The sequence below is a fragment of the Allosphingosinicella sp. genome (genome assembly GCF_036387615.1).
GTDB lineage: Bacteria > Pseudomonadota > Alphaproteobacteria > Sphingomonadales > Sphingomonadaceae > Allosphingosinicella.
This window is the reverse complement of the sequence record NZ_DASVTH010000029.1, coordinates 1-115,343: the sequence shown is the minus strand read 5'-3', so window position 1 is coordinate 115,343 and position 115,343 is coordinate 1. Positions and strand designations below refer to the sequence as shown.

The 115,343-nt window shown below is 66.2% G+C and carries 78 protein-coding genes and 2 tRNA genes (1 of these 80 running past the window's edge); 46 read left to right on the top strand and 34 right to left on the bottom strand.

Going from position 1 to position 115,343, the window contains the following annotated elements; genetic code table 11:
* On the top strand, nt 1-4,587 hold the 3' portion of the coding sequence (locus tag VF631_RS05210) for a hypothetical protein (protein ID WP_431849217.1). 405 nt of this gene lie to the left of the window's left edge; only the last 4,587 of its 4,992 coding nucleotides appear in the window; the start codon falls outside the window, past its left edge; it ends in the stop codon at nt 4,585-4,587.
* On the opposite strand, the gene VF631_RS05205 is transcribed toward VF631_RS05210, so the two are convergent.
* Entirely contained in the window at nt 4,584-5,192 is a 609-nt protein-coding gene (locus VF631_RS05205) for a Rap1a/Tai family immunity protein (RefSeq protein ID WP_431849216.1), read from the bottom strand. The genes VF631_RS05210 and VF631_RS05205 overlap by 4 nt on opposite strands.
* Nucleotides 5,193-5,365: 173 nt before the next feature.
* Between VF631_RS05205 and VF631_RS05200 the strand changes: the two genes are divergently transcribed.
* Both VF631_RS05200 and VF631_RS05195 read left to right on the top strand, forming a co-directional pair.
* Nucleotides 5,366-5,438, top strand: a tRNA-Cys gene (locus tag VF631_RS05200).
* A 162-nt stretch (nt 5,439-5,600) separates the two neighbouring features.
* A complete protein-coding gene (locus VF631_RS05195; protein ID WP_431849215.1) occupies nt 5,601-7,205 on the top strand; it encodes a M16 family metallopeptidase in 1,605 nt (534 codons plus the stop codon).
* Between the two features lie 187 nt (nt 7,206-7,392).
* Here the strand turns inward: VF631_RS05195 and VF631_RS05190 are convergent, their stop codons facing one another.
* On the bottom strand, nt 7,393-7,776 hold the full coding sequence (locus tag VF631_RS05190; protein WP_431849214.1) for a hypothetical protein: 384 nt from the start codon (nt 7,774-7,776) through the stop codon (nt 7,393-7,395).
* Nucleotides 7,777-7,978: 202 nt separating this feature from the next.
* On the opposite strand from VF631_RS05190, the gene VF631_RS05185 reads away from it, so the two are divergent.
* The 6 genes from VF631_RS05185 (at nt 7,979) to VF631_RS05160 (ending at nt 15,133) form a co-directional block, all read left to right on the top strand.
* Nucleotides 7,979-8,491, top strand: coding sequence for a MucR family transcriptional regulator (locus tag VF631_RS05185; protein ID WP_431849213.1), 513 nt, complete (start codon nt 7,979-7,981; stop codon nt 8,489-8,491).
* A 21-nt stretch (nt 8,492-8,512) separates the two neighbouring features.
* Complete coding sequence (locus tag VF631_RS05180; protein WP_431849212.1) at nt 8,513-8,887, top strand: response regulator; 375 nt, start codon at nt 8,513-8,515, stop codon at nt 8,885-8,887.
* A 327-nt stretch (nt 8,888-9,214) separates the two neighbouring features.
* Nucleotides 9,215-9,784: an AAA family ATPase gene (locus VF631_RS05175; protein ID WP_431849211.1), complete on the top strand. Its 570-nt coding sequence runs from the start codon at nt 9,215-9,217 to the stop codon at nt 9,782-9,784.
* An 807-nt stretch (nt 9,785-10,591) separates the two neighbouring features.
* Complete coding sequence (locus tag VF631_RS05170) at nt 10,592-10,921, top strand: hypothetical protein (RefSeq protein WP_431849210.1); 330 nt, start codon at nt 10,592-10,594, stop codon at nt 10,919-10,921.
* Nucleotides 10,922-11,132: 211 nt separating this feature from the next.
* The gene (locus VF631_RS05165; protein WP_431849209.1) at nt 11,133-12,953 is read left to right on the top strand and encodes a DUF885 domain-containing protein; all 1,821 of its coding nucleotides are present in this window, start codon (nt 11,133-11,135) and stop codon (nt 12,951-12,953) included.
* A 2-nt stretch (nt 12,954-12,955) separates the two neighbouring features.
* Nucleotides 12,956-15,133 carry a penicillin acylase family protein gene (locus tag VF631_RS05160; protein ID WP_431849208.1) on the top strand — a complete coding sequence of 726 codons (2,178 nt, stop codon included), beginning with the start codon at nt 12,956-12,958 and terminating at the stop codon, nt 15,131-15,133.
* 16 nt (nt 15,134-15,149) lie between these two features.
* On the opposite strand, the gene VF631_RS05155 is transcribed toward VF631_RS05160, so the two are convergent.
* The 3 genes from VF631_RS05155 to VF631_RS05145 form a co-directional block, all read right to left on the bottom strand.
* The gene (locus VF631_RS05155) at nt 15,150-16,337 is read right to left on the bottom strand and encodes an NAD(P)/FAD-dependent oxidoreductase (RefSeq protein ID WP_431849207.1); all 1,188 of its coding nucleotides are present in this window, start codon (nt 16,335-16,337) and stop codon (nt 15,150-15,152) included.
* A 160-nt stretch (nt 16,338-16,497) separates the two neighbouring features.
* Entirely contained in the window at nt 16,498-18,087 is a 1,590-nt protein-coding gene (locus VF631_RS05150; RefSeq protein WP_431849206.1) for a peptide chain release factor 3, read from the bottom strand.
* 60 nt (nt 18,088-18,147) lie between these two features.
* Entirely contained in the window at nt 18,148-18,861 is a 714-nt protein-coding gene (locus tag VF631_RS05145; protein WP_431849248.1) for an EAL domain-containing protein, read from the bottom strand.
* Between the two features lie 242 nt (nt 18,862-19,103).
* Here VF631_RS05145 and VF631_RS05140 point away from each other — a divergent pair, with 242 nt between their 5' ends.
* The 7 genes from VF631_RS05140 (at nt 19,104) to VF631_RS05110 (ending at nt 26,338) form a co-directional block, all read left to right on the top strand.
* On the top strand, nt 19,104-21,218 hold the full coding sequence (locus tag VF631_RS05140) for a malate synthase G (protein ID WP_431849205.1): 2,115 nt from the start codon (nt 19,104-19,106) through the stop codon (nt 21,216-21,218).
* Nucleotides 21,215-22,285 carry a phosphotransferase family protein gene (locus tag VF631_RS05135; RefSeq protein WP_431849204.1) on the top strand — a complete coding sequence of 357 codons (1,071 nt, stop codon included), beginning with the start codon at nt 21,215-21,217 and terminating at the stop codon, nt 22,283-22,285. The genes VF631_RS05140 and VF631_RS05135 overlap by 4 nt, the downstream gene beginning before the upstream one ends.
* A 105-nt stretch (nt 22,286-22,390) precedes the next feature.
* A complete protein-coding gene (locus VF631_RS05130; RefSeq protein WP_431849203.1) occupies nt 22,391-24,400 on the top strand; it encodes a CHASE2 domain-containing protein in 2,010 nt (669 codons plus the stop codon).
* Nucleotide 24,401: 1 nt separating this feature from the next.
* Complete coding sequence (locus tag VF631_RS05125; protein WP_431849202.1) at nt 24,402-25,130, top strand: hypothetical protein; 729 nt, start codon at nt 24,402-24,404, stop codon at nt 25,128-25,130.
* Nucleotides 25,131-25,146: 16 nt separating this feature from the next.
* A complete protein-coding gene (locus VF631_RS05120) occupies nt 25,147-25,866 on the top strand; it encodes a cyclic nucleotide-binding domain-containing protein (protein WP_431849201.1) in 720 nt (239 codons plus the stop codon).
* Nucleotides 25,867-25,966: 100 nt separating this feature from the next.
* Nucleotides 25,967-26,188, top strand: coding sequence for a hypothetical protein (locus tag VF631_RS05115; RefSeq protein ID WP_431849200.1), 222 nt, complete (start codon nt 25,967-25,969; stop codon nt 26,186-26,188).
* Nucleotides 26,189-26,215: 27 nt separating this feature from the next.
* Complete coding sequence (locus VF631_RS05110; RefSeq protein WP_431849199.1) at nt 26,216-26,338, top strand: hypothetical protein; 123 nt, start codon at nt 26,216-26,218, stop codon at nt 26,336-26,338.
* Between the two features lie 3 nt (nt 26,339-26,341).
* Here the strand turns inward: VF631_RS05110 and VF631_RS05105 are convergent, their stop codons facing one another.
* Together VF631_RS05105 and VF631_RS05100 are read right to left on the bottom strand one after the other, a co-directional pair.
* Entirely contained in the window at nt 26,342-27,805 is a 1,464-nt protein-coding gene (locus VF631_RS05105) for an aldehyde dehydrogenase family protein (RefSeq protein WP_431849198.1), read from the bottom strand.
* 16 nt (nt 27,806-27,821) lie between these two features.
* Complete coding sequence (locus VF631_RS05100) at nt 27,822-29,480, bottom strand: acetolactate synthase large subunit (RefSeq protein WP_431849197.1); 1,659 nt, start codon at nt 29,478-29,480, stop codon at nt 27,822-27,824.
* 244 nt (nt 29,481-29,724) lie between these two features.
* On the opposite strand from VF631_RS05100, the gene VF631_RS05095 reads away from it, so the two are divergent.
* Genes VF631_RS05095 through VF631_RS05080 form a run of 4 tightly spaced genes read left to right on the top strand, consistent with a single transcriptional unit; the run spans nt 29,725 to nt 39,376 of the window.
* Nucleotides 29,725-31,110, top strand: a complete 1,386-nt coding sequence (locus tag VF631_RS05095) for a multiheme c-type cytochrome (RefSeq protein ID WP_431849196.1) — start codon at nt 29,725-29,727, stop codon at nt 31,108-31,110.
* Nucleotides 31,110-33,083, top strand: a complete 1,974-nt coding sequence (locus VF631_RS05090; RefSeq protein WP_431849195.1) for a heme-binding protein — start codon at nt 31,110-31,112, stop codon at nt 33,081-33,083. The genes VF631_RS05095 and VF631_RS05090 overlap by 1 nt, the downstream gene beginning before the upstream one ends.
* A complete protein-coding gene (locus VF631_RS05085) occupies nt 33,084-35,123 on the top strand; it encodes a hypothetical protein (protein ID WP_431849194.1) in 2,040 nt (679 codons plus the stop codon).
* Between the two features lie 11 nt (nt 35,124-35,134).
* Nucleotides 35,135-39,376, top strand: a complete 4,242-nt coding sequence (locus VF631_RS05080; RefSeq protein WP_431849193.1) for a hypothetical protein — start codon at nt 35,135-35,137, stop codon at nt 39,374-39,376.
* A 171-nt stretch (nt 39,377-39,547) separates the two neighbouring features.
* Here the strand turns inward: VF631_RS05080 and VF631_RS05075 are convergent, their stop codons facing one another.
* From VF631_RS05075 to VF631_RS05060, 4 genes are read right to left on the bottom strand one after another with little or no spacing between them, the layout of a single operon-like run.
* Complete coding sequence (locus tag VF631_RS05075) at nt 39,548-40,402, bottom strand: phosphodiesterase (protein ID WP_431849192.1); 855 nt, start codon at nt 40,400-40,402, stop codon at nt 39,548-39,550.
* 7 nt (nt 40,403-40,409) lie between these two features.
* Nucleotides 40,410-42,365, bottom strand: a complete 1,956-nt coding sequence (locus tag VF631_RS05070) for a cytochrome c3 family protein (protein ID WP_431849191.1) — start codon at nt 42,363-42,365, stop codon at nt 40,410-40,412.
* A 14-nt stretch (nt 42,366-42,379) separates the two neighbouring features.
* Nucleotides 42,380-43,252, bottom strand: coding sequence for a hypothetical protein (locus VF631_RS05065; protein ID WP_431849190.1), 873 nt, complete (start codon nt 43,250-43,252; stop codon nt 42,380-42,382).
* A gap of 13 nt (nt 43,253-43,265) precedes the next feature.
* The gene (locus VF631_RS05060) at nt 43,266-45,707 is read right to left on the bottom strand and encodes a cyclic nucleotide-binding domain-containing protein (RefSeq protein ID WP_431849189.1); all 2,442 of its coding nucleotides are present in this window, start codon (nt 45,705-45,707) and stop codon (nt 43,266-43,268) included.
* A 149-nt stretch (nt 45,708-45,856) separates the two neighbouring features.
* Here VF631_RS05060 and VF631_RS05055 point away from each other — a divergent pair, with 149 nt between their 5' ends.
* The 10 genes from VF631_RS05055 to VF631_RS05010 all read left to right on the top strand — a co-directional run bounded on the left by VF631_RS05055 (nt 45,857) and on the right by VF631_RS05010 (nt 77,885).
* Nucleotides 45,857-46,813: a TPR domain-containing protein gene (locus tag VF631_RS05055; protein ID WP_431849188.1), complete on the top strand. Its 957-nt coding sequence runs from the start codon at nt 45,857-45,859 to the stop codon at nt 46,811-46,813.
* Nucleotides 46,803-47,972 (top strand): non-hydrolyzing UDP-N-acetylglucosamine 2-epimerase, encoded by a 1,170-nt coding sequence (wecB, locus tag VF631_RS05050; protein ID WP_431849187.1) that lies wholly within the window; start codon nt 46,803-46,805, stop codon nt 47,970-47,972. Before VF631_RS05055 ends, wecB begins: the two co-directional genes overlap by 11 nt.
* Before the next feature lie 73 nt (nt 47,973-48,045).
* Nucleotides 48,046-48,121, top strand: a tRNA-Glu gene (locus tag VF631_RS05045).
* A 148-nt stretch (nt 48,122-48,269) separates the two neighbouring features.
* Nucleotides 48,270-51,353, top strand: coding sequence for a CHAT domain-containing protein (locus VF631_RS05040; RefSeq protein ID WP_431849186.1), 3,084 nt, complete (start codon nt 48,270-48,272; stop codon nt 51,351-51,353).
* 541 nt (nt 51,354-51,894) lie between these two features.
* A complete protein-coding gene (locus VF631_RS05035) occupies nt 51,895-53,652 on the top strand; it encodes a ShlB/FhaC/HecB family hemolysin secretion/activation protein (RefSeq protein ID WP_431849185.1) in 1,758 nt (585 codons plus the stop codon).
* A 19-nt stretch (nt 53,653-53,671) separates the two neighbouring features.
* Nucleotides 53,672-73,066, top strand: a complete 19,395-nt coding sequence (locus tag VF631_RS05030) for a beta strand repeat-containing protein (protein ID WP_431849184.1) — start codon at nt 53,672-53,674, stop codon at nt 73,064-73,066.
* 108 nt (nt 73,067-73,174) lie between these two features.
* A complete protein-coding gene (locus tag VF631_RS05025; RefSeq protein WP_431849183.1) occupies nt 73,175-74,347 on the top strand; it encodes a glycosyltransferase in 1,173 nt (390 codons plus the stop codon).
* A gap of 183 nt (nt 74,348-74,530) precedes the next feature.
* Complete coding sequence (locus VF631_RS05020) at nt 74,531-74,866, top strand: STAS domain-containing protein (protein WP_431849182.1); 336 nt, start codon at nt 74,531-74,533, stop codon at nt 74,864-74,866.
* Nucleotides 74,867-74,893: 27 nt separating this feature from the next.
* Nucleotides 74,894-75,856, top strand: a complete 963-nt coding sequence (locus VF631_RS05015; protein ID WP_431849181.1) for an MBL fold metallo-hydrolase — start codon at nt 74,894-74,896, stop codon at nt 75,854-75,856.
* Entirely contained in the window at nt 75,831-77,885 is a 2,055-nt protein-coding gene (locus VF631_RS05010; RefSeq protein WP_431849180.1) for a CHASE2 domain-containing protein, read from the top strand. Before VF631_RS05015 ends, VF631_RS05010 begins: the two co-directional genes overlap by 26 nt.
* Here VF631_RS05010 and VF631_RS05005 read toward each other — a convergent pair.
* Entirely contained in the window at nt 77,882-78,409 is a 528-nt protein-coding gene (locus tag VF631_RS05005) for an OmpA family protein (RefSeq protein WP_431849179.1), read from the bottom strand. The genes VF631_RS05010 and VF631_RS05005 overlap by 4 nt on opposite strands.
* Nucleotides 78,410-78,471: 62 nt before the next feature.
* Complete coding sequence (locus VF631_RS05000) at nt 78,472-78,903, bottom strand: FecR family protein (protein WP_431849178.1); 432 nt, start codon at nt 78,901-78,903, stop codon at nt 78,472-78,474.
* Between the two features lie 44 nt (nt 78,904-78,947).
* On the opposite strand from VF631_RS05000, the gene VF631_RS04995 reads away from it, so the two are divergent.
* The 4 genes from VF631_RS04995 to VF631_RS04980 all read left to right on the top strand — a co-directional run bounded on the left by VF631_RS04995 (nt 78,948) and on the right by VF631_RS04980 (nt 81,178).
* A complete protein-coding gene (locus tag VF631_RS04995) occupies nt 78,948-79,358 on the top strand; it encodes an ATP-binding protein (RefSeq protein WP_431849177.1) in 411 nt (136 codons plus the stop codon).
* Nucleotides 79,359-79,458: 100 nt separating this feature from the next.
* Nucleotides 79,459-80,064, top strand: coding sequence for a TIGR04282 family arsenosugar biosynthesis glycosyltransferase (locus VF631_RS04990; RefSeq protein ID WP_431849176.1), 606 nt, complete (start codon nt 79,459-79,461; stop codon nt 80,062-80,064).
* Complete coding sequence (locus tag VF631_RS04985; protein WP_431849175.1) at nt 80,061-80,765, top strand: DUF3047 domain-containing protein; 705 nt, start codon at nt 80,061-80,063, stop codon at nt 80,763-80,765. The genes VF631_RS04990 and VF631_RS04985 overlap by 4 nt, the downstream gene beginning before the upstream one ends.
* A 5-nt stretch (nt 80,766-80,770) precedes the next feature.
* Nucleotides 80,771-81,178, top strand: coding sequence for a PaaI family thioesterase (locus VF631_RS04980; protein ID WP_431849174.1), 408 nt, complete (start codon nt 80,771-80,773; stop codon nt 81,176-81,178).
* Between the two features lie 76 nt (nt 81,179-81,254).
* Here the strand turns inward: VF631_RS04980 and VF631_RS04975 are convergent, their stop codons facing one another.
* The 4 genes from VF631_RS04975 to VF631_RS04960 are packed head-to-tail and all read right to left on the bottom strand — an operon-like array spanning nt 81,255 to nt 85,104.
* Nucleotides 81,255-82,397 carry an acyl-CoA dehydrogenase family protein gene (locus VF631_RS04975; RefSeq protein WP_431849247.1) on the bottom strand — a complete coding sequence of 381 codons (1,143 nt, stop codon included), beginning with the start codon at nt 82,395-82,397 and terminating at the stop codon, nt 81,255-81,257.
* 1 nt (nt 82,398) lies between these two features.
* Complete coding sequence (locus VF631_RS04970; RefSeq protein WP_431849173.1) at nt 82,399-83,502, bottom strand: acyl-CoA dehydrogenase family protein; 1,104 nt, start codon at nt 83,500-83,502, stop codon at nt 82,399-82,401.
* A complete protein-coding gene (locus VF631_RS04965; protein WP_431849172.1) occupies nt 83,487-83,894 on the bottom strand; it encodes an endonuclease domain-containing protein in 408 nt (135 codons plus the stop codon). Before VF631_RS04965 ends, VF631_RS04970 begins: the two co-directional genes overlap by 16 nt.
* Before the next feature lie 46 nt (nt 83,895-83,940).
* Nucleotides 83,941-85,104: an acyl-CoA dehydrogenase family protein gene (locus tag VF631_RS04960; RefSeq protein WP_431849171.1), complete on the bottom strand. Its 1,164-nt coding sequence runs from the start codon at nt 85,102-85,104 to the stop codon at nt 83,941-83,943.
* 78 nt (nt 85,105-85,182) lie between these two features.
* On the opposite strand from VF631_RS04960, the gene VF631_RS04955 reads away from it, so the two are divergent.
* The 4 genes from VF631_RS04955 (at nt 85,183) to VF631_RS04940 (ending at nt 90,188) form a co-directional block, all read left to right on the top strand.
* Nucleotides 85,183-86,481 carry an acyl-CoA dehydrogenase family protein gene (locus VF631_RS04955; RefSeq protein ID WP_431849170.1) on the top strand — a complete coding sequence of 433 codons (1,299 nt, stop codon included), beginning with the start codon at nt 85,183-85,185 and terminating at the stop codon, nt 86,479-86,481.
* Complete coding sequence (locus tag VF631_RS04950) at nt 86,478-87,254, top strand: SDR family NAD(P)-dependent oxidoreductase (RefSeq protein WP_431849169.1); 777 nt, start codon at nt 86,478-86,480, stop codon at nt 87,252-87,254. Before VF631_RS04955 ends, VF631_RS04950 begins: the two co-directional genes overlap by 4 nt.
* Nucleotides 87,255-87,342: 88 nt before the next feature.
* Entirely contained in the window at nt 87,343-88,113 is a 771-nt protein-coding gene (locus VF631_RS04945) for an SDR family NAD(P)-dependent oxidoreductase (protein WP_431849168.1), read from the top strand.
* Nucleotides 88,114-88,127: 14 nt separating this feature from the next.
* Nucleotides 88,128-90,188, top strand: coding sequence for a 3-hydroxyacyl-CoA dehydrogenase NAD-binding domain-containing protein (locus tag VF631_RS04940; protein WP_431849167.1), 2,061 nt, complete (start codon nt 88,128-88,130; stop codon nt 90,186-90,188).
* Between the two features lie 21 nt (nt 90,189-90,209).
* Here the strand turns inward: VF631_RS04940 and VF631_RS04935 are convergent, their stop codons facing one another.
* Entirely contained in the window at nt 90,210-91,292 is a 1,083-nt protein-coding gene (locus VF631_RS04935; protein ID WP_431849166.1) for an alpha/beta fold hydrolase, read from the bottom strand.
* Between the two features lie 181 nt (nt 91,293-91,473).
* Here VF631_RS04935 and VF631_RS04930 point away from each other — a divergent pair, with 181 nt between their 5' ends.
* Nucleotides 91,474-91,935 carry a hypothetical protein gene (locus VF631_RS04930; protein ID WP_431849165.1) on the top strand — a complete coding sequence of 154 codons (462 nt, stop codon included), beginning with the start codon at nt 91,474-91,476 and terminating at the stop codon, nt 91,933-91,935.
* A 31-nt stretch (nt 91,936-91,966) separates the two neighbouring features.
* On the opposite strand, the gene VF631_RS04925 is transcribed toward VF631_RS04930, so the two are convergent.
* Nucleotides 91,967-92,125, bottom strand: coding sequence for a hypothetical protein (locus tag VF631_RS04925; RefSeq protein ID WP_431849164.1), 159 nt, complete (start codon nt 92,123-92,125; stop codon nt 91,967-91,969).
* Between the two features lie 127 nt (nt 92,126-92,252).
* Nucleotides 92,253-93,071 (bottom strand): PilZ domain-containing protein, encoded by an 819-nt coding sequence (locus VF631_RS04920; RefSeq protein WP_431849163.1) that lies wholly within the window; start codon nt 93,069-93,071, stop codon nt 92,253-92,255.
* A 132-nt stretch (nt 93,072-93,203) separates the two neighbouring features.
* On the opposite strand from VF631_RS04920, the gene VF631_RS04915 reads away from it, so the two are divergent.
* Nucleotides 93,204-93,776, top strand: coding sequence for an alpha-ketoglutarate-dependent dioxygenase AlkB (locus VF631_RS04915; RefSeq protein ID WP_431849162.1), 573 nt, complete (start codon nt 93,204-93,206; stop codon nt 93,774-93,776).
* Here the strand turns inward: VF631_RS04915 and VF631_RS04910 are convergent, their stop codons facing one another.
* From VF631_RS04910 to typA, 4 genes are all read right to left on the bottom strand, one after another.
* Nucleotides 93,777-94,472 (bottom strand): cell wall hydrolase, encoded by a 696-nt coding sequence (locus tag VF631_RS04910; RefSeq protein ID WP_431849161.1) that lies wholly within the window; start codon nt 94,470-94,472, stop codon nt 93,777-93,779.
* A gap of 245 nt (nt 94,473-94,717) precedes the next feature.
* Nucleotides 94,718-95,071 (bottom strand): YbaN family protein, encoded by a 354-nt coding sequence (locus tag VF631_RS04905; protein ID WP_431849160.1) that lies wholly within the window; start codon nt 95,069-95,071, stop codon nt 94,718-94,720.
* A gap of 11 nt (nt 95,072-95,082) precedes the next feature.
* Nucleotides 95,083-95,523: a hypothetical protein gene (locus VF631_RS04900; RefSeq protein WP_431849159.1), complete on the bottom strand. Its 441-nt coding sequence runs from the start codon at nt 95,521-95,523 to the stop codon at nt 95,083-95,085.
* Between the two features lie 57 nt (nt 95,524-95,580).
* A complete protein-coding gene (gene typA, locus VF631_RS04895; RefSeq protein ID WP_431849158.1) occupies nt 95,581-97,413 on the bottom strand; it encodes a translational GTPase TypA in 1,833 nt (610 codons plus the stop codon).
* Between the two features lie 459 nt (nt 97,414-97,872).
* On the opposite strand from typA, the gene VF631_RS04890 reads away from it, so the two are divergent.
* Nucleotides 97,873-99,054 (top strand): hypothetical protein, encoded by a 1,182-nt coding sequence (locus VF631_RS04890; protein ID WP_431849157.1) that lies wholly within the window; start codon nt 97,873-97,875, stop codon nt 99,052-99,054.
* 47 nt (nt 99,055-99,101) lie between these two features.
* Nucleotides 99,102-99,701 (top strand): fasciclin domain-containing protein, encoded by a 600-nt coding sequence (locus VF631_RS04885; RefSeq protein WP_431849156.1) that lies wholly within the window; start codon nt 99,102-99,104, stop codon nt 99,699-99,701.
* 27 nt (nt 99,702-99,728) lie between these two features.
* Here the strand turns inward: VF631_RS04885 and rmuC are convergent, their stop codons facing one another.
* A complete protein-coding gene (rmuC, locus tag VF631_RS04880) occupies nt 99,729-101,267 on the bottom strand; it encodes a DNA recombination protein RmuC (RefSeq protein WP_431849155.1) in 1,539 nt (512 codons plus the stop codon).
* Between the two features lie 215 nt (nt 101,268-101,482).
* Between rmuC and VF631_RS04875 the strand changes: the two genes are divergently transcribed.
* A complete protein-coding gene (locus VF631_RS04875; protein ID WP_431849154.1) occupies nt 101,483-102,709 on the top strand; it encodes a type III PLP-dependent enzyme in 1,227 nt (408 codons plus the stop codon).
* A 134-nt stretch (nt 102,710-102,843) separates the two neighbouring features.
* Complete coding sequence (locus VF631_RS04870) at nt 102,844-103,902, top strand: 1,9-bis(guanidino)-5-aza-nonane synthase (protein ID WP_431849153.1); 1,059 nt, start codon at nt 102,844-102,846, stop codon at nt 103,900-103,902.
* 45 nt (nt 103,903-103,947) lie between these two features.
* On the opposite strand, the gene VF631_RS04865 is transcribed toward VF631_RS04870, so the two are convergent.
* The 9 genes from VF631_RS04865 to VF631_RS04825 form a co-directional block, all read right to left on the bottom strand.
* Nucleotides 103,948-104,256, bottom strand: coding sequence for a hypothetical protein (locus VF631_RS04865; protein WP_431849152.1), 309 nt, complete (start codon nt 104,254-104,256; stop codon nt 103,948-103,950).
* Nucleotides 104,257-104,329: 73 nt separating this feature from the next.
* Nucleotides 104,330-105,526, bottom strand: coding sequence for a class I SAM-dependent RNA methyltransferase (locus tag VF631_RS04860; protein ID WP_431849151.1), 1,197 nt, complete (start codon nt 105,524-105,526; stop codon nt 104,330-104,332).
* Nucleotides 105,523-106,911 carry an NAD(P)H-hydrate dehydratase gene (locus tag VF631_RS04855; RefSeq protein ID WP_431849150.1) on the bottom strand — a complete coding sequence of 463 codons (1,389 nt, stop codon included), beginning with the start codon at nt 106,909-106,911 and terminating at the stop codon, nt 105,523-105,525. The genes VF631_RS04860 and VF631_RS04855 overlap by 4 nt, the downstream gene beginning before the upstream one ends.
* Nucleotides 106,908-107,267, bottom strand: a complete 360-nt coding sequence (locus tag VF631_RS04850) for a hypothetical protein (RefSeq protein WP_431849149.1) — start codon at nt 107,265-107,267, stop codon at nt 106,908-106,910. Before VF631_RS04850 ends, VF631_RS04855 begins: the two co-directional genes overlap by 4 nt.
* Before the next feature lie 38 nt (nt 107,268-107,305).
* Entirely contained in the window at nt 107,306-108,055 is a 750-nt protein-coding gene (locus VF631_RS04845) for an enoyl-CoA hydratase/isomerase family protein (protein ID WP_431849148.1), read from the bottom strand.
* Nucleotides 108,056-108,058: 3 nt separating this feature from the next.
* Entirely contained in the window at nt 108,059-108,364 is a 306-nt protein-coding gene (locus tag VF631_RS04840) for a YdeI/OmpD-associated family protein (RefSeq protein ID WP_431849147.1), read from the bottom strand.
* Nucleotides 108,365-108,415: 51 nt separating this feature from the next.
* Nucleotides 108,416-109,246 carry a 4-(cytidine 5'-diphospho)-2-C-methyl-D-erythritol kinase gene (locus tag VF631_RS04835; protein ID WP_431849146.1) on the bottom strand — a complete coding sequence of 277 codons (831 nt, stop codon included), beginning with the start codon at nt 109,244-109,246 and terminating at the stop codon, nt 108,416-108,418.
* On the bottom strand, nt 109,246-110,925 hold the full coding sequence (locus VF631_RS04830; protein ID WP_431849145.1) for a tetratricopeptide repeat protein: 1,680 nt from the start codon (nt 110,923-110,925) through the stop codon (nt 109,246-109,248). The genes VF631_RS04835 and VF631_RS04830 overlap by 1 nt, the downstream gene beginning before the upstream one ends.
* A complete protein-coding gene (locus VF631_RS04825) occupies nt 110,894-112,549 on the bottom strand; it encodes an electron transfer flavoprotein-ubiquinone oxidoreductase (protein WP_431849144.1) in 1,656 nt (551 codons plus the stop codon). Before VF631_RS04825 ends, VF631_RS04830 begins: the two co-directional genes overlap by 32 nt.
* 81 nt (nt 112,550-112,630) lie before the next feature.
* Here VF631_RS04825 and VF631_RS04820 point away from each other — a divergent pair, with 81 nt between their 5' ends.
* Both VF631_RS04820 and VF631_RS04815 read left to right on the top strand, forming a co-directional pair.
* On the top strand, nt 112,631-113,491 hold the full coding sequence (locus VF631_RS04820; RefSeq protein WP_431849143.1) for a uracil-DNA glycosylase family protein: 861 nt from the start codon (nt 112,631-112,633) through the stop codon (nt 113,489-113,491).
* The gene (locus VF631_RS04815; protein WP_431849142.1) at nt 113,488-115,269 is read left to right on the top strand and encodes a lytic transglycosylase domain-containing protein; all 1,782 of its coding nucleotides are present in this window, start codon (nt 113,488-113,490) and stop codon (nt 115,267-115,269) included. Before VF631_RS04820 ends, VF631_RS04815 begins: the two co-directional genes overlap by 4 nt.
* Nucleotides 115,270-115,343 lie beyond the last annotated feature (74 nt).

Genomic DNA, 115,343 nt, shown 5'->3' with positions numbered 1-115,343 from the left:
TCGCTTCAGGGCGGCAACTATGTGGACGAGAAAGCGGCTCGCATCGCTACGCTCGATCAAGGTCTTGCAGACGGAAGCCTAACGCCTGCCGAGCATCAACAGTGGACCAAAGACGTTCGTGATGAGCGCGCCCCCATTGTGGACGAACGAGGCGTCAGTTCCACCGTCGTGTTCAACGATCAGATGCCGGAGCAGTCCACCTACAACTGGACGGACGAACAGCGCCGAGCGATCCAAGCCCAAGTCGGCAAGGTGAAAACACCGGAAGAATTGCAGGCGTTCGCACGCTCCTTGTCGGGCGGTGTCGCCTCAATCGGCAACGCCAAGGAAGTGCTGGAGCAGTACCGGAAGACGGGCAAGGTCGGGATCGTTACTGACGTGCCGCTGCCGATCCCCGCAAAGAACCGCGATGGCGCTACAGGCGCTGCCATTCGCGGCCTGGGCGATCCCTTCAACTTCCTGGATGAGATGGGCGCGGTCGCCGACACGCTGGGCACCACATCGGGGCGGGAGAACATCTGGAACTCGGAGCGCGGGTTCGGTGACATCCTCTACGGCAATATCGACCAGAATCGTGGCATCCTGAAAGCAGACGAGCGGGATCACTTTGCCGCGCGTTTCGGCGGTCAGCTCGCCACCAACATGCTACTGCCGATCGGCAACAAGGCCAGAGGCGCGGCGCAACTAGCGAAGTGGGGCGCTGCTGAGGGTGCTCTGGCGGGCTTCGGTGCCGGTGAAGGTAATCCGCTGGAAAGGTCGCCCAACGCGCTCCTGGGGGCCGGAATGGGTGCCACAGGCGGGTTCGTGCTGGGCAAGGCTATCGAGGCCGGGGCTCCGCTTGTTCGGCGGGCGTTCGGACGCAGTACGTCTGAGCCCGTGCAATCCGCTCTGGAGCCGGTCGCGCGGGAGTCGGGCTATCGTGCCGCTCCTGTCGTGAATGACGCTGGGCAAGCTGCTGGGCCAACGCCTGCTGCCAAGTCGCAGCCACAGGGCGGCGTCGTGGGCCGAGCGGACGCGGCTGAACCGAACGCGCCACCTGAATACGGCTCGCTGTATCAGTTGTCTCGCCCAGAACTGGAGCGGCTGGCGGTGATGGCCCCGCGTGAGGCCGACGTCGATGACGGGCCAATCTCACGGGAGATGGCGGCCGAGATGCTGCGGGAGCATCAGCCCTACACTGACTTCGATGACGCCAACTTGGTCGATGTGATCCGGCGAACCTTGATCGAGCAGCGTGACCCGCGTTGGTTGGACCGGGTAGGCTCTGGGCAGGGTTTGCCGAGCGAACAGGCTGCTTTCGTGCGCATGATGGGCTCGCTCGATGCCCTCAAGCAACGCGGCAAATCGCTCGCCGATCTTCCGGCCGATCTGGCGTCGAATCTACGCGAGCGGGGCTGGAGTGCCGCTGATGTCGATGAGGTGCTGTCATCGCGGCTGGAGGGGCTGCGCCGGCCTTCCACGGCGGCAATGGCCAACGAAGCCGAAGTGCCGATGTTCACCGGCCCTATCGAGCGCCAGCGCGACTACATCAACCTAGACGATCTGCCGCCACTCCCGCCTGGCTTTCAGCTTGTCGACGAGCCTGCGCTTGCCCGTGTCCGTCCGATGGGCGAGCAGGTCAGCCCTGACGACATCGCCGCTGCGGCCCGGTCGGTGTATCCCGAAGATGTCGTACCGATCCCGCGCAACGTCGTCGACGAGACGGACGAACTGCCTAGCTCGCTCGCACAGATGGAAGCGCCTACGTCTGGCCGGCGGGCTAAGAAGCCGAGCAATCTTCTAGACGGGCTGAAAGGTTGGACCGCATCAGAGAGCAACGCCAAGGGGATGGCCGTTCGGATCGACGCGGAAGACGCGATCAACCGCGGCGTGCCTGCGGAGTATATCTACACCAACCCGAATGTGGCTGACCGCTCTAAGCTGCGACTGCGCAATCCGTCCATCTTCGGTACCCGCTTCGGTACGATGTCGGGGACGCAACAGCATCTTCGCTCGCTCGATCAGCTTGACATCGACCCGGTTGATTGGGGCTTTGACGATCTAGCCGGGGGGAGGCTTGAGCCCGACGATGTTGGGGATCTGCTCCGCCGTTCGTTCGAAGGCGACGAGACGGCTCTGCAGCGGGGCTCCGCCTATGACGAGTGGGCCGGATATAACGAGCGGGTCGGGCAACGGCAGGAGTTCGAAGCACGGTTCCCGGAAGGCGCGGTCGAGCGTCGGGGGGAGCCAATCGGGCCGGATGATCTGAAGGCGAACGAGCCTCCGGTCACCGCTTATGAGGATTTGCCCCAGGTCGGCGGCATGGTCGGCAACATCAACCTCGCCAACGTCGAGACGCGGCACGACATCCGCCGCTTGCTCCAGAACGTGGAAACAAAGTTCGGCGGCTTCGACGCGGCGCGCAGGGGCAAGGTCACTCAGGGGGAGACTGCGGCGCTGGCCCGTGAGTTGGGTATGACGCCCGACGATCTGCTGCGTCGGCGCAAGGGGCAGGCGCTCAATGCGGAACAGGCGCTTGCTGCTCGACAGCTACTCGCCAAGTCGGCCGATGAGGTAACGGCGCTCGCTCAGCGCATGCTCGACGGCCCCTCTGATGAGCAACGAGCCGTGTTTGCCAAAGCGATCGTGCGGCACGCGGCTATTCAGGAGCAGTTGACGGCGGCGACGGCTGAAGCCGGACGAACGCTGGCGCAGTTCAAGATGGCGGCGCGGTCAAAGGCCGTGGGCGGGCGCATTCATGACAACATCATCAACGGGCTGGGCGGGCCTGATCGTCTGGAGAAGGTCGCGCAAGGCATTCTGGACCTCCAGCGGGAGGGCGTCGACCAAGGCGCGGTCAACAAGTTTGCTCTCGCCTCGCTCAAGCCGCGCAAGTCGGACTACCTGATCGAATACTACTACAACGCCCTACTCTCCGGCGTCTCAACCCATGTCGTGAACAGCGCGTCGAACCTTGCCACACAGCTTATGCAGATCCCGGAATATGCGCTGGCTGCCGGCGTGGGCGCGGTGCGCTCGGGAGTGGCGAAAGTGGCCGGACGGGAAGCGGCTGAGCGCGTCTTCCTATCCGAAGCTGGAGCACGGGCCTTCGGGCTGGTCCAGGGCACGAAAGACGGTCTGAAAGCCTTCGCCAAGGTGATGCGCACGGGCGATCCCACCGACCCCATGACGGCACTGGAGGTCCGGAAGCACAAGGCCATTCCGGGTGTCGCGGGGTCCATCATCCGCACGCCTAGTCGCCTCCTCATGGCAGAAGACGAGCTGTTCAAAGCAACTGCCCGGCGCTCGTCTATGGCGGGCCTGGCTGTTCGGGCGGCGCGGAACGAAGGACTGAAAGGAGAAGCCGCCAAGGCGCGCGTTGCTGAGCTTGTCGCCAATCCGACCGATGACATGGTGGAACAGTCTTTCCAGTTCGCCCGGTATCTCACATTCCAGACACCACTCCTGAAGCTTGGCCAGTACGGGACCGCAGCGCTCGAAGTCGCGCCGATCTTCAAGCTCATATTCCCGTTCGTCCGCACGCCGGCCAACCTGTTCAAGTTCGCCCTGGAGCGAGTGCCCGGTGCGCAGCTGGCGGTGAAGCGGGTTCGCGACGACTACAAGGCCGGCGGCGTCCGGCGAGACCTTGCCGTTGCTCGTGCCACCTTCGGAGCAGGCATCGCGGCGACGGTGATGACCTACGCTGCGGAAGGGAAGGTAAGCGGCAAGGGTCCCTCTGACCCCGCCACCCGGCGCACGTTGATGGCTGGCGGTTGGCAGCCCTTCTCGATCAAGGTTGGGGACAAGTGGTTCAGCTACTCGCGCACCGATCCGTTCGCCACGCTGTTCGGGGTGTCGGCCGATCTGGTGACGTACGACCAAAATTTGACCGACAAGCAGAAGGAGGCTCGGCACGTAGCCTTGCTCGGCTCGATCATGGCGCAAATCGAGTCAAAGACCTGGCTCTCCGGTCTGAGTGACTTCGTGCAGGCGATGGACGATCCGGGCCGCTTCGGGGAAAGCTACTCGTCGCGCCTGGTGGGCTCGCTGGTTCCGACGATCTCTGCGCATGCGGCCAACTCGATTGATCCGGTGGCACGCGAGACGGTGGTCAACGGGGACTTTCCCGCCTCCATCGCCAATCGTGTGCGCTCCCGCATTCCGGGCCTGTCGCAAAGCCTGCCGGCTCAGCGCGATGCATGGGGGCAGGAAGTCAGGCGCGAGGGTGGACCTGCTGCCAATCTGCTCTCGCCCTTCTACATGCGTACGGACAAGAATGATCCAGTCGGTAAGGCGCTGCTCAGCGCAGGCATCGGGATGGGTCGTCCTACTCGCACGATCTCTGACGGGATGGGCGGTGATCGTCAGTTAAGCCCGAAAGAGTTTGATCGGTATCAGGAACTCGCCGGCCAATATGTGCGGGAGGACATCAACGCGCTCCTGCAGGAGGAAGGCTGGGGCTCACTTGCGCGAGGCGAGCAGAAGAAGGAAATTCGGAAAGCTGTCGCAGCGGCGCGCAAGGCTGCTCGGGAGGAGTTGTTCGAGGCCGACGATGATGCCCGCCAAGCGGCTCCACCACTCCCGCCCGGCTTTGTAGCCCTGCCCTAAGCGGGACAGGGGAGGCTTTTCGCGAGCCCGACCACAATCAAAGACGCGGCGCTCATGTGCCGGGATTCCGGATTAGCGGTTAGGTACTTCGTCACGATGTCGATCGACTGCCCAAGCGTCACGCCATCCGGCATGCAGAAGTATTGTTTCGCGCCCCGAGCTTGTAGGCTTTCCTGAGCGCCTTGCACCACGCCCGAGACGAAGGACGCACACTCTAGGCCCGCTTCCCCGCCCTGCGTGCAACGTTCAAGTATGTCGTTGCCGTTGCGGATCATCCCTCCTTCAGCGGCGCGCGGCTGGCTCGATCGTGTCGTCTGCTGCTGAAGTGCCGCGCGCTGTTCCGCGACAAGCTCGCGCTGTTCACGCGCCAACTGCTGCTGCTCGATCAACGCTCGTTGGCGCTGTCCCGCTTCGAAGCCTTCCCGGACCCGAGCGCCGCCGTCCGCCGGTTTGAACAGGCTCCAGTCCACATTCATGCCTCCGCTGCCCGGCTGGCCGGTGGTCTGGCAACGAGTGACTCCTAGGGCGTCCGTTGAGCACTCGGTTTGCTGCTGCGCTAGAGCCGGCGTCGCAAACGCGATCGCTCCGAGCAGGAACCAACGCATGCGATTCGACAAAGCAAGTCCCCCTTCGAGCCGAGAAGATAGCATAGAGAATGCGGCGGAGGTGGTGTAAATCGTGTGTAATCGCGCCCGGAATTACACGGGCGTTTCCAGAACGTTCCAAGCCCCCTCCCCACCCCCTAACCTCCTGAACGGGAACTCGAATTGGCCAGCACGGCACGATCCAGAATGTTAGCTAGAGGGACTGCAAATCCTTGCACGCCGGTTCGATTCCGGCTCGGGCCTCCACTCAGTTCCAGGATGACTGATATCGCGCGCGCGTCGGTGCCGACTGGGCCCGAGCGACACAGGCGCGCCGGCGATCCTGTCGCCGCAATCGGCAACGATGGCTGGGGGCGATCCCTCCTGGAACGGGTCGGATCATATGGTGCCACAGCAGGAGGTCCTACATTGTATACCGCGCGTCCCTTGGGGCTGCTGACCCGCCTGTCCTGCCTGACGGTGCTTGTTGTATCCTCGCCCCTTCAGGCTCAGAACCCGTCTCCGAGCGCCCCAGCCTCGACCAAGCAGGATCAGGCCGCTGCCACGCTGACGCGCGGCGATGGTGGGCAGACGGTGGTTCAGGGGCGCCTGCAGAACGGTCTGCGCTACGCCATCTTGCCTCGACGGACGCGCGAACCCGGCGTGGGACTGCTCATGCGAAATGAGGGCGGATTCATCGCCGAGCGGCGACCTGGCGAACGTGGCCTCGCCCACCTCATCGAGCATATCGTTTTCCACAGCCCGACCCGTACCGCACCGGGCGAGTTGGACCGGTTTCTGCGCGTGGGCCTGCCGCTGACCTTTCCGGCGCCGAATGTCGCGACAACGACTTGGCGGGAGAGCAACTTCTTCATTTCCTCCCGCACCACAAAGCCTGCCGACATCGACACCTTGCTAGGGCTGTTCCGTGAAGTCGCGGGCGAACTGACCTTCCGTGCCGACGCCGTCGATGGCGAACGGGCCAGCGTCATGAGAGAGATGGCCGAGAAGAAGCGCGGCAACGATATCTCCGCCCGGTATGTCGCGGCTGTCGCGCCGGGCTCCCCCAATGACGTAATCGACGCCCAAAACTCGGACGATGTGCCGACTGCGAGCGTCGACACCATCCGCGCGCTCTACCACCGCCTGTACCGGCCCGAGAACATGATGGTCGTGGTCGTGGGCGACGTGGACGCACCGCAGATCGAGGCGCTGATCAAAAAACGGTTCGGCGGCTGGCGGGGTGCCGGCCCCAGGCCGAACCGCGCTCCCATACCGACCTTTCGGCCCGGACGTATCCTGCCGATCAGCCATTCGGCCCTCGCGGAGGCACGTACGAGCGCGACGATCACTGTCACAGCGCCTCTGCCGCCGCCAGCGCGTACGCGCAGGCAACAGGCCGACGCCACGCTGATGGACATGCTGGCGTTGCGCGCGATCAACTACCGGCTGAGCCTCACGCAGGCCGCTGGTCCGCCCGGCAAGTTCGGCGCCTTCATCGAGAATGGCGAGCAGGGTCCCCATCGCCTGATCATGCTCTGGGACAATTTCGTGCCTGGCCAGTGGCGACCGGCCGTGACCGGCCTGAAAAGAACGGCCTGCGAGCTGAGCACGATCGGCGTGTCCGAACAGGACTGGACCACGGCGAAGCAGTATCTGCTCCAGGATCTGGAGCGGCGCGCGGCGGATATTCCGAATGTGGAGCTGGCGAAGGACTTGTCGCACGCGCTTGCAGACGAGCGGCACTTGATCCCGCCCGACGAGATGGTGCGCCACGCGCGTGCCGTTCTGCCGACGATCAGCGCGCGCGCGATGAACGCTTGGTGGCGTCGCCAATGGAGCGCAGGCGTCGAGCATCTTCGGGTCGAATCCCCAGAGCTTGCGCAGGTCGACAATCCTGAGACGGCCATCCGTGCGACCGTCGACGAAGCTACTCGGAACGTCGGCTGCAAGGTGCGCCCGAATGGGGCCGGACAGCGTAGAGGCGCTCGGAGAGGCATCGTTCGGCCGGACCAGCACTTCGGCCGTTCCTAGCCAGGAGGGTCAGCTTGAGCTTGTCCGCGCACACCACGCCGACACCGAAGCTTTTTGGGTGAAGCTGTTGGCTCACTACAGGGCAGAGAAGCGGTCGTGCACTGCCGCCGAACTGGCTACCCTTGAGCCCCTGCCGGCCAGCTTGCAGGACGAACTGGCGACCCGCGAGAAGGTACGCAGGCTGAGGTCACGCAGCGCGGTCGAACCGCGGATTGTAGGGCACGAAGCCCTTCTCGGCTGCCAACGCGAGAACCTCTGCCTCGGAGAGCACGAGGTTCCCAACCACATACTGGCCCCGATGCTGCTTCCCTTCGATCAGCCGGTGATAGACCGGGCGGTGGGTCTTCCGGAGATACTGAGCGGCCTCACTCGCCAGGCCCGAACTGATTGCCGGTACGTGCTGCTTCGGAAGGGCAGAGCTCGCGAACGGCCGGATAGCTGCCGTGCACCCAGTCTCCTTGCGCCATCGCGTGATCGTTTTCTCACCGACCCCGTATTTCTCAGCGAGCTGCCGGTTAGTTTTTGAGGAGGCAAAATCTTTGAAGTCGGTAGGACAGGTCAGAGGACGCATATGGAGCCAACATTTGTGGGAAAGAAGCGGCCGGGGAGTGACTTACCGGCGCTGCCGTTACGTGGTGATCGGCGCCGCACGATCAAGTCTTGAGACGACTTGGTTCGGCATGATCGCTTGTTGGCCATCCAGTCTGATGCAAAATGCCGTTGACGTGAGCAGGACGCCAACTAACGCTGAGCTCGTATAGATGGAGATTACTTTGACTGACGAAACTCTCCCGCTGAACACCGTCGAACTAGCGACCGAACTGACTGTGGCCTGGCTTAGCAACCCCAATAACCGCGTTGCAGCCGACGAGGTGCCTGCGTTTCTCCAGAAGATGCATTCAACCCTGAATGGTCTGTCGGAGCCCGCGCCGGCACCGGAGCCCGAAGAGCAACCTGCCCCGGAGTACCAGCCGGCCGTCACTGTACGGAAATCCCTCGCCTCGCCTGATCGCATCATATCGATGATCGACGGCAAGCCCTACCGGACGCTGCGACGCCATCTGAGCGGGCACGGGCTCACGCCAGAGCAGTACCGCGAGCGCTACAAGCTGAAGGCCGACTATCCCATGGTTGCGCCCGCTTACTCAGAACAACGTCGCGCTATGGCCCACAAGATCGGTCTCGGAGCCAAGGGACGGCAGGCCCGGTCGAAGCAAGCACCAGCCGCGGACGCCCCGCCCAAGCCAGCTCGTGGACGTCGCAAGAAGGTTCAGCAGCCAGAGTAGCTGAGCAGGAGCGGGGGCGACATGGGCAGACGCAAGCTCAAGGTGCTCGTCGTCGACGACGAAGAGGCCATTCTGGATTTGCTGGTGCTGGCGTTCGAAGAGGCCGGTTTCGATGTCGCCACTGCGAGCAATGCTCTGGGCGCACACACAATCCTTGAGGAAAGCGGGAGCATAAGCCTGGTCGTAACGGACGTAAGCATGCCCGGAAGCATTGATGGAGTGGCTTTCGGCCAGTTTGTCTCGACGGTGCATCCGGAAATACCGCTAATCGTGATCTCCGGAGTGACCCGGCCCGACGATCGTGACCTGCCGGTTGGGGCGGCGTTCGTACCTAAGCCGTTCAAGCCTTCGCTTCTGGTGGATGAGGCCAAGCTGATGCTGTCACAGGCCAGATGAAAAGAAGGTGTTGCAGAAACGGGTCTCTCGGGATGCGTCTGCTTCGGGCCTTGCGCCGCGCGCTCGGCGGAGAGACGGTCGTGAGTGGCACTGGCAGAACATCGGCCGCCGTAAGATTCCCTGTGTCCGGCTGAGCACGGGCGAAGGCGGCGGCTGGTTCGGAATGTCCCTACGAGTTCCTTCTCAGCCTGAATCTGAACGGACGCTACCCCGCGTCGCTACACCGCCATGATGCACCTTGAGCAGCAGCGACGGAAATATTGGGCATCCATCCGCTTGGCGCCCTAGCTAAGCGGGGTAGCCGAAAGCACCCGGAGCAATTGCAACATGGATCGGATTATGATCGTCGGCCAGCCTGGGTCAGGCAAGAGCACACTCGCCCGGAAATTAGCCGAACGTACCGGGCTGCCTGTCATCCACATCGATCGAATCCACTGGCAAGCCGGCTGGGTAGAGCGAACTCCAGAGGAGAAGACGCGGCTTTGCCTCGAAGCTGAGGCAGGAGCGCGATGGATTTTTGAAGGGGGGCACTCGGCGACCTGGCCAAGCCGGATCGAGCGAGCGGACATGCTTATTTGGCTCGACCGGCCCTTGTTTGTTCGATTGCGGCGGGTCATCGCTCGGACCGTCACGGGTTTGGGTAAGTCACGGCCCGACCTTGCAGATGACTGCCCGGAACGACTCCACCTGCTGCCAGGGTTCATCCACTATATATGGACAACCCGATGTCGTTCTCGGGTGCAGATCGAAGCTCTCGCTGCCTCAGCACCGCAAGGATGCAAAGTCGTTTTGCTTCGCTCCGATGAGGAAGCCCAGAAGTTCGTGCTAGAGTTCGCTGAGGCACAGGATAACGGGACGGCGACGGAGCCGGCGAACGTCTCGTGTCTTCCTGAATGAGCAATCACGACTCACGTCTGCTCGCAGCTCATTCCGATAATCCGCTCCTGCCAGCACCCCGTCTGCTTTTCCGAACCTGCCGTCGAGAAGCAGACGGTCTGCCAGCCATCTCCAGCAGGCAGCAATTCCGTAAACCTAGCCAGCTTGGCGGCGAGTTCGGCCTGCCCCAACGGCTGGTGAGCCGAGCTAGGCCAGGTGTTATGGCTTCATATTCCGAGATGATCAGCACCGCTCTTAAATCAGTATGCTTGGCTTTTTGAAAGCCTTTTCAAAGCGACTGGAGATGCACGGTGGTCCACGCCGCTGCCACGCAGTGCGGACAGTAGCGAGCGCGCAACGGAGCGCCGGACATAGCGATGAATAAACCGCCAGATGTTGGTCGCATTTACCAAGTTTGAACAAGGTTGAGGCAGGCGCTCCGACCGCTGGCGGGCGGAAACGGCAGTTTTCTCGGCCACAGGAAAGTTGGCACACTTACTGCAAAGCACTGGGCAAGCCTCCTGATCAACAGGCGGCAAGATCAGGGAGACCACCAATGACCTTCAATTCCGCTTCCGCCCAGCAGATGCTGGCTTGCGTTTTCGCCGCGCTGCTGACCAGCACCGTCTTCATCTCGGCCGCGATCGGCCCGGTGACCCAGCTGATCTGATCTTCGCAGTAGCCGTCCTCCTCAGCTTCGGCACGCCACACGGAAGCGGCGCTGTCGATCGAGGTCGGTCGATAATGCCGAGCCCTGGCCGGAACTGAAGTTCGACCGCTGAAGCGACAGATCGATGTCCGGCTCGCAGCTTGATTGTAGGAGTAAACATGGAGCCCAAGTACGAGCTCATCCGACAGGCAGCCGTCACACTGGGCGTTTCCCTTGTGATAGCGGCAGGGATCATCGGTTGGTCCTTGCCTGAAGCGGCGACACCCTCGCATTATCAGGGCTTCGTCGTTAACGATAAGATCGTGCGGCTGAATACAGGCAACGGGAACATCGTTGCCTGCGACTTCAGCCGTTGCGTGAGGGTCCTGGGCAACGGCAAAGATCTCCAGCCGAACTCCGCGCCTGGACTTACTCTGGGAAGCGTTTCTGCTTCCAATGGACGCGCGATTACAGAGGCACCGCCACAAGCCAAGCCCCCGCAGCCCTGAGGGCGACTCCACCTGTTGCGAACGTCCGCGTAATCGCAACCTGACCCGGTGGGCTAAATGAAAGCTATTTCCGCGGTAACTCCGCGCAGAACAGGGTCTTAGCCGCAGAGGTATGGGATCCTCGGGCTGGCCCCACCTCCACAACCTTCAAATCTTCCCGCTTGCACCGGCGCTTGCCGCCGCGCATCCCGCTGGGCGAAGGGAGCGGATGATGGACCGGCGGCGATTCCTGGGGACAGCGGGGGCATTCGGGGTGGCGGCGGCGTTGCCCGGCTGTGCAACGACCGGGCGAAGCGGCAGTGAGGACCAGCGCCTTCGCGCCGTCCTCGACCGCATCTTCTACCAGCGGCTCGAAACCTCGCCGGAGACGGCGACCAGCCTGGGCCTCGACAAGGGCGGGCGCGCGCACCTTCGCTTCCTGCTGAACGACGAGTCGGCGGCAAGCCGGACGGGCGAGCAGGCGCGGGCGCAAACGGAGCTCAACCAGCTTCGCACCATCAATCGAACGCGGCTGGGCGACAATGCGGCCATCGATTATGACGTGGTCGAATATGGCCTCAGCACCGTGATCCGCGGCGCCCGCTTCCCTTACGGCGCGGGCGGCGACCGCTACACCCCTTATGTGCTGAGCCATCTTTCCGGCCGCTACCGCACCGTCCCCGACTTCCTCGATACGCAGCACCCGATCGAGACCAAGACCGACGTCGACGCCTATCTCGCCCGGCTCTCCGCCTTCGCCAGGGCGATCGATGCCAATAGCGAGCTGCAGCGGCGCGACGCGGAGCGGGGCGTATTCGCGCCGGATTACCTGCTGGATCGAACGCTGGAAGTGATGAAGGGCCTGCGCGACCAGCCCGCCGCCGGCTCGCAGCTGGTGACCTCCCTTGCCCGGCGGGCGAAGGCGGCCCGGATACCGGGGGACCATGGCGCGACCGCGGAGAAGATCGTCGCCACAGCGGTCTACCCGGCGCTCGACCGCCAGCGCGCACTGGTGACGCAGCTGCGTGGCCGCGCCGTCCACGACGCCGGCGTATGGCGGCTTCCGGACGGCGAGGCCTATTATGCCGGGGCGCTCGAGGCATCGACGACGACAAAGCTTGGGGCAGAGGAAATCCATCGGCTCGGGCTCGAGCAAGTCGCTCAGCTAGAGGCCGAGCTCGATCCGATCCTGCGCGCCGCGGGCCTCACCCGCGGCACGGCCGGCGAGCGCCTGGCGGAGCTCAACCAGCGCCCGGACCAGGTCTATCCCAACACGGACGCGGGCAAGGCCGCGCTGGTGGCCGAGCTCGACCGCCAGATCGCCGAGATGTACGCCCGGCTGCCGCAAGCTTTCGCGACGCTTCCCAAGGCGCGCGTCGAGGCGCGACGCGTTCCCGTGTCCATCCAGGCCGGCTCGCCCGGCGCTTATTACGAGATCGCGCCGCTCGACGGCTCGCGCCCTGGCCAATATTTCATCAACCTGCGCGACACGTTCGACCGGCCGAAGTTCGGGCTGCGCACGCTCACCCATCACGAAGCGGTTCCGGGCCATCACATGCAGGGTACGCTGGCGCTGGAATCGCCGCACATCCCGCTGATCCGTCGCCACGCTTATTATTCCGCTTACGGCGAAGGCTGGGCGCTCTACGCCGAGCAGCTCGCCGACGAACTCGGCATGTATGAAGGGCGGCCGTTCGAGCGGGCGGGGATGCTTCAGTCATTCCTGTTCCGCGCGACCCGCCTGGTGGTGGATACCGGCATCCACGCCAAGCGCTGGTCGCGCGAGCAGGCGACGGATTACTTCATCCGCACCACCGGGATTGCTCGCGGCCGCAGCCAGAACGAGATCGACCGCTACACCGCATGGCCGGGCCAGGCGACCAGCTACAAGGTCGGGCACCTGACCTGGGTCCGGCTGCGGGAGCAAGCGCGGACCAAGCTCGGCGACCGCTTCGACCTGAAGCAATTCCACGAGATCCTGCGGCTCGGTACGATGCCGCTGGCGGTGCTGGAACGCGTCGTGGCCGCCCGCGCCGCCGCACAGGTCGCCTGACGGTGCGCGCCCTCTCCTTCCTGCTGATCCCGCTGGCCCTCGCCGGCTGCGCAACCCCCCGGGCCGGAGGGGTCGAGCCCGCCGGATTGGCCGCCCAGGCCCAGCGTGTGACGATCACCCGCGACGATTGGGGCATCGCTCATATCCGGGGCCGGACCGACGCGGACGCCGTGTTCGGGATGATCTACGCCCAGGCCGAAGACGACTTCAATCGCATCGAGACCAACTACCTGGTCCAGCTCGGCCGGCTCGCCGAAGCGGAGGGAGAAAAGGCGATCTGGCAGGACCTCCGGATGCGCCTGTTCAATGACGGCGCCGACCTGCGGACGCGCTATGCTGCAAGCCCGCAGTGGCTCCAGCGGCTGATGACCGCCTGGGCGGACGGCCTCAACTACTATCTCGCGACGCACCCGGAGACCCGTCCGCGGGTGCTGACCCGGTTCGAGCCGTGGATGGCGCTGAGCTTCACCGAGGGCAGCATCGGCGCGGATTTCGAGCGGGTGTCGCTGGCCGACCTGGAAGCTTTCTACGGCAAGCCCCGCGGGCCGGTTCTGGCGCGCCAGGACCCGGTCAGACAAAAGGATCCGACCGGCTCGAACGGCATCGCCATCGCGCCTGCGATCACCACCGGCGGCAACGCCCTGCTCCTGATCAATCCGCACACCAGCTTCTTCTTCCGCTCCGAACAGCAGGTGACCAGCGAGGAAGGGCTGAACGCATACGGCGCCTCCACCTGGGGCCAGTTCTTCATCTATCAGGGGTTCAACGACCGGCTGGGCTGGATGCACACCACCAGCGGGCTCGACGCCGTGGACGAGTTTGCCGAGACCATTTTCCGCCAGGACGATCGCATCCTGTACCGCCACGGAGCCGAGTTGCGCCCGGTCGAAACGCGGACGATCGCGATCCCATATCGTTCGTCCGACGGGAGCCTCTCCACCCGCAGCTTCAAGACGTATCGCACACATCACGGGCCGGTCATCCGCTCCGAGAACGGCAAGTGGATTTCGATCGCGCTGATGCACAAGCCGGTCGAGGCGCTCAGCCAGTCCTATCTGCGGACCAAGGCGCGCTCGTTCGACCAGTTCCTGCGCGCCGCCGAGTACAAGGCCAACAGCTCCAACAACACCATCTATGCCGATGCGGATGGCAACATCGCCTACCTGCACCCGCAATTCGCTCCGGTCCGCGACGACCGCTATGATTACACGAAGCCCGTCGATGGCAGCGACCCGCGCACCGACTGGCGCGGCGTGCACGAGGTGCGCGACCTGCCCTCCTTACGCAGTCCGCCGACTGGCTGGATCCAGAATACCAACAACTGGCCCTATTCCGCCGCCGGCCCGCACAGCCCGAGGGAAAAGGCGTTCCCGCGCTACATGGACACGTTCGGCGAGAATGTCCGCGGCCTGCACGCGCTTCAACTGCTGGGGAGCAGGCGCGGCTGGACGCTGGATGGCCTCGTCACCGCCGCCTACGACAGCTTCCAGCCCGCTTTCGCGCAGCTCGTGCCAGGCCTGATCGCGGCCCATGACGCCGCGCCCCGGACCGATCCGCTCAAGCGCCGTCTCGCCGAGCCGATCGCGGCCCTGCGCGGCTGGGATCATCGCTGGGGCGTCGACTCCGTCCCGACCAGCCTCGCCGTCTTCTGGGCGGACCATCTGTTCGAGACGCTGCCCCGGGACGTGCGGAGCCGCGGCAACCAGGTGCCCGCCTACATGGCGAACGAGACATCGCCCGAGCAGAAGCTGCGCGCCTTTGCCGCCGCCGTGGAGCGGCTCGAACGTGATTTCGGCAGCTGGCGCACGCCCTGGGGCGAGATTAACCGCTTCCAGCGCTTGACGGGCGACATCGACCAGCCATTCAGCGACGCCGCGCCCAGCATCCCGGTCGGCTTCACGTCCGGCGCCTGGGGCTCCCTCGCCTCATTCGGCGCAAGCCGGCAGGACGGCAGCAGGCGCTATTATGGTCTGCGCGGCAACAGTTTCGTCGCCGCAGTCGAGTTCGGCCGGCGCATCCGCGCGCGAGCCGTGAGCGCCGGCGGCCAGAGCGGCGATCCGCGTTCGCCTCACTTCAACGACCAGGCCTTGCGCTACGCGACCGGCGATCTGCGAGAGGTTTATTTCTACCCGGACCAGCTGAGGGGACATACCAAGCGCGTGTACAAGCCCGGCCTCTGACGCTCCGTGGTACGGGTCAGATCGCCTGCCCCGCCGCCCAGCCACTCGCCCAGGCCCATTGGAAATTGTAGCCGCCGAGCCAGCCTGTCACGTCCACGCCTTCGCCGATCGCGTAGAGCCCAGGCACGCTCCTCGCCTCCATCGTCTGCGAGGACAGCTCCGCGGTAGAGATGCCGCCGGCCGTCACCTCCGCCTTGGCGAAGCCTTCGGTGCCGTTGGGGTGGAAGCGCCAGTCGGCGAGACGGCGGTTGGCAGCGTCCAGTTTGGCGTTGGGCATGTTGCCGAGTTCGCCCCACAGCCCGATCCGCTTGGCGAGCGTCTCGGCAAGGCGGCCGGGGAGCAGTTCGCCGAGCAGAGTGTGGAAGTGAACTCGCGGACGGGCGCGCTTCGCCGCCAGCGCCCAATCGGGCGCCTGGGCCGGGAGGAAGTCGATCCCGACCGGCTCGCCATGTTTCCAGTAGGAAGAGACCTTCAGGATAACCGGTCCCGAAAGGCCGCGATGCGTGAACAAGGCGGCCTCCCGGAAGCTCGCCTTGCCGGCCGTGGCGGTGACCTCGGTCGCGACCCCGGAGAGCTCGCGGAACAGCACCTCCTCGCCCCCAAGCGTCAGCGGCACCAAGGCGGGGCGTGGCTCGACCACCTTCAGCCCGAATTTGCGCGCGAGATCGTAGGCGAAGCCGGTCGCGCCCATTTTCGGAATGGAGGGCCCGCCGGTCGCGATCACCAGGGCGGGCGCTTCGGCCACCTCGTCTCCGTAGCTGACCCGATAGCGGCCGTCGGCGTGAGCGACGTCTCGGATCGGCCGTCCGAGCGAAATCCGCACCGCTCCCTTCGCGCATTCCCCCATCAGCATCGCCACGATCTGGCGCGCCGATCCGTCGCAGAAGAGCTGGCCGAGCGTCTTTTCGTGCCACGCAATGCGGTGCTTCTCGACCAGCGCCAGGAAGTCCTGCGCGGTGTAGCGTCGCAGCGCCGACTTGGGGAAGTGCGGATTGGATGAGAGGTATCGGTCCGGCGCAGCGCCCAGATTGGTGAAATTGCACCGCCCGCCGCCCGAGATCAGGATCTTCTTGCCGGGCTGATCGGCATGATCGATCACCAGCACATGCCGGCCGCGCTGCGCGGCGGTGGCGGCGCACATCAGGCCGGCGCCGCCCGCGCCGAGGATGATGGCGTCGAAACATGCGGCTCGAGCAGTCGTCATGATCTCCTACCTACACCCTCTCCCGCTTGCGGGAGAGGAGGGGCCCAAGCGAAGCTTGGGAGGTGAGGGTCTTTTTCCGCGGCTGAGGTGGTCTGATGGCCTTCGAAAGAGAAGAAGACCCTCACCCTACCCTCTCCCGCAAGCGGGAGAGGGGGAAGTCTCACGCCCGCTCCTTCGTCGCCGTGAACCGGAGCTTCGGATTGCGGCCCTCGTGGAAGTTCAGCTCCCACAGGTCCTTCGCCATGAACACGGGCGCACCGTCGCGGTCGGTCGCGGTCGCGCTGCGATGTGTCTCGACAAAGGCCTTGAGGTCAGCGGGATCGTCCGCCGCCACCCAGCGGGCCGTGTCCCAAGGCGATGGCTCGAACTTCGCGTCGACCTTGTATTCCACTTCCAACCTGGAGATCAGCACGTCGAGCTGCAGCTGGCCGACGACGCCCACGATCCAGTTCGCGCCGAGCGAAGGGTAGAAGACCTGAGTCACACCCTCCTCCGCCATGTCGTCCAGCGCCTTGCGCAGCTGCTTGGTCTTGGTCGGATCGACCAGCACGACGCGGCGCAGGATCTCCGGCGCGAAATTCGGCAAGCCGGTGAAACGGATAGCCTCGTCTTCGGTCAATGTGTCGCCGACCCTCAGGGTCCCGTGATTGGGAATGCCGATGATGTCGCCCGGAAAGGCTTCGTCCGCGAGCTCGCGGTTCTGGGCGAAGAACAGGATCGGGCTGTGCACCGCGATCGCCTTGCCGGTCGATGGCTGGAGCAGCTTCATGCCGCGCTTGAACCGCCCCGAGCAGAGCCGCATGAACGCGACGCGGTCGCGATGCTGCGGATTCATGTTCGCCTGCACCTTGAACACGAACCCCGAGACGGCCTTGTGGTCCGGATCGATCGGCCCGGAGGCGGTGGGCTGCGGCTGCGGGCTGGGTGCAATCGCCGCAAGCGCGCGGATCAGCTCGCCAACCCCGAACTCTTTCAGCGCCGAGCCGAAGAAGACAGGGGTGAGATCACCGCTCAGATAGGCGGCGGAGTCGAACTCCGGATAGGCGGCGATCGCAAGCGAGGCCTCCTCGCGCAGCTTCGCCAAACCCTCGGCGGAAACGTTGTCCGCCAGCTTTGGATCGTCGAGGCCGGAAAACTCGACGCTGTCGCCTTCGAAATGCCCGCTGTCGGTCTTTGCCGGCCGGTTCAGCCGGTTGGTCGTGAGCTCGTACACGCCCTCGAACGTGCCGCCCATGCCGACCGGCCAGCTCATCGGCGAGACGTCGAGTTGCAGCATCTCGGCGACCTCATCGAGGAGCTCGAACGGCTCCCGGCCTTCGCGGTCGACCTTGTTAACGAAGGTGATGATCGGCACATTGCGGAGCCGGCACACCTCGAAGAGCTTGCGCGTCTGCGCCTCGATGCCGCGGGCAGCGTCGATCACCATCACCGCGCTGTCGACGGCGGTCAGCGTCCGGTAGGTATCCTCCGAGAAGTCCTCGTGGCCCGGGGTGTCGAGGAGGTTGTAGGTCACGCCCTGATGCTCGAACGTCATCACCGAACTGGTGACGGAGATGCCGCGCTGCTGCTCGATTTTCATCCAGTCCGATCGCGCGCGCCGGTTAGCCCCGCGGGCCTTGACCTCGCCCGCAAGGTGGATCGCCCCGCCGAACAGCAGCAGCTTCTCCGTCAGAGTCGTCTTGCCCGCGTCCGGGTGCGAGATGATGGCAAAGGTGCGCCGGTCGGGACGGCCGGTCGGTCGGTTCAGCATGTCAGGGGTCCGATGATCTGGTCGGACCGCAGATAGCGATTTCGCCGCGGATTGCGACCCTCAGGCAACCCGCTGCACGAGCGAGCCGGCGGAGTTAATGCGGGGCAGAACCTCAAAGCCGGGCTTCGCGAACAGGTAGCCCTGGGCGTAGCGGATACCGAGTTCGCGAAGGGCGGCCAGTTCGCCTTCCGTCTCGACGCCCTCGGCCAGCAATCGAAGCCCCATGCCTTCGCACATGCCGACGATGCCGCGGACGATCATTCGGCGCGACAGGCTGGTGTCGATGCCACGGATCAGCTCCATATCGAGCTTAACCGTGTCCGGCTGGAAGCGGGCGAGCAGATTGAGCCCGGCATGGCCCGCCCCGAAATCGTCCAGCGCGGTGCCGAATCCCATCTGGCGGTAGGTGGCGATGATGTTGGCGACATGCGCCGGATCCATCATCTGCTCGTTTTCGGTGAATTCGAAAATGAGGCGATCGGCCGGGAAGTCGAGCGCGCGGGCGGTCTTGAGCGTGAGCTGGATGCAGGCGACGGGCGAGTAAACCGCGTTGGGGAGGAAATTGATCGAAAGTCGCGCGTCGGTTCGCAGGATCCCTGCCTCGGCCGCGAGCTCGATCGCGCGAACCCGGCATTGCTGGTCGAACGCGTAGCGATTTTCGTCGGTAACCTTGCACAGCATCTCGAGCGCGCCCTGCCCTTCGGGCCCGCGGATCAGCGCTTCATAGGCATAAGGTTCATGGGTCGACAGCTCGACGATCGGCTGGAAGGCCATCGAGAATTCGAAGTCCAGCGACTTACCGTCGCGGCAGCCCGTACAGCCCACTTGCGCCCCTCGTCGGAATCTCAGAGCGTGCCTGTAGGCGAACATCGTTAAGAATTCGGCTAAGCTGCTGCTAAACCAGATTAGTATTCCTGACACGCAGGCACTGAGATCGACTTCACTAAGGGCGCCTCTTGAAGGCGCTCCCCGCGCCCAATAGGCGGAACCGCAAAATCCTTAGGGGGCGACCTGACTTGGCCGAATATCAGCTGCTCTGCGGGATCGAGGTGGATAGTCGGCTTCGGCGGTTCATCGAGGACGAGGCGCTCCCGGGCACCGGCCTCGACGAGGATGTGTTCTGGCCCGGCTTCTCCGCCCTGCTCCGCGACTTGACCCCCGAGAACCGGCGGCTGCTGCGCAAGCGCGAGACGCTGCAGGCGCGGATCGACGAGCGCAATGCCGGTCTCGGCGGCCGCGCCCCGGATCCTGCCGAGGAGGAGGCGTTCCTGCGCGAGATCGGCTACCTCGTCGATCCGCCCGCCCCGTTCACGATCGGCACGACCGACGTCGATCCGGAAATCGCCCAGATCGCAGGGCCGCAGCTGGTCGTGCCCGTCAACAACGCCCGCTACGCGCTGAATGCCGCCAACGCGCGCTGGGGCAGCCTCTATGATGCGCTGTACGGCACGGACGTGCTCGGCGACCCGCCAAGCGGCGGCGGCTACGATCCCGAGCGCGGGACCCGAGTGATCGCCTGGGGTCGCGCTCTGCTCGACGAGATCGCGCCACTGACGGACGGCAGCCACGCCGACGTGACGGTTGGCCGCGTCGAGAACGATGCCTTGGTCACCGACCGGGGTACCCTGGCCAATCCGGGCCTGCTTGCAGGCTGGCGCGAAGGCGGTATTCTGCTTCGTAAGAATGGGCTGCACCTCGAAGTTCGGTTCGACCGCGAACACCCAATTGGCCGAACCGACCAAGCCGGCGTCTACGACATCGAGCTGGAAAGCGCGGTAACGGCGATCATGGACTGCGAGGATTCAGTCGCGGCGGTTGATGCGGAAGAGAAGATCGGAGTTTACCGGAACTGGCTCGGCCTGATGCGGGACGACTTGCGCGCTTCGTTTGTGAAGGGCGGCAAGCAGTTAGAGCGGATGCTAGAGCCGGACCGCACCTACACTACACCGGGCGGCGGGACGCTAACGCTCAAAGGCCGCGCGCTTCTCTTCGTGCGGAATGTCGGCCACCTTATGACAAACCCGATGATGCGGCTCGACGGCGAGGAGGTGCAGGAGGGCCTCGCCGACGCGGTGATTACCTCATTGTGCGCGCTTCATGACGTCAATGGCGCGCGCGCCAACAGCCCCGCCGGCTCGATCTACATCGTCAAGCCGAAGATGCATGGGCCCGAAGAGGCGGCCTTCGCGAACCGACTTTTGGACCGGACGGAGAACCTGCTGGGCTTACCGCGCCACACGATCAAGATCGGCGTGATGGACGAGGAGCGGCGGACCAGCGTCAACCTCGCCGCTGTGATTGCGGAAGTACGGGATCGAGTCGTGTTCATCAACACCGGCTTCCTCGACCGCACCGGCGACGAGATCCACACATCGATGCAACTTGGTCCGGTGATCCGAAAGGCGGAGATGAAGGGCGCCGCCTGGCTCAAGGCTTACGAGGACAACAATGTCGATGTCGGCCTCGACTGCGGCTTCGCCGGCCGGGCGCAGATCGGCAAAGGCATGTGGGCGATGCCGGACCGCATGGCCGAGATGCTCCAGACAAAGATCGCGCACCCCCTCGCCGGCGCCAGCACCGCCTGGGTCCCCTCCCCCACCGCAGCCACGCTCCACGCCATTCATTATCACCGGGTCGATGTCCCTGCGCGGCAGCGGCAGCTTGGGGGACGCAAGCCGCGCCTGCACGACATGCTCGCGATCCCGATCGCCACCGGACGAAACTGGTCCGCCGACGAAATCCGGGAAGAGATCGACAACAACGTCCAGGGCATCCTCGGTTATGTGGTGCGATGGATCGATCAGGGCGTGGGCTGCTCCAAGGTGCCGGACATCCACGATGTCGGCCTGATGGAGGACCGCGCGACTTGCCGCATCTCCAGCCAGCATCTCGCCAACTGGTTGCGGCACGGCGTTGTCACCCCGGATGAGGTTGGAGCCTCGCTCAGGCGGATGGCGGCGGTGGTCGATCAGCAGAATGCGGGCGATCCGCTCTATCGTCCGCTCACGTCCGACAGCGTCGCGTATCGGGCGGCTTCTGCGCTGATCTTCGAGGGCGAGCGGCAGCCGTCCGGCTACACGGAACCGGTGCTCCACGCACACCGGCTCCGGCTCAAGGAGGGCGCGCAATGAGCAGGGCTGCGCAAAACAGCGGCACGATCGCCGTCCGGGAAGCCCACCGCTTCTCCGAGGCCGGTCTCGAGCGCTGGCTTGAAGCCAACGTCCCCGGCTACGCAGGCCCGCTCGAAATCGAGCAGTTCAAGGGCGGACAATCCAACCCGACCTACAAGCTGACGACGCCGACCCGCAGCTACGTCCTGCGCCGCAAGCCCCCCGGCAAGCTCCTGCCCGGCGCCCATGCGGTCGATCGCGAGTATCGCGTCATCTCAGCGCTCCACCGGCAAGGCTTCCCGGTCGCCGAGCCGGTTGGGTTGTGCGAGGATGAAAGCGTCCTCGGAACGCCCTTCTACGTGATGGCGCTGGTGGAAGGCCGCATCTTCTGGGAAGCGCATCTCCCGGAAATCGCACGCGAAGAGCGGGCGGCCTATTTCGACGCGATGAACGCAACCATCGCGGCGCTGCACGGCATCGATCCGGATGCCGCGGGCTTGGCCGACTATGGCAAGCCCGGCAATTATTTCGAGCGGCAAATCGGGCGCTGGTCCAGGCAGTATCTGGGCGATACCGAGGCCGGCCGGGTGCCCGCAATGGATCGGCTGGCAGAGTGGCTCCCTGCCAACGTCCCGACGGACGAGCCGCGCGCCCGCATCATCCACGGCGATTATCGTTGCGACAACATGATCTTCCAATCGAGCGAGCCGCGTGTGCTGGCGGTTCTCGACTGGGAGCTGTCGACGCTCGGCCACCCGCTCGCCGACTTTTCCTACCATCTGATGATGTACCGGATGCCGGCCGGCATCACCGCCGGGCTGGCCGGGCTCGACCTGCCCGCTCTCAATATTCCGAGCGAAGCCGAATATGTCGCCGCCTACTGCGCCAGGACCGGCCGGGACGGCATCCCCGATCTCGATTTCTATATCGCGTTCAACATGTTCCGGCTGTGCGCGATCCTGCATGGGATCAAGGGCCGGGTCGCGCGCGGGACTGCCGCCTCCGCCCACGCCGAGGCCGCCGCGGCCGGGCTGGAAGTCCTGGCCGAGCTTGCCTGGAGCCAGGCGCAGCGCGCGGGCGCCAGGTGAGTGCGCCCGATCGCGGTGGACTTGGGGCCGGGAAGGTCTAGTCTCCTGTTGAGTCGAGCGGCGCTCGGCCGAAGCCGCGAAGGGTGCGCGGAGGGGGTCTGAAGGGTGAAAGTCGAACCAATCGCCGTTCCAGCCTGGCGCAAGCGCCTCCGCCGGCTGATCAAGCAGATCGGCGTCGTCCGGCTGATCGTCACCGGCCTCTTCCTGATCGTTGCTTTGTTGTTCGCCCGCTTCGGCTGGGCCATTCCGCTCAATCTCGAAGGCGAGCGCGCGCTGTACGACATGCGTGTCATCCTGACCGCGCCGAAAGTAGACCAGGATCCGCGGATCGCGCTTGTCGTGTTCACCGACGAGACGCTGAAGCGGGTGGAGAAGCGATCACCGCTCGATCGCAAGACGCTGGCCGACGCGCTGACCGCGATCGACGCGATGAACCCGAAGGCGATCGGGATCGATATCCTGATCGATCAAACGCAGCGCGAGGACCCGATCCTGATCGAAGCGTTCCGGCGGATGAAGACACCGACTTACCTCGCCTACGCCTCCAACGCGACCAACCCGGAGCAGATCGAGGTCTGGCAGGAAGAGTTTCTGACCAACTTCATCAAGCAAGCCGGCACCGGCGGCGCGGTCCGGCCGACCAGCATCCGGCTTTCCACGGACCCCGACAATGTGATCCGCCGGTGGCCCGCCCACCCGCGGGGGCTTCCCGACCTGTTCGCGACATCGCTTGCGCCGTTCCGGCCGGCGTTCAAGGACTATCAGCGCTCGATCACGTTCCGGCTGCCGAAGAGCGAGGAATATCCGGTCTTTTCGAAGCTGCCGATCGATCTGTTCGCCAGCGAGCTCGCACCCGCGATGCGTTCCCAGATCGAGGGCCGGTACGTGCTGATCGGCGGCGATATCCAGGATCTCGATGATTACGAGACCCCCATGTACCGCGGCAATGGCCAGATGACGAAGGGCCTGGAAGTGCACGCGCACTTGCTTGCCCAGCTGCTCGACGGCCGCATGCCCGGCCAGATCTCAGGCTGGTCGCTGTGGCTCGCCGCCTTGTTCATCGTCATTGCCGGCGGGCTGACCAGCCTGCTTGAAGTGCGCGGCGGGAAGCTCGTGCTGATCCTGATCGCGCAACTGATCTTCTTCGCGGCGTTACCCTTCTATCTCCAGGCCAACAATGTCGACACGCTGGGCCTGCCGGCAGCAGGCTGGGGCGTGGGCTGGGCGATCGCCTTCGCATCCGTGCTGAGCATGGAACGGGCGGTCGGCGCCGAGCAACGGCGCTTCGCCCAGTCGGCGCTTGGCAAATATCTGCCGCGCGACATAGCCGAGCAGATCGTACGCGACCCGGACCGGCTCGAGCTTCGCGGCGAGAAGAAGCAGATCTATGCCATGTTCACGGATCTGGAGGGCTTCACCAAACTCAGCCACGCAATCACTCCCGAGCAGCTGTCCAACCTGCTCAACACCTATCTCGACGTGCTGAGCGAGACCGTGCTCAAGCACGGCGGCACCATCGACAAATTCGTCGGCGACGCGGTGGTCGCTTTCTGGGGCGCTCCCATCGCTCGCCAGGACGATGCCGAACGGGCGGTGAGGGCGGCCGTCGCCATGTACGAGGCCGGGGAGGAGTTCCGGCGTCGCGCTCCCGCCGACATGCCCGCGATCGGCTGCACCCGCGTCGGCCTGCATCGCGGCGAGGCTGTGGTCGGCAATTTCGGCGGGGAGGGCCGCATCCAATATACCGCGCTCGGCGACGGCATGAACACTGCGGCGCGACTCGAATCGGCGAACAAGTCGCTCAAGACGACGGTTCTCGTCAGCACGGAGGCCAAGGCCGAATCAACGCTGGACATATTCCGCCCGATGGGGCGCATCGTGCTGAGCGGTCGCGCGACGCCTGTCGAAGTTTGGGAGCCGGTCCCGCAAATGGACGCGGAACTGCGCCTTGAACTGGTAAAGCTCTGGGAAAGGTTCGATAGCGGAGAGGCAAGTGCGATCACGGAACTGGCCGAGCTTGCGACTCGCCACAAGGAGGATGCCGCTCTCGCCAATTTCGTGTATCGCATTCGGGAGGCAGGTCCGGGAGGACACTTTGTTTTGGGGTCAAAGTAGAATGAGCATTCGCTATCTTACAGCCGCAGTCGCGCTGGGCCTTGCGACAGCATCATCGGCCGCAGTGCTGGTGGTCCGCTCCTCCGGACCGTCGGCGCGAAGCTTCCCGCCCGGCAAGTCCCTGGACGACAATGGCAAGATCGCGCTCAAGGCCAACGACACGCTCGTCGTCCTGGACGCGCGCGGCACCCGAACCCTGAAAGGGCCCGGCACTTTCACCCCTGGCGGACCGGCCAAGGCTGCCGGCGCCATGTCATCGCTGGGAGCGGTGACCGGCGCGAATAGAGGCCGAGCCCGGGTCGGGGCGGTACGCAGCGTGGGGCTCGGTTCTGCAAGGCCGAGCATCTGGCACATCGACGTTTCGAAGACCTCCAACATGTGCGTGGCCAGTCCAGCTGGCTTGAGCATGTGGAGGCCGGATGCGTCCAAGGCTGCGGTGATGACGCTGTCGGGCGAGCAGCCCGGAACGAGTCGGCAGCTGAAATGGGCCGCGGGCCAGCGCACCCAGAGCTGGCCGACCGACCTGCCGATCAGCAACGGCGCCGGTTATCGGTTGAGCTGGGAGGGCTCGGCTGTGCCGACCCGGATCCAGTTTCGCACGCTGGCGACCCGGCCATCCGCACTCGAGGACACGGCTTCCAAGCTGATCCAGAACGGCTGCACGGCGCAGCTCGACCTGCTGATCGAAACCGCCAGACTACCAGAAGCCGGGGCGACGCCGACCGGCTGACCGGGTCGGACTGGCCATGGAAGACATCGCCGCCGCTCTGTCCCCTGCAGGACTGCTCGGCCAGCTGCCTTTCCTGTTGCTGATCGCGGCAATATTGTCGGCCCGGGTGGACCGCACGCGGCGGCTGGTCGCGACGGCTGCGGCGGTCGGCCTGATCCACGCCCTCGCCGTGCAGGGCAGCCCGGTCGCGGCGCTCTGGTGGGGCTTGCTGTTGGGGGCGGCGTTGCTCGTGATTGGGCGCGGCGTCGTTGCGGACACCCGCAGCCGCTTCAGCGAGGAGGAAGAGGGAATGCTGCGTGGGGCGCTGTCCAGCCTTCCCCGCAGCCGCGCCAGGCACTTGCTCGACCAGGGCTTCTGGCTGAACGGAAGCGAGGGCGACGTATTGGTTCGGGAGGACGAGCCCGTTTCCCACCTCTACTATCTTGCCCAGGGGCAGGCGCAGGTGATGAGCCATGGTCGCCGCATCGCCACCTGCGGCGCGGGCGAGTTGATTGGAGAAGTGGCGATTCTGTCCGGAGATCAGGCGACCGCTACGGTGGTGCTCGACAGCCCCGCCCGATTCTGGTGTGCGCCGGCGGCGGTGCTGCAGCCTTATCTTCTCACTCATGAGGATGTCCGGCACGCGCTTGAACAGGGCTTCGCCGTGTCGATCAAGAACAAGCTCAGGCAGAGCAACGAGCGCATCGCCGGAGCCGGCGGAGCCGTGACCGAGCCGGCCGGCGTTAACCAAGTGTGACCTGGACAACGCACTGACGGCCGAAGTCGCCGCTGGCTGGCACAGATCAGGAACGCTGCCCGATCCTATCGCGTTTTGAGCGCGATAGGAGAATCGGCCGATGTTTCAGAACGCCTATGCCTTGTTCTTCCTTGCCGCTCTTGCCGGTTCTGCCGTCGCGCTGTGGGCGTTGCTTCGTGCCCATGGAAGGGAAGTGATCGCCGTCCTTCGCGGGCAGACGCCGCACTTGCCTCACACCCCTGCCCGCCCCCGCCGCGCCCGAATCCGCTCTGGACGCCGTCTGGCGTTCGCGCCGGTCACCTTCAGCATCTGCCGCATCTAGCCTGGGATCGGGGGGCACGAGCTCTGTATGGGCTGGCGACCGGACAATAGTCTCGGTACCTGGACAATCCTGCTCGTCCTGTTCGGGCTCGTCCTTCTGATCCTGCTGTTCCTGGTCGGCTTCCTGTCGCTCTTCGCGATCAGGCGCTGACCATCACTCCCCCATGTAGCGCAGCGCCGCTCCCGCGCCCCGGCGGATGACGAGGTTACGGATCTCGGTCATGTCCTCCATCGCGAAGCGGACGCCTTCGCGACCAAGTCCCGAATCCTTGACGCCGCCATAGGGCATATTGTCGACGCGGTAGGAGGGCACGTCGTTGATGACCACGCCGCCGACGTCGAGGTGATCCCAGGCGTCGAACATCTTGAACAGATCGCGCGTGAAGACGCCGGCCTGCAGGCCGAACTTGGAATCGTTCACCTCGGCCAGGGCGTCGGCAAAGCGGGTGAACTTCGAGAGGACCGCAACCGGGCCGAAGGCTTCCTCCACCACCACGGTGGCGGAGCGGTCGACGTTCTCGAGCAAGGTCGCTTCCAGCATCGCACCGTCGCGCTTGCCGCCGCAGAGCAGGGTCGCTCCGCCCTGGACGGCTTCCTGTATCCAGCCGTCGAGGCGCTTGGCCTCCTTGAGGTCGATCATCGGGCCGACGAAGGTATCGCGGTCATGCGGATTGCCGGCGATGAGCTTGCCGGCGCGGGCAACCAGGCGATCGCGCAATTCGTCATAGATGTCGGCGTGGATGATGATGCGCTGGACGCCGATGCAGGACTGGCCGGACTGGTAGAAGGCGCCGAAGATGATCCGCTCGACCGCGTCGTCGAGATCGGCGTCCGCATCGACGATCACCGCGGCATTGCCGCCGAGCTCCAGCACCACCTTTTTCTTGCCGGCCTTGGCCTTCAGGTCCCAGCCGACGCCGGGGGAGCCGGTGAAGGAGAGCAGCTTGAGGCGATCGTCCTCGGTGAACAGGTCGGCGCCGTCGCGGCTCGCCGGCAGGATCGAGAAGGCTCCCTTCGGCAGGTCGGTCTCGGCGAGGACTTCGCCCATGATAAGCGCGCCGAGCGGCGTGCGGCTCGCCGGCTTCATCACGAACGGACAGCCGACCGCGATCGCTGGCGCGACCTTGTGCGCGGCAAGGTTGAGCGGGAAGTTGAATGGCGAGATGAAGCTGCACGGCCCAATCGGCACGCGCTTCCAGATGCCCACATAGCCCTTGGCGCGCTTTGAAATGTCGAGCGGCTGGACCTCGCCCGTCATGCGCACGGATTCCTCCGCCGCGATTCGGAAGGTATCGATCAGGCGAGAGACCTCCCCTTCCGCGTCGTTGATCGGCTTGCCCGCCTCGACACAAAGCGCATAGGCGAGCTCGTCGAAGCGCTCGGTAAACCGGTCCACGCAATGCTGCAGCACCGCCTGCCGCTCATAGCTCGCCATTCGCGCCATCGGCTCGGCCGCTTCCACCGTCGCGGCGATACCGGCATCGATCGTCTTCGCGTCCGCCAATGCGCAGCGGAACGCGACCTCGCCCGTATACTTGTCGGTGACTTCGAGATCGGTGTTCGGCTGCTGCGCCTCGTTGGCGAGGTAGAGCGGGTAGACGTCCTTGAGCTTCGTCATCGTCTTATCCCCCGCCTCAGCCCATGTGCGACAGTTTGGCGCTGAGCTCCTTGATTTCCTTGTTCAGGATGCGGTCGTTGTCGGCATAATCGACCGGACAGTCGATCAGGTGCACGCCCTCGCTGTTCAGGCACTGGTTCAGCAGGTCCGGCAGCATCTCCGCGCTGGTCACGCGGTGGCCGTAGGCGCCGTAGCTTTCGGCATATTTCACGAAGTCGGGATTGCCATAGGTCAGGCCCCAATCCTTGAAACCCATATTCGCCTGCTTCCAGCGGATCATGCCGTAGCTGTTGTCGTTCAGGATCAGCACGGTGATGTTGAGCTTGAGGCGGACGGCCGTCTCCATCTCCTGGCTGTTCATCATGAAGCCGCCGTCGCCGCAGATCGCCATCACCTTGCGGTCGGGATAGACCATTGCGGAGGCCATCGCGGAAGGCAGGCCCGCGCCCATCGTGGCAAGCGCATTGTCGAGGAGCACGGTGTTGGGCTGGCGCGCGTTGTAGTTGCGGGCGAACCAGATCTTGTACACGCCATTATCCAGGCAGATGATGCCGTCGGCCGGCATCGCTTGGCGGACTTGCTTGACGAGGCAGGCGGGGAAGATCGGGAAACGCATGTCGTCGCACATCGAATCGGTGTGCTCGATCTCCGCCTTGCGTGCTGAAAGCATGCGATCGAATTTCCAGCTGCCGGACGGGACGATGTCCTGCTTGATCTGCCAGATGGCGTTGGCGATGTCGCCGATCACCTCGATCTGCGGGAAATAGACCGGGTCCACTTCGGCCGTCTTGGTCGAGACGTGGATCACCTGGGTGCCGCCCTGCTTCATGAAGAAGGGCGGCTTTTCGATCACGTCGTGGCCGACATTGATGATGAGGTCGGACGCCTCGATCGCGCGGTGGACGAAGTCGCCCGCCGACAGCGCCGCACAGCCAAGGAACAGCGGATGCGTTTCGTCGAGCACGCCCTTGCCGAGCTGGGTGGTGAGAAACGGAATGCCGGTCTTCTCGACAAGCTGGAGCAGCATGCGGCTCGTCATCTTGCGGTTGGCGCCCGCGCCCAGCACCAGGATCGGCGCCCGCGCTTGCTCGATCCGCTTGACGGCGGCGCGGATGCCCTTCTCGTCCGCGTTCGGGCGGCGGTGGACACTGGGCTTGAGCGGCACCGCGTCCGTCTCCTCGTCGGCGATGTCCTCGGGAAACTCGATGTGAGTCGCGCCGGGCTTCTCCTCTTCGGCCAGACGGATCGCCTCACGGATCCGGCTCGGGATGTTGTCGGATGAGGCGAGCTGGTGCGTGAACTTGGTGATCGGCCGCATCATGTCGACTACGTCCAGGATCTGAAACCGGCCCTGCTTGGACTTCTTGATCGGCTTTTGGCCGGTCACCATCAGGATCGGCATTCCGCCCAGGAAGGCATAAGCGGCAGCGGTCACGAAGTTGGTCGCGCCCGGCCCCAAGGTGGCCATGCAGACGCCGGTCTTTCCCGTGTGTCTTCCGTAAGTTGCGGCCATGAAGCCGGCGCCCTGCTCGTGCCGGGTCAGGATCAGCTTGATCTTGGTGGAGCGCGATAAGCTGTCCAGCATGTCCAGGTTTTCTTCACCGGGCACGCCGAAGATATATTCGACCCCCTCTTCTTCCAGGCACTGGATGAACAGGTCCGAGGCTTTGGTCATGTCGCCGGTCTCCGCTGTTATGGTTCACTCTACGCCAGGCTTGAAGCACAGCGGGCGAGCGGAGACTCGTGTTTGGATTTCCCCATTCCCCCTGCCCCATCCTCTATCGGGCTTTGTCTGGGCTGTCACCCTGACTGATCGCCTGTTCAGGTTGTGCTTGAAAGGCGTCCTCAACTTGAACATAGTCCGGCTCGGGTAAGCAGCCGGCTCGGAGTCTCACGAGCCGGCGATGGGGGGTTTCGAGATGGGGCGCAGCCGGAATCTGGCGATTGTAGCCGCGAGCACATGCCTGTTGCTCGCGCTGCTGGTTGTGCTCGTGTTCCGGCCTGAAGGCGCGCAGGCGACCGCGCAGGCCCAAAGTAGCGGCGTCCACGTCGGCGTCGCCTCATGCTCAGGATCCACCTGCCACGGCCGCAGCGAGCCGACCGGCAAGGTCGTTCGCCAGGACGAACTCATGATCTGGCAGGACGAATCATCGCCGGCCGGCGCGCACAGCCGCGCCTGGCGTGTGCTGCAATCGCAGCGCAGCCAGGCGATCGCCCGGCGTCTAGGCAAGGCATCGGCCACGACCGAGCCGATGTGCCTGGGCTGCCACGCCACGCCGGCTGCGGCCAATGCTCGCGGCGGACGCTTCCAGACCTCCGACGGCGTCGGCTGCGAGAGCTGCCATGGTCCGGCTTCAGGCTGGCTCTCCTCGCATTATGCAGTCGGAGCCAGCCACGCGCAGAATGTGGCGCGGGGCCTCGTGCCGCTCGAGAATCCGCGCGCCCGGGCGGACAAGTGCCTCGATTGCCACTTCGGCAGCGCCCAGGACGGGCAGTTCGTCACGCACCGGATCATGGCGGCCGGCCATCCGCGCATCGCCTTCGAGCTCGACCTGTTCACGACGCTTCAGCAGCACCACAATGAAGATGCCGATTACGCGCAGCGCAAGGGCCGCTCGAACGGCATCCAGCAATGGGCGGTGGGCCAGGCGCTCGCCCTCGAGCGGTCACTCGCGCTTTATTCCAATCCGCAGCGCGGCACCGAAGGCGTGTTCCCCGAATTCTACTTCTTCGATTGCCACACTTGCCACCGTCGGATTTCGGATAATCCGAATTTCGAGCCGACCGCGCTCGACAATCCGGCCCGTCCGATCCCGGAAGGCATGCCCGCCTACAATGACGAGAACATGATCATGCTGGCGGCGGCGGCGCGCGTGGCCGCTCCCGGCGTTGCGCAACGATTGGAGCGCGACAGCAGGGCGTTCCATCAGGCGATCGCCAAGGACCGGCCTTCCGCAGTGGCCGCGGCCGGCCGTCTGCGTGAAACGGCACGAGCGCTCGGCACCGCTTTCTCCACTGCGCCGATGGGGCGGCAACAGGCGTTCGCAATCATCGACGCGATCACCAGCAACGCGATTTCCGAGCGTTACACGGATTATGCCGGCAGCGTGCAAGCCGTGATGGCGACGGATACGCTGCTCTCCGCGCTGGTCAATTCGGGCCAGGTCAACGCGCAGGCGGTGAACGCCATCCGCGCCGACATCAACAGCGCCTACCGCGCCGTGCGCGATCCGAACGATTACCAGCCGCGCGACTTCCGGGCGAGCCTCGGGCGCGCGGCAGGCGCCATCAGAAGGCTGAAATAATGCGTGCCACCAGTTTGATCACCATTGCAGCCATGCTGCTCGCCTCGTGCGGCGGCGGCGGCGGCGGTGGCAGCCCCTCGCCGACGCCCCCGCCCACCTCGACGCCCGGCCCTTCGCCTACACCCACTCCGAGCGGCGTCTTTGCCGTTCCGGCGCAGGAGGCGCTGACCGCGGCCGAGGTGCAGCGGATCATCGCGCAGGCAGCGGCCGAGGCAACCGCGCAAAACTCGCCCGCCTCGATCGCAGTGGTCGACCGGGTCGGCAATGTACTTGCCTTTTACGTGATGAACGGGGCGAACCTGCGTCTCAAGGTGCCCGATGTGCCGGGCCCGGAGTTCGACCTGCAGGGCGCCGACCTCCCCGCTCCGGCCGCGGCCGCCGGCGCGATCGCCAAGGCGATTACAGGGGCCTATCTGTCCTCGGCAGGCAACGCATTCTCGACGCGCACCGCCAGCATGATCGTGCAGGAGCATTTCCCGCCGTCCCGTGTCGCAGTCGGACTTGAAAGCGGGCCCTTGTTCGGGGTGCAGTTCAGTCAGTTGCCCTGCTCCGATCTCAACTCACGCTTCAATGGCAATCAGGGGGCGGCGGCCTTCATCGGCCCGAAACGCTCGCCTCTGGGCCTGGCCGCAGACTCCGGCGGGCTCCCGCTCTATAAAAACGGCGTGGTGGTAGGCGGGATCGGCATCATGGCCGACGGCGTGTACGGCTTCGACCGCGAAATCCAGGACATAGACAAGGAAGCGGAGGAGATCATCGCCCTGGCCGGGGCTCAGGGCTTCGCCGCCCCCGACGAGGTTCGCGCCGAGCGGATCACGGTCGACGGCACGCAATTGCGCTTCTCGGACGCAACGCCAGCCGACTTCAGGAGCAATCCCGGTTCCCCTCCGGCCTTTGGCAGCCTGCCGGGCCAGCTGGTCTCCGTGCCGGCCTACTTCAACGCTGCGGGCGGAGTCGTCCCGGGCACGCCCTATGGGGCCGAAGCCTCAGGATATCGCCGCTCTACCCCCGCCGAATTCTCCAACGTCGACGCGTTCGTGCTGACCAACGGCTCCGGACAGAACCGCTTTCCGATTCGCGGAGCGACCGACGCCGGCACGGTATCGCAACCGCTGACCGAGGCGGAAGTGCGGGCCTTGCTCGAAGAAGCGTTCAAGATCCTGAGCGCGGCGCGCGCCCAGATCCGCCGTCCGCTCGACAGCCGCATGCAGGCCACGATTTCGGTGGTGGACACGAACGGTGCGGTGCTCGGCATCATCCGGTCGCCCGATGCGCCGATCTTCGGCACGGACGTGTCGCTGCAGAAGGCCCGCACGGCCAGTTTCTTCTCCAGCGCGCGAGCAGGCACTCTGATCGAGGCGAACCCCAGTGCGGACGTGCGCATGTTCGCAGGCGCTCTGCGCAGTCAGACCGGCGATCCGCAGGTACTCTCAGGCAAGTTCGCGATCACGAACCGCGCCGTCGGCAACATCTCCCGGCCCTACTTCCCGGACGGTGAAGTCGGGCGTCCGCCCGGCGCGCTGTCGCGGCCTATCCAGAGCTTCAACCCGTTCTCGACGGGGCTGCAATCGGCGCTGGTGCTCAACAACATCCTCGCCCATGTCGGCGCCCTGCTGTCCGGCGGGCCGGACACTCCGGCGCGCTGCACCCAGACGCCCGATGTGGCGCCGGGCCAGAACCCGCTCCAGAACGGCATCCAGATTTTCCCGGGCGGCGAGCCGATCTACCGCGGCGGACAGCTGGTAGGTGGGATCGGGGTATCGGGGGACGGTATCGACCAGGACGACATGGTCGGCTTCCTGGGCCTGCATAATGCAAGCATGCGCGTTGGCATCGGCAATGCCGATCCGGCGATCCGGTCCGATCGCATCGAAGTGCCCGTCGGCGACGGGCGGGTGCGCCTGCGTTACGTGGGTTGTCCGTTCGCGCCGTTTATCGGCTCGAGCGAGCAGAATGTCTGCCAGGGGAAGTAGATGAAGGTCGGGGGGCCGCTCGTCGCATTGCTCGCTTCGGTCAGCGCCCCAGCGCTGGGAGCGACGCTCGAATTAGGTCCGGGCTCCGCAATCGGAGCGAGCCTCGGGGCGGTCGTCTCCAGCGAGACGGCCGAAGATCCCTCGGCGCTGGCGATCACCGCCCAAGGCGCTGCGCAACCATCGCTGCCGCAACCCGCTCCAGGCGACCAGGCGCCGCCCGCAACACAGCCCGAGTCGCAGGCCGATGTCGGCCGCAACGCCGAGGATCCCATGATCGAGGGCCGGCGCCGCCCGGGTGTCGAGCAGCGCGATCTTCCCGATCGGGTGACGCAGGACAATCCCGGCGCGGTGCGCGCGCCCCCGCCGGAGGCTTTCCCGACCGATCAGATCCCGGTCCCCGACCGCTGGCGCCTGATCGAGACGCTCGGCATCGTTCGCGAGCGCTGGTACGACCCGTACAACCAGAACACGTACAAGGGCGACCGGCCGATCTGCATTCGCAGCCCGGATCTGGACGCCAAGCGCGCAGCCGAGGGCCGGCCGCCCTGCCGCACGCCGACCTGGCTCAACCTCAAGACGGACGAGTGGTTCCTGCCGATCAGCGTCATCTCCGATACGGTGATCGAGCCTCGCACCTTCCCGATCCCGGTGGGGGTGCAAACTACGAACCAGCCCGATCGCAACGACGTCTTCGGGAAGAATGACAGCCTGGTGGTGGCGCAGACATTCATCTTGAGCGCCTCGCTGCTGAAGGGCTCAACCGCTTACAAGCCGCCGGACATCGAGTATCGGATCGCACTCGCCTTCCAGGCCAATTACGTCGATCTGTCCGAAAAGCGCGTGCTGTTCGTGGAGCCGTCGAAAGGCACGGACCGACTCGACAGCTGGATCGGCTTACAGGAACTGTTCGTCGACTATCACCTGCGCAACGTCTCCGACCGGTTCGATTTCGACTCGGTCCGGGTTGGGATCCAGCCCTTCCAGTTCGATTTTCGCGGCTTCCTGTTCCAGGATCAGCAGCTTGGGCTGCGGCTGTTCGGCAATCGCGACAACAACCGCTTCCAGTACAATCTCGCGGCGGTCTGGCAGCTCGAGAAGGACACCAATTCGGGGCTGAACGACGTCACCGAAATGCCGCGGCAGAGCTACGTCTTCCACGGCAACGTCTACCGTCAGGACTTCCCGATGGTTGGGCTGACCTCGATGGCGAGCATCACCTACAACATGAACCGCGAGCGCGGCGACATCGAGGTCGACGACAACGGCTTCCCCGTCCGCCCGGCGCTGATCGGCAACCTGCGCGCGCGCAATTACGACGTTGTTTATCTCGGCTACGGCGTCGACGGCCGGATCGGGCGCTTGAACGTCAGCGCGCAGGCCTATGGCGCGTTCGGCGAAGATCGGCGCAACATTTTCACCGGCAAGAATGCGGACATCCGTTCCTGGTTCTTCGCGGTCGAGCCCAGTTACGACGTTGACTGGGTGCGCGTTCGCGGCGCGTTCCTGTTCGCCAGCGGCGACGGCAAGCCGTTCAACAACGTTCAGAGCGGCTTCGACTCGATCTTCGAGAACCCGATCTTCGCGGGGGCCGACACCAGCTACTGGATCCGGCAGACGATCCCATTCGCAGGCGGCGGCCGAGCCGTATCGATCAACGGCCGTAATGGCATTCTGAATTCGCTGCGATCATCGAAAGAAGAGGGCCAGTCAAACTTCGTCAATCCCGGCACGGTGCTGGTCGGCGTCGGCGCGGATTTCGACATCAGCCCGCAATTCCGAATATCGACCAACTTGAACCATCTCTGGTTCCACAAGACCCAAGTCTTGGAAACATTGCGCACCGAAGGCACCATTCCGAGCGCGATTGGGTTCGATCTTTCGGCTGCGGCGATCTGGCGTCCCAAGTTTACGCAGAATCTGGTCTTCCGGCTGTCGGGCGCCGTTCTGGAGAAAGGTGCGGGATTCAAGAATTTGTTCGACAATTTCGATGGCGATAAGCGCTATGTTTCCGTTCTCTTAAACGCTATCCTGACCTACTGAGGGGTTGGGGAATGCTCACGGGTCGAATCACCAAGCGGGTCCTTGCTGGGGCGGCGTTGGCCGTGTCCGCGCTGTTTGGCGCAGGGCATCTGATCGCGGCGGAAACCGAGAAGCCGATCGAGCGCGACTACAGCCTCGTCCGCGCGGCCGCGGCTCCGCGTACGCAGGATTGGGACCAGGCCGACGCAAAGAGCGCGGGCTGCGTCAGCTGCCACACGGCAAGCGATGCAAAGACCATGCACAAGTCCACCGCGGTCGTTCTGGGCTGCGCCGATTGCCACGGCGGAAATGCGTCGATCGTCGCGACCGACGTCTCGAACCACAATTCACCCGCCTACGTCGCGCTCCGCGACAAGGCCCACGTGCTGCCCAAATACCCGAAGGCCTGGCACTGGCCGTCCAGCGCCAATCCGAAACGCAGCTATACTTTGCTTAACAAGGAATCGCCGGAATACGTCAAGTTCGTCAACCCGTCGGATTACCGCGTCGCCCGCGAAGCCTGCGGCGCGTGCCATATTGAGGTGATCGAAGCGGCCGAGCGCTCGATCATGGCGACGGGCGCGATGCTGTGGGGCGGCGCCGCCTACAATAACGGCATCGCGCCGTTCAAGAATTACGTCTTCGGCGAGGCTTATACCAAGGATGGAAAGCCGGCCAAGGTGGTCAGCCCGTCAGCGAACGGCGACGGCAAGCTGACGCAGCGCGAGGAGGCCCGCGGCGCGCTCGCGGCACTCTATCCGCTGCCGACCTGGCACGTCATCCCGCCGGCGGACGTGTTCCGCGTGTTCGAGCGCGGCGGACGCACGATCGGCACACAGTTCCCGGAAATCGGCCTCCCCTCCCCGTCCGGCAATATCCAGCGGCTCGAGGAATCGGGCCGGCCCGACATTCGCCAGTCGAACCGCGGCCCGGCGACCGGCCTTCGCGTCGCGATCCCGGTGCTCAACATCCACAAGACCCGTCTCAACGATCCGTTCATGTGGTTCATGGGCACCAACGACCAGCCTGGCGACTACCGTCAGTCCGGCTGCGCGGGTTGCCACGTAGTCTACGCAAACGACCGCGAGCCGCGGCACAGCCTCACCTACGCCAAGTTCGGCCGCGACGGGCAGACGGCGACGGTGGATCCCACCATTGCGAGCAAGATGGAGCCGGCTCACGGCGGCGGGCACGGGACGAGCAACGAGGAAGGCCTGCAGCACGGCGCGCTGAAAGGCGGCGCCGGCGAAAATCGCGCGCCTGCTCCGGAAGGCCATGGCGCGCCCAAGGACTCCAATCACGGGGCAGTCAAGGAGAAGGGCCATCCGATCGAGCACGTCTTCACGCGCGCGATCACCACCGCCCAATGCATGAACTGCCACATGCACCAGCCGAATATCTTCCTGAACTCGTACCTCGGCTACACGATGTGGGACTATGAGTCCGACGCCGACCTGCTCTGGCCGGGGCCTGAAAACCGCCTGACCCCGCCCGCGGGCCAGGAGGACAAGTACAAGAAGCAGAAATTCCCGACCGCGGCCGAAGTTCATGAAGTGCTGGATCGCAACCCGGAAGGCGCGGCGCCGCGCGGGCTGTGGGCCGACGTCGATTTCGTCCGCAACGTTTACGACGTGAACGACAAGGCGCGGCACACCCAGTTCGCCGACTATCACGGCCACGGCTGGAACTTCCGCGCGATCCTGAAGCGCGACCGCGAGGGCAATCTCCTCGACGAGAACGGCAACATGGCGACCTACGGGACCGAGACGGCCAGCATCGTGTCGCCGAACGATCCCGAGAAATTCCGCAAGTCCTGCGCCGCCTACAAGGACGAGAAGCAGCGCGCGCTGTGCGAAAGCACCGCCGACCACGGCAAGGAAGGCAAGTTCGTCCCCGCGGGGCTCAACCCAGGCAAGAGCGTCCACATGATGGACATCCATGCCGAGAAGGGCCTGCAATGCGCCGACTGCCACTTTGCGCAGGACAATCACGGCAACGGCTACATCTACGGCGAAGTCGCCAACGCGATCGAGATCGGCTGCAAGGACTGCCACGGCACTGCCAAATATTATCCCAACCTGCTGACGTCCGGCCCGGCGGCGCCGCCCAAGGGCACCAACCTGGCGCTGATCCGCAATGCCGACGGACGTCGCCGCTTCGAATGGATGCAGGGTCCGGACGGTCGCCGCGTGCTGATCCAGCGCTCGATCATTGACCCGGAGCTCGAATGGGAAGTGAGCCTGGTCAAGGACAGCGTCGACCGCGATCACCCGCAGTTCAGCATGAAGGCGGCGCGCGCCAAGCTCATGTCCAAGGCGGGCGCGGAGACCGGCAAGTTCGCCTTCGGACCGGGCGTTCCGGAGGGCGACCTCGCACACAAGGAAGAGGAGATGGCCTGCTTCACCTGCCATCTCAGCTGGACGACGTCCTGCGCCGGCTGCCACCTGCCGATCGAGGCGAACTGGAAGACGGTCAGCCACAAATATGAAGGGGTCGAGACCCGCAACTTCGCGACCTACAACCCGCAGGTCGCGCGCGACGAAATGTTCCAGCTTGGTCGGCATCAGACCACGAAGGGCAACATCGTCGCGCCCGTGCGCTCGACCTCCGCGCTGATCCTGTCCTCCACCAACATCAACCGCGAGCGCATCTACGTTCAACAGCCGCCGGTGAGTTCGATCGGCTTCTCGAGCCAGGCTTTCGCGCCGCACTTCCCGCACACGGTGCGCAAGACCGAGACCAAGACCTGCACGGACTGCCACGTCTCCGACAAGAACGACAACAATGCGATCATGGCGCAGCTGCTGCTGCACGGCACGAACTTCGTGAACTTCGTCGGCCTGCATGCCTTCGTCGGAATGGAGGACGGGTTCGAGGCGGTGCGCGTGACCGAGTGGGACGAGCCGCAGGCCGTAATCGGATCCTGGCTGCACCGCTACGCTTATCCCGATTACTTCAAGGCGCATGTCGAGAAGAACGGCCGCGAACTGATCGAGTGGACCCGCGGCAAGGCCTTCGACAAGGATGCGAAGTATAGCGGCGAGACCCAGGCGCTCGAGCAGTTCGCCAATGTGACGCAGGACACGAACGGCGCGGCCCGCTGTCTGCAACTGCGCGGCGAGTATATGTTCGTGGCCGAGGGGGCCGGCGGCTTCCGGGTCTATGACGTCGCTTCGATCGGCAACAAGGGGCTATCAGAGCGCTCGCTGACCGCGCCTTTCTCGCCGCTCGGCCAGGACACGCGGGTGGAGAGCAAGAATGCCACCTGCATGGCGATCGCTACCAACCAGCCGATCAGCCCCCAGCGCAACACCGAGCAGATGCGGCAGATGAACCAGGAGCAGCCGTTCCACCCCATCTACAATTACGCGGTGATCACGGACGCCGACGAGGGCCTGATCCTGACCGACATCAACACCTTCAACGATGCCGAACCGCGCAACAACTTCCTGAAGCGCGCCAAGCTGAAGAACGGCGGCACCGCCTGGAACGAAGGCGGTGTGCTGACCGGAGCGCGGCACATCACCCTTGCCGGCCACTACGCCTATATCACCGCGGCGGCAGGGCTGGTCGTGATCGATCTCAACGACCCGCTCAGCCCGAAGCACGTTGCAACGGTTCCGCTGACCGACGCGCGCGCCAGCGCGCTCCAGTTCCGCTACCTGTTCGTGACCGACGCTGAGGGCCTCAAGGTCATCGACGTCACCAACATGGCCAAGCCGCAGCTGGTGCCTGGCGCGATGGTGCCGCTGGCGGACGCGCGGCGCATCTATCTTGCCCGCACCTATGCCTATGTGGCCGCGAAGAGCCAGGGGCTCGCGATCGTCAACATCCGCAACCCGGAAGCGCCGTCCGTCTACCAGATGGTCGATCTCGGCGGCCGCATGAACGACGTCGAGGACGTGATCGTCGGCTCCACAAACGCGGCCCTGTTCGGCTACGTCGCCGACGGGCGCAACGGGATGAAGGTGCTGCAGCTCACCTCGTTCGACAGTCAGCCGAACCTGTACGGCTTCTCGCCTGCGCCCAAGCCCGAGCTGATCGCGTGGGTGAAGACGCCCAAGGCCGCCCTCGCCCTCTCCAAGGGCCTGGACCGCGACCGCGCCGTCGACGAGACCGGCGGCCAGATGGCGATCTTCGGCCGCCTCGGCTCCCGCCCCTTCACGCGGCCTGAGATGGAGCGGTTCTTCCTCAACAGAAGCGGCTTCCCCTACAAGGTGAACGACACTGGCTCCATGAGCGAGTGGGTGGCCTCGCGGATGGCAGCGCGGTAATCGGTCGGATTCGAGCGAAAGCCGAGGGCCAAGGGCGAAAACCGGAGGCCAAGGGCACAGAGCTGGAAGCGAAGTGACCCCGGTCCGTGAGGCGTGGATAGTCTTTGCGCTTCGCCCTAACCCGGTAACAAAAGGTGATGAACCGAGCTGATTGACGGGCCGACTGGTTGCTCAGCCCGTCTGCTTCTCCGCCACCAGCATCTGAACCAGCGGCTGCAGCGCGGGCTCGTAGCGGGCGAGGACGAGGTGGTCGCCGGCGGTGTCGTAATGCGAGATGAGCTCGGTGCCATTCCAATAGTGGATCGCGTAGCCTGGTGGATCGGCGACGATCATCGGGCGGCCGTCGGGAAGGTCGGGATCGATGCTGTCGAGATCGAGCGCGACCTGGGGCGCCGTAGACGGGCAGACGGATAGGCGAGTGCCAGCCCAGATCGTCGTGATCTGGCGGTGGAGATGGCCTGAAATCATGGCCACGATGTTCTTGTGCGCCGAGACGATCTCGCGCAGGCGCGCGATCCAGGCCGCGCCCGGATCCTCGGTCATCCAGCTGAGGCCCGTGGCGAGCGGCGGATGGTGGAGCGCGATGAGGGTAGGCCGGTCGGGCTGCTCGGCGAGGCGGGCGCGGAGCCAGTCCGCCCTGGTCTCGCAGAAACCGCCGCCGTGCCGTCCATCCTCCAGAGTGTCGAGGACCAGGATGCGTAGCGGATGCTCCTCGATCGCATATTGGATGAAGCCGTCGGCGTGCCCGGTGTCCGGAAACAGCGCCCGGAACGCGGCGCGCCCGTCGTGATTGCCCATCGCGTAGAAGATCGGGAACGGCAGGCCCGCCACCGCTTCCCTCAATCGGCGATAGGAGACCTCATCCTCGCCCGTATCGGCGAGGTCGCCGGTCGCGAGCAGGATATCCGGCCGCGGCTTCATCGCGACCAAGGTCCTCAGCGTCTGATCCAGCCGCTTGCGGTTAAACTCGTTCGGATTGTCCGGCTCGAAGCCGAGATGGACATCCGTAATCTGGGCGATCAGCATCCAGGGCCTAACGCTTCCCTTCCGCGACGGGGACCTGAGCAAGAGCGATTTTGCGAGGGGCGGAGGGCCCGCGCGCGATCACGTTCGTATCCTGCTTCTTGCCCCGGACGCGCTGGCGGATCAGTTGGGAAGGCGCGCCCTGATCCATGTGGAAGTCATGGCACATGGCGCAGCCCGACGGCACCGCCTTGGAAGTTGTCTCGCCGCCATGGCAATCGCGGCAGCCCATCACCGTGGAACTGGCGCTGGTCTGTAGCGGTGGGAGCAACAGGTCGGAGGAGGTAGCCGACTTGGTCGCGTCGTGGCAGGCGACGCAGGCCTGCTGGCCGCTGACGACATTCCCGTTCCTGAGCTCGACCGTCTCGTGCGGGCGGTGATCGAACCAGCCCTTGTGCATGTAGCGGACGGGGAAGGCGACGGGCGCGATCTTCGGGCGCCCACCGACGAAGCTCGCCGTGTGGCACTCGCCGCAGACGCCGTTTCCGGAGAAGGTGGCGCGCACCATGGCCTCGGTCTGCATCGGCACGGCCGCCGCGCCGCGCGCGACATCCTGGGAGCGGCGAATGAAGTTCACCTCGCCGGGGCGCTGGCGGGCATATTGCGCCACCGGCAGTCCGGCCGGACGATAAGCGCCGCGAGATTGGTAGAAGGAGCGGATGTCGGCGACGACCAGGTCGGGCCTGCCGTGGCTGAGCTCGCGCGTCGTGCCGCCGATCGTCTCGATGCCCAGGCTGTGGCACATCTGGCAATCCTGCTTCATGTTGACCGGCTGGAAGCGCGTGCCGGTCGGATCGGCATCATGGCAGTCTTTGCACGCGAGCGACTGGCCGAAGCCGAACTCTCCCCCGAGCCGCCGCGCCATCTGCGCGACGCCGTTGGTGGAGGAGAGATGCATGTCGTGCGGGAACTTCAGGTTGCTGTTCTCGCGCGGCTTGGCGTCGAAGGACACGCGCTGGAGCACGGGGCGATTGCCGTTCCAGCGGGTCAGCACCGCCGGCTGGAACTGCGGGTGAGAGGTTTCGAAATCCCCGGCATTGGCAAGCTTGGTATCGGGCAGCTTGTCCTTCAGCGTCGCATGACAATCGCTGCAGAAACGCTGCGCGGTCGCCGCCATCTGCGTGCGGCCTTCATGCTCCGTATGACAGTCGACGCAGCGGCCGGCGGGAATTCCGAACGTCTCTTTGAACGCGAGCTCGACCCTGCCCCACTGCGTCAGGTCCGGCTGCGAGCGCGCGATCCGGAACGGATCGGCGTGATTGTGGCTGGTCGCGTGGCATGACGCGCAGCTCTCGTCCCGCACCGCCTCGAACGCTTTGACGTGGCAGGCCTGGCAATTGTCCTCGAGCCCGGCGTGGGACAGCGAAAGCTTGCCGCTCGACCAAGTCGAATCCGGGTGGAACGCCTTTCCGCCGGCGAGCATCACCGGCGCTGTCGCGCTGTTGCCGCCGCCGCGCCCCTGATCGCGGCTTTCAAGGTAAGTCCAAACCGGCCAGGCGAGGAACACGGCCAGCACAGCCAAGGTCAGCGCATAAGCCGTCACGCGCTTGCCCGGCAGTACCGAAACAAGAGAGAATTCCCGCTCTGCGCTCTTATCGAGCCGGATGTCGGATTCCGTGATCTTCTCGACGTCGATCGCGATGTCGGCTGAGCCCGGCGCGGTTGGCTTGATCCGGAGCAGGTGGCTGGCGATCTTGATGTCGCCGCCTTGGGCCAGGTTGATCTTGCCGAAATTGGTCGAGCGGCCGTCCAGCTCGACGGTGAGGCCGCGCTCGGCCGAGACGCCGAGTTGACGCTCGTTGATGAGCTCGATCACGCAATGCTTGAGCGCGACGGCGAGGTCGTTCAGCCGAATGTCCATCTCGGGATCGCGGCCGATGCGAAGCAGGTCGTCGTTGATCCGAGAGGGGCGGACGATCTCCCGTCCCTCGGCGCTGTAGCTGATCTGGCGCAGCAGAAATGCCATCTGTTAGCCCCCGCTCACCAGTAGAAGAATACGCTGACGATGTGGGCCGCCAACGCCGCGATCAGGGCGAAAGTGACCGGCACGTGGATGAAGAGCCAGACTTCGAGCAGAGCCTTGATCTTCATATGCTTGCGAATACGGCCAAGCGCGGCCGCCTTGCGCTCCAGCAGGTTGACCACGGTCTCGAGCGCGTTCGCCTGCTCGCCTGTCGCGGTCGTCATGCGGCGCCGCATCTCGGTGAGCGCGCGTCGGTTCGGGCACTTGGAGTAGCGGCCCGACAAGCGCCTGATGAGGCCGGCCGCGAACGGGTTCTGGCCCGTCGAGCCGACCACCAGTTCGGTATCCTCCCCGGGCAGGGGCTGGGCGGCGAGCTGAAGCTGCCGGTCGATCTTGTAGACCGAGTCGACCATCTGCCCCTTGGTCATCTCCGCGCGATTGTCGCTGAGCTCATTTGGCAGCGTCGCGTAAACCGAGATGCCGTAAATGCCGGAGAAGATCACCAGCATCATCAAGGCGTAAGCCAGTGTGTGGACGTTCCAGCCGAACTGGAAGCCGGTGTGAAGCGTCGCCACCACGATCAGCGAGAGGCCGAGATAGACGTGAGCCGAGGTCCAGGCCTTCAGCGACCATCGGCCGCGCGTCATTGCGCGTTTGCGCACCCCAAGCATGGTCAGCCAGAGGATCAGCAGCGCGCCGATCGTGCCGAGCAGGTAGCCGTACCAGCTCCCGCCATTATGGCGCGGCTGCACGTCGATCGCGCCATAAGCGATCAGCGAGACAAGCGAGAGGACAAGCGCGATCTTGAGCCAGCGATAACCGCGATGGCGCAAGAAGGACTCGTGATTGGCCTCGCCGACTTCAGTGCGTGCTATTCCTCGCGTCGCCATGCCCCCGCCCCGCTCAGGCTTCCTGGCCCAGACGGGCCACTGTCAGGAATTCTTCCGGCGCAACGCGAATGGCGGCGCCGGTCGGGCAGGCGCGCACGCAAGCGGGCCCGCCCTTGATCCCGGAACACATGTCGCACTTGATCGCCTTCTTCGGAGTCTCCGGGCTGACTCGCTTCGCCGTCCACTTCTTTGGCGGCTCGCCGGGACCGGGGCCGATGCCTGCAATCAGCCAGGCAAGCAGGCCTGGCTTCTTGGGCGGCACTTTGTCGAGCCGGATGACGCCATAGGGGCAGTTGCGCTGGCAATTGCCACAGCCGATGCAGGTATCGTCAATGAACACCTCGCCATCGGGACCGCGGTGAATGGCGTTTGGCGGGCAATCCGCCATGCAATGTGGATGCTCGCAATGGCGGCAGGAGGTCGGCACGTGGAGGTGCGCGAACGTCTTGCCCGCCTCGCGATTGAGCCTGGACAGGCCCTCGTGGCTGTCGGCGCACGCCTTCTCGCAATTGTCGCAGCCGACGCACAGATTTTCGTCGATCAGCAGGACGTCGGTCGCTTCGCCGATGCCGTTCTCCAGCAGGAAGGAAGCGACTGACGAATACATGTCGACGACAGTACCGAAGCTGTCTTTCTTGGCCTCGATGAAGCTGTTGAGCTGCTCGCGCGAGGCCATTTCCTTCTTGGCCTTGGCGAGCAGCTCGGGCTTGCGCTCCAGCAGCCGCTTGAAGGCGTGGCCGTCGATCCTGATCACTTCCGACTTGATCGCCGCGCGTACGGTCGCGGCGCGGCGCCCGCCGTCGATCACCGCCATCTCGCCGACATAGGAGCCTGCGGGGAGATAGGACAGGAAGACGGGTTTGCCGCCGATGTTCTTCTCGACCACCATCGAGCCCTGGCGAATGACGAAGATGTCGTAGCCTTCCTCGCCTTCGTTGATGATGGTCTGGCCAGCGCTGATCGGCTTGATCTCGGCGGTTTCGAGAACTTCCGCCAAATCGGCTGGCGTGAGGCCGGAGCCGAACATCTGCAAGAGCTGCCGCTCGGTCGAGATGCGGGTAATGGCGCGCTTGGCGGCCGGCACCGTCGCCATCAGCTTGAGCGCAGCGTTGCGCGGGATTTCGACCACCAGCGCCTGACTGGCCGCGCGTACCGTCGCGCCGCGGCGGCGGCCAGAGATGAGGCCTACTTCGCCGATGATCGAGCCCTGCTCGATCGGCACGGTGATGTCGGGGTCGGCGGTGCTGATCTCGACGAGCAGCGAGCCCTCCGCGATGGCGAAGAGCGAGGAGCCGGGATCGTTGCGACGGAAGACGACCTCGCCGGGGCCATAGCTGATCACCTCGGAGTCGAGCATGAACTCGCGCAACTGGAGCATCGACATTTCGTTGAGGATCGTCACCCGCTCGCGCAGGAAGCCGAGCCATTCGTCGACGCTGCGCCTGGCAGCGAGATGCTTGAACTTGGCTTCCAGGATCGGCTCGTCGGCCGGTTTCAGGTCGGTGTTGCCGTTGATGAACTCGACGACGTCATAGCCCTGGTTCATGCAATGCTTGATCAGCGGATAGCCGGCGAGCGCGCCGATCACGAACACGCCGGGCGCGGTTGATTCAAACTGCGGCGACAGGATCGGAAAGGATTCGCGGTCTTCGCTCGTGAACTGGATTCCGCAGCTTTCGACAAAGCTGCGCGGCGCGGCCGATCCCATGCGGGCGATGATTCGGTCGCAGCGAATCTTCTGCTCGCCGTCCCTCGTGTCGACGGTCAGGAAGCCCTTCTCGACCAGCTTGGGGCTCGATTCGGTCAGCACATTGATTCGGCCGGCGTCTCGCGCCTCCATCAGCAGCTTGACGTTGGCGCTCTTCGCGCGCGCGAAATCCGCGCTGCGGTTCATGATGTAGACGGTGTTGTTCTGCTCGGGATCGGCGGCAAGGCCGAGCGCATTCTCGATGCCGGCGTCGCCTGAGCCGATCACCATGATATGTTCGTCCACATATTCGCCGGGATCGTCGAGCTGATACTGGATGTGCGGCAGATCGCCTCCGGGCGTCCTCATCTTGTTCGGATTGCCCTGCGTGCCGATCGCGAGAATCACGTTTTCCGCAGTCAGAGTCTCGCCGTTGGTAAGGGTGATCGTGTAATCGCCCTTGGTCCCGACGATCGACTTAACCTCGGACTTGAGCTTCACATTGATGCCGCGGTCCTTGGCCTGCTCGTCCCAAGTGCCGAGGATCTTTTCACGCTTGCCGGCGTCGAAATCGAGGTCCGAACGCAGCACAAGCTGGTTCGGCGTCGCCATAACGTGCTTTCCTTTCTGATACTTATAAATCGTATCCGAAAGGTGATCGGTCTTTTCGAGCAGGACGTGGCTCAGCCCAAGTTGCGCAGCGCGTCCGGCCGCGCTGAGACCAGCCGGACCTGAGCCAACAATCGCGATGCGATAAGTTGCGGCCACCTGTTCAACCCCCCTGTCACGCTTATTCAGCGCGTCCCCACCCAAAGACGCACGCCAACCCGGCACGTGTACACCCGCCGACACTCTAACACTTTGTCGGCACCGCGCCAGACTTGACGTTGAAATTTTTGGGCGGACAATCCGGCGCCATGACTCAAGCTTCTCAGCCCGTCCGAAAGCGGCCCTCAACCGCCACGATCATCCTCGGCGCCGCCGGGGTGATCGCCGTCGCCTCCGCCGCCGTGGCGCTGACCCGCGACAATGAGAAGGTCGACGCTCCGGCCGGCGCACATGGCTCGGCCAAGCCCGATCAACCGGTCGGCGATGTCAACAGCATGATCGCCTCGCTCGAAGCCAAGCTGAAGCAGAACCCCGATGATGCGCAGGGTTGGCGCATGCTGGGCTGGTCCTATTTCGAAACCGGCGACCTGATGCGCTCGGCGGGGGCCTATCGCCGTGCGGCACAGATCGAGCCGAACAATGCGGAGAATTGGTCGTCGCTCGGGGAAGCTTTGCAAACCGCCAGCACCGACGTCTCGCCAGAGGCCAAGGCCGCGTTCGAGCGCGCCATGAAGATCGACGCCAAGGACCCTCGCGCCCGTTACTTCCTGGGTGTCCAGAAGGATCTTTCCGGGCAGCATGCAGCCGCGATCGAGGATTGGATCGGCCTGCTCAAGGAGACCCCTCCCGGGGCTCCGTGGGAATCCGACCTGCGCCGCACGATCCTGCAGGTGGCCGAGAAGTCGAAGATCGACGTCAAGGGCCGCATGCCCGCGGCGCAGACCGCCGCGGCCGTCCAGTCGGTGGCGACCGCGCCGATTCCCGGCCCGACGCCCGAGCAGCTCGCCGCGGCATCTTCCATCCCGCCCAGTCAGCAGGACGAGATGGTGCAGGGCATGGTCAGCCGCCTCGCCGACCGACTGAAGAGCAATCCCAAGGATGCGGACGGGTGGATCCGCCTGATGCGCGCGCGGATGGTGCTGGGTGAAGCCGCAGCCGCCTCCGAAGCGCTCCGCTCCGCTCGCGCCGCCTTCCAGGGGGATGCACCCACACAGGGCCGCCTCGATCGCGCCGCCACGGAACTCGGCGTCCCGCGTGGAGGCTGAGCGGAGTCGCGAGCGCGCTCCAAGGGTCGTCTCGATCGTCGGGACTCGGCCGGAGGCGATCAAGCTGGGTCCGGTGATCCGGGCCCTGCGCGATCATGGCGGGTTCGAACAGCAGGTCATCATGACCGGTCAGCATCGCGGGCTCGCCGCCGGATTCGACAGCCTGCCTTGCTCGAATGTCACCGAATTGCCGGTCAACCCGGCCGAGCAGAGCGCGGGCGAACTGCGCGATGCCATTCACGATAGCCTTTGCCGGCATCTGCGACGGGAGGAGGCCGACCTCGTCCTCGTTCAAGGCGACACGAGCAGCGCCTATGCGGGCGCGCTCGCCGCGCGCGACCGCGGCATCGCGCTGGCCCATGTGGAGGCTGGCCTGCGCAGCTTCGATCTCCAGCAGCCCTGGCCGGAGGAGGGTTACCGCATCGCCATCGATCACCTGTCAGATCTGCTCTTCGCGCCCACCGAAGCCGCGGTTCGCAATCTGAAGAGCGAGCCCCGAGTGCGCGGGGCCGTCCATCTGACCGGCAACAGCGGCATCGATGCGCTGTTCGACGTACTGAGGACCTTGCCCCCAGCTGCTCCGCCCGAGAGCCGACGCAAGCGCATCCTGGTCACCTGTCATCGGCGGGAGAATCGCGGCGATCCGCTGCGCCGCGTTGCCGAGGCTTGCCGCCGGCTGGTGCGCGAGTTGCCCGTCGAGATCGTCCTGCCGCTGCACGGCAGTCCGGTCGCTCGCCGCTCCGTCCTGCGCCTGCTCGGACGTGAGCCGCATGTGCACCTGATCGATCCGCTGGATTATCGCGGGATGGTCGAACTCATGACGAGCAGCTGGCTGATCCTCACCGACAGCGGCGGCATCCAGGAAGAAGCGCCCGCGCTGGGGCGGCCCGTGCTCGTACTGCGCGAGGTGACCGAAAGAGAAGAGGCCGTTTCCAGCGCCAACGCGGAGCTGGTTGGAACCGACGCGGATCGGATCGTTAACGCGGTGTCCCGCTTGATCGCCGACGAGTCGCGCTATGCAACCATGAGCAGGCCGAACCTGCCGTTCGGCGATGGACGCGCTTCCGAGCGCATCGTCACCGCCATCTCCGCTTTTTTCGCGCGGCCCCCTTCCGAGCGCCAACTGGCCGCACCCGTGCCCCTTCCCTGCTTCGCCTGAGCGGTTTCTTGACAGCGCCCCACCCCGCCCCATATGCGCGGCTATCCGGGCGCCAAGCGCGCCAATCGAGACCGGCCCCTTCGTCTAGCGGTCTAGGACGTCGCCCTCTCACGGCGAAAACACGGGTTCGATTCCCGTAGGGGTCACCACCGTGCGGAGATGGCTTCGTCGGCCGGTTGAGCGCACAGTGCTCCCACTCTATTGTTCCGGGCCGAACAAGGCTATGGTCCCCTGGGGACGGGGCATTAGCGGCGCAGCACGCCTTTGGATGTGGCCGGCCTCACGGGGGACAGCGACATGCGCAACACGATCATCGCCACTTTGGCCGCCTCGATGATCGTTGCGCCGGTCCTCGCGGCACCAAAGCCGCAGCTTCGCCCGTCTCTACAAACCAGCTTCCGTCTCGGCACGGGCGGTGAAGCCCTGTGCCAGGTGCAGAGCGTCGTCCTGGACCCGGCAGCCAAGGGCATGTTCGACCGGGCCTATTCGGTTGTGTGCCGCGACGCCGCGCAGCCGGTCGGCCGCCTTTACGCACTGCGCAAGGGAGCAGATGACCCGCTCATCAGGCTGGAAGCGCTCCGCCGGGCCAAGGTCGATTGCGGCGCCTCGTCGAGCAGGACCATGAATGAGCTGGCGCCGGTTGCCGTCACCCAGTGCAAGCTTGCTGACACGGAGATCCCGTATCGTGTCTACAGCTTCGAAAAGGGCCGGACCACCTACGTTGCCGAAGGGCTGGCCGGCTATGATAGCGCGCTGACGCTCGGTCTTCGTACGATCGTCGCGGATCGCATCATCGAAGGTGAGATCGAGATTGCCGCAACGGAAGCGGGCGATCCGGCGGCGTTTGCGAGGGTGCAGGCCGGCAGTCTCGACATCTCGCAGGCCCTCGATGAGGGTTATCGTCGCAACAATAGCGGCAATTATGCGGAGGCCGCGGAATTCTTCGACACGCTGCTGCAACGCGCGGGGGACGATCAAGACGGACGCCGCTACCGGGGCGAGTATCTGATCAACCGCGCCCTGCAACGCTCCAATCTTGGCGCGTTCGCAGAGGCCGACGCCTTGTTTTTGCAAGCAGACGCGATCCCGACGAGCGACCCGGTCCAGCTTCGCCTTCGCCGCAATTTCCGTGCCTTGCATCTGATGAACCAGCGAAGGTTCGATGAGGCCGCCAAGGTTCTTGACCGAAAATTCGGACGTGCCGACCAGGCGAGCGTCGACGCAGGCGCGCCAGGCAAGACGGTGATCAGCGCAACCACCGCGGAAATCATGAACACCTCTACCCCTCTGGCGCAGCAACTCACAGGATCCAGGGCGGCCGCTCTCAGCCCCGAGGAGCGAGTTCAGATCCTCGAAGCTCAGGCCCTGCTGCTGCAAGGCTCGATACAAAGGCGGCGCGGGCGCAGCGGACCAGCCGAACAGGCGTTGTCCGCCGCTCTCCGCGACCTTCTGTCCATCCGGGACGGAAGAGTGACATCGATTGCGCGGCTTCGCGCTCAGGGGCTCAACGAGCTCGGGCTGATCGCCGAGCAGAAGGCCGACTACCCCACTGCTGAGCGGAATTTTCGCGAGGCCGTCACGAGCCTGACGACCGAGTACCCGAACTCGGTAGCGGTTGCAGCGGCGAACTCCCGGCTCGCCGCATACCTTGCCCGGCGGGGGCAAACGGATGCGGCGATCGAGTTGTACCGAGGCATTGTCTCGCGGGCGAGCAGCGACGCACTCTCCAACAACATCTCAGGCGACATGCTTGGGCCGTTCTTTGCGCTCCTGACCCGTGAGATTCCACGCAGGCCGGAATTGCTGGAAGACTTTTTCGCTGCTGGCGAGACACTCATCCGGCCTGGCGTGGCGAGCACCCAGGCCGTGCTGGCGAGAGAATTAAGCGCCGGCGACGATGAGGCCGCCCGCCTGTTCCGCCAATCTACGACACTCACCCGGGAAATCGAGCAAGGAAGGGTAGCGCTGGCGAGACAAAAAGATGCCGCTTCCGCAGGCGGCGCCGATCCCGAACAGATTGCGGTTCTCACAAGCGAGCTCGAGAAACTTCAGGCGGTTCAGGCGGCAACCCAGGCGCGACTTGCCGAGTTTCCGAAGTTCCGGGCACTTTCGACGAAAGCCCTCACGCTGGTCGACCTTCGCTCCAGCCTGAAACCTGGCGAAGCTTATCTGAAGATGTCTCAGGTCGGCGGCGCCGTTTATGCGATGCTGATCACGAAGGAAACCGCAGCGGCGTATGTCGTCCCGCTCACGCCGAAGATGTTGGACAGCAGGGTTTCGACGATCCGGGACAGCATCTCCATGGAGAAAGATGGCGAGCAACTCACCTACCCGTTCGACGTCGGTGCTGCCCGGCGTCTCTTCACTGATCTTTTCGGGCCGGTGGCACGGGAATTGGCAACAGCCAAACACATCATCTTCGAACCCGCCGGCGCGATGCTGAAGCTGCCGCTGAATCTGCTTATCACCGATGATGCGAGCGTAGCGAACTACCGGGCTCAAGCTGCGACAGACGAGTTCGATTTCCGAAATATCCGTTGGCTCGGTCGCGACCGGGACATCTCCACGGCCGTGTCGGCACGTGCCTTCCGAGACGTACGTGCCGTACCGGGATCGAAGGCTAAACTGGAATATCTGGGGCTTGGGGAGAACGCGCCGCCGCCTGCCGCGCCTGTGCTGGAGGGCCCGGAAGGCTCGAGGGATCGGCCCGATTGCACTTGGCCGCTCGATGCCTGGAGCAACCCGATTTCCGCGAGCGAGCTTGTCACCGCCCAGGGGGTTATTGGGGCCAAAGCGGCGCGACTGCTGACTGGCGCCGCATTCACAGACGCCGGGGTCCGGGAGCTAAAAGACCTTTCCCAGTATCGCATCCTCCACTTCGCGACGCATGGCCTGGTCGCAGCGCCGCGCCCGGACTGCCCGGCGCAACCAGCGTTGCTCACCTCCTTTGACGTTGGACCACGGGGCGAACTGGCGTCCGACGGGCTTCTTACGTTCAAGGAGATTTTCGATCTTCGATTGGACGCCGATATCGTGATCCTTTCCGCGTGCGACACGGCCGGCGCAGCAACCGCGGCCGCGACCCGCGAGGCTGGTCTGGCGTCTGGGGGCGATTTTGCGCTTGACGGGCTGGTCCGCGCGTTCGTCGGCGCGGGCGGACGTTCCATCATCGCAAGCCATTGGCCGCTGCCGGACGATTTCGGCGCGACGGAACGACTGATCAGCAGTCTTTTCACGGCGCCGCCCGGAACTGCGCTGGGGACGGCGTTGCGAGCCGGGCAAGCAGGCCTGATGGACGAGGCAGCCACCTCCCACCCCTATTACTGGTCCGGCTTTGCAGTGATCGGGGATGCAAGCCGCCCGGTGCTTCGCCCCCGCTGATCGGGCGCATCACAGAGCGAAGCTGCGCCGATACCGAAGAATTGATGACTTGATGCGTTACCACTCTGGCTGGCGTTGATCTCCAAGGCGCCCACTTTTGCGGAGGCGGCTCTAATCAGTAACCGAGTGGGTCGCGACCACTTCAAGGGCTGTGCTGTCGAAATCGGACAGCAATGCGCGTCCCGCAACCGAAAACAATGCTTCGCGGTGCCCCTGACTTGGCGGACATCAATGCTGCGTCAAGCGCTTTCGGTGCAAAAACTTAAGTCGTGAATGGAGCAGGCAAATAAACCTTCTGCCTGCGGTTGTCTCCGCCCTGCCGGGCTGATAGATTTCGCCCTCGTGGGATCGGCGACAATTGGTCGCGGGGGATATCGGGATACCGCTCGGACAGGTGGCTTTTGCCGCAATTTCAGCGGAGTCGCCGATCTTTAGTTTGGCTCGCTCAAGCGTTGCGGCTGCCGTGTAGCGGGACACGTGCATGACCGGTGAGCCGAACTTGTTAGGGGATGCGGGAAACCGCTGAGACGGGGAGACCAAGATGGCGCGTTCTCGCCCGCTTGCTTATGCACTAACGGGCTTATTGGCCTTCGGCGGCGGCGCCTCACCGGTCTCGGCTCAGGCGGTTCCGAACGTTGCCGCGCCGACGCGCGAGGAGATCCTGCGCGCCGATCCAGATACGAACGTTCGACCGCCCGCTCGCCTCAGCGTCGATGGCGAAATCGAACGTGCTCCCTGTCCGCTCGCGGCCCCCTCTTACTCCGGCGTGACTTTCACGCTTGCTGACGTGGCGTTTGATCGCCTCAGCGGCTTGTCGGCTGCTGAGTTGCGCCCCGCTTTTGCCGAGTTCGTCGGGCGAACCGTCCCGCTCGCCACCGTTTGCGAGATCCGCGACCGCGCGGCGACGATCCTGCGCCGCCGCGGCTACCTCGCGGCGGTCCAGGTGCCGCCGCAGGAGATCGAGAACGGGATCGTCCGCTTCGATGTGTTGATGGCGCGGATCGTGTCCGTCCAGGTGCGTGGCGACGCCGGCCGGTCCGAGCGTACCATCGCCGGCTTCCTCAACACTCTGACCGCGATGCCGGTGTTCAACGAGCAGGAAGCGGAGCGCTACCTTCTCCTCGCCCGCGACTTGCCCGGATACGACGTTCGCCTGACGCTCCGCCCTGCCGGAACCAGACCGGGCGAGGTGATCGGCGAGGTCACGGTGGTTCACGAGCCGGTGATGGTCGACTTTTCGGCCCAGAATTATGGCGGCCGTGACGTGGGGCGGTTCGGCGGCCAGCTTCGGGCGCAGTTTAATGGGCTCACCGGCCTCGGCGACCGCACCACACTGGGCGTCTACGCCACCGCCGACTTAGAGGAGCAGCAGGTCGTCCAGCTGTTCCATGATTTCGGGATCGGCGATGAAGGTCTTCGCTTCTCCGGCCGCGCCACGCACGCCTGGACGCAGCCCGGCGGCAATCCGGAGCTCGACATAAAGTCGCGCACGCTGCTCGGCACGCTGGAGGCCAGTTATCCGTTCATCCGCTCGCAGGCGGTCAATCTGTATGGCGCACTTGGGTTCGATCTGGTCAACCAGGAAGTCTACATCCTTGGCGAGACGCTGAACCGAGACAAGTTGCGCGTCGCTTATGCGAGGATCGACCTGGACTCGATCGATCCGGGCAGCCTCGGCGCCCTGCCCGGCTACACCGCCTTTGCGCCGCGCTGGCGGTTCGGCGGATCGCTCGAGCTGCGCCAGGGGCTCGATATCTTCGATGCCACGGAGCAGTGCGCGACTTGCGACGTGCAACCAAGCCGGGTGCCGGGCACGGCCAAGGGCACGGTGCTCCGCGCCTCCGCCATCGCCGAATACCGGCCGATGCCCAAGATCGCTTTCATGCTCGCGCCGCGTGCGCAGTTCAGCAACGATCCGCTGTTCGCCTACGAGGAATTCTCGGCCGGCAATTACACGGCCGGTCGTGGCTATGATCCGGGTGTCCTGGTCGGCGACAGCGGCTTCGGATTCCAGTCCGAAGTGCGCGTGGAAACCGGATCGCCGCAATCGCCCGACAGCTTCGCCTTTCTGCCTTATGCCTTTTTCGACGCCGCCTGGGTTTCCAATCGCCGCGACGCCCTCCGCGGGACGGAGAGCCTCTACTCGGCCGGGGCGGGCGTTCGCGTCGCCTATGGCGACCGCGCCCGGGTCGATCTCACCGTAGCCGTACCGCTGAAACGCGCCGGCCTTCAGGAGGAGCGCGGCGACCCGCGCTTCCTGCTTTCCTTCACCACGCGCCTCGTGCCGTGGAACCGCTGATCCACTGAGGACGACCCCCATGTCCACCGCCGCGACACGAACCGCCTCCAGCCGCAACCGGCTCCTGACGACCAGCGCGGTCGCGGCGATCGCGGCGCTGACGATGCACGCGCCCGCCAGGGCGCAATCGGCCCCTCCGCAGCTCGCCCCCGGCGGCTTCCAGGGAACGGTTGGAGCCGGCAGTTCGGGAGCGACAGTGACCCCGCCGGCGGCGACCGACACCAACACCCTCGTCACCATCCAGGCCCCCCGCGCGATCCTGAACTGGACGCCCAACGACAACCGCACCGACACCACCGAAGCGATCAACTTCCTGCCGGGCGGCCGCAGCGCCGAGTTCGTCAACAGCACCGCCCGTTCGGGCCAGGACTATATCGTCCTCAATCGCATATTGCCGACAGCAACGGGCCGGGTCGTGGCCCTCAACGGCATAGTCACCAGCACGCTCAGCACCGTCGCCAGTGGTGCGCGGGGTGGCCAGGTCTGGTTCTACGCGCCGGGCGGCATCCTGGTCGGGGGTTCGGCGATCATCAATGTCGGTAGCATGTTGCTGAGCGCCAATAATATCGGCGACGAAGATTTCCTGGACGGGAATACCAGCTTCACCTTCGGCCGCGACGACAGCAACGGTGCGATCGAAATCTCAACGGATGCGCAGATCAGCGCCTTTTCGCATAACGCCTACGTAGCGCTGATCGCGCCGCGGGTGCGCCAGTCCGGCACAATCACCACCATCGGCTCGGCCGCCTATGTCGCCGCCGAGGACGTCACCATGACGATCTCGGGAAGCATGTTTAACATCGAGGTGGCAAGCGGCACCGACGTGGGCGGCACGACTGCGGGCGATGCGGCACTCGTGCATGACGGAACCACAAACCTCACCAGCAATGAGGCGGGTTACGGCGAAGCCGGCTATGGCGATCCGATCGGGCCGCGCCACGCCGTTATGGTCGCAGTGCCGAAGAACGACGCGATCACCATGCTGGTGTCGGGCCGTTTCGACTACCAGGCGGCCAGCAGCGCCAGGGTGGTCGACAACAAGATCATCCTGTCCGGCGGCCACAATGTAGAGAACGGCGCGATCACGCAGGCAGCGCCGGCCGAGGACGTCGCCAACATTCGGATCTTCAATCCGGTGGTGGACGGCCAGGCGCAGCGGACGCGGTTTGAAAGCGACGTCGTCGCTCAAGCGACCGGCGCGGTCAGCGCCACGGCGGTCGACACCAGCAGCGATGACGACGACGGACGACTACCCGACCTCTTCTTCGGCGGATCGGCGACCTTGATCGGAGCTCAGGGAGCGACGTTCGACGCTGGAGCCAATACGGTCGTTCGCGTGGTTGGCGATCTTACGCTGGACGCGTCGGGCTTTGGAAGCGGCGCGGGCGAGCGCGCCAGCCTGATCGCGCGCGCGGGCTCGGACCTCGAAATCGAAGGCGCGATCGACATTCGTGCCGATGCCGCTGGCGCGAGCGATTTCAACAGCACGCGCGCCGCCGAGCTGGTCGCGGACGGCGGCGCTATCCGGGTCGTGCAGGGTGCGGTCGTGCAAGCGGAAGCCCGTGCCGAGCTCCAGATCGGCCGTGATGCCGTCAGCGCCACCGGCGGCGCGGCGAACATTGCAAATTCAAACTCGGGAACGATCGAGATCGGCGGGCCCACCCTGGTGTCCGCCAACGCCGTCGGCCGCAACGGCGGCGCGGGAACAGGCGGCGCGGCCAGCATCATCAGCACGGGCGGCCTCGATCTCGGCGACCATGTCGCCGTCACGGCCACCGGCATCGGCGGACGCGGCCTCGCCAGCGGCCCCGGTGAGACGGGCCCCACCCCCGCCACGGCTGGTGGCGCCGGGCGTGGCGGCACGGCGACGATTGAGCTCGCCGGCGCGAACAGCCTGGGCGTGACGACCATCGACGCCGGCAGCCGCGGCGGCGCCGGTGGCAACGCGCCGACGGGCAATCCCGGCACTGGCGGGTCCGGGGCCGGCGGCGAAGCCCGATTCACGGCAAGCTCCGGCAACAATGAGCTCGGCGGCTTGACCGTCGACGCCAGCAGGGTCGGCGGCGCCGGCGGCTTAAGGATCGTTGACGAGGAGACCGTTGCGGGCGATTCGCTCGGCGGCGATGCGAGCGGCCTCGGCAACGCGATCGTCGACGTGACCGGCGGCACGGTGGTCATTTCCGGCGATCTGTCCGTAAGCGCGGACGCCTTTGGCGGCGTCGGCGGCAGCGGGGGCAACGGCGGAGATTTCAGCGAGGAAGAAGGCGCCAGCAACGAGAGCCTCGCCTCCGTCAGCGCGATTGGCGGGTCACTGCTCGTCGATGGCTCGGCGACGGTCTCGGCACGCGCCGAGGGTGGTCAGGGCACGCTCAACGGCCGCTCCGGCGGCAGCGCGCTGGGCGGCGATGCGGCCCTGGAAGCCGGCTTGGACGGACTGATCCGGATCGGCAACGAGACATCGATCTTTGCGGGTGCGACGGGCGGCGCCGGCGTCGCGCAAGGCGGCGAAGCGTTCGGCGGACGGGCCCAGATCAAGGCGAGCGGCGGCTCGGTCCGGTCGACCAACGCCGACGGCGGCGGCTTGATCCTGCGGGCCGACGCGACCGGCGGCGACGGCGAGTCCGGGGGATCGGGCGACGGCGGGCAAACCTCAGTCGATGTCGGGGCCAACGATGATGGCGGCGTCATCGCCAGCGAGAGCGGCCTGGTCCTCTCGGGCGTCGGAACCGGCGGTAGCAGCACCAGCGAAGGACCGGCAGGCGACGGCTTTGGCGGCCAGAGCTTCGTGCGGGCGCGGGACGGCTCGATCGCGGTGGGGGCCCTCGACATCGACAACCAGGGCGTTGTCGGCTCCGGCACGAGCGGCGAAGGCAAAGGCGGCCTGGCGCAAATCGAGAATGATGCGCCGATCACGATCAGCGGCCCAGCCACGATCGACGTGTCCGGCACTGGCGCCGGGGCCGCGGGCGGCGGTATCGTCTTCGTCACGACCAGCAGCATCGACGTTGCGGGCGACGTCACGCTTCGCGCGGACGGCACGACGCGCGATGAAGGCGTCGGCACCGCAGGCATCGTGCATTTTTCACTGTTCGGGACCGGCCGAGTCCGGATCGGAGATGCGCTCGACGACCTGCCCGCCAATCTGCTGGTCACGGCATTGGGAGCGCCGTCAGAGCCGGGCGCGGCCACGTTCTTGCTGTCGAGCGACGCGCCCGATGCGCTCCGCGTCGCTGACAACACCACGATCCTGGTTGGCGGCGACGCCATTTTCAGGAATTTCGAGGGAGCCGACCAGAGCATCGTCGGGCTGCGGACCGGCACCCTCAACGTCAGCGCCAGCGATGCGATCCGGGTGTTCGGCACCAGTATCTCGACTTACACCGACCTCGACGGAAATCTGCTCGGCTCGATCGGCTTCGATGCGCCGTCGATCCTGGTCGCGAGCGAGGCGGCGATCGCCGACCTGGCGGTGCTCGACACCGTCCAGGCGCGCAGCGACCGGCTCGGCATCAACGACGGGAGTTTCAATCCGGAAGGCAACCTTCGCGCGGCCGACATCACGCTGAGCGGATCGCAGCGCGTTTACGTCCAGAATAGCGGCGTCAACAGTGACAATCCCGACGACCGCGCCGGCTTCACGGTCGGTCCGAGCACGATGACGATCGTCACCGAAAGTTTCGACGAGCCGGTCGAGGTGATCATCAACGGCCGCGCGGAGGATGGATCGGGCGGCTTCGTGACTGGCGCCGAAATGTTGGACGAGGTCGTGTTCACCGGCGACGACGGAACGCCGGCGAACATCGCCGAGGGCTCCACAATCAACGGCTGCACGCTTGACGGCGAGTGCGCGTTTGCGCCGCCACCGCCCCCTCCCCCGCCCCCGCCTAGCGAGATCACGGGCTTCATCGGCACCCCGAACGTAGTTGGCGGCAACGCGAGCGTGACCGACGATCACAGCTTCATCACCGTCAGCAGCCCGCGCGCGATCATCAACTGGACCGATGCCGAAACCGACTTCCTGCCGGCGGCCAACTTCGCCGAATTCCGCGGCGGTAGCGATTACATCGTTCTCAACCGCGTGTTGCCGACCGACATGAGCCAGGCGATCCAGCTCAACGGGCGGATCGACAGTTTCGTCGGCAGGGCCGCCGGCCAAGGCAAAATCTGGTTCTACAGTCCGAGCGGAATCCTGGTCGGGAGCACGGCGCGGATCAACGTCGGCAGCTTGCTGCTCAGCGGCGGCAACATTGAAGACGAGGACTTCCTCGGCACCGATTCAACCTATTCCTTCGCGCGCGCCGATAGTGGAGCGGCGATCGAGATTGCGCCGGGTGCGCTGATGGAGGCATTGTCGCTCAACGCCTATGTCGCTCTGGTCGCGCCACGCGTGCGGCAGTCGGGCGAAGTCCGCGTCGATGGCTCCGCCGCCTATGTCGCTGCCGAAGCTGCCACCCTGAGCCTGGGCGCGCCGCTACTAGACATTGCCATTAACCGCGGCAGCGGGGTCAACGGCACCGAGGCCGCGGACGCCGCGCTCGTTCATGACGGCTCGACCACGTTGCTCAACCAGCGCGACGAGAGCGGTTACGGGCCGACCGGCGATCCGCGCCGCGCGCTGCTGGTCGCGGCGCCACAGGACAATAACGCCACGATGCTGGTGTCGGGCGCTATCCAATACGAGGCGGGTGACGGCACGGGCTTTTCCGAAAGGCGGATCATCCTGTCGGGTGGTTACGACATCGCCGACGGCGCGATCGACCAGGCGAGCGGCGCTGAAGGCCGCGTCGATATCCGGATCAACAACGGTTCGTCGGACGAGCCCAGCCGAACCGTATTCGAGAGCGACCTCGTTGCCCGCGCAACCGGGGGCGTCACCGCGCGCGCGACCAATACCGGCACCTTTGATGACGGAATCAGGATTGCTGACCTTGTCTTCGCCGGGTCGGCGACTCTGGTTGGCGTTGATGAAGCGCGGCTGGAAGCTTCGGACGCGATCGTCTCGGTCGGCGGCGATCTGACTCTTGACGCGTCGGGCGTCGACTCAAGCGCCGGAACCGGCAGCCTCGTCGCGCGGGACGGATCGCTGATCCGGATCGCGGGCGACACTTCGATTATGGCGGACGCCAGGGCGGTCGCGAGCGACGGCTCGGTAGCGCTCGACATTATCAATAGCGGCCTCGCCGAGATCGTCGCCGACGGCGGCGATATCGAATTTGACGGACGCACGACCCTGTCTGCATCCGCGCAGGCCGGGGACGGCTCCGAGCGAGGCGGCAATGCGGTCGGCGGAACGGTGCGGATCGAGGCGACCGAGGGGTCGCTCGACTTCGGCTACGGCGAGCTCGAGCTGGCAGCCGACGGCATCGCCGGTAACGGCTTCGAGGCCGGCGACGGCGCAGGCGGCCGAATTTTCGTGACGGCGCGGACGGGCACGATCCGCGTCGCGCAGGGGCTGACCGCGCGCGCGGATGGGACAGGCGGAAACGGCGCGACCGACGGCAATGGCGGCAGCGGCCGGGGGGGCACCGCCGACGTCAGCGTTTCTGGCGCCACGCTTGATATCGCGGCTGACCTGCGGATATCGGCAACGGCGCTAGGCGGCGGCGGACCGGTCACTGGTGCGGCGACCGGCGGCACCGCCGGCCTCCACAGCTTGAGCGGCGGAACGGTCGATGTCGGTGGCCGGATCAACGTCGAGGCAAGCGTCGAAAGCCGGGCCGCCTCGACCAGCCGGCAGTCGAACCTGACCGGCGGCACCGCTCTGGTGGAAGCGCTCGGAGGGACGATCAAGGCCGGCGACTCGATCATAGCCGAGGCGTTCGCGATCAACCAGCGCACCGGCAACGCCCTCGACGTGACCGGCGGCACCGCGACGGTCCGGGCCGCAGACGGCGGCGAGATTGACGGTGGCCCCCAGATTTACGTGGACGCGAGCGGCTACGGCTTCAGCGGCGGGCGCGGCTTCGGCGGGACGACGACGATCGAAGCCGATGACGGAACGATCACCAGCACCGGCTCGATCGACGCGGGCGCCGACGGCTATGCCGGGCCGATGGCCCAGGGGGCGGGGCTGGTCGCGCAGGGCGGGACGGCGTCGCTGCGCGCCATCAATGGCGGGATCATCGGAGGACGTGACGAAAGCAATCCCACCTCCGTGCTGACCGCCAATGCGGTCACCTTCTCCGGCGGCGACGCGAAGGGCGGGGCCACCTCTTTCGAAGCGATCGGCGGCACCATCGCCCTCAGCGGCTATCTGCACGACGCGGTCGGCAGCGCCGGTGACACCGGCACCGGCGGCCAATCCCTCGTCCGCGCCAGCGACGGCGGGTCCGTCACGATCGGACCCATCGGTCAATTCCAATCGAACGTCTCGGCCAGCGGCCACGACGCCGCCGCGGGGAGCGTCACGATCGAAGCCGACAACGGCGATATTGCGTTCAGCGGCGACGAATTACTGATCACCGCCGACGCATCGGGCAGCGACGGTGGGACCGGCCGGGGCGGCACCGTGTTGCTGCGGGCCGCGAACGGCGGCACCATCACCGCCACCACGCCGCGGGGCAGCGCGATCTACGTCGTCGCCCAGGGCTATGGCGGCAACAACGGCGACGAAGCATCCGGCGGCGAGGGCCGCGGCGGCTCGATCTCGATCGAGGCGGCGGGCGGGTCGATCACCGCCAACCAGCGCGTCGACCTGCTCGCGGCCGGCTTCGGCGGCGCTGGCGGACCGGCCGGCGGCGCCGGTCAAGGCGGAAGCGCGGCGCTGAGCAGCAGCGGCGGGGCAACGCTCAAGGTAGGCGCGACCGAGCTCGACGCCGACGGCCACGGCGGCAGCGCGTTCGCCAGCGACGGCGCGGGCGGCTCCGGCACCGGCGGATCGGCCTCGGTCACGGCAAGCGCGGCGACGATCCTGTTCGACGCGGGCGCTTCGATTCATGCCAACGGGACCGGCGGCACCGGCGACAATGCGGGCGACGGAACGGGCGGGACGGCCTCGCTCGTCGCGACGCGCATCGGCGCGGTCGCGGGGACGATCACTGCTCTGGCCGGGATCAGCCTCGCGGCGCGCGGGGGCGGTGGCGGTCCGCCGCTGACTTCGTTCCTGGCCGTGCAACCCGCGACCGGCGGCGATGGCACGGGCGGGACGGCTTTGGTGTCGATCGAGGGCGATCTCACCATTCCGACGCTCGATGTCGACGTCTCGGGCACGGGCGGCGAAGGGACCGATGATTTCAACGAGGGCGGGACCGCCACCTCCGGCAGCGACGGCACCGGCGGCACCGCGACCGTGCTGTTCAAGAGCGGGACGAGCAGCATCTCCGAGGGCTTGTCAGTCGACGCGCAGGGCACGGGCGGCGATGGCGGCAGCGCGCAGACGCCGGGTGCGGGCGGCAACGGGACGGGCGGCACGGCGAGTGTGACGACCGAGGCCGGCACGGTCAGCCTGGGTAGCACGGCTGTCATCGCCAGCGGTCGAGGCGGGGATGGCGGATCGGACCTGGAGAGCGGCAATCCGGGTTCGGACGGCGGCGCCGGAACGGGCGGAACAGCCCTGTTCGCAGCCACCGGCGGCGTGGTGACCGTCAACGGCCTGACCAGCGTGGATGCGGGCGCGTCTGGGGGCGGCGCGACTGGCCCGGGCGGCGCCGCGACTGGCGGGGATGCGGCGATCCGCAGCAATGGCGCGTCGATGACCTTCAACGACGATGTCGAGGTCTACGCGGCTGCAATCGGTGGCGAGAGTTCGGACGCCGGCGGCGCGGCGACCGGCGGCAGCGCCGAAGTGGAAGCGCTTGGCGGCGATCTCGTCGTCCTGGGCGAACTCAGGCTTGAGGCCGGCGCGTCGGGCGGGTTCGGGGTCAATCAGGGTGGCGACGCTCTGGGCGGCGATGTCAAGCTGACGGTCGGCGGCGGCAATGTAGAGGTGAGCAACTCCCTCCTGCTTCATGCGCGCGGGCGCGGCGGCGAGAGCCTTCGGCGCAACGGCAGCGGAACCGGCGGCACCGCCGACCTCGCCGTCACATCGCTGAACGGAATCGGCGGCAGCCTGGCGGCATTTTCGATCGGGATCGACGTCAGCGGCGAAAGCGGGTTTTTCGGCGAAGAAGGCGAACCAACGGGCGAAGGCGGCGACGGGACCGGCGGCGAAGCGACGGTCCTGATCGATGGCGCGATCACCACCGAAGCGATCAACATCCTGGCGACAGGTCGCGGCATCCGCGGTCGAAACGACGCCGAAGGCCCAGGCGCGGACGGCGGTGACGGCGTCGGCGGTTCTGCTTCGATCGAGTTTCGCAGCGGCACCAGCGAGATCACGAGCCTCAGACTCGACGCGCGCGGCGTCGGCGGCGACGGCGGTGACACGACCAGCGGCACGGGCGAGAGCGGCGGCGCCGGCGGCGATGGTATTGGCGGCGAAACGTCGTTGCTGTCGACCGGCGGCGAGGTGTCGATCAAGCGGTTCGGGATGACCTCCGCCGGGCTCGGCGGCTCGGGCGGAGGCGGCAACGGGGTCTCGGACGGCGGCAATGGGGATTTCGGCGGGGCGGGCGGCGCCGGTATCGGCGGCACGCTCACGCTCGGCGTCAGCGGAGGCGGTTCAATCGCGCTCGGCGTCATCGAAGGCGGTACGGTCACGATCGGTGGCACCGACTTCGATGCGTCCGGATCCGGTGGCAATGGCGGCAATGGCGGCGCCGGCGGACCGGCCGGCGACGGCGGTTCAGGCGGCGACGGCGTCGGCGGCAGCATCTCGGTCGAGAGCGGCGACGGAACGCTCACGATCGCGTCGCGCTTCACCTTCGAGACCGAAGGCGGCGAGGCGACGTTTATCACGGGGCCGAACTTCCTTGCGGACGGCGTTGGCGGCCAGGGCGGCTCCGGCGGCGACCAGCAGGGCGATAACGAAACAGCAGGCTCAGGCGGCTCAGGCGGCGACGGCACTGGCGGGACGATCGAATTCATCGCCACGGGCGGCGCAGCGCTGAACTTCGGCCCTGCTCTCCTCAGCGCAGTCGGCGCTGGCGGCAGCGGCGCTCGTGGCGGTTCAGGCTTTGTCGCTGGTGACGGCGGCGATGGCGGCGGCGGTGTCGGCGGAACGATCGAGGTCGAGTTCGCCGGGACGAGCACGATCGCGCAGCAGAGCCCGCTCTTCCAGGTGACCGCGGGCGCCGTCGGCGGCACCGGCGGCGGCGGCGGCGCCGGGATCGTCACGCCCGGCCCGTCCGGAACGGGCGGCGAGGCAGTCGGCGGCGCAATTGATGTCCGATTCGGGCCTACCTTCGCACCCGCAGAGTTCGGCATTACGGGGCTGACGCTCGACGCGAATGCGACTGGAGGAGACGGGGGCAGCGGTTTTGAAGTCGGCTATGGCGAGCCGGGCTTCGGCGGCGATGCGGCCGATGGAGGCGACGGCGGAGACGGCTTTGGCGGTGACATCGTCCTCGCAAGCGCCGTCGGCAGGACGAATTTCGGGGACGAGCTCAGCATTTCCGCGAATGGCACGGGCGGCGCTGGCGGCGGTTCGACCGACGGCATTGGCGGCGACGGCGGCGAGGGAATCGGCGGCAGCGCGGAGGCGAGCGCCGACGGCAGCGCCAGGCTTACCGCAGGCGCCTTCTCTATCCAGGCGACCGGCGAAGGCGGAGTTGGCGGGTTCAGCGGCAACGGCACGGGCGCCGGCGCTGGGGGGGACGGCACGGGCGGCGATGCGGCGATAGGCACCAGCGGCAGCGGCCGGACCGAGGCGGGCAGCGAACCCGGCGACGGCATCAGGATCGTCTCGGTCGGCAAGGGCGGCGATGGCGGCTTGGCAGCCGAGTCGGTCGGCGATGGCGGCGACGGCTTTGGCGGAATGGCAAGTGTCATTATCGCCGGCGGAACCATCGTCAGCCCCAATATCCTTCAGGTCGGCGCCGCCGGCCAGGGCGGCTCATCAGGGACAGACGGACTTGGTGGCTCCGGGACCGGCGGGCTGGTCGAGATCACGGTTGGCGACTCGTCCGGCGGCTCTGCCGGAACGCTAAATGCGGGCTCGGTGAACCTGCTTGGGTCGGGTTTTGGAATGGCGGGCGCGGGCAGCTCCTTTGCCGGCTTGGTTCGCATCGTCGAAACGGGGCAGGCGGCGGGCGGATCGATCGAGTTCGGCCAGTTGAGCGCCACCGCGTTCGGCGGAGGCGACGTCGGTCAACTTGGATTCGAACTCACGACAGCCAACGGCCCGATCCGGGTGACCGGGGATGTAGACATCTCCACTGAGCTCGACGCGTCGTTGACCGGAGTCGGCGATGGACGGATGGAGGTCGGCGGCCGATTCGACATTTTCGCCGGGCAGGCGCTCTTTCTTGCTCAAGACGCTGGCGTCGAGACGCCGCTCGTCAACGCGAAATCCACCTTCGTGTCCGCCGACAGCGTTCGGGGCGACAGCGCCGGCCTGGCCGCGCGCGACGACCTGATCGTGGAGGCCATCAACGATGTCACGCTGGGCCGGCTCAGCGCAGGCGACGACATCCTCATCACCGCCAGCTCCGCATCGATCGGCTTCGCGGTTACCGATGCGAGCGGCACCGAAGAGGCCGAGGAAGACAACCCAGGCTCTAAACTGATCGTCGAGACGACGGGCGCAATCTCGGTGGCCGACGCCGATATCGCGAACGACATTCGCCTGACCTCGACGGAAGGCAATGTCACCTCGTCCGGCACGCTCGCCGCGGGCGGCGATGTGCTCGTCTCGGCCGGCGGGAATATCGGGCTGGTCAACGCGTCGGCCGGCAGCGACATCGCGCTTTCCGGCAACGCGATCGCGCTTAGCGGCTCCGGAAGCGCAGGCGACAGCATCCTTGTCGAGGGCGACAGCGCAACTCTCGGCGATCTCACGACCACCAACACCAATGTTGACGGCGCGAGCGGCATATCGGTGTTCGTCGGTGGAGCGGCCTCGATCCGCAGCGCGGATTCTGCAACCTTCATCGACATAGCCGCCGGCAGCTTCAGCGGCGGCGCCCTGACCGCGGCCGATTTCGCACGGATCTCCACTTCCAGCGAGTCTGGCGGCAGTGGCGCGATCGACGTCGACAGCGTTGAGGCTGGTGGCTCGATCAGCCTCCTCGCCGAGGGCGAAATCTTCGCGGGCGCGCTGAATTCCGAAACCGACATTGTCGTGAGTTCATCCGGGACCGCCGACTTGGGAAGTGCGGCGGCAACCCGCGACCTGAGTGTCGAGGCGGACAACATCGCCCTCGCCAGCGGCACGGCAGGCCGTGACATCAGCCTGGATGCGACCGGCGACATCGATGTCGCTTTCGCCCAAGCCGGTGACGATCTGAACATTGTCGCGGGCGGCGCCGTCGACGCCGAGACGCTATCGACCACCGGTCTTGGCGAGGACATCACCGAAACCGGCTACGGCCCCGGGCCGGGCGACGGCAGCAACATCATCGTCCTCGCCGCCGGCGATGTAGCGATCAAGGACGCCGACGCGGCGGATGACATCACCCTCACCTCCAGTGCTGCCGGCGTCACCAGCAGCGGCACGCTCGATGCCGGCCGGGACCTCACCATTCAGGCGGCCGGCAGCGCGGACCTCGCTACAATCCGGGCAGGCGACGACATCCGCATCAATGCCGCGCTGGTCAGCATCGGCGCGGCCGAGACGGACGGCTTTGGCGAAGATGAGGAGGAGGATGGCTCCAACCTGATCGTCGAAGCAACCGGCTCGATCGATATCGCCGACGCGGACGTTGCGATCGACATCGCGCTCACGGCCGAGCAGGGAGATGTATCGAGCACCGGTGCGCTCCTCGCGGGCCGCGATCTTGCGGCCTTGGCGGGCAACGAAATTGCGCTCACGACCGCCCGGGCGGGTGGCGATATTGCGCTGCTCGCGACCGGGGATATCTCCAGTTCCGGTACGCTCACTGCCGACTTTGACCTGGCCGTCAACGGCGGAACGATCGCGCTCGCCGACGCGAATGCAGGCGTCGATATCGCGTTGCTGGCGGACGGAGACATATCCAGTTCCGGGACGCTCACCGCGGGCGTCGACCTGGACATCAACGGCGAGTCGATCGCGCTGAACGACGCGAGTGCGGCCGGCGATATCGCGTTGCTTGCGAACGGAAATGTCTCCAGTTCCGGGACGCTGACTGCGGGCGTGGACCTGGACGTCAACGGCGGAGCGATCGCGCTGACGGATGCGAGTGCGGGCGGTGATCTCGCCCTTCTCGCCGACGGCAGCATCTCCAGTTCCGGATTGCTCTCCACGGGCGGCAATCTCGACGCGAACGGCGGAAGCATTGCGTTCGCAAACGCAGCGGCCGTGGGCGACATCGCTCTTCTGGCAGACGGCGCTATCGTCGCCAGCGGCCTGCTCTCGGCGGGCGGGGACCTCGCGGTCGACGCGGGCGGCGATATCATGCTTTCCGACGCTCGAGCCGATCTCCAGATCAGCCTGTCCGGGAACGCCGTGGCGCTGACCGGTGTCGCGACCGCCGGCGACAGCATCTTCGTGGAGGGTGCGAGCGCCGATCTTGGCCAGCTGACGACCACCAATGCGGCGGACGGCGAAACCCCAAGCGGTATCTCAGTGTCCGTCGGCGGTGAGGCCACGATCCGGAGCGCGGACTCGGCGGCCTTCATCGACGTAGCGGCCGGCAGCTTCAGCGGCGGCAATCTCATCGCCGCAGACTTCGTCCGGGTCTCCGCTTCCAGCGAAGCGGGCGCGAGCGGCAAGATCGATGTCGAGGGCGTCGTGGCAGGCAGCTTCATCAACCTGTCCGGCAGCGGCGCTGTAGCCGCAGCATCGCTTGGCTCTGCAACCGACATCACCGTGACGAGCGGCGGCCTCGCCAATCTCGGGACCGCGAACGCCGGGCGCGATCTCCTCGTCGACGCACAAAGCATCACGCTTGAAAACGGCACGGCGGGACGTGACGTCCGGCTGCTGGCGAGCGGCGCGATCACGGTCACGACGGCGCAGGCCGGCGACGACTTCGTCGCGCGGAGCAGCGACGGATCGTTCACCGGCGGCTCGATCGTCACGGACGGGCTTGGCGAGGACCTGAGCGAAAGTGGCTACGGTTCTGGCGACGGCAGCAACATCATCGTCGATTCCGCGGGCGCGATTCGGCTCGACAATGGCGCGGCGGTCGATCTGGTGAGCCTCACGGCGAATGATCGGATCGACAGCGCCGGACTGATCACCGCGGACCGGCTCGACGCGCGCGCCGCGAGCGACATCGCGCTCAACGACGTCGACGTGACGCAAAGCCTGGTGCTTTCGACCAGCGCAGGGTCGGTCTCCGGTCGCGATTTCGTCAGCGACGGCGATATTCTGCTCGACGCGAGCAATGCGATCACCCTCGCCTCCGCCGATGCCGGCGGCGGCTTCCGCGCCGATGGCGCCACGATCGACATCGGAAGCGCGACGGCAAACGGCGACGTGGACATCGACGGCATCGGCGATGTCACGATCGGTGAAGCGAATGCTGGCAACGACGTCACGATCTTCGCGGGCGGAGCGGCCGTGGTCGGGCAGGCCAATGCGCTTGGCGGCGGCAGCGACGGCGAAGGCGACGGCTTCAATGTCAGCGTCGAGGCGAACGGAAACCTGACGTTCGGCAGCGCCGACACGATCGGCGACCTGCGGCTGGTCTCGAACGCGGGGGGCATCGGGCGGCTTGCCGATCCGGGCGGCGAGACTCCGAGCTTGATCGACGCGGGCGGCGACATTTTCGTGAGTTCGGCAGTGGACCTCACGCTTGCCGGCGTCGAGGCTGGCGGCAGCGTTACGCTCTCGTCCGACGGCGTGCTCGATGTCGACACCGTCATGGCGGGTAGCTTTATCAACCTGCTCGGCGACGGTGCGGTCGCCGGCGAATCGCTCACCTCGGGAAGCGACATCCTTGTGTCGAGCGGCGGCCTGGCCGACCTCGGGACGGCGAACGCCGGGCGCGATCTTGCCGTCAACGCACAAAGCATCGCGCTTGCGAACGGCACGGCGGGACGGGATATCCGGCTGCTGGCGAGTGACGCGATCACCGTCACGACTGCGCAAGCCGGCGACGATTTCGTCGCGCGGAGCAGCAATGGAACGGCGTCGATCGGGACGGTCGTCACCACCGGGCTGGGCGAAGACGCGATCGAGACCGGCTACGGTCCGATCCCGGGCGATGGCAGCAACATCCGCGTCACCGCGGCCGGCGACGCCCGGCTCGACAATGGCGACGCTGCGAGCGGCATCATCCTGCGCTCCAACGCGGCTTCGGTGCTGAGCGACGGACTGTTGCGCGCGGACAGCCTTTCGGCTTCGGCGGCGGCGGACATTGCGCTCAACGACGTCATCGTCGCGGAGTCGCTCGTCCTTTTCGCGACCGGCGGCCTGATCTCCGGCGGCAGCTTCACCAGCGGCGGCGGCATTGACCTCGCAGCGTCCGAAGCGATCACGCTCGCCGCAGCGACAGCGCAGGGCGACATTGCCCTGTTCGCGAACGGCGCGATTACTCTCGGCAATGGCGACGCGGGCGGAAGTCTCTTCGCCGAATCCGAAGAAGGTTCGATCGACATCGCCACCGCGAGCGCAGGCGGCTCGCTCACGCTGTCAGCGGGCACCATGGCAAACCTCGGCACCGGCAGCGCCGCGCTGGACATCTTTATCGAAGGGCCAATCACTCAGGTCGGCAGCATCGCTGCGGGTCGCGATATCCTCCTCGACGGCGCGGAAGGGATTAGCCTCACCTTCGCGCAGGCCGGCGACGACTTCGTCGCGGAGAGCGAGAATGGGGCGTTCACCGCGGGCCGGGTCGTCACGACCGGTCTTGGTGAAGATGCCGGCGAGACGGGCTACGGCGCCGGTGATGGCAGCAACATCCTGGTCTCCGCCCTCAGCGACGTACGGCTCGACAACGGCGATGCGGCCGACGCGATTTCGCTGAGTTCGAGTGCGGGCTCGGTGCTGAGCGAGACTCTGCTCACGGCCCGCAGCCTCGGCGTGACGGTCGCCGGCGACATCGCCGTCAACGACGTGACCACCGTCGAGGATTTGATCCTGTCGGCGCGCGACGGGCGCATCAGCGGCGGCGACTTCGTTTCGGGCGGCGTCATCGATCTCTCCGGCGGGAGCGGCGTGTCGCTTCTGAGCGCCGATGCAGGCGGCTCGGTCTCGCTGACCGCAGGCGCAGGAGGCGTGTCGATCGGCTCCGCGCAATCCGGCGACTTCATCAGCCTGTTCGCTCAGACGGGCCCAGTAAGCGCCGGCACGCTTACGGCTGCGAGCGACATCGCTCTGCAGGCGCTGGACGGCCCGGTCGCCGCCACCAGCCTGATGGCGGGGCGGGACCTGTCGGTTCGCGCCTCTGGCGACGTCACGCTCGGCTCGGCGCAGGCCGGCGACGACCTCTCCGTCCGCTCCGGCGGCATTGCGATGCTCCAGAACCTGGTCACCACCGGGCTCGGCGATGACGCGGGTGAGAGTGGTCCCGGCGACGGCAGCAACATCTCCATCGGCGCGGAAGGCAATGCGCTGGTCGGCAACGCGCGGTCGGCCGCGAACCTCAGCATCGTCTCCAACAGCGGCGACATCCGGCTCGAGACCGGGCAAGCCAACGGCCGCATCGACCTGACCGCCAATGCAGGGTCGATCCTGAGCGGCGGCGCCCTCACCGCTCGCCAGCTGGGCGCGCTGGCCGGTGCCGACCTCGCACTGACCGACGTGTCTACGACTGCCGATCTGGTGCTCAGCGCCAGGAACGGGGCGATCAGCGGGAATTCGTTCACGTCCGGCGGGGCGATCGATCTGACTGCGGCTGACGGCGTGTCGCTCGTCAATGCGCGTGGCGCGTCGATCGACATCGAAGGCGGCAACGGAGGAATCGAGCTCGGCTTCGGCGAGGCGACCGGCTCGATCAGCCTGCTCGCGCAAAGCGGCAACATCGGCACCGGCGATCTCACCGCCGGCGGCGGCATCTCGATCCAGGCGCTGAACGGGGCGGCCGAGGCAGGAAGCCTGGTCGCGGGCCGCGACCTCTCGGTCGGGGCAAGCGGCGACGTGAGCCTCCTCGCTGCCAGAGCCGGCGGCGAGGCGCGTTTCGCCGCTGGCCGCAATCTCGATGTCGGCACGATCCGCGCCGGCGCGATCGGCGGTTCGGCCGGTGGCGCTATCGATGTACAGGACGCGACCGCTACCGGCGCCATCACGCTCCAGGCCGGCACGGGCCTGAGGCTGGCTCGGGCGGCGGCGGGAACGGACATCCTGCTGAGCGGCGGCGCACTGCAAATCGGATCCGTTGAAGCGGGTGACGATCTCATCGTGCAGGCCCGCTCGCTGAGCGCCGATCGCCTGGCGACCACCGGCCTTGGCGAAGAGCCGACCGGGCCACGTAACGGCAGCAATATCCGGATTTCGGTTGACGGCCTTGCCGCGGTTGCGACAGCAGACGCCGCTGGAGGCCTGCTCGTACAAGCGGCCGATATCGCGTTCGGCTCGGCGTTGGCGACACGGGGTGACGTCACGCTCGGCGCCACCGGATCGGTGACGGTGCAACAGGCCCGGGCCGGCGACGACATCAGCGTCACCGCCGGAACGACGGCGCTGGTCGGCGCGGCCGCGGCGCCGGGCACCGGCGTCGACAACGAGAGTGATGGCGCGAACATCCGCATCGCCGCCGTCGGCAACATCAGCTTCGGCACCGCCGCCACACCTGGCGGCCTGCGGCTCGTTTCCGCGCAAGGCGGCATTCTGCGTCTGGGGGCGCCGCAGGTTCCCGCTTCCAACCTGATCGAAGTCGGCGGCGACGTCTTGGTCGACTCCGCGTTCGATCTCAACCTTGCGTCCGTCACCGCGGGCGGGGCAATCACACTCGGCTCGGACGGGGCGATCGACGCGGGTGCGCTGAAGGCCGGCAACGGCCTGGTGCTGACCGCCGGAGCCGGGCTTCAGGCGGACTCGATAGAAACCGGCGCCGAGATCCTCGCGAGCGGCACTTCTATCGACTTCGGCAGCGTCAAGACGCCTTCTGTGCTCGATCTCGCCACGGCGGGCGCAATCCGGCTCGGTCCGGTCGACGCGGGCGATATCACGGGTGTCGGGGCGAGCATCGTCGCGACCACGCTCACCTCAGCCGGCGGGATCGCGCTTTCCGCCATGTCGGGAGACGTCACCGTTCAGGGCGCGACGGCGCGAACCGACATCGCGCTGAGCGGCGGCCGGCTCGCGCTGGCGGACGGCATTGCGGGTCGAGATATTCTGCTCGACGCGCGCGGCGATATCGCGGTGGGCACGGCGCGCGCCGGCGACGATTTCGAAGCGCAGGCCGGTGGCAGCTTCGCCGCGACCAACGTCGTGACGACCGGGCTCGGCCCGGATGTGGGCGATGTGGCCGGCGGCGGGATCACCAGGCTGGCCGGACCGGACGGCAGCAACATCCGGATCAACGCAACCGGCTCGGTTCAGCTCGCCACCGGCACGGCCGCGGACGTCATCCAGCTTGCCAGCCGTCAGGGCGGCATCGCCAGCACGCAATCACTGACGGCTGGTGACTCGATCCTCGCCGACGCCGCGACCGGCATGACGCTGATCGACGCCACTGCCGGGCAAGGCATCGATCTTCGCGCCGGCGGCGCGGTCAGCGGAGCGGCTTTGACCGCCGGCACGGACGTTCGCCTGTCTTCCGGCGGCACTGTCGCGCTAGCTTCGGCGGTGGCAGGCGACGACGTGGATGTGACGGCGGCCGGAACGGCGACCTTTGGTTCGCTCACCACGACGGGCCGAGCCCCGGACGACGGCAACAATGGAGCGTCGGTGATTGTCGCCGCAGCCGGCGGAGTCACCGCCGCCACGATCAACTCGGCGGGCGGGGTGAGCTTGCGAGCCCTGAACGGAGCGGTGCTGGTATCGCAGGACCTGCGATCGGCTCGGCCGGTCGAAGCATCGGGCCGGGCAGTCACGCTGAATGCGATCGGCGCGCTCGCCGTCCGGAGCGCCACCGCGAGCGCCGGGAATGTCGCGCTTGCGAGCGGCGGCAACCTCGCGATCGATACGGCCGACGCGAGCAGCGCAGTCAATGGGAGCTCGGGCGGCGCACTCTCGATCGCCGGCGCCGTGAACGGGGCTCAGCTGAGCTTCTCCTCGCGGGATATCGAGATCGGCAGTTCGGCACAGGTCGGCACGGCGGCGCGCACGCAAAGCCTTCAGATCAGCGCCAATGGCGGCAATGTCCCAATCGTCATCGGCGGCACGGCGCAGGGTGCAGGCTACCGGCTCGATAATGCAGAATTCGCCCGACTCACCGCGCGCGACGTCCGGATCAGCGGCCAGGGTGAGAATGCCACCATGCAGATCGACGCACTGACCGTGCGCGGAGCCGCGAGTGGCACGTCGTTCAACGTCGGCAACAGCCTGACGCTTGCAAGCAGCGGCGACGTCGAGATGATCGGCAGGCTGTCCTTCGAGAATGCGGGCGACACGAACCTGCTCCGCATCTCCTCCGGTCGAACCTTCTTCGCCGATAATGCGGGTGCGGGGATCGCCGTGACCGGACAGGGCGCGGCGCCAGGCGGGCGCCTGGAGATAGACGGCCGCAGCATCATCGTTGCGGGTCGAGGCGCCCTCGCCGACCTTGCCACCGCCACCGATGTCCGATCGCGCGACGAACGGCTCGGCACCAACGATGCGGGCGTGGACAATGGCGGCTTCCTCCGGGCCGGCTCGATCCGGCTGGCTGCGGCGGATCGTATCTTCGTCCAGAATAGCGGCGCCAACACGCCGCGCAGGCCGAACGAGCGCGCGGGCATGTCGGCGGGAGCGGGCGGGATCACGCTCGCGTCACTCGGCACCACCCCCGTCGAGGTGATCATCAACGGACGCCAGGACAATGGCCAGGGCGGCTTCGTTCTCGGCAAGGACTTGATCCCGGCCATACGCACTGAAGGCCTGCAAGGCGCCGGGTTCCAGTTCGCGCAGGGATCGACGGTCAACGGTTGCCTGGTCAGCGGCGGATCATGCGGCGAGGTATTCCAGGAAAGCCCGTTCGTGTCGGCAAGAGAGATCATCGAGCGGCTCAGGGAGGAAGATGCGTCGGAAGCCAGCCTTACCCGCCCGTCCGGGGTCGGTTTCAATCGCCTCATCAGCTTGGCGGGTTCGCCGTTCTTCCCAATGGTCGAGGAGCCGGTGACGGGAGCCGGTAACGAGGATCTCGGCCTGGACAGCTTCGGCCCGCTGGACGCAGGCGATGCCTTGCCCGGGCAGAACGAGATTGGGGGAGCTGTGACTGGCGCTGGTAACGAGGCGCTGCAGTCTGAAAGTGAAGGGCAGATGGATTGCGCCAAGGATCAGCAAAGCCGAGGCCAAAGCGGTGCTGGTTCCGCAACTTGCACCAAGAATGATCCAATCGACCGGAGCGTTGCTCCGACGGGGAAGTGAGTGGTGAGCGCAGACCTGCCTGGAAGATTGTTCGCTTGAAGCGGACATCTGTCATATCCTGGATCTGACATTTCCCTCTCAGAGCCTGCATGAGGAAACCCATCCCAGATGGCGCACATTCTGCTCGGCTGGGAACTTGGTGCAAACCGCGGCCATGCGCTGACCCTTGTTGGTATCTCCAAGGCTCTGCGCGCCCGCGGCCACCAAATCAGCTTTGCGATGCAGCGCGTCGATGCGCTCACCGCCGAGCAAAGGTGCGGCTCGCCGGTTTGGCAGACCCCGATCACCCCTCGCCTGCTGATCAGCACCAGCAAGCCCCGTACTGGAGCGCCCGCTACGATGGGCGACATACTGGGCCGCTTGGGCTTGGACGACGCGGACATCGTGGAAGCCCTGCTGCGCGGATGGGCTCAAATGCTGGACGCGATCCAGCCTGACCTCGTTATCTCGGATTACGGTCCCTTCCTGCTGACCGCAGCCCGCCAGCGTTGCCCGACGGTGAGCATCGGCACCGGATTCGGAGTGCCGCCCTCCGTAATGACGAGCTTTCCGAGCTTGTCCGGCCGACCTGCCACCCACGACGAGGATACTCTTCTCGGCGGGGTCAATGTCGCTTTGAAACGCACGGGCCTCTCCCCGCTTGCGAGCCTGCCAGGGATCTTCGCTGCGGAACGCGAACTCGCCTGCAGCTTCGCTGAGCTGGACCCGTATCGAAGCTGGCGTTCGGAGCCGCTGTTGGCGCCTGTCCTTGGGGGAGGCTTTCCCGAGACAGCGAGCGGCGGCGAAGAGATTTTCGTCTACATGCCCGAACAGGTCCAGGTTGACGCGCCAATCTGGCGGGGACTTGCCGAGTCCAAGCTGCCGATACGGGTATACGTGTCCAGCGTCTCCACTGGTTATCGGGAGAAGCTCGCCTCGTTGGGCTTTTTTGTCGAAGACAAACCGCTTTCCTTTTCCGGGATCGCGGCACGCTCGCGCTTGCTGCTCTCACATGGAGGGCACGGCTTTGTTTGCTCCGCTCTCCTTTCAGGCATTCCGCAAGTCATCTGCCACTTCGATCTGGAGAAGGTCCACTATGCCAAAGCGGTCACCGGACTCTCGGTGGGCGGCATGGTCTCGATGACGGACATCAAACCTGACCCGTTTGCCCGGTCGCTGATCGATGCCTACGAAAACGAGGGTCTCGCAGGCCGCGCCCTCGCCGCCGCCCCGAGCTTCAGAAACCGGTGCCACCGCTCAATGGAAGAAAGCCTTTCCGATGCCGTACAGCAGCTGCTCTGATCTGATCCGGGCCACCGGCCGCCGCTCAGGAGCAAAACAGGGGAATGGAAGCGGCCATTCAACCAGAAGCAATTCTTGCGGCACGAATACCGCCCCGGTCGCCGCCCCGTAGCTTGCGCACGAGCCGGTTTCACCGGCAGGGCTTCTTCGTTAGTCTCGATAAAGCGGAGACACGGGGGCGGCATGGACTGGTCGATTGAGGAGCGTGGAGGGACCGCCATCGCGAGGCCGCGAGGGCGAATCGACGAGGCGAGCTGGCAAGATTTCGCCGCCTGCCTCACCGCTTGCGTAGCCAGAGCGGCGGCTTTGCCTTCAAGGAAGCTCGTCGTCGATTTCTCCAGCGTCGAGTACATGTCCTCACGTGGCTTGCGGGCACTCACATTGGGCAAGCGCGAGGCCGAAGCAGCGGGCGTTACCATCGCCCTCGCCTCACCGAACGAGATCATGCGCGAGATTCTGGCGATCAGCCGCTACGACAAGCTATTCGCCATTTGCGACACGGTCGAAGCCGCCTTGTAGGCCGGCGCTCTGGGGGGAAGCGGTGATATGCTGGTGAACTTTTGGGGCACAAGGGGTTCGCTCCCGGTTGCTCAGACCGGGCCCGCGATCCGGCGCAAGATCGCGCTCGCGCTTGTTGCAGCCAAGGGACGCAGCTTCTCCGGCCAAGCCGAAGCCGAGGCGTTCGTCGAGGCCGAGCTCGATTTCGCCACCGGCGGCACCTATGGCGGCGCCACCACCTGCGTCGAATTGGAGGTGGAGGGCGGGCCCTTCTTCGTCTGCGACATGGGGAGCGGACTCCGCGAATTCGGGATCAGCGCGCTCAAGCGGTGCGCGAGCGGTCACGCCCGGACCTACAACTTCTTCATGTCCCATCTCCACTGGGACCACATCATGGGGTTCCCCTTTTTCGCGCCGGCCTTCGACCCCGAGGCTCGGATCGTGATCCATTCCGGACATTCCGACGCTGAGGAAGCGCTACGCCGCCAGCAGGAAGCGATATCCTTCCCGGTGCCGTTCGATTGGCTCCGAGCCAGGATCGAGTTCATCACCGTCAAGGCGGGGGAACGTTACCACGTCGACGGTCTGGACGTGGAGGTGATGGAGCAGCATCACTCGCATTCCAGCTACGGATACCGGTTCACCAACGCCGCTGGTAAGACCCTCGTGTTCAGCACCGACAGCGAGCACAAGATCGACAGCATGGAGAGCGAGGCAGAGATCGTCCGCTTCTTCCGCGAGGCCGATCTCGTCATCTGCGACACCATGTATTCGCTCGCCGACAGCGTATCGATGAAGGAGGATTGGGGTCATTCCAGCAACATCGTCACTGTGGACCTTTGCCATGCGGCACAGGCGAAGCGGCTCGCCCTGTTCCACCATGAGCCGATCTATAGCGACGAGGACATTCAGCGGCTGCATGCGGAGACCCTCCGATACGAGGAGCTGACGCGTTGCGGCCCGGCGCTGGAGGTGCTGTGCGCCTATGACGGCCTTCAAGCCCGTCTCTGAACCCGGGCGGCGGCTCCTCCGCATCCGCATTGCGGGGCTTGCAGGCGCGCTCGCGGCGGGCCTGCTGCTGCTCGTCAGCAACGGGGCGTTGAGCCGGCCGCTGTTCGACGCCTGGCAGCGCCTCGGACCCCGCGACATTGCCGCGACGAAAGTTCACGTGGTGGTGATCGATCCCGAAAGCCTTGCAGCCGGCGGTCCCTGGCCCTGGCCGCGCTATCATCTTGCTCGGTTGACCGAAGAGATCGCCGCGCGGGGCGCCGCTGCGATCGGGTTCGACATGATATTCGCCGAGCCTGATCGGGTGCGGCCCGACATCGTGGCCGACCTTTACCCGGAGCTGAGCCCCGCGGCCGCGGCCGAGCTCAGAAGCCAGAAGCCGATGGACCAGTTGTTCGGTGAAGTGATCGGGCGCGCGCCGGTGGTGCTCGCCCGGGCAGGTCTCCAGGGGGGCGGCGGCATCCCATCGGACCTCCCGGTCGAAGCGACATTTGCCGGGACACTTCCCTCCGCGGTCGCCGAGTACCCGCAGGCGCTCACCAACATCGCCGAACTGGATGAGGTGGCGCTCGGCCACGGACTGATAAACGGCGCACCCGATGGCGACGGCGTCGTGCGCCGCCTGCCGATGGTGGCGAAAGTGGGCGGGCAGCCGATGCCGGGCTTCGCGCTCGAACTCGCACGGGTCGCGCTGGAGGCGGACAGGATAGACGCGGCGCCTGGCACGATTGCACTGGGCGGCAGCCGCGTCCCAACCGATCGCCAAGGGCGAATGATCCTGCGATTCGGCGAATTTCCGGCCCGGCAGGTGACCTCGGCCGTCGACGTAATGCGGCGCGATTTTCCGGGGAACGCTTTCGCCGGAAAGGTGGTGCTGGTTGGACTGGCGGCGGAGGGAACCGCCGACATCGTGGCGACGCCGCTTGCTGCCGAGAGCTTCGGGGTCTTTGTCCACGCGCAGGCGGTGGACGCGATCCTTGGCGGAAACGGCTGGCTCAGCCGGCCCGGCTGGACACCTGCCGCGGAATGGGGCGCAGCGGCGCTGCTGGTCCTGATGGCCCTTGCCTTGATCACCCAGCCGAGGCGCGCCGCGATCTCGCTGCCGCTCGCCGGAGGCATAGTGGTCGGCCTGTCATGGGCCGCGTTCGACTATTGGTCCCTGCTCCTCGATCCGCTGCCGCCGCTCGCACTTGGCGGCGGTGCCGCGGCGGGGCTGAGCCTTGGCATGTTCGCACAGGCGCGGCGCGAGCGTGAGAGCCTGCGTGAACAACTGGTCGACGAACGCGTCGCTGCGGCGGCCACCGCGGCCGAGCTTGACGCGGCGCGGACCATCCAGCTCGGAATGCTGCCGCCCCGTGCCGAGCTCGCGCAGCTCGATCCGAGACTCGACCTCGCCGCCGCCCTGGAACCCGCTCGCTCGGTCGGCGGTGACTTCTACGACGCGGTTCGGCTGTCTGCGGATCGGATCGCCTTCACGGTCGCCGATGTCACCGGAAAGGGCGTTCCCGCTTCGCTGTTCATGGCGGTCTCCAAGGCGCTTTCGAAAAGCGTGGTGCTGCGAGAGCGGGACCTTGCCGGGGCGGCGGCGATGTTGAACGAAGAATTATCGCGCGGCAACGGCGACAGCGGCGTCACGATGCTGCTGGGCGTGATCGATCTTGCGACCGGCGAGCTCGAACTGGTGAATGCGGGCCACGAGGATCCGATCCGCCTTCGTTCCGACGGGAGCGTCGAGGGGGTGAAGATGGAGGGTGGCCCGCCCTTCTGCATCGTCGACTATCCGTGGCCGGTCGAGACGTTGAGACTTCAGCCTGGCGAAGCGCTGGTCCTGATGACCGACGGCGTCACCGAAGCTCAGGACCCCAAAGGTGCGTTCTACGGTCGCGCGCTGGCTCTTGCCACAGTCGCTGAAGGACGCGGCGCCCGCGCGGATGAGATCGTCGAGGGGCTGGTCCAATCGGTGCGCGGCTTCGAGGCCGGCGCCGAAGCAGGCGACGATCTTACGGTGATGGTCTTGCGCTACGTCGGCTAGCGGACAATGACCTCGACCCGTCGGTTGGCGGGCTCGGCCAAGCCGTCGGGCGTCGGCACGCGGAGCTGGCGCTCGCCGCGGCCGACCGCCGTCATAAGCTCGCGCGGGATACCTTCCCCGGCGAGGACGGCGAGTATCTCCTCGGCGCGACGCTGCGACAGCCGGTCGTTGTCCTCTTCGGAGCCCTCTCGGTCGGTATGCCCGGTGACCTGCACCTCTGCACCCAGGCGGCGCGCGACCTCGGCCCGCAGCGCGGCGACCGCCGCCTGCGAGTCAGGCGTGAGGCGGACGGTCCCTTCAAGGAAATACAGCGTGAAACTCGCAGGTGCCGGGGGCAGATCGGCGAGCAGAGCACGCTCGGCTGCGGTCAGTCGCGCGGGGTCAACGGCGCGGGTGACGGGCCGCGCGGAACCCAGCCTGGTGCGGCTGTTCCCCTGCGCTACCACGGTTTCCTGAGCCCGGCCTCGCGCTTCAAGTACCGCGACAGCACCCTGGCTGCCGCCCTCATCGGGAAGCAGCAGCAAGGAGGGTCCGGCGCAGCCCGCAACAAGGAGTGCGGCGCTGAGCAACCCTCCCGCTGCTCGCATCAGGGAACCGCCACCACGAAGCGGGTGCCGCGAACGCCCAGCAGCGATGTCGGAGTCCGCACCTTCATCGCATCGCGGTCCGACTTGGCGATCTGGCCCGATACGACCGCCAGCGAGCCGCGGTTCACCTGGGTGAGAAACTGACCGCGCTGAGTACGCCGATCAAACAGATACTCATTGACCGAGACGCGGCTGTTCGGCCCGAGCGCGAAGCGGGTGTTGTCGATGAAGGTCAGCGCCATCCGGCCGTCCTTCCCCGTGATAAGGGTGTCGCCCTTCTGGAGCTGAAGGCCCGGTGCCGCGGGAAGCCTTGCTGCCCCACGTTGCACAAGCGCAATGCCGAGTGTGCGTTTCACCCGGCCGATCTCCGCCCAGGCTGGCTGGGTCGCCGCAATGCCGATCAGAAGGAGCGCAGCCACTTTGTACTTCATCCAGAGTCTCCACAGCCGCCCTCGTCCGTGACATACGGCATCGAATGGGGGAGCGCGAATCCAATTCTTCAGAGATCGTGCAGGTACTTGCGCCCGGCGTAACTCCGGGTGCGGCGTGCGACGCGGCTCGCGACTTTGCCACCGCGGCCAAGCTCGCCACCGGCGACGCCGCCCGCTTGTGCATCCTGGTCGAGGAGCTCGTGACCAACGTTGTGGAACATGGCGGCTCCCCTTCGGCTGAAGTCAGCATGGCATTGGAGGGCAGGAGCGTGCGCATCATCCTCGTCGACGCCGGCGATTCCTTCGACCCGAGAACCGCTCAAGCTGTTCCCCCGGAGAAAGCGCGCGGCGGTGGCGCAGGCCTGGCGATCGTCCGCGCCTGGGCGGATGTCCTGAGCTACGAGAGCGGCGCGGACGGGAACCGCCTGGAGCTTGTCGTGGCGCTACGTGGATGAGAACCGACCCGGCACGGTCATCGGTCGAGCGAATAGATGCTCGCAATGAGCAACGGCCGGGCGGAGAAGCGGCCATGAGCTGTCACCGCTGGCGCCGCGGGTGAGGCGGACGCGGATCGTCATCTTCGCCAAGGCGCCGGTGCCGGGGCAGGCCAAGACACGGCTTGCCCCTGCCCTCGGCGAAATCGGCGCGGCGCGGCTTGCCCGGCGCATGCTGGAACGCACGGTGGCGGAAGCCGAAGCGGCTCGACTCGCGATCCCGGAGCTGTGCGCAACGCCGCACCCCTTTGACGAGGAGTGGAAGCCGTTCCTGCCCAAGTCGGAAATCCGCTATACCGATCAGGGCGGAGGCGATCTCGGCGAGCGCCTCGCGCGCGCGGCCAGGCGCGTCACTCTCACCGGCGAGAACATCCTGCTGATCGGCACAGATTGCCCTGGCCTGGACCGCAATCGGCTGCGGGCGGCCGCGCGCGCTCTGGAACGCCATGACGCCGCGATCCACCCGACCGAAGATGGGGGCTATGCACTGCTCGGGCTGAAGCGCTTCGATCCCAGCCTGTTCGCCGGGATCGGCTGGAGCGGCCCAGCCGTTGCTGTGGACACCATCGCGCGTATTCAGGCGCTCGGCTGGTCCCTGTGGATCGGGGATACGCTGCGCGACGTTGACCAACCAGCCGATCTCGAGCTGGTGCAGGACCTGTTATGATGCTTCTCCTCGCCGTTGCCGCCGCCGCAAGCCCGCTTTGGGTCGGCCGCTTCTCCGGCGAAGGGGCCCCGCCTGCCCCCTGGCGCGTGGTCCTGTTGAACAAGAAGGTTCCCGCTACCGTCTACCGTGGGGCGAGGGTCGCCGGAGTGGGCGCGATCGAGGCGAGAGCGAACAAGAGCATGGCCCTGCTCGCCCGGCCGCTGCGCGTGGACCTCGCCCGGACGCCCGTCCTGTGCTGGCGCTGGCTGGTCGATGCGCCGGTCGCCAAGGCCGACATGCGGACCAAGCGCGGCGACGATTATGCGGCGCGCATCTATGTCTCGTTCGACATTCCCGACGATAAGCTGAGCGCGGGCACGAGACTGAAGCTGAGCCTCGGCCGGCGCATGTTCGGCGGCAACCTGCCGGACGCGGCGCTGAACTATGTCTGGGACAACAAGCACGCCGTAGGTACGCGCGCCAGGAGCGCCTACACCGACCGCGCCGAGTTGATCGTCGCGGAGACCGGCGCCGCACGCGCGGGCAAGTGGGTGGGCGAGCGGGCCGACATCGCCGCCGATTTCGCCCGCGCCTTCGGCGGAGTGCCCGGCAGTGTCACGCAGCTGGCCTTGGCGAGCGATACCGACAATAGCGGCGGCAGCGCTCGAGCGGCGTTCGCGGACCTTCATTTCGTCGCCCGCGACCAGCGCTGCGCCTTCTGACCAGGATGCGAACTCTTCCACCCTATGCCGACCTGCTCGGCCTGCGCACGGAGCGCGCTGACGATGGAGCCCTGTTATGGGTCATGCCGTTTCAAGAGCAAGTGGTGGGCCGACCCGGTTACCTGCATCGGGGCGCAATTGCGGGCTTGCTCGAATTCGCGGCGCTTGGCGCTCTGTATGATGCTCTCGCTGACGAACCCGTGCAGGTGAAGCCGATCAACGTCACCGTCGATTTCATGCGCGGCGGCGTCGACCACGATACCTATGCGAGCGCAGTGATCACACGCCTCGGTGCTCGCGTCGCGAATGTCGAGGCGCATTGCTGGCAGAGCGACCGAACGAAACCGATCGCCGCCGCGCGCATGAACCTGCTGATCCGCCGCGACGACCAAAAGTCATCACCCCGGACTTGATCGGGCGTCCAACTTCTTCAGCAGCTCCGGAAAGAGGTTGATGCCGGATCAAGTCCGGCATGACGAACAGGAAAGCTCAGCCGCCGCGCCTCATCGTCTCTCGCGCGATGACGAGCTGCTGGACCTGGCTCGTCCCTTCATAAATCCGGAACAGGCGTACGTCGCGGTACAGCCGTTCGATGCCGTAGTCGGCGATGTAGCCGGCCCCGCCGTAGATCTGGACTGTGCGGTCCGCGACGCGGCCGACGGTCTCGCTCGCGAAATATTTGGCGGCCGCGGCCTCGAGCGTGATCGGCTGGCCGGCATCCTTGAGCGCGGCCGATTCCAGCACCAGCGCCCGCGCCGCCATCGTCTCCGTCTTGGAATCCGCGATCATCGCCTGAACGAGTTGATGCTCCCCGATCGGCTTGCCGAACTGGCGCCGTTCGCTCGCATAAGCGACCGCATCGCCAATCAGCCGCTCCGCGATGCCGACGCAGACCGCCGCAATGTGCAGCCGCCCGCGATCGAGCACGCGCATGGCGATCTTGAAGCCCTCCCCTTCTTCGCCGAGCCGATTGGCGGCGGGAACGACCACATCGTCGAAGTTGACGTCGCAGACATGCGCGCCCTGCTGGCCCATCTTGCGCTCGGGCCGGCCGATGCTGACCCCCGGCAGGTCCGCAGGCACAAGGAAGGCCGAAACGCCGCGCGCGCCCTCCCCGCCGGTTCGGGCCATGACGGTGAACAGCGACGCCTTGTCGGCATTGGTGATGTAGCGCTTCGTGCCGGACAGCCGATAAACCTCGCCGTCGCGGACGGCGCGGGTCTGGACGGACGCGCTGTCGGAGCCCGCGCCGGGTTCCGTCAATGCGAAGCTGGTGATGATCTCGCCGCTCGCGATGCGCGGCAGCCACTCGGCCTTCTGCGCATCGGTACCGGCCATGATCAGGCCCTGGCTGCCGATGCCGACATTGGTCCCGAACACGGAACGGAAGGCCGGCGTGGTGCGGCCCAGCTCGAGCGCGACCCGCACTTCCTCGGTCATCGACAGCGCTAAGCCGCCATGCTCCTCCGGGATTGACAGCCCGAACAGGCCCATCTCGCGCATTTCCTGCACGATCTCGGTCGGGACCTCGTCCTCGCGGTCGACCTGGTCTTCGAGCGGGCGCAGCCGCTCCGCGACGAAGCGACGGATTGCGCCGAGCAGCGCGTCGAAGGTTTCGGGATCGAGCGCCAGCTTAGTAACCCTTCATCCGTGCCAGCCGATCGGCATGGTAGTTGGCATCTCCGAACAGTTCGTTCAGCACCCGGTCGCGTTTCATGTAGAGGCCGATGTCGTACTCGTCCGTCATTCCGACGCCGCCGAACATCTGCACGCCTTCCTGAACGGCCTGCGTGGAAACGCGCCCGGCCTTGGCCTTGGCGACGTGGCTCATGGCCGCGGCTTCCTCATCGCCTTCGTCGAGCAACTGCTGCGCCTTCAGCGTCGCCGCGCGGGCAATCTCAAGCTCCGCGTAGAGATCGGCCTGGCGGTGCTGAAGCGCCTGATACTCGCCGATCACGCGCCCGAACTGCTTGCGCTCCTTGATATAGGCCACGGTCTGCTCCGCCGCCGCGCCGCCGACCCCGACCAGCTCGGACGCGGCGCCGACCCGGCCGGCCCGCAGCACGCGCCGCAGCGCCTGCTCATCCCCGATCGGCGCATCCACTTGTACGCCATCGAACCGCATCCGCGCGGCCATGCTGGAATCCGCCAGCCGCGCCGGATCGACGCTGAGTCCGTCTGCGTCGCGTTCGACCGCGAACAGGGCGGTGCCCTCTTCCGTCTGCGCCGCGACCACGATCAAGTCGGCCGATCCGCCCTGGACTACGAACGATTTCTCGCCGGTGAGCTTGTAGCCGTTGCCCGAGCGCTCGGCCGCCATAGCGATGTCGTGCGGGCGATGCTTGGGACCTTCGTCGACGGCGAGCGCGGCGACCGTCTCGCCGGCCAGGATGCCGGGAAGCCAGCGCCCGCGAAGCTCCTCGCCCGCCCCGCGCAACGCCTCCACCACCGCCACGGCCGTGATCAGGAAGGGCGAAGGCGTCAGGTTGCGCCCGATCTCCTCCATTACGATGCCCGCTTCGACGTGCCCGAGCCCGAGTCCGCCATCGCCCTCTTCCACCAGGATACCGGTGAAGCCCATCTCCCCGAACTGCCTCCACAAAGCATGGCCGAACCCATCCTTGCAGTTCATGTCCCGATATTTGCGCAACTGCGACGCGATCGCGCCCTCCGACGCCATGAAGTCCCGCGCCGTATCGCGCAGCATGGTCTGGTCTTCGGTCAGGTAGAGCGGCATTGCGCACCTTTCTCCCTCTCTCCTTCAGGGGAGAGGGTCGGGGAGAGGGGGAGTTGGAGTGCCTGCTGGATGACCAGCAGCACACCATCGAGATTGTGGGTCACTTCAGCATTGGTGAAGCGGAGAACCTCGTAACCTTGCTCCCGCAGGTAGATCGTCCGACCTGCATCATAGGCTTCTTGCAAGACATGCGTCTCACCATCGACTTTTACGACAAGCATCTTCGGCGTGCGGCAGGCGAAATCGACAATGAATTTTCCGATCACGACCTGGCGACGGAACTTCGCGCCGGCGAAGCGCTTGGCGCGCAAATTCAGCCAAAGCCGCTGCTCGGGCCCTGTTTGCTCTCGTCGCATGCTCTTCGCACGTTCTAGAAGGACTTGGTCTCGCAATCGAACTCCCCTCTCCCAACCCTCTCCCCTGAAGGGGAGAGGGCTTTCAAGCCCCCGGCAGCTGGAGAATATGCTTGGCGATGATGCCGAGCTGGATTTCGCTAGTGCCGCCTTCGATCGAATTGGCCTTGGTGCGCAGCCATTCGCGCGCCGCCTTGCCGCCGCGGCTGCGCTCGGATTCCCACTCAAGGGCGTTCGATCCGCCGGCGGCCATGACCAGTTCGTGCCGGTCCTTGTTGAGCTCGGTACCGGCATATTTCATCATGCTCGGCTGCGCTGGATGCGCCTGCCCGGCCTTGAGCTCGTCGATGAACCGCTCCGACATGGCCCGGAACGCCATCGCGTCGACATCGAACCGCGCAACGTCGGCGCGCAGCAGCGGATCGTCGGCGAGCCGGTCCTTGACCGCTTCGCCGAGCGAGCCGCCGCCCCCGCCCAGCCCCATGCCGCTGATCATCTCGCGCTCATGGCCGAGCAGATATTTTGCAACGTCCCAACCTCGGTTGATCTCGCCGACGATCTGATCCTTGGGCACTTGCACATCGTCAAAGAAGGTCTCGCAGAAGGGCGAGTTGCCCGAGATGAGCAGGATCGGCTTGGTCGACACGCCCGGCGAAGCCATGTCGAACAAGAGGAAGCTGATCCCCTTGTGCTTGGGCGCCTGCGGGTCGGTGCGGACCAGGCAGAAGATCCAGTCCGCCTTGTCGGCGTAGGAGGTCCAGACCTTCTGGCCGTTGACGAGCCAGTGATCGCCCTTGTTCTCGCATTTGGTCTGCAGCGAAGCGAGGTCGGAGCCCGCGCCCGGCTCGGAATAGCCCTGGCACCAGCGGATCTCGCCGCGCGCGATCTCGGTCAGGAACCGCTTCTTCTGCTCCTCGGTGCCGTACTTCAGCAAAGCCGGCCCGAGCATCGAGATGCCGAAACTGTAGAGCGGGTTGCGCGCACCGATCCGCGCCATTTCCTGGCGCAGGATCTTGGTTTCGGCCGGCGAGAGCCCGCCTCCGCCATATTCCTTGGGCCAGTCGGGCACGGTCCAGCCGCGCTCGGCCATGATCCGCATCCAGCGCTCCTGCGCCTCGCTCTTGAATGTCGCGTTGCGCCCGCCCCAACAAGCGTCGCTCTCGTCCAGCACCGGTTCGCGCATCTCGGGCGGGCAGTTGGCATCCAGCCAGGCGCGCGTCTCTTGCCTAAACAGGTCCAAATCAGCCACTGGCCTTGTCTCCGATGCGGGTCCGGGATAGCCGGAAACATAGGTTGACGGGCACGTAAAGCCAAGCGAGGCGACGCGATGGATTTTACCCTTACGGAACGCGAAGCTTTCTACCGGGACCGGGTCCGCGACTTCATCGAGACTCATGTTCGGCCCCGCACTGCCGACTACAAACGCCAGGTCGCGGCCGGCGATCGCTGGCAACCCGTCGAGGTGATCGAGGAGCTCAAGCCCAAGGCCAAGGCGGCGGGCCTGTGGAACCTGTTCATGCCGCCCGGTTCCGCGCTCCAGCATGTCGACGAGACGTTTGCGTTCGAAGGCACCCAGCTCACCAACCTCGAATATGCGCTTTGCGCTGAGGAAATGGGGCGGATCGGCTGGGCCTCGGAGGTCTTCAATTGCTCCGCGCCCGACACCGGCAACATGGAGGTTTTCCACCGCTACGGCACGCGTGAGCAAAAGGAGCAGTGGCTGCGGCCGTTGATGAACGGCGAGATCCGCTCCGCCTTCTTGATGACGGAGCCGGGCGTCGCTTCATCGGATGCTACCAATATCCAGTGCGAGATTCGCCGCGACGGCGACGACTATGTCCTGAACGGCCGCAAATGGTGGTCGTCGGGCGCGGGCGATCCGCGCTGCAAGGTCGCGATCGTGATGGGAAAGACCGACACCAAGGCGCGCAAGCATCAGCAGCAATCGATGGTACTGGTTCCGCTCGACGCGCCGGGCATCACCGTCGAGCGCGCGCTCACCGTCTACGGCTATGACGATGCGCCGCACGGCCACATGGAGATTGAGCTCAAGGACGTACGCATCCCCGCGTCCAACATGCTCCTGGGTGAGGGTCGCGGCTTCGAGATTGCGCAGGGGCGGCTCGGGCCGGGCCGCATCCACCATTGCATGCGCACGATCGGCGCAGCCGAGGAGGCGCTTGCGGCGATGGTGAAGCGGCTGCAGAGCCGCGTGGCCTTCGGCAAGCGCCTGTCCGAGCACTCGATCTGGGAGCAGCGGGTCGCGACGGCGCGGATCGACATAGACATGTCGCGCCTGCTCTGCCTCAAGGCCGCCGACATGATGGACAAGGCCGGCAACAAGGCCGCCAAGCTCGAGATCGCGATGATCAAAGTCTACGCGCCCAACATGGCGCTGCGCATCATCGACGATGCGGTGCAGGCCCATGGCGGCGCCGGCGTCAGCCAGGATTTCGGCCTCGCCTATAGCTGGGCCGGGATCCGCACGCTCCGGCTGGCGGACGGGCCGGACGAGGTCCACAATCGCGCCATCGCGCTGATGGAGTTCGCCAAGCACGCCCCGACCGACCTTCGCGCCAGCGAGGCGGGGCAGCCGAGCGGCGCCGGCGGAGGAGCAGCGGCATGAACCTGTTCGACCTCTCCGGCAAAGTGGCGATCGTCACCGGCTCCTCACGCGGCATTGGCCGGGCGATCGCGGAAGCGCTCGCCGACCAAGGTGCCAAGGTGGTCATCTCCAGCCGCAAAGCCGAGGCCTGCGAGGAAGCGGCGCAGGCGATCAACGCCAGGCATGGCGAAGGCACCGCGATCGTGGTCCCCGCCAACATTTCATCGAAGGAGGCACTGCAGACGCTCGCCGACGAAACCCGTCGCCAGCTCGGCCGCATCGACGTGCTGGTCTGCAACGCCGCGTCCAACCCTTATTACGGGCCGATGGCGGGCATCACGGACGATCAGTTCCGCAAGATTCTCGACAACAATGTGCTGGCCAACCACTGGCTGATCTCGATGGTCGCGCCCGAGATGATCGAGCGCAAGGAAGGCTCGATCATCATCGTTTCGTCGATCGGCGGGCTGACCAGCTCGACTGTGATCGGCGCCTACAACATCTCCAAGGCGGCGGACTTCCAGCTCGCCCGCAACCTCGCCGCCGAGTTTGGGCCCTCAAAGGTCCGCGTGAATTGCATCGCCCCTGGCCTCGTCCGCACCGACTTCGCCCGCGCGCTGTGGGAAAATCCGGACACGCTCAAGGCCGTAACCCGGGGCACGCCTATGCGCCGCATCGGCGAGCCGCACGAGATCGCCGGCGCCGCCGTCTTCCTCGCTTCTCCGGCTTCCACGTTCATGACGGGGCAGACGATCGTCGTCGACGGCGGCTCGACGATCGGAGTGGGGCTGTGACCGCGTCGCCCCGTGCTCCTGCGAAGGCAGGAGCCCGGTTCAGCGGCTGCATCTGGGTTCCTGCTTCCGCAGGAACACTGAGGCGGCCATGAGGCTTCAGGATAAGGTCGCGATCGTCACCGGCGCTGCATCCGGCATCGGTCGCGCGAGCGCTCAGCTGTTCGCGGCCGAGGGCGCACACGTCATCGCCGCCGACGTGAACGAGCCCGAGGGCGGCGACAACATCGTCCCCCTCCGTGCGGACGCCGGCAGCGAAGAAGATGTCGCCCACCTGATCCGCAGCGCCGTGGCCCGGTTCGGCGGGCTCGACATCGTCTTCGCGAACGCCGGAATTTCCGGCGGCCTCGCCTCCATCTTCGAGCAGACGCCAGAGGACTGGTCCGAAATCCTGCGGGTCAACCTGATCGGCCCGTTCCTCGCCATCAAGCATGCCGCGCCACTCATGAAGGAGCGCCGCGGCGGCTCGATCATCTGCACGGCCTCCGTCGCCGGCATCCGCGCCGGCGCGGGCGGCCCGGCTTATTCGGCGTCCAAGGCCGGCGTCATCAATCTCGTGGAGGTTGCCGCAACCCAGCTTGCCGGCGCAAACATCCGCGTCAACGCGATCTGCCCGGGCCTGATCGAGACCGGCATGACCAAGCCCTTCTACGATTGGGCCCGGCAGAGCGGCAAAGAGGACCGGCTCGGCCACCTCAACCCGCTAAAACGCGGCGGCGTGCCCGATGAGATCGCCCATGCCGCCCTGTTCCTCGCTTCGGACGAGAGCAGCTACGTCAACGGCCACGCCCTCGTCGTGGACGGCGGCCTCTCGATCTCGCATCCCTATAATCGTCAGGAATATGGCCAGACCTCGGCCTGAGTTGGAGACAGCTTATGAACCCGATCACCACCAACCGCCACGGCGATGTCCTGATCGTCCGGTCCAACAATCCGCCCGTCAACTCGCTCGGCCATGCCGTCCGTGAAGGCCTGGTCGCGGCGATCGAGGAAGCCGATGCCGACGATCAGGTGAAGGCTGTGGTGATCCTGTGCGAAGGCAACACCTTCTTCGCCGGCGCCGACATCAGCGAGTTCGGAACGCCCAAGGCGTTCGCGCAACCGATGCTCCCGCAGGTGGTCGATCGAATCGAGGCGTGCACCAAGCCGGTCGTCGCCGCCATTCACGGCACCGCGTACGGAGGCGGCCTGGAGGTCGCGCTTGCGTCCCATTACCGGATCGCCGTGCCCTCGGCGAAGCTCGGCGTCCCCGAGGTCAAGCTGGGGCTCCTCCCCGGCGCGGGCGGGACGCAGCGACTGCCGCGTGTCGCGGGCGTGCAGAAGGCGCTGGAAATGGCGGCAACGGGCAATCCAATCGGCGCCAAGGAAGCGTACGAGGTCGGCCTGCTCGACAAGCTCATCGAAGGCGATCTCGAACAGCATGCGGTCGCCTACGCGCACGAAGTCGCGGATTACCGCCCCATTCCGAAGTCGAGCGAGAATGACGACAAGCTTGCCGAAGCTCGCGCCAATCCCGCCATATTCGAGGAGTTCCGAAAGGCGAATGCCCGCAAGATGAAGGGCTTCGATGCGCCGGAATACAATGTTCGCGCAATCGAGGCGGCCGTGCAGAAACCCTATGCGGAGGGCGTGCTGACCGAACGCCAGCTTTTCATGGAGCTGATGAGCGGCACCCAGGCGCGGGCCCAGCAATATTTCTTCTTCGCCGAACGCAAGGCCTCCAAGATCGACGGCCTGCCCGAAGATACGCAGCCGCGCCCGATCGCCCGCGTCGGCGTGATCGGCGCCGGCACGATGGGCGGCGGCATCTCGATGAACTTCCTGTCGGCCGGGATCCCCGTCACCATCGTCGAGATGGCGCAGGACGCCCTCGACCGCGGTACGGGCGTGATGCGCAAGAATTACGAAGCGACCGCGGCCAAGGGCCGGATGACGGCGCAGCAAGTCGAGGGCGCCATGGGGCTGCTGAAGCCGGCGCTCGACCTGAATGCACTGGCGGACTGCGACCTGATCATCGAGGCTGTGTTCGAAAACATGGATGTGAAGAAGGATATCTTCGGCAAGCTCGACGCGATCGCCAAGCCGGGTGCGATTCTCGCTTCAAACACCTCCTACCTGAACGTCGATGAGATCGCGGCCAGCACCTCACGGCCGCAGGACGTGGTCGGACTCCACTTCTTCTCGCCTGCAAACGTGATGAAGCTGCTCGAAGTCGTGCGCGGCGCGAAGACGGCGCCGGACGTACTGGTGACGGCCATGCAGCTATCCAAGAAGATCAAGAAGGTCGCGGTGGTCGCAGGCGTCTGCCACGGCTTCATCGGCAATCGCATGCTGTTGCCGCGCCAGGTGGAAGCAAACAGCCTGTTGCTGGAAGGCGCCACCCCCGAACAGATCGACCGCGTCCATGTCGGGTTCGGAATGCCGATGGGCCCGTTCCAGATGGCGGACCTGGCCGGCGTCGACATCGGCTGGCATCGGGATCCGTCACGCGTCGAGAATGTTCGCGACGCCCTTTGCGCAATGGATCGCTGGGGGCAGAAGAAGGGCGCCGGCTTCTACGATTATGACGAAAAGCGCCGCCCCTCCCCGTCCCCGGTTGTCGCCGGCATCATCGATGATTTTCGCGCCCGCGAAGGCGTCCAGCCGCGCGACATCTCAGATCAGGAGATCATCGAGCGCACGCTCTACACGATGGTGAACGAGGGCGCGAAGATCCTGGAGGAAGGCATGGCCCAGCGCGCGTCGGACATCGATGTCGTCTGGGTCTACGGCTATGGCTGGCCGGTCTACCGGGGCGGCCCGATGTTCTGGGCAGACTCGGAAGGGCTGCCGAAGATCGTCGAGGGCCTCCGCCGCCAGCAGGACCGCCTCACCGACCCCCGCCTCTCCGACCTCCTCGTCCGCAAGGCGGGGGCGGGGGAGAAGTTTACGCGGTAAGGCTCCTCCACCAGGACGAGGTCATTTCTCCGTTCGGGCGAGCAGGTCAATTAAGTCCTGCCGCCAGAACTTGGCCCAGGTGTGCGTCCCGTGCCCGCGTGTGTCGCTGGTGGCGCGGATAAGGATGTAGCGCGCGGTCGGCATCTGGCGAGCGGCGTCCTCGGCGATCCCGTATTCGGAGGGGTTGATGAAGTCGTCGGCGGAGTTGACCCAGGTCATAGGCACGCGGATGCTCTCCACCCGCGGCCACGGATTATAGGTCCGCGAGGCTTCGAGCTGATAGATCAGGTCGTTGGCGTCCCGGGTCGGAATGTCGCGCGCGATCCGCTCGACGATGTAGGCGTCGGCCGCGTCGCGGGTCGGATAGGCCTTCTGCAGATGGAGCGGCGCGAAACCGGCGATCTGGAGGATGCTGACGGCGGTGCGCAGGCCTTGCAGCGGTTGCGTGCCGTAGTTGCCGCCGGCCCAGGCGGGATCGCTTCGGATCCCCTCCACCGCGGCCTTGCGCCACATCCGGTTGTGGCCGGCGATCTCGGTCGGCAGGCAGGCCATCGGCATCATCGCCCGCGCGAAGTCCGGGTGCGTCTGGGCCCACACGAAGCCGTGCATGCAGCCCATCGACGTGCCCATCAGCAGGCGAAGCTTGCGCACGCCAAGGCCCTCGACCAGCATCCGCCGCTGCGCCTCGACCATGTCGTCATAGTCGTACTTGGGAAACCGCATGCGCATGCCGTCGCTCGGCTTCGACGATTTCCCGTGGCCGATATTGTCCGGCAGGATCACGTAATAGCGGCTGATGTCGAGTGGCTGCCCCGGTCCGAACAGCTCTTCCGCGAACTGCGGCTGGAGGAACTGCCGCCCGGTCCCGCCGGTGCCGTGCAGCACCATCACCGCATTGACGATCCCGCCGCTCCGGTCGCGCCTCGGCTTGCCGAGCGTCGCGACATGCATGCGCAACTCCGGCAGCCGCTCGCCCGTGCGGAAGCGGAAGTCCCGCAGCGTCACCTGCTTCTCGTTCAGCATGTCGGCGTAAGCGGACTGGGCGGCGGCCGGGGCTGCAGCGATCAGGGCGGCCGCGGCGGCGATCATGGCGAAGAGCTTCATGGCGGCGGACGCTACTCGCCAGCCAAGCCGCTGAAAAGCGTTGAGAAGCCCGGCGCCCCTGAACAGCCGTTCATCGGCGGCTCAGGCTCTGCTTGGTTAACAAGGTATCCGGGACGGGCGTTTGGGACGGCCGAGTCGGCCTCCTTGCGCTCGCGCCCGGTTCACCGGAGGAGCCTGTACCATGCTCAAGAAGTTCCTGTTCAGCCTAGCCGCCCTGTTCGGCGCTTTCGCCGCGGTGCCGTCCGCCGCAGAAGCGCGCGGGTACGGCTACGGCTATCACGATCCTTACTACGCCCGCAGCTATTACGCCCCGCGTCACTACTACGCGCCGCGCCATTATGCGCCGGCCTATTACCCCCGCACCTACTATGTCGATCGCGGCTATTACGGCCACGGCTACGCGCCGCGTCATTACAGCCGCTACAGCCATCGGGACCGTTACTATGGCCAGCGTCATCGCTGCGGAAGCGGGACCACGGGCGCGATCGTGGGAGGCGCTGCCGGCGCTCTGCTCGGTCGGGAAATCGGGCGCGGAGGCCGGCGCGGCTATTACGGCTATCGTCGGGGCGGAGGCACGACCGGTGCGATCATCGGCGGTGCGGCAGGCGCGCTGCTCGGTCGGGAAATCGGGCGCCGCTGCTAAGGACGGGGACGCTCAGGTGCAGGCTCTCTGACTAGAGAGCCTGCAGCACCGTGGCATGCTGCTCGGCCCTTCGGGCGAAGTCCTCCGCCAGTTCGCGATGCCAGGCCTGTGCCTGCGGCGTCATTGCGCGCTGGGCGGCGCGCTTTTCTTCATGCGCGCGCCTGGAGAAGTAGCGGTGATTTGACTCCATCTTGCTCTCCCGGGACTGTTACTCGCATCCGAGGGGGCACCCCGCCCCTTCTTTCACATGCCAAAGCATATGCAGGCAATTTGGTTACGACGGCGTTAAGGGTCTGGCTTTCGTCCTTCGCTAGAAATCAGGGCTGCGGCGTCAGGTCGTCGGGCAGGAACTTGTCCCACATCGCCGCCCACGGGGAATCCTTGCTGCCGTCCGATTTCAGATATTCGGGCTTCAGCATATGGTCTGCCGCACAGCCGGACGGCTTGGCGTTGGCCAGCAACCGAAGATCGAACTTCTCGTCGAACAGGACCCCCATCTGGCCCGCCCGGCACCAGCGCACCTCGCCGGTCAGCGTGCCAGCCTCGGCAAGATTCAGACGAACCGCGGAACCGGGCGCAAGGCTGCGCTCGCACTCCAGCATCGCACCGTCCGCCGAGATGTTGCGCAAGCGGACGTTGAACGCCTCGAAACTCCAGTAGAGCGTTCCGGTCCAGATCAGGCCGTGGCGCGCCGCCCGCATCGACAAGGGCTTGCTGGTGCGCTCCGGAATTACGGACGCCTGCGAGTGCGAAGCCACCACGAAAGCGCGTGTCTTGGCGAGGCCGACGATGTCGGTCTGCTGCTCGAATTCAAGGCCGATCCGGTTGCCCTTCACCCAGCGCACCGTGCAGCGCGTCCGGTTGCAGTCGGCGAACTGGATCTGGAGGATCTCGCCGATCCGAGGCTCGATGTCGCTCTCGATCATCGCGCCCAGCGAGGACAAGTTGACGATCGACACCTGCACCTTCTTGCGGCGGAATGTCACAGTGGCGGCATCGGTGAGATCGCGCAGCCGGTCCTCGCGGCGGTGATTGGTGATCCGGGCCGCCGAGCGGTTGACTGCGATCGCCGTCAGGCTCGCCCCTTTAGGCTCCGCCTTCTTCTGCTTGGGCGCAACCAAGCTGGGCCTGTGCACCCCTTCGCCCGCGACGAATGTTGAGCGGATATCGTGCATTGTCCCCCCGGAAACGGTTCGCGACGCTTATGCCTCAACAATCCTTACCGAAATGCTGACGATGAGATCGTTCGATCGGGATTGGGCGAGGCAATGACTCCCGGTCAGCTCGACTTGTTTCCAACCGCGCCCGCTCTCCCTGCGGGACTGCGCTATGCGCCGGACGTGATCACGCCTGAGAACGAGGCCTCGCTGGCCGATGCCATGGTCGCGCTCCCGTTCCGCCCTTTCCAGTTCCAGGGCTTCACCGGCAATCGTCGCGTGGTTTCGTTCGGCTGGCGCTATGCCTTCGACGGCAGCGGCCTGCACCGTGCCGAACCGATCCCCGATTTCCTGCTACCAGTCCGCGACGCCGCGTCCCGCTTCGCCGGCCTCGCCCCGAACGCACTCGAGCATGTGCTTGTGACCGAATATGCACCTGGCGCCGCGATCGGCTGGCATCGCGATCGGCCCGTCTTCGGTGAGGTCGTCGGCCTGTCCCTCCTCTCCCCGGCGCGCCTTCGCTTTCGTCGCAGGTGCGAAACCAAGTGGGAGCGTGCGGACCTGATCGCCAAGCCGCGCTCGGCATACCATCTGACCGGAGAGGCGCGATCCGAGTGGGAGCACAGCATCCCCGCGGTCGAGGAATTGCGTTACTCGATCACGTTCAGGACGCTGCGCGCCTGATCAGCTGTAGAAGATGTGAAGCCCGATCTTCTTTTCGCGGCTGAGGCGCTTGCCCCAGCTCGGCGCGACATAATCGGCATGGTACCAGAGCACGTCCGACTTGAGCTTGTCGTCAAGCTGGCTGGCGGCGATCTGCGCGATCGCGACGGCCTTGCCCCAGGCCTTGCTGCTCTTGTTGATCGGCGGGAATTCGCCGTTGCGGATGAAGGAGAATTGCGCCTTCTGCGTCACCACTTCGCAGATGGTGGACGGATACTTTCCGGAGGCGGCGCGGTTCAGCACGACCTCGGCGACTGCCAATTGCCCTTCGATCGGCTCGCCGCGCGCTTCGAAGTAGACTGCGCCCGCCAGGCAATGCCGCTGCGCGTCAGGCACATCGGTGTGCGCCAGCTGCGTCACCATCTCCGAGAGGGAGCGGGCACGGGGAACCGACGCATCAGCAAATGCCACCAGCTCGCCCGCAATGCGAGCCGCCGAGTGAGCCGCAATCTGCGTCTCGATGCCCGTTGCGTCGGCTACCACAGTTTCGTTGCTCGGAGCGGAGTGGCCCTCAATCAGCGCTTCGGCATGGTCCAGATAGGAAGCAGTGGCCGGAGCCCCCACTTCGCCCGCCTCGGAGGGCGCGGCGATCACGGAAGACAAGGCAAGACCCAGCGCAGCCGCGGCAATGCCGCCGGCCCGAACAAATCGGTTCATTCAAGTCCCTAGTTCCATGCGGTGGGCATGTGCGCGGCGACGCGATCCTTGCGCGTCCCGTCAGCCCCCCGTCTCGCTTGGTCGCCCGCTCCGTCGCCGGCTGACCCGCTCCCGCTCAGTGGTGACGCGGCTTTGGTTAAAATCGACAAGCGAGTCAACGCGACGGGGGCGAGCGGCCGGACGAGTCGGGCTGAATCGGCGACGACCCGCGGAACCACTACGAATATCACTGATAATTCAGCAACTTACGTGCTTGTCGGGCGGGTCAGAATCCATGTGGAGCCAATGAGTGCTGCCGCCGCCGGGATAAGCGCGGCCGGCCACGACAGCAGGGCGAAGCCGATCAGAGCGCTGATCCCGAAAGCCGCCACCGCCGCGCGCTTGCCGCGCCGGCTGATGCTGCCCTGCTCGCGCCAGGCGCGGATATGCGGCCCAAAGCGAGGGTCGGCGAGGATGCGTGCTTCCCAGGCCGGGCTGCCGCGGGCGAAGCAGAAGGCGGCGAGTAGCACGAACGGGACGGTGGGAAGCAACGGCAGGAATATCCCGACGAAACCCAGCGCGAGCGAAAGGATGCCAGCAACCCGGTAAGCGAGCCGCACCGGCGCGATCCTCAGCCGGCAATCAGCTTGACGAATGCGCTGGGTACCCATCCAGACCGGCATGGGCCGTCATACGCCCGCCGGCTCGTGATCGGCGAGGAGACGCCGCACTCCGGGCCAAGAGAGCCCGCATCATTGAAGACGACGCCCAGCCAGCGCTGATCGTGCGAGCGCGCGCAGATGAAGAAGCGTGCCCCGGCCGGCATGCGCCCGGTCTCCGCCGCCGCCTCGAACGGCGCAAGTCTGACCGGCAGCGCCGCTCCGGCGTCAAGATGCCGTGTCGTCCCCGCGGTCCCGCACGCATCGAAGCTGGCGCCCATCTCGCCAATCCGGACGGGCACGGCTTCGGGCACGCTCGCTGGCGGCGGCGCAGCCGGCTGCTGGTTCAGATCCTGCGCAAAATGGTCGTCCTTGACGGCCTCTCCGCAGGCGGCAGCCAGAAGGCTGGCCATCAGAATCGCAATCCTCATCGGCCGCTTGTAGCCGAACCGGCGGCGAGCCGCGACAGCCTAAGCCGCCTCGCTGCGCCGCGAAGCGCGTTTGCGCTCATGCGGGTCGAGATGGCGCTTGCGGATGCGGATCACCTTGGGTGTGACCTCGACCAGTTCATCGTCCTGGATGTAGGCGATCGCCTGCTCCAGCGTCATGCGGCGCGGCGGCGTCAGGCGGATGCTCTCGTCCTTCGGGCCGGAAGCGCGGAAGTTGGTGAGCTGCTTGGACTTGAGGGGGTTGACCTCAAGGTCCTGCGGCTTCGCGTTCTCGCCGATCACCATGCCCTCGTAAAGCTTGTCTCCCGGCGAGATGAAGAGCACGCCGCGCTCCTCGATCATGTTGAGCGCGTAGGCGACAGCCTCGCCCTGCTCCATCGAGATCAGCACGCCGTTCTGCCGCCCCTGGATCGGGCCACGATACGGACCGTATTTCTCGAACAGGCGGTTCATGATGCCGGTGCCGCGCGTGTCGGACAGGAATTCGCCGTGATAGCCGATCAGGCCGCGCGACGGCGCCGAGAAGGTGAGCCGCGTCTTGCCGCCGCCGGACGGGCGCATGTCCGTCATCTCGCCCTTCCGCATCGCCATCTTCTCGACGACCGTGCCCGAATGCTCGTCGTCGACGTCGATGACGACGGTCTCGTACGGCTCCTCGCGGCCGTTCGGGCCGTCCTGGAAGAGCACGCGCGGACGGCTGATCGACAGCTCGAAGCCCTCGCGGCGCATCGTCTCAATCAGCACCCCGAGCTGAAGCTCGCCGCGCCCGGCCACTTCGAAGGCGTCGCGTTCCTGGCTTTCGGTGAGGCGGATGGCGACGTTGGTCTCGGCCTCGCGCTCCAATCGGTCGCGGATGACGCGGCTTTGCACCTTGTCGCCGTCGCGGCCCGCATAGGGGCTGTCGTTGACCGCGAAGCTCATCGCCAGGGTCGGCGGGTCGATCGGACGCGCGTGCAGCGGCTCGGTTACGGACGGGTCGGCGAAGGTGTTGGACACGGTTGCCTTGATGAGGCCGGCGATGGCGACGATCTCGCCCGCTTCGGCGCTTTCGACCGGGACGCGCTCGAGGCCGCGGAAGGCGAACACCTTGGTGGCGCGCCCCGCCTCCACTTCGTTGCCCTCGACGTCGATCGCCTTGATCAGGCTGTTCACGTTGAGCCGGCCGCTCTCGATCCGGCCGGTCAGGATGCGGCCGAGGAAATTGTCGCGGTCGAGCAGGGTCGCCAGCATCTTGAACGGTCCGTCGGGGTCGAGGCCGGGCGCGGGAACGTGGCTGACGATCGTCTCGAACATCGGCGTGAGGTCGCCCGAGCGCACATCGTCGGTCTCGCCGGCGTAGCCGTTGCGGCCAGACGCGTAGAGCACCGGGAAGTCGAGCTGCTCGTCGGTCGCGTCGAGGCTCAGGAACAGTTCGAAACATTCGTCGAGCACTTCGGCCGGCCGGGCGTCGGGACGATCGATCTTGTTGACCACCACGATCGGGCGCAGCCCGAGGCTCAGCGCCTTGCCGGTGACGAACTTCGTCTGCGGCATTGGCCCTTCGGCCGCGTCCACCAGCAGGATCACCCCGTCGACCATGGAGAGGATGCGCTCGACCTCCGCGCCGAAATCGGCGTGGCCCGGCGTGTCGACGATGTTGATGTGCGTCGTCTCGCCACCATGCTCCCACTCGACGGAGGTGCACTTAGCAAGGATGGTGATGCCGCGCTCCTTCTCGAGGTCGTTCGAGTCCATCGCCCGCTCTTCAACGCGCTGGTTGTCGCGGAACGTGCCGGACTGGCGGAACAGCTGGTCGACGAGCGTCGTCTTGCCATGATCGACGTGGGCGATGATCGCCACGTTGCGGAGGCTCATTACGTTTTCCTGATTGGGGAGTTCGAGGTGCCTATAAGCACGGCAATGTGACGCAACAAGGGCGGCAGCATCGGCAAGGCCAACGGATCACCGCTCAAGGAGTTCGACACCTGAAAGGGCACGTGCATATGGATCACGCTCCGCCGCAGCATATGGGATTGAGTGACCCTCTGATCAGTGAGGGCTGACTGGGCGGCAAATGGGTTTCGCGGGCTTCGCGGTACCGCTTGTTAATCTTGGTTAACGCGCTAAGTGGGATGGGTCGCAACGAGTCGGGATCACCGGCTCCTGCCTCTGGGCGGGCGGCGGTTACTCCCTGACCTGACCGCCCGCCCCTTTCCGCCGTCCTGAACGCCCGATGAAGGCGCGGTACCGGCCAAGTTCACTGCGCGTCGTGCAAGCCCCTTTTCCGGAACACCGCCCCCCGAGGCAGGTTTCAACCGCAAAAGGAGTATGCTTATGCGCAGTGCAATTTTGATCGCCGGCGCCATTGCGCTGACGGCGAGCATTCCGGCATCAGCCAAGCCGGGCGGCGGCGGAGGGGGCAAGCCCGAGAAGCATGAAGGCGGCGGCCACGGCGGTGGCGGTCACGGCGGCGGCGGTGGGAACGCCCAGAAGCATCAGGGTGGAGGCGGCGGGAAGCACCACGCCGGCGGCGGTGGGGGCGGCAAGCCTCACAAGGCCGAACATCGGGGCGGCGGCCAGTTCGATCGCCCGGTGTTCCGCGAGCATCGCAAGGCGGAGCCCGCCTTTGCCCGCGAGGGGCGCCGCCGAGATTGGAGCGGCAAGCCTGCAAAAGCCGACCGGAAGTGGGCACGCGCGGAGCGCAAGGCCGAGAAGCGCAGCTTCACCAAGGTCGAGAAAAAGGCCTGGAAGGCTGAAGCCAAGCGCGCGGACCGCGTTGTGCGCGCCGAACGAGGTCAGGATCTGCGCCGGGTCCGCTACGAGGATCGGCGGCTGGACGCCCCTCGTGAACGCTATCGAGATCGCTACGCCGGCCAACGCTACGCGGGTGAGCGTTACGCTTCCGATTGCCCGCCCGGGCTCGCGCGAAAGAACAATGGCTGCCTGCCACCCGGACAGGCCAGGAAACTGTTCGCGGTGGGCCAGGCGCTGCCCGTCGCTTATTACAGCAGCTACAACGTGCCGTCCGAATATCAGGACTGGTATCAGGACACGCCCGATTACCGATATCGCTACGATGACAGCGGCTACATCTATGGCGTGGACGGTCAGTCGGGACTGATCGAGAGCCTGATTCCGTTGCTGGGCGGCGGGTTCGGCATCGGTGAAGTCCTTCCCGCCGGTTACGACGCCTACAACCTGCCGATGTCCTACCGCGACGATTTCCAGGACAGCGACGACTCGCTCTACCGTTATGGTGACGACGCCATCTACCAGGTAGATCCGCAGAGCCAGATGATCGAGGCCGTGGTGGCGTTGCTGGGCGGAGACCTCAATGTCGGGCAGCAGCTCCCGTCCGGCTACGATGCGTACAACCTGCCTATGGAGTATCGCGACCAGTATCAGGACAGCGACGAATCCATGTACCGCTATGCGGACGGCAACATCTACGAGGTCGATCCGCAGTCGATGATCATCGAGCAGATCGTCGCTCAGCTGACCCGAGGCTTGTCATGACGCGGGCGGAACGGCATCTGGTGCGCTGAATTGTGGGAGTGTGCCAGATGCCCGTTCGCCTTGCTCTCAGCCTGACTTGTTTCCTGGCGCTGGGCGCCTGCGCAGATCAGAACGCAGCGGGCAACCAGGCCGGGAATGCGCCGCCGGCCGGATCGGCTTCGGCGGGCGGAACCGTCAGCTCGGCTCCCGCGCCCACCTCAGCCAAGACGCTGTTGGAGGGTGTTGGCCAGTCGGCAGACCACACGACGCTCGGCGCGGCCGTCAAGGCGGCTGGACTCGAGAAAGTCTTGGCCGGCGCCGGCCCCTACACCGTCTTCGCGCCGACCAACGCCGCCTTCGCACAGCTCCCCGCTGGGGCAGCGGAAGGGCTGATGCGGCCGGAGTCGAAAGCGGCGCTGACCGGCATCCTCACCTACCACGTCGTGCCTGGCGTCGTGACCGCAGCCGATCTGAGGGCGGCGATACGCCGCCGCGGCGGCAAGACGGAGCTTGCGACCGTGCGCGGCGGCAAGCTGACGATCGCCGAGGCGGACGGCGCTCTGGTCATCACCGACGCAAAGGGTGGCCAGTCACGCGTGACGCAGGGCGACATTCTGCAGTCCAACGGGGTGATTCACGTCGTCGATGCGGTGCTGATGCCGAGATAGCCGTCAGCCCCGCCCCCGCGAGCCGTGCTATTCGGCTGCCTCGGGAAGGTCCGGGGCGACCAGCTTGGTGAGCGGACGGATCGCGACCTCCGCAATCGGGAGCGACTCGATTCTCGTGCCGCCGGTTTCCACCTTCAGCTCCTCGAACCGGCGCGCCTGGGTCAGCACCTGACTCTCAAGGCTGCCGACGAAGCTGTTGTAAGCATTCGACGCCTGGTTGAGATTGGTCCCGAGTTTCTTCACGTGGCCCGCCATGGTGACCAGCCTCTTGTAGAGCTCCTTGCCGACCTCCCCGACTTCCTTGGCTTGGGCCGCGAGGCTTTCCTGCCGCCACATGCCGGCCATGATCTTGGCGAGCGCCAGCATGTTGATCGTGGAGGCGATGATCACGCCGTTCTTGAACGCGCTCTCGATCAGGTCCGGCGCGCGCTCGGCGGCGGCGGAGAGGAAATGCTCGCCCGGGATGAACATGATGACGAAATCGGGCGAGCGTTCGAACTGACGCCAATAGCCCTTGCGGCCAAGGTCGTTGGCATAGCTCTTCATCGCCATTGCATGCTGCAGCAGGTGCTCGATGCGCCTGGCTTCGTCCTCTTCCTCGAACGCCTGTTCGAACGCGACCAGGGGGCATTTCACGTCCACCACGATGCAGCGATCGCCCGGCAGGTTGATCACGCAATCGGGGCGCAATTGGCGCTCACCATCGCTCACTGTCGCCTGGAGAGTGAAGTCGACATTCTCGGCCAGGCCCGCGGACTCCAGGATGGTGCGCAGCTGCTCCTCGCCCCAGCGCCCGCGCGCCTTGGGGCTCGAACGCATCACGTTGGCAAGCCGCTGTGTTTCGCGGCGTACGACCTCATTGCCCACCGAAAGCTGTGCGACGGCTTCCTTGAGGGCGCCATAGCTGTCGGTACGGGCCTGCTCCACCACCTTCAGCCCCTGCTCGTAACGTTCAAGCGTCGTATGAACGGGCTGCAGCAGAGCTTTGATTTTTTCCTCATTCTGCCGGCCGGCATGGCCGAACCGCTCCTCCGCCTGCTTCAGGAAACGATCGTGCGCGCCATCGACGGCCTTTCCTGCAAGCTCGCCGAAGCGCGCCTCGAGTTTGGCTTCGATCTCCTTCAATTGGCCCAGCTGCTTCTCGTGGGACTGGCTGCGCTCGGCCTCGCCGCGTTCGAAGGCGGCCTTGGCGGCGGTGAGTTGTTCCTTTTCGGCGCGCAGATCCGCCAGCTCCCGATCCTGGCGCTCCGCCCGCTCCGCGACGGGACGAAGGCGGTCTGCTTCCGAACGCGCTTCCGCACTCGCCGCACGCTCGTCCGCCAGTTCGGTCTCCAAACTGGCCAGGCGCTTGTTCCGCTCGCATTCGGTCGCAAGGTCCCTGATCGCATCGTTGAACCTGGTGCGCCAAGACTCGACCTCGCTCCTGAGGCTGTCGCGCTCCTCGCGGGCAGATTGAAGATCGGCCTGCAAGGGCTTCAATGCCCTGCCCCCAAGGATCCAGCCGAGCAAAAGCGCCGCAAGCATCGCCAAGGCCGCCACCACCAACGTCAACACGGACCCGTCCATTGCTTCACCCTTCGGAACGAAGTGTGAACCTAGAGCGGTCGAGCGGCCGTCTCAAGCTGCAAGTCGGGCGTATGGCGGTTAACGCGCTCATGCAGCGGCCTAATGGACTTTACACGCGCCCCCCACCCCCATATATCGCGCACCGCTGCCCCATGGGGACTTCCAATAACCGCAAGGCAGCCTTGGTCGTCACTACCCCTTGGAGGTCCCTTGAATTGCACAAGCATCATCGCGCGCTGGGGCTAGCTTCGCCCCACGACGGCAACCGGGATGTTGCCGCCATCGCTGAAGGGCGTCCGGTCCAGCCGGTGACCCTGCTTCGTCCGCACGCCGCCCAGCGCGCCGCCCGCTTCTTTTCAGAGAAGTTTCCGGGCCGGTCGATCTATGCGGTCAAGGCGAACCCTTCGCCCGACCTGATCCAGATCCTGTGGGACAGCGGAATCACGCATTACGACGTCGCCTCGATCGCCGAGGTGCGCCTGGTTGCTGAGACTCTTCCGGAAGCGACGCTTTGCTTCATGCACCCGGTGAAAGCCGAGGAAGCGATCGCGGAGGCGTACCACCAGCACGGCGCCCGCACCTTCTCGCTCGACACCATGGACGAGCTCGAGAAGATCCTGCGTGCGACCGGCAACGCGGCGGACCTGAACCTGTGCGTTCGGCTGCGCGTCTCTTCTGATCATTCGAAGCTCAGCCTGGCTTCGAAGTTCGGGGCGGAGCCGGGCGAAACCAAGGCGCTGCTGTTCGCGGCGCGCCAGGCCGCGGACGCGCTCGGCATCTGCTTCCATGTCGGCAGCCAGGCGATGAGCCCGGCCGCCTATTCCGAGGCGATGAGCCGCGTTCGCGCGGCGATCGTCGAGGCGGCCGTGACCGTGGACATCGTCGATGTCGGCGGAGGCTTCCCCTCCTCCTACCCGGGCATGGAGCCGCCGCCGCTCGAAGCTTATTTCGACGTCATCCACGCGGCGTTCGAGAGCCTGCCCATTTCCTACTCGGCCGAATTGTGGTGCGAGCCTGGCCGGGCCTTGTGCGCGGAATATGCGAGCGTGCTGGTCCGCGTCGAGAAGCGCCGGGGCGACCAGCTCTACATCAACGACGGCGCTTACGGCGCCTTGTTCGATGCGGCGCATATCGGCTGGCGGTTTCCGGTGAAGCTCGTCCGCGAGCCGGATTCGGACGCCAGGGACGTCGCCTTCAGCTTCTACGGGCCGACCTGCGATGATCTCGACCATATGGCAGGGCCGTTCATGCTGCCGGCCGACGTGCAGGCCGGCGACTATATCGAGATCGGGATGCTCGGCGCTTATGGCTGCGCGATGCGGACCGGTTTCAACGGCTTCGGCTCCGATCTTCGCGTCGTGGTCGAGGATGAGCCGATGACTTCGCTCTACGCCGATGTTCCGGCGCGCGAGGTTGCAAGAAGCAACGTGGTTAAGCTCTAAGCAAGCCGCGTCTGTGTAGACGGACGGTGACCTGCGTGGCCTTCGGGAGCCCGGGTCCCGTCCATATCTGTGAACTATGTACCGAAGGACCCGGCTGCCAAGCCGGCGCGTCGCGGATGTTGGAGAAGCCTCAAGTGAACGACCAGACCAAGATCAACGACACCCGCAAGGCCGAGCTGCTCGGCAGCGTCGTCGAGCATATCGACATCACCAGCTTTGACGCGCGCCCGATCGTGGACGCGATGAAGAAGATGAGCTTCACGAGCCGCGACCTCGGCCGCGCGGCGGAAATCTACAACACCATGCTCGCCGACAAGGATTGCTCGATCTTCCTGGTCATCGCCGGATCGACCTCGGCCGGCGGCTGCATGGACCTTTATGCGGATCTCGTGCGCAACAACATGGTGGACGGCATCGTCGCCACCGGCGCCACGATCGTCGACATGGATTTCTTCGAAGCGCTTGGCCACAAGCATTATCAAGCGCTTGAAATCCCTGACGACGACACCCTGCGCTCGCTCTATATCGACCGCATCTACGACACCTATATCGATGAAGAGAAGCTGCAGGAGACCGATCATACGATCGGCGAGATCGCCAACAGCCTCGAGGCCCGCCCGTACAGCTCGCGCGAGTTCATTCGCGAGATGGGCCGCTGGCTGCTGACGAATGGCAAGAAGGAGAACAGCCTCGTCAAGCTCGCCTACGAGCATGACGTGCCGATCTTCTGCCCGGCCTTCACCGACAGCTCGGCGGGCTTCGGGCTCGTCAAGCATCAGGTCGATCGCATGAAGGAGGGCAAGCCCTACCTGACGATGGATTCGATCGCGGATTTCCGCGAGCTGACCGACATCAAGATCGCGGCGGGCCAGACCGGCCTGCTGATGATCGGCGGCGGCGTGCCGAAGAACTTCATCCAGGACACGGTGGTTTGCGCCGAGATCCTCGGCAAGGAAGTCGACGTCCACAAATACGCCATCCAGATCACCGTGGCGGATGTCCGCGACGGCGCCTGCTCCTCCTCGACGCTTCAGGAAGCGGCGAGCTGGGGCAAGGTCTCGACCGCGATGGAGCAGATGGTGTTCGCCGAGGCGACCAGCGTCGTGCCGCTGCTGGCGTCCGACGCCTATCACCGCGGCCATTGGCGGGAGCGGGCGAAGCGCCGCTTCTCCAAGCTGTTCCACAAGAACTAAGCAAGTAAGCCCCCGCCCTTCACCGGCGGGGGTTTTTCTTTGGCCTCAGCGGCGGCCCGGCCGCACAGGCTCGGCGCGCAACCCGCCTATGTCCTGACGGACGATGACCGGCTCCTGGCAACCGTCGACCTCACGCATCACGGCAAGGTGCAGATCGCCCGGCGGCAGCTCGCCCAACCGGTTGAAGTCGGGCTTTTTCGGGCCCTGAAGCGCGTGCTGGACCCGATAAGCAACGCAGTCGAGCTTGGCACCGCGCACGGGCGCGCTGATCTCGCGGCCCGTCGGCGATTGCGACGGATGGCTGAAGGTCGAGGCAGGCGTGGCAAGAACGGCGAGCAGGATCACGAAACGCATTTCCGGTCTCCTTCCGCTTCTATTCTACACCTGTCGAGAGCGGCGATGAAGTCCTGTTTAGCTTGCCTGGCGCTCAGCTCCTCAGAAAGGCGGCGGCGAGTTCGACGTGGGTGGACCAGCGGAACTGGCCGACCGGCTGCACCCAGGCGAGCTTGTATCCTCCTTCGATCAGCGTATTCGCATCGCGCGCGAAGGTGCTGGGATTGCACGAGACATAGGCGATGCGGGGCATCGCCGATCCGGCGAGCAGCTCGACCTGCTCCCTGGCGCCGGCGCGGGGCGGATCGAGCACCACCGCCTCGAACCGGGCAAGCTCCTTTGCGTCGAGCGGACGGCGGAAGAGATCGCGGTGATCGACGAAGACCTGCTTCTGAGTCCGGTTGGCGGCGGCCTTGAGGGCGAGCGCCGAGTCGCGGGAGCCCTCGGCGGCGAGCACCCGGCCATCGAGCGACAAGGCGAATGTGCCAAGCCCCGCGAACAGGTCGGCGACGATCCGGGCCGGCCCGACCGCTCCGCGAACGGCGGCGACCAGCGCGGCCTCTCCATCCGCGGTCGCCTGGAGGAAGGCGCCGTGCGGCAGCGGAACCGGGACGCCGCCCAAGGTCACCGTGACCGGCTCCGGCTCCCAGCGAGTCTGAGGGCCGTAGCCGTCGTCGATCGCGAGCCGGGCCAGACGGTAGGTCTCGGCGAACCGCGCCAGCGCCTCGGTCGCGGCAAGTTCCTCCACCTCCACCTTCTCGAGCAGGATGTCCGCGCCCTGATCGGCCAAAGTCATGCGGACCCCGCCGCTCGCCCGTGGCCCGAGCAATTCGCCCATCAGGCGCCGGAGCGGGTCCACCAGCGCGAACAGCTCCGGCCGCAGGATGAAGCATTCGCGCATGTCGATGATGCGGTGGCTCTTCTCGGCGTTAAACCCGAGCAGCACCTGCTTGCCGCGGCGCTCGGCGCGCAGCGCGGCACGGCGGCGGCTGACCGGCGGCGAGACATGGGCGGGGAGGATGTCGGGCGCCGCCAGCCCCTGAGCGGCGAGAGCCGAGGCGATCCGATCGCGCAGGAACCCGGCGAACGCGTCGTCATCGAGATGCTGGAGCTGACAACCGCCGCATTCCGGGAAGTGTCGGCATGGCGGAACGGCGCGATGCGGTCCGGCCTGGATCGTGCCGTCCGGCTGGATGAGATCGCCGGGCGCGGTGAAGGGCACGTGTCGGCCGCTTGCCGTCACCCCGTCCCCGCGCGCGGCGATCCGGAGGATCGTCTCGGCTTCAGTCACAAGCAGTCCGCGACAGCGGGCGCGAGCCAGGCGAGCAAGTCATCCGCGATCAGCACCGGCCCGGCAAGCCGTGCGGCTTCTCCGTGGAGCCAAACGCCTGCGCAAGCGGCCTCGAAGGCGGGCATCCCGGCCGCGCGGCGGGCGGCGATGATTCCAGCCAGCACGTCGCCTGTTCCGGCGGAGGCGAGCCATGCCGGCGCTGGCGGAGCGATCTCGGCCCGGCCGTCGGGAGCGGCGATGACGCTGTCCGCGCCTTTCAAGACCAGGACGGCGCGAGCTTGCGCGGCGGCCCGACGCGCAAGCTCGACTTTGCTTCCCTGCCCGGCGCCAAACAGCCGCTCGAACTCGCCCGTGTGCGGACTGAGGATCGGCGGCGCCTTGGCCTGGTGAAGCGGGCTCATTCCTTCTTCGGCGAGCAGAACAAGAGCGTCCGCATCCAGCACCAGCGGTCGGCCGGAATCCAGAGCCCGGCGCAGCAACGCCCTCGCGGCATTGCTCCGGCCCAGCCCGGGGCCGACGACGACGGCGCCGACCCGACCATCCTCGAGCACCGCTTCGGCGTCCGCTCCACCCTGCACCACCGCCGACGGCAGTCCCGCCACAGGTGCCGGCGAGACCAGCCGAACATAACCGGCCCCGGCTCGCGCGGCGGCGGCGGCGGTCAAGGCGGCAGCGCCGGGCATCTCGCCGGCGAGCACGGCGACATAGCCGCGCGTATATTTGTGACCGTCGGCACCGGGCGCCGCGATCTTCGGCCGTGAGATCCGGTGCAGGCGGCTCTCCGCGTCGACGCCGATCTCTGCAACGACGACCCGCCCCATGTGCCGAGCCGCGGGCTGGAGAAGATGGGAGGGCTTGAGGGCGCCGAAGGTGACGGTCAGGTGGTAGTCCGGGACCGGAGAGAGGATACAACCATCGTCTGTCGCGGCCCCGCTCGGCAGGTCGATTGCGACCCGGACGGCTGCACCCGCTGCCAGACGGGCCAGCGCAGCGGCCGCTTGTTCCTCCAGCGAACGGGTCAGCCCGGTTCCAAACAGGGCGTCGATCAGCAGCACCGCGGGCGCGGCGCTATCGAGCGCCTCCACTGGCCCATCCCAAAGCTCCCGCGCGCCCCGGGCAGCGGGGCTGGCCGGCTTCCCGAGCGCCGCGATGCGGACCTCGGCGCCGCGCGCCTTGAGGACCCGCGCAATCACGTACCCGTCGCCGCCATTGTTGCCCGGCCCGCATAGGACCAGCGTCGGCACCGGCCCCGCGAACCGCCAGACCGCCTCGGCGGCGGCCATTCCGGCGCGCTCCATCAGCGTCTCGACCAGCGTGCCAGCCGCAATCACACGCTCCTCGGCCGCGCGCATCTCGGCCGCCGTGAGGATGACGTTTGGGTTCACTTGCCCTTGACGGTGGCCGGCAGGCGGTAGCGGTCACCTTCGATCGCCACCTCGATGCGCCTGTCCGCGATCACCTGCACCGACGCCCGCGCCGCTCCGTCGCCAGCGATCACGCCCCGCCCATCGCTTGTGACCAGGAGCTTGCGAAAGCCTCCGTCCGGGTGCCGCAGCGTCAGGCTGTTCGGGTCATTCGGGTCGCGCTCGATCGCGCAGGTGGTCGCGAACCGTTCCGAACCGCCCAGCGCGCATTCGATCCGGTTTTCGGCCGGAGCGGCCGCGGTGGCCGTCGTCTTCTGCTCGTCGCCGCCGCCGCATGCCGACAGGGTCACGAGAGCAAGACAGGCAGGAATCCGCATGCGTCGCCTTTGCGGGATCGCCCGTGTGCAGGCAAGCATCAGCGGCCGGGCTTGCGCAAGGCGCCGAGGCGGCGCGTCAGCGCATCCGAGCCGAGCAGCGCGTCGAAGCTGCGGTCCTGCTCGGCGTCATGCTCGACTCCGGCCGCGGCGAGACGGATGCCGCGCTTGAGCACGCGCAGGCTGTCCGGATCGTTCGCTGCCATTTGACTGGCGAGGATGAGTGCCTCGCCTTCCAGATCGCTCTCGAAGAAGCGCTCGACCAGACCGATCCGCTCGGCCTCGCGGCCATCGATGCTGCCAGCGCTGAGCAGCAGCCGAGCCGCCTGTCCGCCCCCCACCAGCGAAACGAGCCGGTGCACATCTTCCTGCGGATAGGAGATGCCGAGCTTGGCCGGCGTTGCCGCAAGCTGGGCGCCAGCGCCGGCCAGGCGAATGTCGCACGCCATTGCGAGCGCGAGGCCCGCGCCATAAGCCGCGCCTTCGATCATCGCGAGCGTCGGGATCGGGGCATCCCGGAGCCGGTCCAGCCCGGAGCGGATCGCCAGGCGAAAACGCGCGCGGGCACCCTCGTCGATTGCGAACAGACCGAAGTCGGCGACATCCGCTCCGGCGCAGAAGGCGCCGTCCGGAACGCCGGCGAGGATCAATGCTCTTGCGCCAGCTGCCGTCGCTTCCTCGACCCGTTCTTCGAGCTCAGCCCAGCCGGCGAGCGGGATGGCGTTGCGCACTTCGGGGCGATCGAGGCGCAGGATGGCGATCTCACCGCCGCGAAGTGTCAGTTCGAACATATGCTATCGCTTCTGCTTCTCGATCAGAACCGCCCGTTGCCACGTGCTCGGAGCTTTGTCAGTCCGATGGATGCACCCCGCCCAGCAGCAGGGACGCTTCTTTCCTTCGAGCAGCTCTTCGCGGGTCCGCACGATCCGCCGCTCACGGGTCGCGTCCTGTTTGGCGTCGTCGACCCAGCAGATGAACTCGTTGCGCCCAAGCGGCGTCAGCTTCTGCCAAAGCTTGAAGATCACCGGATCCGCTTGGATGGCGTCACGCAGATCGTCGCGCGCTTCATGCACCGTTCCGTGAAGAAAGCTTTCGATCATGCGCGAATGATGATCCAGCCGCACGCTCGAAGTAAAGGCTCCGACTCGACGTCAACGCAGGTGGCTGGCGAGCTGCCACCAATCCGGATGCGCACGCCGGGCGTGATCCGCCGCTGCTTCCCGATCGGCTTCCCGTTCGAACAAGGCGAAGCAGGTTGCGCCCGAGCCGGACATCCGCGCCACCGTCACCCCGTCGCATGATTGCAGAAAATGGAGGGCATCGGCGATCACCGGCGCGACCGCCGTGGCAGGCGCTTCCAGATCGTTCCGCCCCTCCAGCGCCGCTGCCCGTGCTGAAGTCGCGGCGAGGGATCCCCGGTCTACGCCGTCCCAGTTCCGAAACACATCGGGTGTCGAGACCGCCACGCCCGGATTGACGAGCAGCACGGGCGCTCCAGCAAGATCATTCTCGGCGGCGGAGAGGCGATCGCCCCTGCCCTCGCCCCGCACCGTCTCGGAACGCAGGCAGGCGGGAACGTCGGCCCCGAGCCCGGCCGCCACGGCGTGCAATTCCGGCGCGCTCATGCGGAGACTCCAGAAGCGGCACAGCAGGCGCAAGGTTGCGGCTGCGTCCGCCGATCCGCCGCCGATCCCGGACGCGACGGGCAGTCGCTTGTCGAGCCGCAACGCGGCACCGGAGGTGATGGAGCAAACCTGCCGCAGGGCTTCGGCGGCACGAAGCACCAGATTGTCCTCACCAGCGGCCAGGTCGGCCGCGAACGGCCCTTCGATCCGTAACTCGAGCTCATCGTCCGCGGCGACGCTTAGTTCGTCGCCATCCTCGCAAAAAGCGAACAGGGTCTCCAGGCGATGGTAGCCGTCCGGCTCCCTGGCCCGGACGTGCAGCGCCAAGTTGAGCTTGGCGTAGGCCGTCTCGCGCATCAGGGCGCGGCGAGCTTCGGCGTCAGGCCGGCCTCGATCTTGGCGCGCAGCCGCGCGGCGTCCTCGTCCTCGGCATAGAGCAGGGCCGCTTCCCAGGCGTATCGGGCCTCGAAGCGCCGGCCGGCGCTGTAATATGCATCCCCGAGATGCTCGTTGATCGCGGGGTCGGCGGGCTGGCCGAGGGCCGCCTTCTCGAGCAAGGTGATCGCGCTGGGCAGGTTGCCGCGGATGTAATGCGCCCAGCCGAGCGAGTCGGTGATCGCCGCGTCGTCGGGCCGGAGCCGGCTCGCCTCGCGGATCAGCCTCTCGGCCTCCGCCAGATTCTCGCGCCGCTCGAGCTGCGAGTAGCCCAGATAGTTCAGCACCAGCGGCTGGTCCGGCGCGAGCTTATGGGCCTGTTCGAGCGCCGCCTTGGCCTCGGGCCAGCGTCCCGCCTCGTCCAGCGCACTTCCGCGCAGCAGCCACAAGGTCCATTCCGCCTCGCCCGTGGCCGGCGCCGCCTGGACCCGCGCGATCGCTTCGCCATAAGCGCGGGCGCTGTCCGCCGGCCGTTCGAGCTCGAGATAAAGCTCGCCAAGCCGCACCCAATCCGACGCCGCGGATGAAGGGCGAGCCGCCGCCGCTTCCGCCTGGGCAATCGCTGCATCCTTGTCACCGACCGCGACCAGCAGCCTCGCCCTGCTGTCGGTCGCGCTCCCGGCGAACGGATCGTCCGCCTGGACGCTGGCGAGCACGGCGAGCGCCTCGCGGTTCTTCTCCTGCGCGGCGAGCAGCTCGCTCGTGACCAGCCAGGTTTCGCTATTCTCGGGAGCAAGGAAGGTGGACAGGCGCGCATGGGCGAGGCCCAACGCCGTCGCATTCTGCCCGTGCAAATCGATCGCCACGCGGGCCAGGAACTCGGCAATACCGGCGCGCGCGCCGGAAATCGCGCCGGGGATCGTCTTTCGGTTGGCAAGCAGCTCCCGGGCGGCCCTGATCGGGGCCGTCTCGCCGACAAGCAAAGCCGCAGCGCCTTCCCGATCCTTGCGCTGGAGCGAGGCGGCCGCGGCGATCCGGAGCCGCTGCGCGCGCGCGCCGCCGGTCTCGATCACTTTCAGGAGCTCGGCGGCGGCCTCCTTCCGCTTGCCGGCCGCGATCAGCAGGAACGGGCGATGCTCGGCCGCGTAGACGGTGGCCAGCGGGTTTGCCTTGGCCGCTTCCAGGATCGCGAGCGGGTCACCCTCGCGCCTGTCGACGGCGATCCAGGCGCGCAGGATCGGCACCATGAAGCTATAGACCCGGTCGCTTTCGATGGCGGCGACCTGGGTCTCGGCTTCCTTCCAGTCGCGCGTCCGCAGCGCCTCCGTGAGCAGGAGCAACCGGGAGTCGGGCGCCAAGCGCCCGCTCCTGTCCAGAATGCGGGCCGCCTGAAGCGCAACCTGATAGTCCCCCGCCGCCATCGCCTGGCTGAGCGCGCGCGCGGCAACCAGCTCGTTGCCGGGCGAGAGCGCCAGGAGGGCCGCATAACCTCTCGCCGCGTCGGCCGAGGCACCGAACGTGTCGGCCCCGCGTGCTCGCGCGTAAGCGGCGAGCTCGGCGCGCTCATCGACATTGGCCGAGGCGCTAACCGGCAGCAGCAGGGCCGCGCCGATCGCCAGGGCGGCGCGCTTACATGTTCGGGTAATTCGGACCTCCCCCACCTTCGGGCACCACCCAGTTGATATTCTGCAGCGGGTCCTTGATGTCGCAGGTTTTGCAGTGAACGCAATTCTGCGCGTTGATCTGCAGCCGCGACCTGCCCGCTTCTTCCACATATTCGTAAACGCCGGCCGGGCAATAACGCTGCTCCGGCCCATCATATTCGGGCAGGTTGACGCGGGTCGGAACCTCGGGATCACGCAAAGTAAGGTGGATCGGCTGATCCTCCTCGTGATTGGTGTTCGACAGGAACACCGAGGAAAGCTTGTCGAAGCTGATCACGCCGTCGGGCTTGGGATAGGCGATCCTGGGCGCGATGTCGCGGCGCATGAACTGCTCATGGTCCGGCTTGTGCTTGAGCGTGAACGGCAGCCCGATCCTGAGCGTGCGCATCCACATATCCGTGCCGGCAAGCAGCGTGCCGGCGGTCGCGCCGAACTTCGCGACGAACGGCTCGACGTTGCGGACCATCTTTAGCTCGTCCGCGACCCAACTCCCGTGAAGGCCGTCCTCATAGGCCTGCAAAGTGTCATGTGCGCGGTCGGCCGCCACCGCCTCGAAGGCGGCCTCGGCGGCGAGCATGCCGGACTTGATTGCGGTGTGGCTGCCCTTGATGCGCGGCACGTTCACGAACCCCGCCGAGCAGCCGATCAGCGCGCCGCCCGGAAAGGCGAGCTTGGGAATGGACTGGTAGCCGCCTTCGTTGATTGCGCGTGCGCCATAGGAAACGCGCCGCCCGCCCTCCAGCAAAGGCCGAATATCGGGATGCTGCTTCCAGCGCTGCATCTCCTCGAACGGCGAGAGATGCGGGTTCTTGTAACTCAGCGCCACGACGAAGCCGATCGAGACCTGATTGCCGGCCTGATGATAGATCCAGCCGCCGCCCCAGGCGCCGGTGAGCGGCCACCCTTGCGTGTGCACCACCTTGCCCGGTTCGTGCTTGGCGGGATCGATGTCCCACAATTCCTTGATGCCGATGCCGTAAACCTGCGGCTGGCAGTTCGCCTCCAGATCGAACCTCTGCTTGACCTGCTTGGTGAGGTGACCCCGCGCACCTTCCGCGAAGAAGGTGTAGCGGGCATGCAGCTCCATGCCTGGCTGATAATCAGGCCTGTGCGAGCCGTCGCGGGCTACACCCATGTCGCCGGTGGCCACGCCTTTGACCGAGCCGTTTTCGTTGTAGAGCACCTCCGCGGCAGCGAAGCCGGGGAAGATCTCGACGCCGAGCGCTTCCGCCTTGCCGGCCAGCCAGCGGCACAGATTGCCGAGTGAGCCGGTGAACGTGCCCTTGTTGTCGAGAAAGCTCGGCATCATCAGGTGCGGCAGGTTTGTCTTCTTGGTCCGCGTCAGCACCCAATGGTGATTGGACGTGACCGGTACTTGGTTCATCAGGCAGCTGTCGTCCTCGCGCCAGTCCGGCAGCAATTCGTCCAATCCCTTAGGATCGATAACCGCGCCGGACAGGATGTGCGCGCCGACCTCCGAACCCTTTTCCAGGATGCAGACCGAGAGTTCCTGCCCGCGCTCCTCGGCGAGCTGCTTGAGGCGAATGCCTGCGGAAAGCCCGGCGGGTCCGGCCCCCACGATCACCACGTCATAAGGCATCGACTCGCGCGTCGCCGTCATTCCCGTCCGCTCCGTTCCGGCGCCGTCGCGACCTCTCGTCGCAAACAGCCAACGCTTGGCAGATAAGAAGGAATCCGCAGGTTGACCAGCCTGCGTGGAGCGCGCCCAACTCGGACCGGGATGGAGCGGGGCGGTTATCCAATCTCACCGGCGGAGGCGGCGAGCCTTCTGTCATGGTGGAGCGATGCGGGGGTCGACACTTTCGTCGACGAAGCCCCGCGCGATTGGCTGCGCCCTCAAGCCGTGCCGAACGGCCCACATGCTCGTCACCCCGGCGAAGGCCGGGGCCCAAGAACACAGGTCGAGGGAAGCCAGCACAGACCGGCGTTCTTGGATCCCGGCCTTCGCCGGGATGACGGGATTGCCGAAGGCGCTCAGAGCGACGACCCGCCCGACCAGCTCCCGCTTTTCCGCGCCTGGCTCCAGGACAGCGCCACCCTTCCCTTCGCCGCGCCTCGTGCGCCCCGCGTCTGCCCCTCGGGCGACCCCGCGTCCGGCTTGATGATGCTCGCCGATATGCCGGGCAGCGAGGATTGCGCGAGCGGGACCTTGCTGTCTGGAGAGGTCGGCCGGCTCTTCGATCGCATGCTCGCGGCCATCGGGCGCAATCGCGAGACGATCTACCTCGCCTCCCTCTCCTGTCTGCGCTCGACGGGCGGCCGCCTCGATGGCGAAGCGGGCGGCCGCTGCGCTGCGCTCGCGCGCCACCATGTCGGGCTCGTGCGACCACGCGCCTTGCTGCTGTTCGGAGACGCCCCGTCGACGAACCTGTTGGGGCTCAACATGGCGCAAGCGCGTGGCCGCTGGCACGACCTGGCCACCCATGCCGGGCCGGTCAGGACTTTGGTAACGCTTCCGCCCGATCTTCTCCTCAAGTCGCCGAAACTGAAGGCCCATGCCTGGGCCGATCTCCAGATGTTGATGCAAGGCCTGAACCCATGATCAAGCGCTCCGCTCTCCTGCTCGCCGCCGTCGCCCTGTCGCCGACCCTGCCGGCCGCCGCCGACGTTTCGAGCGCGGCTGCGAGACGCTCCGCGCCCGACCCCGTGCTGACTGACGCGCAGCGCACCGCTTATCGCGAGATATTCTCCGCCATCCGCAATGAGGATTGGACGTCGGCGTCCGCCAAGCTGGACGCGGCCGAGGAAGGCCCGCTCCATGCCGCCGCCCGCGCCGAGCTTTACCTCGCCAAGGGGTCGCCGAAGGTCGAGCTGGAACCGCTGCGCGCGCTTATCGCCCAAGCTCCCGACCTCCCTCAGGCCGCGCAGCTGGCCAGGCTGGCGGCGGCGCGAGGGACCGAAGAGACGCCCGAACTGCCCAAAGCCCAGAAGCTCTACTGGCAAGGCAGCCAGCCGCGCCGCGAGCGCGCCAGGAGCCTCGCCAACGCCGATGCCGTCGCCGCCAGGCTGGAAGCGGTGATCCAGCCGCTGATCGTGGCCGACCAGCCGAGCGAAGCCGAAGCCCAGCTTTCCGCTTCACTGGAGCCGCTGACGCCGGAAGCGGGCACCGAGTTCCGCCAGCGCGTCGCCTGGTCCTATTACCTCACCGGCCGCGATGCGGACGCGCGCAGGCTTGCCGAGCAGGCCGCCCTCGGCTCGGGCGAATGGGCGCTCCAGGGCAGCTGGACGCTGGGCCTCGCCGCCTGGCGCATGGGCGATTGCGCGGCAGCCTCCAACGCCTTCAGCGCCGTCGCGGCCCGCGCGACCGACCTCGAGCTGGGCGCGGCCGGAAACTACTGGGCCGCCCGCGCCGACATGCGCTGCAAGCGGCCCGAGCGCGTCCAGACGCGGCTCAGGACAGCGGCGCGCTCGCCCGAGACCTTCTATGGCCAGCTCGCGCGCGAGGCGCTCGGCATCAAGACGCCGGTCAGCGCCCTCCTCCATGATTATCGCGATGCCGAATGGCGCCGGATCGCGGCCAAGCCCAACGTCAAGGCCGCGCTCGCGCTGGCCGAGATCGGCGAGACCGCGCTCGCCGACGAGTTCATCCGCCACCAGGCCCGGCTCGGCTCGTCTAGCGATCATGACGCGCTGCTCCACCTCGCCGCCGACCTCAACCTGACCGCGACCCAATATTGGCTGGCCCATAACGGGCCCAAGGGCGCCAGCATCAACATCGCCGCGCGCTATCCGATGCCGGACTGGCGCCCCGCCCGCGGCTGGCGGGTCGATCAGTCGCTGGTCTTCGCCCATGCCTTGCAGGAATCGAACTTTCGCCCAAGCGCGGTCAGCCCGGCGGGCGCAGCTGGCCTGCTCCAGGTCCGCCCAGGCACCGCCGGCGACATCGCCCGCGCGCGCGGCGAGCCGTTCGACCAGCAGCGCCTCGTCGATCCGGTCCACAATATCGAATATGGCCAGACCTTCATCGAGAAGCTGCGCGATCATCACGGCACCGGCGGACTGCTCCCCAAGGTGATCGCCGCGTACAATGCCGGCCCCGTCCCGATCACCGAGTGGAACAGCCGCGCCATGGATCGCGGCGATCCGCTGCTCTACATCGAGAGCATCCCCTATTGGGAAACCCGCGGCTACGTGCCGATCGTGCTGCGCAACTACTGGATCTACGAGAGCCAGGCCGGCAAGCGCTCCGCCAGCCGAACGGCGCTGGCGCAAGGCATGTGGCCCCGCTTCCCGGGCCTGCCCGGCGCGAGCGCGGTGCGGATGAGCGAAGAGCGGCGGACTGCAAGCACGCAAAGCGGAACACCAGCCCCTCTCCCTTGATGGGAGAGGGATAAGGAGCCTTGGCGAACCGCAGGTGAGCTTAGCGAAGTTGGAGAGGGTGAGCGCCGCCACAG

What these genes read in the sequence shown, in the direction of transcription:
- VF631_RS05205 (WP_431849216.1), bottom strand. Translation starts at nt 5,192, where the DNA reads ATGCGTTGGTTCCTGCTCGGAGCGATCGCGTTTGCGACGCCGGCTCTA.
- VF631_RS05190 (WP_431849214.1), bottom strand. Translation starts at nt 7,776, where the DNA reads ATGCGTCCTCTGACCTGTCCTACCGACTTCAAAGATTTTGCCTCCTCA.
- VF631_RS05180 (WP_431849212.1), top strand. Translation starts at nt 8,513, where the DNA reads ATGGGCAGACGCAAGCTCAAGGTGCTCGTCGTCGACGACGAAGAGGCC.
- VF631_RS05175 (WP_431849211.1), top strand. Translation starts at nt 9,215, where the DNA reads ATGGATCGGATTATGATCGTCGGCCAGCCTGGGTCAGGCAAGAGCACA.
- VF631_RS05170 (WP_431849210.1), top strand. Translation starts at nt 10,592, where the DNA reads ATGGAGCCCAAGTACGAGCTCATCCGACAGGCAGCCGTCACACTGGGC.
- VF631_RS05165 (WP_431849209.1), top strand. Translation starts at nt 11,133, where the DNA reads ATGGACCGGCGGCGATTCCTGGGGACAGCGGGGGCATTCGGGGTGGCG.
- VF631_RS05155 (WP_431849207.1), bottom strand. Translation starts at nt 16,337, where the DNA reads ATGACGACTGCTCGAGCCGCATGTTTCGACGCCATCATCCTCGGCGCG.
- VF631_RS05150 (WP_431849206.1), bottom strand. Translation starts at nt 18,087, where the DNA reads ATGCTGAACCGACCGACCGGCCGTCCCGACCGGCGCACCTTTGCCATC.
- VF631_RS05145 (WP_431849248.1), bottom strand. Translation starts at nt 18,861, where the DNA reads ATGGCCTTCCAGCCGATCGTCGAGCTGTCGACCCATGAACCTTATGCC.
- VF631_RS05135 (WP_431849204.1), top strand. Translation starts at nt 21,215, where the DNA reads ATGAGCAGGGCTGCGCAAAACAGCGGCACGATCGCCGTCCGGGAAGCC.
- VF631_RS05125 (WP_431849202.1), top strand. Translation starts at nt 24,402, where the DNA reads ATGAGCATTCGCTATCTTACAGCCGCAGTCGCGCTGGGCCTTGCGACA.
- VF631_RS05120 (WP_431849201.1), top strand. Translation starts at nt 25,147, where the DNA reads ATGGAAGACATCGCCGCCGCTCTGTCCCCTGCAGGACTGCTCGGCCAG.
- VF631_RS05115 (WP_431849200.1), top strand. Translation starts at nt 25,967, where the DNA reads ATGTTTCAGAACGCCTATGCCTTGTTCTTCCTTGCCGCTCTTGCCGGT.
- VF631_RS05110 (WP_431849199.1), top strand. Translation starts at nt 26,216, where the DNA reads ATGGGCTGGCGACCGGACAATAGTCTCGGTACCTGGACAATCCTGCTC.
- VF631_RS05105 (WP_431849198.1), bottom strand. Translation starts at nt 27,805, where the DNA reads ATGACGAAGCTCAAGGACGTCTACCCGCTCTACCTCGCCAACGAGGCG.
- VF631_RS05100 (WP_431849197.1), bottom strand. Translation starts at nt 29,480, where the DNA reads ATGACCAAAGCCTCGGACCTGTTCATCCAGTGCCTGGAAGAAGAGGGG.
- VF631_RS05095 (WP_431849196.1), top strand. Translation starts at nt 29,725, where the DNA reads ATGGGGCGCAGCCGGAATCTGGCGATTGTAGCCGCGAGCACATGCCTG.
- VF631_RS05090 (WP_431849195.1), top strand. Translation starts at nt 31,110, where the DNA reads ATGCGTGCCACCAGTTTGATCACCATTGCAGCCATGCTGCTCGCCTCG.
- VF631_RS05085 (WP_431849194.1), top strand. Translation starts at nt 33,084, where the DNA reads ATGAAGGTCGGGGGGCCGCTCGTCGCATTGCTCGCTTCGGTCAGCGCC.
- VF631_RS05080 (WP_431849193.1), top strand. Translation starts at nt 35,135, where the DNA reads ATGCTCACGGGTCGAATCACCAAGCGGGTCCTTGCTGGGGCGGCGTTG.
- VF631_RS05075 (WP_431849192.1), bottom strand. Translation starts at nt 40,402, where the DNA reads ATGCTGATCGCCCAGATTACGGATGTCCATCTCGGCTTCGAGCCGGAC.
- VF631_RS05070 (WP_431849191.1), bottom strand. Translation starts at nt 42,365, where the DNA reads ATGGCATTTCTGCTGCGCCAGATCAGCTACAGCGCCGAGGGACGGGAG.
- VF631_RS05065 (WP_431849190.1), bottom strand. Translation starts at nt 43,252, where the DNA reads ATGGCGACGCGAGGAATAGCACGCACTGAAGTCGGCGAGGCCAATCAC.
- VF631_RS05055 (WP_431849188.1), top strand. Translation starts at nt 45,857, where the DNA reads ATGACTCAAGCTTCTCAGCCCGTCCGAAAGCGGCCCTCAACCGCCACG.
- VF631_RS05040 (WP_431849186.1), top strand. Translation starts at nt 48,270, where the DNA reads ATGCGCAACACGATCATCGCCACTTTGGCCGCCTCGATGATCGTTGCG.
- VF631_RS05035 (WP_431849185.1), top strand. Translation starts at nt 51,895, where the DNA reads ATGGCGCGTTCTCGCCCGCTTGCTTATGCACTAACGGGCTTATTGGCC.
- VF631_RS05030 (WP_431849184.1), top strand. Translation starts at nt 53,672, where the DNA reads ATGTCCACCGCCGCGACACGAACCGCCTCCAGCCGCAACCGGCTCCTG.
- VF631_RS05025 (WP_431849183.1), top strand. Translation starts at nt 73,175, where the DNA reads ATGGCGCACATTCTGCTCGGCTGGGAACTTGGTGCAAACCGCGGCCAT.
- VF631_RS05020 (WP_431849182.1), top strand. Translation starts at nt 74,531, where the DNA reads ATGGACTGGTCGATTGAGGAGCGTGGAGGGACCGCCATCGCGAGGCCG.
- VF631_RS05015 (WP_431849181.1), top strand. Translation starts at nt 74,894, where the DNA reads ATGCTGGTGAACTTTTGGGGCACAAGGGGTTCGCTCCCGGTTGCTCAG.
- VF631_RS05010 (WP_431849180.1), top strand. Translation starts at nt 75,831, where the DNA reads ATGACGGCCTTCAAGCCCGTCTCTGAACCCGGGCGGCGGCTCCTCCGC.
- VF631_RS05000 (WP_431849178.1), bottom strand. Translation starts at nt 78,903, where the DNA reads ATGAAGTACAAAGTGGCTGCGCTCCTTCTGATCGGCATTGCGGCGACC.
- VF631_RS04995 (WP_431849177.1), top strand. Translation starts at nt 78,948, where the DNA reads ATGGGGGAGCGCGAATCCAATTCTTCAGAGATCGTGCAGGTACTTGCG.
- VF631_RS04985 (WP_431849175.1), top strand. Translation starts at nt 80,061, where the DNA reads ATGATGCTTCTCCTCGCCGTTGCCGCCGCCGCAAGCCCGCTTTGGGTC.
- VF631_RS04980 (WP_431849174.1), top strand. Translation starts at nt 80,771, where the DNA reads ATGCGAACTCTTCCACCCTATGCCGACCTGCTCGGCCTGCGCACGGAG.
- VF631_RS04970 (WP_431849173.1), bottom strand. Translation starts at nt 83,502, where the DNA reads ATGCCGCTCTACCTGACCGAAGACCAGACCATGCTGCGCGATACGGCG.
- VF631_RS04955 (WP_431849170.1), top strand. Translation starts at nt 85,183, where the DNA reads ATGGATTTTACCCTTACGGAACGCGAAGCTTTCTACCGGGACCGGGTC.
- VF631_RS04950 (WP_431849169.1), top strand. Translation starts at nt 86,478, where the DNA reads ATGAACCTGTTCGACCTCTCCGGCAAAGTGGCGATCGTCACCGGCTCC.
- VF631_RS04945 (WP_431849168.1), top strand. Translation starts at nt 87,343, where the DNA reads ATGAGGCTTCAGGATAAGGTCGCGATCGTCACCGGCGCTGCATCCGGC.
- VF631_RS04940 (WP_431849167.1), top strand. Translation starts at nt 88,128, where the DNA reads ATGAACCCGATCACCACCAACCGCCACGGCGATGTCCTGATCGTCCGG.
- VF631_RS04935 (WP_431849166.1), bottom strand. Translation starts at nt 91,292, where the DNA reads ATGAAGCTCTTCGCCATGATCGCCGCCGCGGCCGCCCTGATCGCTGCA.
- VF631_RS04930 (WP_431849165.1), top strand. Translation starts at nt 91,474, where the DNA reads ATGCTCAAGAAGTTCCTGTTCAGCCTAGCCGCCCTGTTCGGCGCTTTC.
- VF631_RS04925 (WP_431849164.1), bottom strand. Translation starts at nt 92,125, where the DNA reads ATGGAGTCAAATCACCGCTACTTCTCCAGGCGCGCGCATGAAGAAAAG.
- VF631_RS04915 (WP_431849162.1), top strand. Translation starts at nt 93,204, where the DNA reads ATGACTCCCGGTCAGCTCGACTTGTTTCCAACCGCGCCCGCTCTCCCT.
- VF631_RS04910 (WP_431849161.1), bottom strand. Translation starts at nt 94,472, where the DNA reads ATGAACCGATTTGTTCGGGCCGGCGGCATTGCCGCGGCTGCGCTGGGT.
- VF631_RS04900 (WP_431849159.1), bottom strand. Translation starts at nt 95,523, where the DNA reads ATGGCCAGCCTTCTGGCTGCCGCCTGCGGAGAGGCCGTCAAGGACGAC.
- typA (WP_431849158.1), bottom strand. Translation starts at nt 97,413, where the DNA reads ATGAGCCTCCGCAACGTGGCGATCATCGCCCACGTCGATCATGGCAAG.
- VF631_RS04890 (WP_431849157.1), top strand. Translation starts at nt 97,873, where the DNA reads ATGCGCAGTGCAATTTTGATCGCCGGCGCCATTGCGCTGACGGCGAGC.
- VF631_RS04885 (WP_431849156.1), top strand. Translation starts at nt 99,102, where the DNA reads ATGCCCGTTCGCCTTGCTCTCAGCCTGACTTGTTTCCTGGCGCTGGGC.
- rmuC (WP_431849155.1), bottom strand. Translation starts at nt 101,267, where the DNA reads ATGGACGGGTCCGTGTTGACGTTGGTGGTGGCGGCCTTGGCGATGCTT.
- VF631_RS04865 (WP_431849152.1), bottom strand. Translation starts at nt 104,256, where the DNA reads ATGCGTTTCGTGATCCTGCTCGCCGTTCTTGCCACGCCTGCCTCGACC.
- VF631_RS04850 (WP_431849149.1), bottom strand. Translation starts at nt 107,267, where the DNA reads ATGCGGATTCCTGCCTGTCTTGCTCTCGTGACCCTGTCGGCATGCGGC.
- VF631_RS04845 (WP_431849148.1), bottom strand. Translation starts at nt 108,055, where the DNA reads ATGTTCGAACTGACACTTCGCGGCGGTGAGATCGCCATCCTGCGCCTC.
- VF631_RS04840 (WP_431849147.1), bottom strand. Translation starts at nt 108,364, where the DNA reads ATGATCGAAAGCTTTCTTCACGGAACGGTGCATGAAGCGCGCGACGAT.
- VF631_RS04835 (WP_431849146.1), bottom strand. Translation starts at nt 109,246, where the DNA reads ATGCGCGAGACGGCCTACGCCAAGCTCAACTTGGCGCTGCACGTCCGG.
- VF631_RS04825 (WP_431849144.1), bottom strand. Translation starts at nt 112,549, where the DNA reads ATGACGGCGACGCGCGAGTCGATGCCTTATGACGTGGTGATCGTGGGG.
- VF631_RS04815 (WP_431849142.1), top strand. Translation starts at nt 113,488, where the DNA reads ATGATCAAGCGCTCCGCTCTCCTGCTCGCCGCCGTCGCCCTGTCGCCG.